Source organism: Pseudomonas protegens (genome assembly GCF_013407925.2).
Lineage (GTDB): Bacteria > Pseudomonadota > Gammaproteobacteria > Pseudomonadales > Pseudomonadaceae > Aquipseudomonas > Aquipseudomonas fluorescens_AP.
Genome location: NZ_CP060201.1, coordinates 4,015,001 through 4,128,220, shown reverse-complemented (window position 1 = coordinate 4,128,220; position 113,220 = coordinate 4,015,001). Strand labels below are relative to the sequence as shown.

General features: G+C 61.5%; 110 protein-coding genes, 4 tRNA genes and 2 rRNA genes (2 of these 116 only partly in view). 40 read left to right on the top strand and 76 right to left on the bottom strand.

Annotation, left to right across the window (positions count from 1 at the left end; all coding sequences use genetic code 11):
* From GGI48_RS19150 to GGI48_RS19115, 8 genes are all read left to right on the top strand, one after another.
* Positions 1 to 315, top strand: the 3' end of a protein-coding gene (locus GGI48_RS19150) for a DedA family protein (protein WP_179599576.1). The gene continues 342 nt to the left of window position 1, outside the view; only the last 315 of its 657 coding nucleotides appear in the window; the start codon falls outside the window, past its left edge; it ends in the stop codon at positions 313 to 315.
* Between the two features lie 5 nt (positions 316 to 320).
* Positions 321 to 1,133 carry a zinc-dependent peptidase gene (locus GGI48_RS19145; RefSeq protein ID WP_047306250.1) on the top strand — a complete coding sequence of 271 codons (813 nt, stop codon included), beginning with the start codon at positions 321 to 323 and terminating at the stop codon, positions 1,131 to 1,133.
* Between the two features lie 240 nt (positions 1,134 to 1,373).
* Entirely contained in the window at positions 1,374 to 1,901 is a 528-nt protein-coding gene (ppa, locus tag GGI48_RS19140; protein ID WP_011063696.1) for an inorganic diphosphatase, read from the top strand.
* 433 nt (positions 1,902 to 2,334) lie between these two features.
* Positions 2,335 to 2,838: a hypothetical protein gene (locus GGI48_RS19135; protein WP_260620476.1), complete on the top strand. Its 504-nt coding sequence runs from the start codon at positions 2,335 to 2,337 to the stop codon at positions 2,836 to 2,838.
* Between the two features lie 138 nt (positions 2,839 to 2,976).
* Positions 2,977 to 4,152 carry a sensor domain-containing diguanylate cyclase gene (locus GGI48_RS19130; RefSeq protein WP_179599574.1) on the top strand — a complete coding sequence of 392 codons (1,176 nt, stop codon included), beginning with the start codon at positions 2,977 to 2,979 and terminating at the stop codon, positions 4,150 to 4,152.
* 166 nt (positions 4,153 to 4,318) lie between these two features.
* A complete protein-coding gene (locus GGI48_RS19125; RefSeq protein WP_042940986.1) occupies positions 4,319 to 4,690 on the top strand; it encodes a hypothetical protein in 372 nt (123 codons plus the stop codon).
* A 10-nt stretch (positions 4,691 to 4,700) separates the two neighbouring features.
* Positions 4,701 to 5,156, top strand: coding sequence for a DUF3828 domain-containing protein (locus tag GGI48_RS19120; RefSeq protein WP_047306270.1), 456 nt, complete (start codon positions 4,701 to 4,703; stop codon positions 5,154 to 5,156).
* A 137-nt stretch (positions 5,157 to 5,293) separates the two neighbouring features.
* Positions 5,294 to 6,370 carry a dienelactone hydrolase family protein gene (locus GGI48_RS19115; protein WP_179599572.1) on the top strand — a complete coding sequence of 359 codons (1,077 nt, stop codon included), beginning with the start codon at positions 5,294 to 5,296 and terminating at the stop codon, positions 6,368 to 6,370.
* 33 nt (positions 6,371 to 6,403) lie between these two features.
* Here GGI48_RS19115 and nirK read toward each other — a convergent pair whose 3' ends face one another.
* From nirK to GGI48_RS19080, 7 genes are all read right to left on the bottom strand, one after another.
* A complete protein-coding gene (gene nirK / locus GGI48_RS19110; RefSeq protein WP_042940988.1) occupies positions 6,404 to 7,492 on the bottom strand; it encodes a copper-containing nitrite reductase in 1,089 nt (362 codons plus the stop codon).
* Positions 7,493 to 7,605: 113 nt separating this feature from the next.
* A complete protein-coding gene (locus GGI48_RS19105) occupies positions 7,606 to 8,424 on the bottom strand; it encodes a YfaP family protein (protein ID WP_016964896.1) in 819 nt (272 codons plus the stop codon).
* 3 nt (positions 8,425 to 8,427) lie between these two features.
* Positions 8,428 to 10,071 (bottom strand): DUF2300 domain-containing protein, encoded by a 1,644-nt coding sequence (locus GGI48_RS19100; RefSeq protein ID WP_103741411.1) that lies wholly within the window; start codon positions 10,069 to 10,071, stop codon positions 8,428 to 8,430.
* A gap of 1 nt (position 10,072) precedes the next feature.
* Complete coding sequence (locus tag GGI48_RS19095; RefSeq protein WP_179599570.1) at positions 10,073 to 14,650, bottom strand: alpha-2-macroglobulin family protein; 4,578 nt, start codon at positions 14,648 to 14,650, stop codon at positions 10,073 to 10,075.
* Positions 14,647 to 15,306 (bottom strand): DUF1175 domain-containing protein, encoded by a 660-nt coding sequence (locus GGI48_RS19090; protein ID WP_016963383.1) that lies wholly within the window; start codon positions 15,304 to 15,306, stop codon positions 14,647 to 14,649. Before GGI48_RS19090 ends, GGI48_RS19095 begins: the two co-directional genes overlap by 4 nt.
* Positions 15,291 to 17,003: a DUF2138 domain-containing protein gene (locus GGI48_RS19085; protein ID WP_179599568.1), complete on the bottom strand. Its 1,713-nt coding sequence runs from the start codon at positions 17,001 to 17,003 to the stop codon at positions 15,291 to 15,293. The genes GGI48_RS19090 and GGI48_RS19085 overlap by 16 nt, the downstream gene beginning before the upstream one ends.
* 37 nt (positions 17,004 to 17,040) lie before the next feature.
* The gene (locus tag GGI48_RS19080) at positions 17,041 to 17,832 is read right to left on the bottom strand and encodes a YfaP family protein (RefSeq protein ID WP_179599566.1); all 792 of its coding nucleotides are present in this window, start codon (positions 17,830 to 17,832) and stop codon (positions 17,041 to 17,043) included.
* 593 nt (positions 17,833 to 18,425) lie between these two features.
* Here GGI48_RS19080 and GGI48_RS19075 point away from each other — a divergent pair.
* The 9 genes from GGI48_RS19075 (at position 18,426) to GGI48_RS19035 (ending at position 30,895) form a co-directional block, all read left to right on the top strand.
* Complete coding sequence (locus GGI48_RS19075) at positions 18,426 to 19,997, top strand: BCCT family transporter (protein WP_179599564.1); 1,572 nt, start codon at positions 18,426 to 18,428, stop codon at positions 19,995 to 19,997.
* On the top strand, positions 19,994 to 21,295 hold the full coding sequence (locus GGI48_RS19070; protein WP_179599562.1) for an OprD family outer membrane porin: 1,302 nt from the start codon (positions 19,994 to 19,996) through the stop codon (positions 21,293 to 21,295). Before GGI48_RS19075 ends, GGI48_RS19070 begins: the two co-directional genes overlap by 4 nt.
* A 49-nt stretch (positions 21,296 to 21,344) precedes the next feature.
* Entirely contained in the window at positions 21,345 to 23,351 is a 2,007-nt protein-coding gene (locus GGI48_RS19065; RefSeq protein WP_179599560.1) for a CocE/NonD family hydrolase, read from the top strand.
* A gap of 78 nt (positions 23,352 to 23,429) precedes the next feature.
* Complete coding sequence (locus GGI48_RS19060) at positions 23,430 to 24,368, top strand: LysR substrate-binding domain-containing protein (protein WP_047306279.1); 939 nt, start codon at positions 23,430 to 23,432, stop codon at positions 24,366 to 24,368.
* A gap of 21 nt (positions 24,369 to 24,389) precedes the next feature.
* Positions 24,390 to 25,559 carry an MFS transporter gene (locus GGI48_RS19055; RefSeq protein ID WP_179599558.1) on the top strand — a complete coding sequence of 390 codons (1,170 nt, stop codon included), beginning with the start codon at positions 24,390 to 24,392 and terminating at the stop codon, positions 25,557 to 25,559.
* 194 nt (positions 25,560 to 25,753) lie between these two features.
* Positions 25,754 to 25,996: an exodeoxyribonuclease VII small subunit gene (locus tag GGI48_RS19050; protein WP_011063724.1), complete on the top strand. Its 243-nt coding sequence runs from the start codon at positions 25,754 to 25,756 to the stop codon at positions 25,994 to 25,996.
* Complete coding sequence (gene ispA, locus GGI48_RS19045; protein ID WP_179599556.1) at positions 25,993 to 26,880, top strand: (2E,6E)-farnesyl diphosphate synthase; 888 nt, start codon at positions 25,993 to 25,995, stop codon at positions 26,878 to 26,880. Before GGI48_RS19050 ends, ispA begins: the two co-directional genes overlap by 4 nt.
* A 101-nt stretch (positions 26,881 to 26,981) precedes the next feature.
* Positions 26,982 to 28,883, top strand: coding sequence for a 1-deoxy-D-xylulose-5-phosphate synthase (gene dxs / locus GGI48_RS19040; RefSeq protein WP_016968447.1), 1,902 nt, complete (start codon positions 26,982 to 26,984; stop codon positions 28,881 to 28,883).
* Between the two features lie 119 nt (positions 28,884 to 29,002).
* A complete protein-coding gene (locus tag GGI48_RS19035) occupies positions 29,003 to 30,895 on the top strand; it encodes a TonB-dependent receptor plug domain-containing protein (RefSeq protein WP_179599555.1) in 1,893 nt (630 codons plus the stop codon).
* 57 nt (positions 30,896 to 30,952) lie between these two features.
* Here the strand turns inward: GGI48_RS19035 and GGI48_RS19030 are convergent, their stop codons facing one another.
* The 12 genes from GGI48_RS19030 to nrdR form a co-directional block, all read right to left on the bottom strand.
* Positions 30,953 to 31,750, bottom strand: a complete 798-nt coding sequence (locus GGI48_RS19030) for a cobalamin-binding protein (RefSeq protein WP_179599553.1) — start codon at positions 31,748 to 31,750, stop codon at positions 30,953 to 30,955.
* Positions 31,750 to 32,169 carry a hypothetical protein gene (locus tag GGI48_RS19025; RefSeq protein WP_016968450.1) on the bottom strand — a complete coding sequence of 140 codons (420 nt, stop codon included), beginning with the start codon at positions 32,167 to 32,169 and terminating at the stop codon, positions 31,750 to 31,752. Before GGI48_RS19025 ends, GGI48_RS19030 begins: the two co-directional genes overlap by 1 nt.
* On the bottom strand, positions 32,166 to 32,783 hold the full coding sequence (gene ribA / locus GGI48_RS19020; RefSeq protein ID WP_016968451.1) for a GTP cyclohydrolase II: 618 nt from the start codon (positions 32,781 to 32,783) through the stop codon (positions 32,166 to 32,168). Before ribA ends, GGI48_RS19025 begins: the two co-directional genes overlap by 4 nt.
* Before the next feature lie 113 nt (positions 32,784 to 32,896).
* Entirely contained in the window at positions 32,897 to 33,652 is a 756-nt protein-coding gene (locus GGI48_RS19015) for a substrate-binding periplasmic protein (RefSeq protein WP_179599551.1), read from the bottom strand.
* 10 nt (positions 33,653 to 33,662) lie between these two features.
* Positions 33,663 to 34,166, bottom strand: coding sequence for a phosphatidylglycerophosphatase A (locus GGI48_RS19010; protein WP_016968453.1), 504 nt, complete (start codon positions 34,164 to 34,166; stop codon positions 33,663 to 33,665).
* Positions 34,163 to 35,128 (bottom strand): thiamine-phosphate kinase, encoded by a 966-nt coding sequence (gene thiL, locus GGI48_RS19005; protein ID WP_179599549.1) that lies wholly within the window; start codon positions 35,126 to 35,128, stop codon positions 34,163 to 34,165. The genes GGI48_RS19010 and thiL overlap by 4 nt, the downstream gene beginning before the upstream one ends.
* Positions 35,129 to 35,146: 18 nt before the next feature.
* Complete coding sequence (gene nusB, locus GGI48_RS19000) at positions 35,147 to 35,647, bottom strand: transcription antitermination factor NusB (protein ID WP_047306286.1); 501 nt, start codon at positions 35,645 to 35,647, stop codon at positions 35,147 to 35,149.
* The gene (ribE, locus tag GGI48_RS18995) at positions 35,644 to 36,120 is read right to left on the bottom strand and encodes a 6,7-dimethyl-8-ribityllumazine synthase (protein ID WP_016968455.1); all 477 of its coding nucleotides are present in this window, start codon (positions 36,118 to 36,120) and stop codon (positions 35,644 to 35,646) included. Before ribE ends, nusB begins: the two co-directional genes overlap by 4 nt.
* A 91-nt stretch (positions 36,121 to 36,211) precedes the next feature.
* Complete coding sequence (gene ribBA / locus GGI48_RS18990; RefSeq protein ID WP_016968456.1) at positions 36,212 to 37,303, bottom strand: bifunctional 3,4-dihydroxy-2-butanone-4-phosphate synthase/GTP cyclohydrolase II; 1,092 nt, start codon at positions 37,301 to 37,303, stop codon at positions 36,212 to 36,214.
* A 16-nt stretch (positions 37,304 to 37,319) separates the two neighbouring features.
* Positions 37,320 to 37,985 carry a riboflavin synthase gene (locus GGI48_RS18985; protein WP_047306287.1) on the bottom strand — a complete coding sequence of 222 codons (666 nt, stop codon included), beginning with the start codon at positions 37,983 to 37,985 and terminating at the stop codon, positions 37,320 to 37,322.
* A gap of 47 nt (positions 37,986 to 38,032) precedes the next feature.
* On the bottom strand, positions 38,033 to 39,166 hold the full coding sequence (gene ribD, locus GGI48_RS18980) for a bifunctional diaminohydroxyphosphoribosylaminopyrimidine deaminase/5-amino-6-(5-phosphoribosylamino)uracil reductase RibD (RefSeq protein WP_179599547.1): 1,134 nt from the start codon (positions 39,164 to 39,166) through the stop codon (positions 38,033 to 38,035).
* Positions 39,163 to 39,627: a transcriptional regulator NrdR gene (nrdR, locus tag GGI48_RS18975; protein ID WP_016968459.1), complete on the bottom strand. Its 465-nt coding sequence runs from the start codon at positions 39,625 to 39,627 to the stop codon at positions 39,163 to 39,165. Before nrdR ends, ribD begins: the two co-directional genes overlap by 4 nt.
* A gap of 129 nt (positions 39,628 to 39,756) precedes the next feature.
* Here nrdR and GGI48_RS18970 point away from each other — a divergent pair, with 129 nt between their 5' ends.
* Genes GGI48_RS18970 through trxA form a run of 3 tightly spaced genes read left to right on the top strand, consistent with a single transcriptional unit; the run spans position 39,757 to position 41,826 of the window.
* Positions 39,757 to 40,215, top strand: a complete 459-nt coding sequence (locus tag GGI48_RS18970) for a hypothetical protein (protein ID WP_016968460.1) — start codon at positions 39,757 to 39,759, stop codon at positions 40,213 to 40,215.
* Positions 40,212 to 40,922, top strand: a complete 711-nt coding sequence (locus GGI48_RS18965; RefSeq protein ID WP_179599545.1) for a methyltransferase — start codon at positions 40,212 to 40,214, stop codon at positions 40,920 to 40,922. The genes GGI48_RS18970 and GGI48_RS18965 overlap by 4 nt, the downstream gene beginning before the upstream one ends.
* A 31-nt stretch (positions 40,923 to 40,953) precedes the next feature.
* Positions 40,954 to 41,826, top strand: a complete 873-nt coding sequence (gene trxA / locus GGI48_RS18960; RefSeq protein ID WP_016968462.1) for a thioredoxin — start codon at positions 40,954 to 40,956, stop codon at positions 41,824 to 41,826.
* A 105-nt stretch (positions 41,827 to 41,931) separates the two neighbouring features.
* On the opposite strand, the gene GGI48_RS18955 is transcribed toward trxA, so the two are convergent.
* Positions 41,932 to 42,279: a hypothetical protein gene (locus GGI48_RS18955; RefSeq protein ID WP_103741317.1), complete on the bottom strand. Its 348-nt coding sequence runs from the start codon at positions 42,277 to 42,279 to the stop codon at positions 41,932 to 41,934.
* Between the two features lie 133 nt (positions 42,280 to 42,412).
* On the opposite strand from GGI48_RS18955, the gene GGI48_RS18950 reads away from it, so the two are divergent.
* From GGI48_RS18950 to GGI48_RS18930, 5 genes are all read left to right on the top strand, one after another.
* The gene (locus tag GGI48_RS18950) at positions 42,413 to 43,018 is read left to right on the top strand and encodes a DUF2796 domain-containing protein (RefSeq protein ID WP_179599543.1); all 606 of its coding nucleotides are present in this window, start codon (positions 42,413 to 42,415) and stop codon (positions 43,016 to 43,018) included.
* 61 nt (positions 43,019 to 43,079) lie between these two features.
* Positions 43,080 to 43,790, top strand: a complete 711-nt coding sequence (locus GGI48_RS18945; protein ID WP_047306292.1) for an ABC transporter ATP-binding protein — start codon at positions 43,080 to 43,082, stop codon at positions 43,788 to 43,790.
* Between the two features lies 1 nt (position 43,791).
* Positions 43,792 to 45,057 carry an ABC transporter permease gene (locus GGI48_RS18940; RefSeq protein ID WP_103741316.1) on the top strand — a complete coding sequence of 422 codons (1,266 nt, stop codon included), beginning with the start codon at positions 43,792 to 43,794 and terminating at the stop codon, positions 45,055 to 45,057.
* 25 nt (positions 45,058 to 45,082) lie between these two features.
* Positions 45,083 to 45,601 carry a DUF3299 domain-containing protein gene (locus GGI48_RS18935; RefSeq protein ID WP_179602054.1) on the top strand — a complete coding sequence of 173 codons (519 nt, stop codon included), beginning with the start codon at positions 45,083 to 45,085 and terminating at the stop codon, positions 45,599 to 45,601.
* Between the two features lie 186 nt (positions 45,602 to 45,787).
* Entirely contained in the window at positions 45,788 to 46,486 is a 699-nt protein-coding gene (locus GGI48_RS18930; RefSeq protein ID WP_016968467.1) for an OmpW/AlkL family protein, read from the top strand.
* A gap of 61 nt (positions 46,487 to 46,547) precedes the next feature.
* Here the strand turns inward: GGI48_RS18930 and GGI48_RS18925 are convergent, their stop codons facing one another.
* On the bottom strand, positions 46,548 to 47,477 hold the full coding sequence (locus tag GGI48_RS18925; RefSeq protein WP_179599541.1) for an NAD-dependent epimerase/dehydratase family protein: 930 nt from the start codon (positions 47,475 to 47,477) through the stop codon (positions 46,548 to 46,550).
* Positions 47,470 to 48,354: a sugar nucleotide-binding protein gene (locus GGI48_RS18920; protein ID WP_179599539.1), complete on the bottom strand. Its 885-nt coding sequence runs from the start codon at positions 48,352 to 48,354 to the stop codon at positions 47,470 to 47,472. Before GGI48_RS18920 ends, GGI48_RS18925 begins: the two co-directional genes overlap by 8 nt.
* Positions 48,355 to 48,597: 243 nt before the next feature.
* Here GGI48_RS18920 and GGI48_RS18915 point away from each other — a divergent pair, with 243 nt between their 5' ends.
* The gene (locus GGI48_RS18915; RefSeq protein ID WP_179599537.1) at positions 48,598 to 52,884 is read left to right on the top strand and encodes a DEAD/DEAH box helicase; all 4,287 of its coding nucleotides are present in this window, start codon (positions 48,598 to 48,600) and stop codon (positions 52,882 to 52,884) included.
* A gap of 81 nt (positions 52,885 to 52,965) precedes the next feature.
* Here GGI48_RS18915 and GGI48_RS18910 read toward each other — a convergent pair whose 3' ends face one another.
* Complete coding sequence (locus GGI48_RS18910) at positions 52,966 to 53,907, bottom strand: helix-turn-helix domain-containing protein (RefSeq protein WP_181957178.1); 942 nt, start codon at positions 53,905 to 53,907, stop codon at positions 52,966 to 52,968.
* 159 nt (positions 53,908 to 54,066) lie between these two features.
* On the opposite strand from GGI48_RS18910, the gene GGI48_RS18905 reads away from it, so the two are divergent.
* From GGI48_RS18905 to GGI48_RS18845, 13 genes are all read left to right on the top strand, one after another.
* Positions 54,067 to 54,615, top strand: coding sequence for a cysteine hydrolase family protein (locus GGI48_RS18905; protein ID WP_047306298.1), 549 nt, complete (start codon positions 54,067 to 54,069; stop codon positions 54,613 to 54,615).
* Between the two features lie 702 nt (positions 54,616 to 55,317).
* A complete protein-coding gene (locus tag GGI48_RS18900) occupies positions 55,318 to 57,201 on the top strand; it encodes a 3-dehydroquinate synthase (protein WP_179599535.1) in 1,884 nt (627 codons plus the stop codon).
* Positions 57,198 to 58,082: a UbiA family prenyltransferase gene (locus tag GGI48_RS18895; RefSeq protein ID WP_179599533.1), complete on the top strand. Its 885-nt coding sequence runs from the start codon at positions 57,198 to 57,200 to the stop codon at positions 58,080 to 58,082. Before GGI48_RS18900 ends, GGI48_RS18895 begins: the two co-directional genes overlap by 4 nt.
* A complete protein-coding gene (locus GGI48_RS18890) occupies positions 58,079 to 58,846 on the top strand; it encodes an EboA domain-containing protein (RefSeq protein WP_179599531.1) in 768 nt (255 codons plus the stop codon). The genes GGI48_RS18895 and GGI48_RS18890 overlap by 4 nt, the downstream gene beginning before the upstream one ends.
* Positions 58,847 to 58,899: 53 nt before the next feature.
* Positions 58,900 to 59,784 carry a TatD family hydrolase gene (locus GGI48_RS18885; RefSeq protein ID WP_047306302.1) on the top strand — a complete coding sequence of 295 codons (885 nt, stop codon included), beginning with the start codon at positions 58,900 to 58,902 and terminating at the stop codon, positions 59,782 to 59,784.
* On the top strand, positions 59,781 to 61,019 hold the full coding sequence (gene eboE, locus GGI48_RS18880) for a metabolite traffic protein EboE (protein ID WP_179599529.1): 1,239 nt from the start codon (positions 59,781 to 59,783) through the stop codon (positions 61,017 to 61,019). The genes GGI48_RS18885 and eboE overlap by 4 nt, the downstream gene beginning before the upstream one ends.
* On the top strand, positions 61,009 to 62,454 hold the full coding sequence (locus tag GGI48_RS18875; RefSeq protein WP_016966722.1) for an alkaline phosphatase family protein: 1,446 nt from the start codon (positions 61,009 to 61,011) through the stop codon (positions 62,452 to 62,454). The genes eboE and GGI48_RS18875 overlap by 11 nt, the downstream gene beginning before the upstream one ends.
* Positions 62,433 to 63,620: a hypothetical protein gene (locus tag GGI48_RS18870; RefSeq protein ID WP_179599527.1), complete on the top strand. Its 1,188-nt coding sequence runs from the start codon at positions 62,433 to 62,435 to the stop codon at positions 63,618 to 63,620. The genes GGI48_RS18875 and GGI48_RS18870 overlap by 22 nt, the downstream gene beginning before the upstream one ends.
* Positions 63,621 to 63,631: 11 nt before the next feature.
* Positions 63,632 to 66,061: a hypothetical protein gene (locus GGI48_RS18865; protein WP_179599525.1), complete on the top strand. Its 2,430-nt coding sequence runs from the start codon at positions 63,632 to 63,634 to the stop codon at positions 66,059 to 66,061.
* 66 nt (positions 66,062 to 66,127) lie between these two features.
* Positions 66,128 to 67,069, top strand: coding sequence for a hypothetical protein (locus GGI48_RS18860; RefSeq protein WP_179599523.1), 942 nt, complete (start codon positions 66,128 to 66,130; stop codon positions 67,067 to 67,069).
* A gap of 13 nt (positions 67,070 to 67,082) precedes the next feature.
* Positions 67,083 to 68,363, top strand: coding sequence for a hypothetical protein (locus GGI48_RS18855; protein WP_016966726.1), 1,281 nt, complete (start codon positions 67,083 to 67,085; stop codon positions 68,361 to 68,363).
* Between the two features lie 3 nt (positions 68,364 to 68,366).
* Positions 68,367 to 70,226 carry a hypothetical protein gene (locus GGI48_RS18850; RefSeq protein ID WP_179599521.1) on the top strand — a complete coding sequence of 620 codons (1,860 nt, stop codon included), beginning with the start codon at positions 68,367 to 68,369 and terminating at the stop codon, positions 70,224 to 70,226.
* A 32-nt stretch (positions 70,227 to 70,258) separates the two neighbouring features.
* Entirely contained in the window at positions 70,259 to 71,311 is a 1,053-nt protein-coding gene (locus tag GGI48_RS18845) for a hypothetical protein (RefSeq protein ID WP_179599519.1), read from the top strand.
* Between the two features lie 82 nt (positions 71,312 to 71,393).
* Here the strand turns inward: GGI48_RS18845 and GGI48_RS18840 are convergent, their stop codons facing one another.
* Positions 71,394 to 71,903 carry a single-stranded DNA-binding protein gene (locus tag GGI48_RS18840; protein ID WP_011063767.1) on the bottom strand — a complete coding sequence of 170 codons (510 nt, stop codon included), beginning with the start codon at positions 71,901 to 71,903 and terminating at the stop codon, positions 71,394 to 71,396.
* Positions 71,904 to 71,912: 9 nt separating this feature from the next.
* The gene (locus GGI48_RS18835) at positions 71,913 to 73,307 is read right to left on the bottom strand and encodes an MFS transporter (RefSeq protein WP_016966729.1); all 1,395 of its coding nucleotides are present in this window, start codon (positions 73,305 to 73,307) and stop codon (positions 71,913 to 71,915) included.
* A 178-nt stretch (positions 73,308 to 73,485) separates the two neighbouring features.
* Here GGI48_RS18835 and uvrA point away from each other — a divergent pair, with 178 nt between their 5' ends.
* Positions 73,486 to 76,320 carry an excinuclease ABC subunit UvrA gene (gene uvrA / locus GGI48_RS18830; RefSeq protein WP_103741299.1) on the top strand — a complete coding sequence of 945 codons (2,835 nt, stop codon included), beginning with the start codon at positions 73,486 to 73,488 and terminating at the stop codon, positions 76,318 to 76,320.
* 117 nt (positions 76,321 to 76,437) lie between these two features.
* Here uvrA and bfr read toward each other — a convergent pair whose 3' ends face one another.
* From bfr to GGI48_RS18575, 51 genes are all read right to left on the bottom strand, one after another.
* Positions 76,438 to 76,902, bottom strand: a complete 465-nt coding sequence (gene bfr / locus GGI48_RS18825) for a bacterioferritin (RefSeq protein ID WP_016966731.1) — start codon at positions 76,900 to 76,902, stop codon at positions 76,438 to 76,440.
* A gap of 155 nt (positions 76,903 to 77,057) precedes the next feature.
* Entirely contained in the window at positions 77,058 to 78,506 is a 1,449-nt protein-coding gene (locus GGI48_RS18820; protein ID WP_179599517.1) for a catalase, read from the bottom strand.
* Positions 78,507 to 78,682: 176 nt separating this feature from the next.
* Positions 78,683 to 79,069, bottom strand: a complete 387-nt coding sequence (gene rplQ / locus GGI48_RS18815; protein ID WP_007924175.1) for a 50S ribosomal protein L17 — start codon at positions 79,067 to 79,069, stop codon at positions 78,683 to 78,685.
* Positions 79,070 to 79,111: 42 nt separating this feature from the next.
* Positions 79,112 to 80,113 carry a DNA-directed RNA polymerase subunit alpha gene (locus GGI48_RS18810; RefSeq protein WP_007970428.1) on the bottom strand — a complete coding sequence of 334 codons (1,002 nt, stop codon included), beginning with the start codon at positions 80,111 to 80,113 and terminating at the stop codon, positions 79,112 to 79,114.
* 22 nt (positions 80,114 to 80,135) lie between these two features.
* On the bottom strand, positions 80,136 to 80,756 hold the full coding sequence (gene rpsD, locus GGI48_RS18805) for a 30S ribosomal protein S4 (RefSeq protein WP_011063772.1): 621 nt from the start codon (positions 80,754 to 80,756) through the stop codon (positions 80,136 to 80,138).
* Between the two features lie 18 nt (positions 80,757 to 80,774).
* Positions 80,775 to 81,164 (bottom strand): 30S ribosomal protein S11, encoded by a 390-nt coding sequence (gene rpsK, locus GGI48_RS18800; RefSeq protein WP_007924177.1) that lies wholly within the window; start codon positions 81,162 to 81,164, stop codon positions 80,775 to 80,777.
* A gap of 30 nt (positions 81,165 to 81,194) precedes the next feature.
* Entirely contained in the window at positions 81,195 to 81,551 is a 357-nt protein-coding gene (gene rpsM / locus GGI48_RS18795) for a 30S ribosomal protein S13 (protein ID WP_003186020.1), read from the bottom strand.
* Between the two features lie 130 nt (positions 81,552 to 81,681).
* Positions 81,682 to 81,798 (bottom strand): 50S ribosomal protein L36, encoded by a 117-nt coding sequence (gene rpmJ, locus GGI48_RS18790; protein WP_002555468.1) that lies wholly within the window; start codon positions 81,796 to 81,798, stop codon positions 81,682 to 81,684.
* A gap of 24 nt (positions 81,799 to 81,822) precedes the next feature.
* The gene (gene secY / locus GGI48_RS18785) at positions 81,823 to 83,151 is read right to left on the bottom strand and encodes a preprotein translocase subunit SecY (RefSeq protein ID WP_007924182.1); all 1,329 of its coding nucleotides are present in this window, start codon (positions 83,149 to 83,151) and stop codon (positions 81,823 to 81,825) included.
* Positions 83,152 to 83,586 carry a 50S ribosomal protein L15 gene (rplO, locus tag GGI48_RS18780; protein WP_007924183.1) on the bottom strand — a complete coding sequence of 145 codons (435 nt, stop codon included), beginning with the start codon at positions 83,584 to 83,586 and terminating at the stop codon, positions 83,152 to 83,154. It lies immediately after the preceding gene.
* 3 nt (positions 83,587 to 83,589) lie between these two features.
* Positions 83,590 to 83,766: a 50S ribosomal protein L30 gene (gene rpmD, locus GGI48_RS18775; RefSeq protein ID WP_003176408.1), complete on the bottom strand. Its 177-nt coding sequence runs from the start codon at positions 83,764 to 83,766 to the stop codon at positions 83,590 to 83,592.
* 2 nt (positions 83,767 to 83,768) lie between these two features.
* Positions 83,769 to 84,269, bottom strand: a complete 501-nt coding sequence (rpsE, locus tag GGI48_RS18770) for a 30S ribosomal protein S5 (RefSeq protein WP_007924184.1) — start codon at positions 84,267 to 84,269, stop codon at positions 83,769 to 83,771.
* A 3-nt stretch (positions 84,270 to 84,272) separates the two neighbouring features.
* Positions 84,273 to 84,623, bottom strand: coding sequence for a 50S ribosomal protein L18 (gene rplR / locus GGI48_RS18765; protein WP_003186037.1), 351 nt, complete (start codon positions 84,621 to 84,623; stop codon positions 84,273 to 84,275).
* 10 nt (positions 84,624 to 84,633) lie between these two features.
* Positions 84,634 to 85,167, bottom strand: coding sequence for a 50S ribosomal protein L6 (rplF, locus tag GGI48_RS18760; RefSeq protein ID WP_016966733.1), 534 nt, complete (start codon positions 85,165 to 85,167; stop codon positions 84,634 to 84,636).
* Between the two features lie 12 nt (positions 85,168 to 85,179).
* Positions 85,180 to 85,572, bottom strand: a complete 393-nt coding sequence (rpsH, locus tag GGI48_RS18755) for a 30S ribosomal protein S8 (protein ID WP_011063773.1) — start codon at positions 85,570 to 85,572, stop codon at positions 85,180 to 85,182.
* Between the two features lie 207 nt (positions 85,573 to 85,779).
* Positions 85,780 to 86,085: a 30S ribosomal protein S14 gene (gene rpsN / locus GGI48_RS18750; RefSeq protein WP_003228726.1), complete on the bottom strand. Its 306-nt coding sequence runs from the start codon at positions 86,083 to 86,085 to the stop codon at positions 85,780 to 85,782.
* A 13-nt stretch (positions 86,086 to 86,098) separates the two neighbouring features.
* Positions 86,099 to 86,638, bottom strand: coding sequence for a 50S ribosomal protein L5 (gene rplE / locus GGI48_RS18745; RefSeq protein ID WP_003210069.1), 540 nt, complete (start codon positions 86,636 to 86,638; stop codon positions 86,099 to 86,101).
* A gap of 20 nt (positions 86,639 to 86,658) precedes the next feature.
* A complete protein-coding gene (rplX, locus tag GGI48_RS18740) occupies positions 86,659 to 86,973 on the bottom strand; it encodes a 50S ribosomal protein L24 (RefSeq protein ID WP_007896770.1) in 315 nt (104 codons plus the stop codon).
* Positions 86,974 to 86,984: 11 nt separating this feature from the next.
* A complete protein-coding gene (gene rplN, locus GGI48_RS18735; protein WP_002555479.1) occupies positions 86,985 to 87,353 on the bottom strand; it encodes a 50S ribosomal protein L14 in 369 nt (122 codons plus the stop codon).
* Positions 87,354 to 87,376: 23 nt separating this feature from the next.
* Positions 87,377 to 87,643: a 30S ribosomal protein S17 gene (rpsQ, locus tag GGI48_RS18730; RefSeq protein ID WP_003194644.1), complete on the bottom strand. Its 267-nt coding sequence runs from the start codon at positions 87,641 to 87,643 to the stop codon at positions 87,377 to 87,379.
* A 2-nt stretch (positions 87,644 to 87,645) separates the two neighbouring features.
* Complete coding sequence (gene rpmC, locus GGI48_RS18725; RefSeq protein ID WP_002555481.1) at positions 87,646 to 87,837, bottom strand: 50S ribosomal protein L29; 192 nt, start codon at positions 87,835 to 87,837, stop codon at positions 87,646 to 87,648.
* Positions 87,837 to 88,250, bottom strand: coding sequence for a 50S ribosomal protein L16 (gene rplP / locus GGI48_RS18720; protein WP_003228729.1), 414 nt, complete (start codon positions 88,248 to 88,250; stop codon positions 87,837 to 87,839). The genes rpmC and rplP overlap by 1 nt, the downstream gene beginning before the upstream one ends.
* Positions 88,251 to 88,262: 12 nt before the next feature.
* Positions 88,263 to 88,949 (bottom strand): 30S ribosomal protein S3, encoded by a 687-nt coding sequence (gene rpsC / locus GGI48_RS18715; RefSeq protein WP_007924192.1) that lies wholly within the window; start codon positions 88,947 to 88,949, stop codon positions 88,263 to 88,265.
* 13 nt (positions 88,950 to 88,962) lie between these two features.
* Positions 88,963 to 89,295, bottom strand: coding sequence for a 50S ribosomal protein L22 (rplV, locus tag GGI48_RS18710; RefSeq protein ID WP_003103908.1), 333 nt, complete (start codon positions 89,293 to 89,295; stop codon positions 88,963 to 88,965).
* A gap of 13 nt (positions 89,296 to 89,308) precedes the next feature.
* Positions 89,309 to 89,584, bottom strand: a complete 276-nt coding sequence (rpsS, locus tag GGI48_RS18705; protein ID WP_002555486.1) for a 30S ribosomal protein S19 — start codon at positions 89,582 to 89,584, stop codon at positions 89,309 to 89,311.
* 16 nt (positions 89,585 to 89,600) lie between these two features.
* Positions 89,601 to 90,425, bottom strand: a complete 825-nt coding sequence (gene rplB, locus GGI48_RS18700; RefSeq protein ID WP_011063775.1) for a 50S ribosomal protein L2 — start codon at positions 90,423 to 90,425, stop codon at positions 89,601 to 89,603.
* A gap of 14 nt (positions 90,426 to 90,439) precedes the next feature.
* Positions 90,440 to 90,739 carry a 50S ribosomal protein L23 gene (rplW, locus tag GGI48_RS18695; protein WP_002555488.1) on the bottom strand — a complete coding sequence of 100 codons (300 nt, stop codon included), beginning with the start codon at positions 90,737 to 90,739 and terminating at the stop codon, positions 90,440 to 90,442.
* Positions 90,736 to 91,338 carry a 50S ribosomal protein L4 gene (rplD, locus tag GGI48_RS18690; RefSeq protein ID WP_007924200.1) on the bottom strand — a complete coding sequence of 201 codons (603 nt, stop codon included), beginning with the start codon at positions 91,336 to 91,338 and terminating at the stop codon, positions 90,736 to 90,738. The genes rplW and rplD overlap by 4 nt, the downstream gene beginning before the upstream one ends.
* 12 nt (positions 91,339 to 91,350) lie before the next feature.
* Positions 91,351 to 91,986, bottom strand: a complete 636-nt coding sequence (gene rplC, locus GGI48_RS18685) for a 50S ribosomal protein L3 (RefSeq protein ID WP_007924205.1) — start codon at positions 91,984 to 91,986, stop codon at positions 91,351 to 91,353.
* A gap of 80 nt (positions 91,987 to 92,066) precedes the next feature.
* Positions 92,067 to 92,378 carry a 30S ribosomal protein S10 gene (rpsJ, locus tag GGI48_RS18680; RefSeq protein ID WP_003186070.1) on the bottom strand — a complete coding sequence of 104 codons (312 nt, stop codon included), beginning with the start codon at positions 92,376 to 92,378 and terminating at the stop codon, positions 92,067 to 92,069.
* A gap of 140 nt (positions 92,379 to 92,518) precedes the next feature.
* Positions 92,519 to 93,712, bottom strand: coding sequence for an elongation factor Tu (gene tuf, locus GGI48_RS18675; RefSeq protein WP_060841339.1), 1,194 nt, complete (start codon positions 93,710 to 93,712; stop codon positions 92,519 to 92,521).
* A 34-nt stretch (positions 93,713 to 93,746) separates the two neighbouring features.
* Positions 93,747 to 95,894 carry an elongation factor G gene (fusA, locus tag GGI48_RS18670; RefSeq protein WP_016968676.1) on the bottom strand — a complete coding sequence of 716 codons (2,148 nt, stop codon included), beginning with the start codon at positions 95,892 to 95,894 and terminating at the stop codon, positions 93,747 to 93,749.
* A 30-nt stretch (positions 95,895 to 95,924) separates the two neighbouring features.
* Complete coding sequence (gene rpsG, locus GGI48_RS18665; protein WP_007925959.1) at positions 95,925 to 96,395, bottom strand: 30S ribosomal protein S7; 471 nt, start codon at positions 96,393 to 96,395, stop codon at positions 95,925 to 95,927.
* 111 nt (positions 96,396 to 96,506) lie between these two features.
* A complete protein-coding gene (gene rpsL / locus GGI48_RS18660; RefSeq protein WP_003186084.1) occupies positions 96,507 to 96,878 on the bottom strand; it encodes a 30S ribosomal protein S12 in 372 nt (123 codons plus the stop codon).
* A gap of 201 nt (positions 96,879 to 97,079) precedes the next feature.
* Positions 97,080 to 101,279, bottom strand: coding sequence for a DNA-directed RNA polymerase subunit beta' (rpoC, locus tag GGI48_RS18655; protein WP_016968677.1), 4,200 nt, complete (start codon positions 101,277 to 101,279; stop codon positions 97,080 to 97,082).
* A 64-nt stretch (positions 101,280 to 101,343) separates the two neighbouring features.
* Positions 101,344 to 105,417, bottom strand: coding sequence for a DNA-directed RNA polymerase subunit beta (gene rpoB, locus GGI48_RS18650; RefSeq protein WP_016968678.1), 4,074 nt, complete (start codon positions 105,415 to 105,417; stop codon positions 101,344 to 101,346).
* Positions 105,418 to 105,638: 221 nt separating this feature from the next.
* Positions 105,639 to 106,004: a 50S ribosomal protein L7/L12 gene (rplL, locus tag GGI48_RS18645; protein WP_011063780.1), complete on the bottom strand. Its 366-nt coding sequence runs from the start codon at positions 106,002 to 106,004 to the stop codon at positions 105,639 to 105,641.
* An 80-nt stretch (positions 106,005 to 106,084) separates the two neighbouring features.
* Positions 106,085 to 106,585, bottom strand: a complete 501-nt coding sequence (gene rplJ, locus GGI48_RS18640) for a 50S ribosomal protein L10 (protein ID WP_016968679.1) — start codon at positions 106,583 to 106,585, stop codon at positions 106,085 to 106,087.
* Positions 106,586 to 106,783: 198 nt separating this feature from the next.
* Positions 106,784 to 107,479: a 50S ribosomal protein L1 gene (gene rplA / locus GGI48_RS18635; protein ID WP_011063782.1), complete on the bottom strand. Its 696-nt coding sequence runs from the start codon at positions 107,477 to 107,479 to the stop codon at positions 106,784 to 106,786.
* Positions 107,479 to 107,910, bottom strand: a complete 432-nt coding sequence (rplK, locus tag GGI48_RS18630) for a 50S ribosomal protein L11 (protein ID WP_003176435.1) — start codon at positions 107,908 to 107,910, stop codon at positions 107,479 to 107,481. Before rplK ends, rplA begins: the two co-directional genes overlap by 1 nt.
* 118 nt (positions 107,911 to 108,028) lie before the next feature.
* The gene (gene nusG, locus GGI48_RS18625) at positions 108,029 to 108,562 is read right to left on the bottom strand and encodes a transcription termination/antitermination protein NusG (RefSeq protein ID WP_002555501.1); all 534 of its coding nucleotides are present in this window, start codon (positions 108,560 to 108,562) and stop codon (positions 108,029 to 108,031) included.
* A 9-nt stretch (positions 108,563 to 108,571) separates the two neighbouring features.
* Positions 108,572 to 108,940 (bottom strand): preprotein translocase subunit SecE, encoded by a 369-nt coding sequence (secE, locus tag GGI48_RS18620; protein ID WP_016968680.1) that lies wholly within the window; start codon positions 108,938 to 108,940, stop codon positions 108,572 to 108,574.
* Between the two features lie 45 nt (positions 108,941 to 108,985).
* A tRNA-Trp gene (locus GGI48_RS18615) sits at positions 108,986 to 109,061 on the bottom strand.
* A gap of 54 nt (positions 109,062 to 109,115) precedes the next feature.
* The gene (gene tuf / locus GGI48_RS18610; RefSeq protein WP_060841339.1) at positions 109,116 to 110,309 is read right to left on the bottom strand and encodes an elongation factor Tu; all 1,194 of its coding nucleotides are present in this window, start codon (positions 110,307 to 110,309) and stop codon (positions 109,116 to 109,118) included.
* An 84-nt stretch (positions 110,310 to 110,393) separates the two neighbouring features.
* A tRNA-Thr gene (locus GGI48_RS18605) sits at positions 110,394 to 110,469 on the bottom strand.
* Between the two features lie 26 nt (positions 110,470 to 110,495).
* Positions 110,496 to 110,569: transfer RNA gene (locus tag GGI48_RS18600), tRNA-Gly, on the bottom strand.
* Positions 110,570 to 110,593: 24 nt separating this feature from the next.
* Positions 110,594 to 110,678 (bottom strand) — tRNA-Tyr (locus GGI48_RS18595).
* Positions 110,679 to 110,820: 142 nt separating this feature from the next.
* On the bottom strand, positions 110,821 to 111,267 hold the full coding sequence (locus GGI48_RS18590; protein ID WP_016967547.1) for a hypothetical protein: 447 nt from the start codon (positions 111,265 to 111,267) through the stop codon (positions 110,821 to 110,823).
* 56 nt (positions 111,268 to 111,323) lie between these two features.
* The gene (gene birA / locus GGI48_RS18585) at positions 111,324 to 112,283 is read right to left on the bottom strand and encodes a bifunctional biotin--[acetyl-CoA-carboxylase] ligase/biotin operon repressor BirA (RefSeq protein ID WP_179599515.1); all 960 of its coding nucleotides are present in this window, start codon (positions 112,281 to 112,283) and stop codon (positions 111,324 to 111,326) included.
* 204 nt (positions 112,284 to 112,487) lie between these two features.
* Positions 112,488 to 112,603: ribosomal RNA gene (gene rrf, locus GGI48_RS18580) — 5S ribosomal RNA — on the bottom strand.
* A 155-nt stretch (positions 112,604 to 112,758) separates the two neighbouring features.
* Positions 112,759 to 113,220: ribosomal RNA gene (locus tag GGI48_RS18575) — 23S ribosomal RNA — on the bottom strand; it runs 2,430 nt beyond the window's last position.

The window sequence follows — 113,220 nt, the reverse complement described above, 5'->3', positions numbered from 1 at the left end:
GATTTCTATGAGAAGCACGGCGGCAAGACCGTAACCCTGGCGCGCTTCCTGCCGATCATCCGCACCTTCGCGCCCTTCGTCGCCGGCGTGGCCCGCATGCCTTACCCGCGCTTTTTCGCCTTCAGCGTGGCCGGCACCATCCTCTGGGTCGGCGGCCTGGTGACCCTGGGCTACTTCTTCGGCAACGTGCCCTTTATCAAGAAGAACCTCTCGCTGCTGGTGGTGGCCATTATCCTGCTGTCCCTGGTACCGATGATCATTGGCGTACTGCGCAGCCGCTTCAGCCGCAACGCTGAAAAAGCCGAAACCCGCTAAACCGCATGTGGTCCCTCAGTGCCTGGCGCCGCAAGCGCCGGCTGGCCAAGCATCCGGTCAGCGACGACACCTGGCAACGAGTACGCCAGCAACTACCGTTCCTCGACGGCATCAGCGCCGCCGAGGACCAGTGGCTACGGGAAGCCAGCGTGCTGTTCCTCGACGACAAGCACCTCACCCTCCTGCCCGGCGTGGAACTGCATCAGGAACAGCGCCTGCTGCTGGCGGCCCAGGCGCAACTGCCGCTGCTGCACCTGGGTGACCTGAACTGGTACCAGGGCTTCCACGAAATCATTCTCTACCCAGACGACTTCCTCAGCCCCCAGCGCCACCGCGACGCCAGCGGCGTCGAGCATGAATGGGATGGCGAGCACAGTGGCGAAGCCTGGCAGCAGGGGCCGATCATCCTCGCCTGGCCCGGGGTGCAAGCCAGCGGCGGCTGGGAAGCCTACAACCTGGTGATCCACGAACTGGCCCACAAGCTGGACATGCTCAATGGCGACGCCAACGGCCTGCCGCCGCTGCACAGCGACATGCGGGTCAGCGACTGGGCCCAGGTGATGCAAAGCGCCTACGACGACCTCAACCGTCAGCTCGACCACGACCCGGACGCCGAAACCGCCATCGACCCCTACGCGGCGGAAAACCCGGCCGAGTTCTTCGCCGTCACCAGCGAATACTTCTTCAGCGCCCCGGACTTGCTGGTGGCGGCCTATCCGAAAGTCTATGCACAGCTGCAGCTGTTTTATCGGCAGAATCCATTGGCCCGACTGCAGCAACTTCAAGCTGAAGACCCGGTCTATCAAACGCACCACTAATACCCTGTCGCGCTATTTAAGTTGTTCATCTGAAGGCCAGTTGAAAGACCACTGCCGCGCCTGCCGACCGATGGCAAAACCGCCGGTCGCAAGGCCTGCCCGAACAGCTCTGCGCGACAGTACAACCAAGGTTCTACGACCCTTGGCACGTAGCAACGGTGGCGGAGTGTGTCTATAATCGCCGCCACTTTTTGGTCAATCCGGCCAAGTCATTTGGTCAACTAACGGGGGCAACGCCCAATGAGCTACAGCAAGATTCCGGCGGGCAAAGACCTGCCGAACGACATCTACGTCGCGATCGAAATCCCGGCCAACCACGCGCCGATCAAGTACGAAATCGACAAAGACAGCGACTGCCTGTTCGTTGACCGTTTCATGGCCACCCCCATGTTCTACCCGGCCAACTACGGCTTTATCCCCAACACCCTGGCTGACGACGGCGACCCCCTCGACGTGCTGGTCGTGACCCCGTACCCAGTGGCGCCAGGCTCGGTGATCCGTGCCCGTCCAGTGGGCATCCTGAACATGACCGACGACGGCGGCGGCGATGCCAAAGTGATCGCGGTGCCTCACGACAAGCTGTCCCAGCTGTACGTCGACGTGAAGGAATACACCGACCTGCCCGCCCTGCTGCTGGAGCAGATCAAGCACTTCTTCGAGAACTACAAAGACCTCGAAAAAGGCAAGTGGGTGAAGATCGACGGCTGGGGCAACGCTGACGCGGCCCGCGCCGAGATCCTGAAGTCGGTTGCGGCCTACAAAGGCTAAGAAGCAGCTGCAAGCTTCGAGTGACAAGCCTCAAGAGAAAGCCCCGAGTGATCGGGGCTTTTTTGCGCCCGCGACTTGCCGCAGGAACCGGCTTGCCGGCGAACATCACGCATCCAGCAACACATTTCCCGCACTTTCTGCAGCTTCAAGGCCTCTGGATAGCGCATTGCACTGGGAATTGCCGGCGAACATGCGTATGCTGCGCCCCACATTTGCGCATCGACCCTTCCTGCGGTCAGATCGCCCGACGAAGCGGATGACTTTCCCGCCCAGTCCCACAGCCAGCCGCAAGAGCTGGGTGTACGTTTTGAAGGCTGGTGCGGTTTACCAAAAATGAACCAAGCCAGTCCCCGAGAAGCCGGCCACAAGCCGGCTTTTTAATGCCTGAAACCCGGGTACGGGAAGGCTCGGCCACTTCGACAGCAGGTGCAGGATGCACGACCTACGCAGCTTTGCCGCCCCCCTGGAATCCAAGCCCGAAGCACCGGCCGTGAACCCCAGCCTGGTGCTCCAGCAGCCCGTGCGGCGAGCCATGAAAAGCGCGCTGGTTGCCACGCTTGCAGCCCTTGGCCTAAGCGGCTGCGTGGGCGCATGGGTGGATATGCCCTACATGCAAGTATCGAAAACCGATGCTCACCAGAGGCTCATCGGCAACTCCATGAAACCGGTCATCACTCACACACAAAAGAGCACACCCGAACGCCAGTGGTGCGGCACCACCCTCTTGGTCGTGATCCTGCCGATTCCACTCAAGCTGCCAGTCTGCGAGTCCTACAGCGCCACCGCCTATGGCGACGATATCAATGGCGTCGAAGTGCCGCTGCTGTACACAAATCGGAAAATCAGTTCGGATCTCTACGCTTGTGGTCCGCTCATGTTTCTCGGACCGATCGCGCACGGCTACCAGGGCAACGCGGTCTGCGGCGTATTTCGCTAGACCGGGCACTTCCTGCAGCAACATCCACCAAGGCCCGGAAGTTCTCGCTACAATCGCGCCCAATGATGGCAATTCGCCCGCTTCCGGCCGCGGCTTTGCTTCCCCGCCCTTGAACGCGACATCACGAGTACCCCGGACATGGCCCTGCATATCCCTACCCTGCTGGTCGTCTCGGTGTTCATTTTCTTCCTCATGAGCCTGCTGACCTTCCACGCCTGGCTACGGGAAACCCGTGAGCGCCCGCTGGCCTACCTGGGCGGCATGATGCTGCTGGCCGCCGCGGGGATGGTGCTGGTGAGCCTGCGCGATATGGGCATGGACTTCGTACCGAAAGTGCTGGGCAACGTGGTCCTGCTGCTGAGCGCCGGTCTCAACTGGACGGCGATGCGGGTCTTCTCCGGACGTTCGCCCCATGCTCCGGGCATGCTCGCCGGGGCCGGCATCTGGCTGGCCCTGTGCATGGTTCCGGCGTTCTACCAGTCGATGATGGTTCGAGTCTCGGTGTATTCGCTGCTGGTGGCCGGCTATGGCCTGCTGATCATGCTGGAGTTCTGGCGCAGCCGTCGGCAGTTGGAAGTTGCCTATATGCCTGCCCTGGCCCTGACCCTGCTACACACCGTGTTCTACAGCGTGCGCGCGCTGATTGACCAGGGCCTGGCCTGGGATCAGGCGTTGAAAGGCTACGGTGCCGGAGTGCCGCTGTTCTCGTTCATGTTGTTCGAATCGATGATGTATGTGATCGGCATTGCCTACGTAACCCTGTGCATGGTCAAGGAGCGGGTCGAACTGCGCCTCAAGGCCGCGGCTTTCTGCGACGCCCTGACGGGCATCGGCAACCGCCGGGCATTCATGGTCCATGGCGAGCGGATGCTGATCGAATGCCAGCGCCGAGGCGCGCCGCTGGCCTTGCTGCTGTGCGACCTGGACCACTTCAAACGCTTGAACGACACCTTCGGCCATCAGACCGGCGACCGGGCGCTGATCGCATTCAGCCGGGTGCTCTCAGAAACCCTGCGCGGCAAAGACGTGTTTGCCCGCATCGGCGGTGAAGAGTTCGCTTGCTTGCTGGAGTCGACCGATGAGCAGGCCGCCGTGCGGGTGGCCGAACGGATTCGCCAGGCGTTCGCCCGCTTGCCTCTCCTGGAACCAGGGTTACTGAGTGTCAGCATCGGTGTGGTGACCAGTGAAACCCAGGGCTACGATCTGCCGCGCCTGCTCTCCCTGGCCGATGAAGCGCTGTATGGCGCCAAGGACCGGGGGCGCAACCGAGTGCAAACGGCATCGCGCAGTGCCCTTGCGCTACAGCCAGGCTGAACAGTCAGGGCACCCTTCGCTGGCGTTGACTCTGCGCGGTTTGCCGGTCTGAACGATAACTGTGATGCGCCCCCCCAAAGCCCGAAAAAAGGCACTTAGCCAGTATTTCCGGCGCCCCTGCGCAAGCATAAACTCGCCGCTCTCAAGGACTCTCGGATAACAAGGAATGTGGAATAAACAAGCCGCTATCGATCACTTGAACGCGCATGCCCACGCGGGCAGCACCGGACGCTGTGCGGCCTACACTCGCCAGGCGATCGAAGCCGGTGGCGGTGGGGTGATTCTGCACAGGAAGCATTCGGCCAAGGACTTTGGCTCATCCCTGACCTCGGCCGGCTTTATCGAGCAACCAGCTGGTCAGACGCCCGCGGCGGGCGATGTGGTGATCATCCAGCCCATTCCCGGCCACCCCCACGGCCATATGGCGATGTTCAACGGCTCACTTTGGGTGTCAGACTTCAAGCAGTTGCACGGTTTCTATCCAGGGCATTCCTATCGGGTGCAGAAGCCTGCCTACAAAATCTATCGCCATCCGTAAGGGGTCTTCCATGAGAATGCTGTTCTGCTCGCTGCTGGCCGCGGCCGCCGTCGCCCTGCATCAACCACTGGCCCTGGCCGACTGCGCCAGTTCGCCCAAGCCTGTCACCCAGGCGTTCTACAGCTGGTACCTGCAAACCTTCAGCGAAGACAAGGACCCGATCACCGACAGCGTCCCGGAGATGAAGAAGTACGTCTCCGACTCGCTGATCGCCAAGATCAAAAAGCAGATGGCCAGCCCCGATGGCCTGGAAGAGGACTATTTCCTCAAGGCCCAGGACTACATGGATGAGTGGCTGACCCAGATCAAGGTCAGCGAGCCGCAGATCCAGGGCTCCAGCGCCAAGGAGCAGGTCACGCTGGGCAGCACCCCGGACACCACCCAGATCGTCGATGTGCGGATGATCAAGGACAAGGGCTGCTGGAAGATCGACGAAGTGCTTTCCACCACCGATCAGAGCGACTGAACGGCGAGCTCTCCCCCGCCGCAACACTGACAACGGCAAATGCGCAGGTCGTCGAGGGACGCGACCTGCCATGTTAAGCTGCGCGCCGTTTCGGGCACCCGCGCGAAGCCTCTTCCACTGAAAAAGGACTCTCAGTCATGTCGTTGCCGGCCGCTGTCCGCCTACCGCTGTCGTTCCTCTGCCTATCTACCGCCCTCAGCCTCACCAGCGTCCACGCCGATGACCAGCAGGATGTCGCCAAGGGCCGCTGGCAAGGCCTGGCGGCCATGGCCAATCTGTACCTGGATGAGGCCACGCCGGCCGATTTCATCGAAGCCGGCGACAACGAAAAGAGCCAGCACGACAACTACGCCGGCGCCCTCGCCTACTACCTGACCGCCGCCCGCCTCGACCCGAAGAATGCCTACGCCTCGTACCAGGCGGCTGGCAGCCTGGCCGCCATGGACAAGAACAAGCGCGCCGCCGAGTTCCTCGATCAGGCCCGCGAGCGAGGCTTCTGGCAGTTGGTGATCCTCAAGGAAGACGACGAGCTGCAAGCCCTGCAGCAGACCCCGGCCTACCAGAAGCTGCTGCAAGCCGCCGAGCAGAACTACCCGGCCAAGGCCAAGGATGCCGGCCTTGCGGCCTTCAGTATTCCCCAGGGCAAGGCCCCGGCCGAAGGCTGGCCGGTGGTGGTCTGGCTCTCGGGATTCGGCACCGAGGGCAGCGACGGCGTCGATATGCGCGCCGATCTTGTGGGCGATAAAGCCGTGCTGGTGGGCATCAACGGCACCCTCAAGCGCGACGAGCACCAGTTCATGTGGCACCAGCATTCGGTGGCTCCGACCCAGGGGGCGGTCAGCGCGGCGTTGAAGAAACTGGAAAAGCAGACCCGCATCGATCGCTCGCGCATCGTCCTGATGGGCTTTTCCCAAGGCGCCGAGCACGCCTCGCACCTGATCGCCGAGTACCCGCAGCACTACAGCGGCGCCTTGCTGCTGTCCCCCGGCGGCTACCGGATTCCGTTCGGCGAAACCCGGGCCCGGGACAAGCGTATCGTCATTGTCCATGGCGCCAAGGAACACGAGAGCAACCAGAAACTCACTGCCACGACGCAGCAGGCCCTGGAGCCCGGCAACCAGGTCCAGAGCCATGAACATGCTGAGGGCCACACCTTTCAGGACGACTGGCGCCAGGCGTACCCGGGCTACCTGAAATTCGCCCTGAACCTCTGATACCAGGCACCGGGACCTGAGCCCCGGCCGCTATCACTTGGCCGGAACAATGGGCCCGGGGGCCTTTACCTGGGTCATCAGGTCATCGTCCCAGGTGCCTTCGACCTTGACCTGAGCCAGGGCCCCCAGCTCCATGGCCTCGATCAGGTTGTGGTTGAGGTACACATAGGTGCCCGGCTGCTTGAAGGTGTAGAGCGCGGCCAGCGCCGACCCGCCGGGGATGAACCAGGTTTCCAGATTGCGCAACGGGGCATTGGCGAACTTGCCGGTGGTCCAGACCCAGTCGCCATGGCCGCCAATCAGGTGCGGACGGCTGTCGCGGTTGGCCTGGGAGTGGATGAACAGCACGCTTTCCCCGACCTTGGCGGTCAGCGCATTGGCTCCGGTCAGAGCACCGACCCGACCGTTGAACACCACATGGCTCGGGGTCAGCGTGCGCATCACTTCACGGGTGTCCTGGTAGCTGGAGGCCAGGTCCGGGTAGCTCTTGTAATGCCCGTCCTGGTCCTTGGGGATATACAGATCGAACTCACCGATGGTGTAGGCCCGGTCATAGTGCAAGGGCTTGCCGGCAGGGTCTTTCAAGCCATCGCGCGGCAGCACCATCAAGGTTCCGCTCATGCCCGAGACCACGTGCCAGGGCACCATTCCCGACGGCGCGCAGTGATAGACAAAGGTGCCGCTACGATCGGCCTTGAAACGCAGCACCACCTCCTGGCCTGGTACGACCTGGGTCAGCGCGGCCCCGCCCAGGGCGCCGGTGGCGGCATGGAAATCGATGTTGTGGGGCATGCTGTTGCTGGCCGGATTGCTCAAGGTCAGTTCGACGTAGTCGCCCTCGTGCACCACCAGGGTCGGACCGGGCATGGAGCCGTTGAAGGTCATGGCCTGCAGGGTGGTGCCCTCATCGTCCACCACCATCTTTTTCTCTTCCACGCTCATGCGGAACTGCACGACCTTAGGCGGTCCGCTGACCACCTGTTCATGGGCATGCACCTGGGGCGGCGCCACCAGATCCACCTTGATCCGCTGCAAGCCGTCGGCGCCCGCGGCCATCACCAGGCCGGAGACACAGCTGCCGGCCACCACACAGCACTTCAACCACGATTGAAAAGCACCCATGTTGCGCATTTCCCTGCCTATGAATGGTGCTTCATTGCAAGGCAAACGCCGGGCGCTCGTATTGTCTCAGGGCAATGAAGCCATGCCCGGGCAGGCGCAGGGGTTGAGCTCGATCATGGATAGCTGAAACTGCGCACCAGGGTCAGCTCCCCGGGCGCCCGCATCGGCACGATGAACGACTCGCTCTTCTCATCCGGCGTGCCTTCCTCGGTGATCACCGTGACCTGGGCCGTGGTCAGCGGCTGCACGGCGTTTTCCTGGCCGCCGTCTTCATCGTCATCACTGCGATAACCGCCACCGTAGTAGTTCACGTAGACCAGGTACTGGCCCTTGAGCGGCGCCGGCATGGAGAAGATCTCCGGGCCGTAGCCGGTGGTCACGTCCACGTCCAGGGTCGCGCCGTTGGGGGCCACGCGATCGCCGTACCAGATGTGCGCGCCATCGGGGGTCACCAGGTGCAGGTCGAGGTCGGTGTTGTCGCTGTCCCAGGAAAGCAGCACGCGCAACTTGGGCGGGGTCACGCCACCGCCGGTATTGAGGAACTGCACGCGCTTGCGCTGCTGCCCGTCCGGGCTGCGCACCTCCACGCTGTTGCTGCCGTTGGGGAAGGAATAAGGCCGGTCGAAACCGCCTTGCTCGTCGAACTTGAGCGGCATGCTGACGCCGTTGACGATCAGCTTGCCCGGCTCCTTGCTCGCCTTGGGCGCGCCCTTGATCTGCCCGCGAATGCGCGCGGTATCGGCCTGCCCCTGAGGGGTGTTGACCGAGGAAGCCGGGTAGTTGACCTCCTGAATGTATTGCTCGCCATCGACGGCGCGGGTCCGCCAGCCGCCTTTGGGGGTGTCGAGGCGGATGCCGCTGTCGGCCAGGGCCATGGGCAGGCTGAACATTCCACAAAGGAACAGGAGGACCGGGGGAGCAGGAAGTTTCATGGCCTATTCCAATAAAAGATGACGGGCGAGCCCTTCGATGTAGGTTTCATCCTGGCCGTTGGGATGCGCCTCAAAGGCCAGGTGCAGGTATTCGTGAGTCAGGTCGAGGCGATCTTGCAGCGAGAGCACGCCACGCACGTAGATGCGTTGCCGTTCGCGGTCGACGTAGGGCCGGCCGAAGCTCAGGCGGCACACGGCGAACTGGCTGATTTCGTTGTAGCCGACTTCCTGTTCCAGGGGCTGACGCCAGCGTCGACGCTGGTTCAGCAGCCACTCTTGAGCGGCCGGCAAGGGTTCGCAGGAAGCCTGCGGATTGTCCCAGCGGCTGAGGCTGGCCCGCGGGTAAGCATGAAGCAGGATGGCGTCGTAGCCCTGGCCGGCGCGGGCCTGTTCCACGGCCTGTTGCCAGGACAGTTTGTCCGGTGCCTGCAGATCCGAATGGTAGGTGACCTGGGTTCCGGCCAGCACCAGATCGGCAGTCCAGGCGGCGATGGCCCGGGCCTCGGCGGTGGCCGGACGCGGCGCGACCCGCTGGCGATTGCTGCTGTCGTCGATGCTCAGGCATTCGCCGCTGCGCCCGGCGTTCTGCAACAGATAGGTGCGGATCGCCACGGCCAGGGCCTTGGCGGCTTCCCGGGGTTCGCTGGAGGCCTCGCGCTGCAGCACCCGGGCCACGTACTCCTCGCGGTCCAGACGGGCCACCAGTTGCAGGGCCGAGGCGTTGGCTTGCAGGAAAAGCTCGCCGCCACTGTGGATATCCAATTGATTGCCATTGGCGAACTCCACCCGGTAATCCCCTTGCAGGGCACCTGGCCTGGCGGCGCGGGCATTCTGGCTGACGCTCTTGAGCGGATAGCGGGAGAACAGGCCGACCTCCACGCAGCGGCCTTTGTCCAGCGCCGGACGCTGCGGCAGCACCTGGTCCAGAACCTGGGCGTAATCCTTCAACACCCGCTGACTGGTGCCTCGTCCACCCACCCACAGCGGCGTGCCGTCCACCAGCCACCCGGCAAAGCCGCCCTGGCGCGACTGCGGGTCCTGGTCCGCCAGCCAGCTCCAGGTCTTGACCCGCAGGCGCCCGCCCAAGGCTCCCAACACCGCGCCATCGGAGGCGTTGAGCAGCACATCCAGCAGCACCCGGCGCGCCGTCTCCTGGGCCGGCAACTGCGCCAGCACCTGCAACAGCTCCGCCACCGGCACCCGGGTCTGCGGCTGCAGGCGGTCGAGGTCGCGCAACCACTCGGGCGCATGGCGGGCCTGCCAGTACTGGCGCCAGTCGGCGCTGGACAACTGCAAGCGTTGCGGCTCGAAGTACAACCCACAGGAACGGACCAGGGCCTGGTCCCGGGCGATGCTGCCACCGCTCGTGCAGCAATAGACCTCGTCCCTGGACTTGCCCTGGCAGGCATAGGCCGGCTCTTGCGCGCCGGTGTCCACCAACCAGGCATAGACGAAGAGCTTCCAGACACTGCCCAGGGGCGCCTGCAGGTCCTGCGGCAACGGCTCGCGAGCCAGCACCTGGGTCTTGCTCAGGCTCACCAGCTCGCTGTCCGGGGCGGTTTTCCAGGCCAGGCGCAGAGGCTCGTCCTGGGCTGTCACCAGCCCAGGGAGTAGACACAGGCACAACCAGGCCCAACACCGCGTCATGTTATTTGACCGTGACCTGACCCAGTGCCGGCGTGCGTTCCTGAGCCTGCTGCTCCGGTGCATAGACCTGGTAGAAACGCGCCGCAGGCAAGTTGAACTGGCCCTTCTGGGAGAAGCGGATCAAGTGCCGCAGACGCACCTCGCTGCTGTCGTTCAAGGCATCCAGCGGCACCGCGTAGCTCATCTGCCCGGGTTCGAAGCGGGCCTTCTCCAGGGACGCCGCTTCCGTACCCGCAGGACCGGCCAGCTTGATGCCCCAGGTGGTGCGCTCGACATCGGCGCCCGGCGGCAACGGCACTTCGAGCATGCCGTACAGCAGCGGCCGCTTGCTCTCGTTGGCGATGATCACTTCGTCCAGGTACAGGCCGTCACTGGCGATCGGCTTGTTGCCCACCGGTTCCAGCTTGAAGGTGAACGCCTCGTCGCCCGGCACCAGGCGCAACAGACGACGGGTGATGTTCACCGGCAATGGCGTGCCCGCCGCCTGCTGGCTCTGGTAGCTGAGCGAAGCGCGCAACGGCCGCTCCGGCAACGGATCCAGGGTCAGCACCGCAGGCACCTGCGGGCCCTGCCACAGCCAGTAGCGTTCACCGCTGGCGCCCTGCTGCGGTTGCCAGCCCTGCCCCGGGTTCAGGGCCACGGCCGGTGCTGCCTGAGTCACGCTGCGCTGCAGCCAGGTCAGGGCCAGGGCCCGGTCCAGGGTCGGTTGCGATGGCAGCAGGCGTTGCAGCAATGCGCGCGCCGTCGCTTGATCGAAAGGCTTCAAGGACAGATTCATTGCCTGAGCGAACGGCTGCGAGCTGATGTCGACCTGCTGCTGTGCCGCCTCCAACTGCGCCACGAAGGCCGGTGGCGGGGTGACCTTGGCGTCCCGCGCCAGGGCCGCGGTCAATACCCGGGCACTGGCCAGACCAAGGGCCGAATCCGGGTCTGCCATCACCAGGCTGTCGCTGCCGCCGGCGTCCACGCTGTCAGCCGGACCGCTGCCGGCCTTGGCCAGATCGTCCATCAGGCCCCTGACCAGCGTGGCGATCGGCAGGTTCATCTCACGGGCAAAAGACAGGATCAGCGCCCGTTGCAGCAACGGCGTGTTGCCGGCCTGCTTGGCGTAGACCTCCAGCACCCGCTGCCAGTGCTCCGGCGGCAGGTTCAGGTCCATGACCTTGCTGGCATGCCAATCGGCGTAATAGGCGTAAGCGGTGAGGAAGGCGTCGGCATCGGCATCCTCGCCCCACCAGGTGAACGCCGCTTCCGGCCCGGCCATGTGTACCAGGCGCAGACGGCTGTTCTGCATCATCAGGCGCAAGCGATCGCGAACCTGCGGATTGCTGGCCAGCGCCGGGTAGGCAACGCTCAATGGCAGCAGTTGGCTGGCGGTCTGCTCGACGCCGCCATACGGGTATTCCAGCAGGTCATCCAGGGCCGAACGGAACAGCACTTGCGGGCTGTCGTCCAGGCGCAGGCGGATCTGCGTGGCATCGGCCGGCAGGCCCAACGGCGTGCTGGTGCCAGCCACGTCCAGGCTCTGGGTCTGTAGCGTCTGCCAACCGGCCGCGCTGCTCAGCAGGCGCACGGCCAGGGCATCCACGGTCTTGCCGCCCTGCACCAGCTCGGCGCTCCACTCGCCATTGCCCGGGGCAATGGCCGGCAGCGCCACGTAGTTGATCCCGCTGTTCAAGGTCAGCGGGAGACGCTGGGACTCCCCGGCATAACGAACCACCAGCTCGGCCTTGGCCGTCTGCTCGGACTGGCTGAAGACAAACACCCCCAGGTCCGGCTTGTCGCCCGCGCGGAAACGGGTCGGGCCGCTCCACTTCAGGTACAGGGCTTTTTCCGAGCGCACGAACTGCTTCTTCTGCCCCACCTGGCCGTCATCGGCGATGGCCCGGGCGGTGATGCGCCAGCGGGTCAGGGAGTCGGGCATACGGAAGGTGAAACGCGCCTTGCCGCTGCCGTCGGTCACCAGTTCCGGCTGCCAGGCAGCGGTGTCGACGTCTTCACGCCGTGGCCGCTCCAGCACCTTGACCCCGCGTTCGCTGCGGTTGGCCTTGCCCGGGGCCGTGGGGCTGCCCGGCAGGGCCACGTCGTAGCTGATGAACGACAGGCTGGCGCTGGTGCGCACGTTGTTGCGCCGTGGGTGGTAGAAGAACTGGTCGATGCTCGGCGCCACTTCCGGTTGCAGGGCGTAGACCATTTCGTCCACCACGCTGACCGTCAGGTGCGCCGGCACCGGCTTGCCGGCGAACTGGGTGGACAGGTCCACGGTGACCAGGTCACCCGGCTGGTACTTGTCCTTGTCGGTGTGGATCGCCACATCGATCTGCGGCGTCAGCACCTTGATCCCGGCGTTCTGGAAGCTGTACTCGCCGCCCTTGGTGTAGAGCACGGAGAAGGTCAGGTTCGGCGCGAAGTTGTCCTTCACCGGCACCCGTGCGCGGTATTGGGTAGGGCTGAGTTTTTCCACTTTCAGCCAGTCACCGCCCTTGGACAGCAGCGCCGTGGCCTCGACCTTGTCGCGCTCCAGCGACAGCAGCGCATCGTTGATCGGCTCGGGGAAGGTGATCAGCGCCAGGGCTTCGTCACCGGCCTGGTACTCGGGTTTGTCGAGGACGATTTCCACGGTGCCCGGCACCGCTTTCACGCCTTCGCCGGTGACCGAGTGGCTGGTGCCGCCCAGGACCCGATCGTGCTCGTCCTTCAGGGTCAGGTTGTAGGTGCCGGGCCGCTCGAAGGCCAGGGCAAAGCCCTTGTCGGCCTCGCCCAGCTTGCCCTCGCCGGTGGACTGGTCTTCCAGGCGCACCCAGCTGTAGCGGTTGGGCTTGACGTTCTTGCTCTGCTCGCTGGTGTTCTGGTTGGCGTAGCTGAACTGGACCTTGTCACCCACGGCGCTGAAACGCTGCGGCGCGCTCAGGCTGAAGCTTGCCGCGCCACGCTCAATGAGGATTTCCTTGGTGGTCTTGACCCGGTATGCGGCGCCATCGCTGGCGAACACGGTGAGCATGTAGCGGCTCGGCTTGCTGGCCGCCGGCAGATCGAGGGTGGCACTGCCCTTGGCGTCGGTGGTCAGTTCGGCGCTGGTCAGTTCCACCGGGAACTGGCCCATGTACTGCAGCTCGTTGTCCACCATCGACAGTTGCTGAGCCCGCAGGCTCAGTTGCAGGCGCGCATTGGCCACCGGCTTGCCGTCCGGATAGAGCAGCACCAGATTGCCCTTCACCGGCTCGCCGGTCTTGAAATCCGCCTTGGCCAGGCTCAGGGAAATCTCGAAATGCGGCTTGATGTATTCGGCCACGCGGAAGGCACTGCTGTAGACCTGGTCCTTGTAGGCAAAACGCAACTCATAACCACCGGCCACGGCGTTTTCCGGCAGTTGGAAGCGGCCTTGGGCGCCGGACTTGGCATCCAGATTCAGGGTCAGGTTCTGCAGCGTGGTGCCCGCGGCATCCAGCACGCTGACATTCACCGTCCCGGCTCCCGGCTGCACCGAATCCCGGGCGTTCTTGAACTCGCGGCCGACGATTTTCAGCGATACCCAGTCCCCCGGGCGATACAGCGGCCGGTCGGTAAAGGCATAAAGCTTGGTGTCGTAGATTTCGCTGTCGTAATAGAAGTTCTCGGAGACGAACACCCCGCCTTCCTGGTCCTCGCCGATCACGTAGGAGCGCTCGGGGCTGACGTGTTTCAGGCGCACCAGGCCCTGTTCGTCGGTGGCGCCGCTGTTCATCACGCCCAGGCCATCGGTCCACAGCACGTTGACCTTGGGCACCGAGTTGCCTTCATGCTTGCCCGCGGCCCAGACCAGCAGCTCGTCGCCGGCAATCTTGCTCACCGCCACGGTGTTGGAAACAAAGACCATGGTGGTGGCGCGGTACTTGCCCACCAGGGCTTCCACCAGGTACAGGCCCGGCTTGAGTTGCCCCAGCGGGATATAGACGTTGCCCGGCGCGACGTTGATGAACTGGCTGGAGGAACCGGACAGGTCAACCCCGGCCGGCGGCTGGATCGGCTTGGCCTGCCACAGCGGATAACGGAACTGGGTCACCAGCGGCAGCCCCGGGATCAGGGCGAATTGCGGCTGGGCGTCATAGGGCGTCGGCGCCAGCATCGAATTGCCGACCTTCAATTCCGGCACCTCCTCGGTCACCTGCTTGCGTGACTCGTAGGAGAAGGCGCGCTGCATCACCCGGCGGGATTTGCGATACCAGTTGTCCCACAGGTAGGCCAGGGTGTTGGACAGCCCCTCGCCCTTGAACTGGCCGTCACTGACCACCCGGTGCAGGTTCTTCTGGCGCTTGAGGAAGTCCAGCGGCTGGTTGATCCGGTACACCCGGATGTCCGCGCCGCCGTAGGGTTCCATGCGAAAGCGCCGGTAATCCCGGCCCGGGGCCTCAAGGCGCACCATGGCCTGCTCGTCGCTGGCAAAGCTGCTGTCGGCCAGGAGGAAGAAACTCTCGCCGGAGACCGCCGCGTAATCGCTGGACGGCACCGAGTCTTCGGCATTGACCAGGCTCGCGGGGGCCACGAGGGTCAGAACAACAGTCAGTCGAAACAGAAAACGCCACATACGCGATTCGCTCATTGGGTGAGGAAGTTCAGTCGATAGATGCCGATGAAGTTGGGGTTGGCGGGGTCGGGTATCCATCGGGTGTCCTTCCATGTCATCAGTTGCTGCACGCTGGCCGAGCGCATGCCGTTGTCGGTGGGGGTGGTGGTGCCGGTGTGATAGGCGATGTTGCGGCCCATCCAGATCATCAGGTGCTGGTCGTCGCCCTGGTCGAAGAACAAAAGATCGCCGGGGCGCGCCTGGCCCAGGTCACGACTGACCAGATGGCTGTTGAACTGGATCAGCTTGATCGCATTGACGTAGGGCCCGGTCTGCCCGCCGCCCTGCTGCCACTGCTGGGCCAGGCCGCGCTGGCCTTCGCTCAGTTGCAGCTCCGGCGGCAGGTAGCGATTGGACAGGCCGTTGGCCCGCAGCCACTTGCTGTCGTGGACCTTGAGCGCTTCGTTGGCGGCAAAGCGCACCAGCCCGGCGCAGTCCTGCTGATACCAGCGCGGGCTCGGCCCCTGGCTCAGTTGCTCCTGGGCGATGCGCACGAACCAGGCACGAAACACCTGGGACTGCTGCACGTCCAACGGCGGCGCCTGGGTCGCGCCCACGGCGTTGCTCAGCAACAGGGCCAACAGGCCAAGGCTGGACAGACTCTTGCGCCATGCACTCACAGCGCGCGCCATTGCAGCGGCAGCCATTGCCAGTGACCGTTGGGCTCGCTGCCTTCAGGCAGGGTCAGGGCGTACTTGCCGTAACCGCCCAAGGTGCGCAGCTTGGGCACCAGGTAGGTTTGCGCGGCGTTGTTGAACACCGGCTCCATGTCCTGGGGCAGGCTGTCGAAGGTTTCCTGCTGGATCAACTGCGCCAGGGATTGCGGGCCCAGGTACACCGGCATCAGCACATCCTTGGGCACCACGTCGGCCAGGGGCGGGAAGCGCTTGTCCAGGGTGCCCAGGGCCTTGGTCACCAGCTTGTCGTCCAGGGAGAACACCAGGGTCGAACCATGGCGAGCCAGGCTGACCTGCATGAAGGCGCGGCCGGTGATGGCTTGCGGGTCCTTGGCCTCCTTGGCCGGGTACTGGCCGAAGTTGGAACTGACCTGGCGCTGCCATTGGTGCACCTCGCCGTTCTGCTGCTCGACCACGGGGAAGATGCGCTCCGGTACCTTGCTTTCCCGGGCCCCGACCATGGAACCGAACAGCTTGCCCAGGTCCGCATCGAGCTTGGCGTTGTCCTTGTCCTTGAGGCTGGCCACCAGCAGCGGCGTGTACAGCCGCGAGTCGGCGTACCAGCACAGCCCGGCGGTACCGGCCATGTGTTCGGTCAGGGTGGTGGCCACCGCCTCTTCGGCACCGAGCTTGACCAGCAGCGGCTTCTGCTGCTGCGCCGCCAGAGGCAGCGCAACGCAGGCGCTGGCGCCCATGGGCATGGCCTGCCAGATCGGCTTGAAGTCGAAGTCCGGCTGGTTGTCCTGCTCCTGCAGGGCCAGGTAGCTGTGCCAGCCCTGGCCGTCCATGTCGAAACGCAAACCGGCGAAGTTGGGGATGAAGCGCTGGTAACCCATGGCCAAGACACCGGCGTTGACCGCCAGCCGCTGCTGCACCTCAGGCTTGCGCGCCTCCAGGCCGAAGGCCTCGGGGAACAGCTTGTCACCCTTGAGCAGCGCCTCCAGCGCGGCCGTGGAAACGGCGCCGTGTTCATCGTCGGCGCCCTGGCTCAGGTCGTACAGCTTGCCCGGGTTGGACAACACCACCAGCTTGTCGCCGTAAGAGGCGAACGCCAGGGATTTGCCGGCGTTGTAGTTCAGTTGGTACAGCGTCACCGCATCGCCGCCGACCTTGAGCTCGGCCAGCTTGCTCAATTGCGTATCGTCCAGGGCGACCTTGGCCAGGGGTTCCAGCAGCTTGGCCAGACCGCCGCGGTCCATCACCAGCAGGAAGTCCTTGAGACGCCCGTCGGCGCCACGCCACAGCGCCACATCCGCCGGCTGGTCGAACAGTTGCTCGATCAGGTTGTCCTGCAGTTTCAGGTCATGCTCGTAGATGATCCGCCGCAGGCTGCCGATCAGCCCCAAGCGGTCGGCGTGGGCCTGGTAATAAAAGACGAAGTCCTCGGTCAGGGTGTCCTTGAGGAAAGGCACCGCCAGCAGGTCCTTGGGCAGTTGCGTCAGGGAATGGGTTTCCAGCAGCCCGTCGGGGCGACTCAGGCCCAGCTTGTCGCCGGCCAGCTCGGCCACCGTGCTCTTGGGCTTGCAGCCCACGCCGGTGATCGCGGCCGCCACCAGGCACAGGCCCATGACCAGGACCGGCCAGCGCCGCTTGCTGGCGGGTTGTTCAGTGCCGGGCACGCCGGCCGCCGGGGATGCGGTGTTTTCGCTCATGATTCACAAAGCCCAATTCATCCGTGGTGCGGGATGTTCAATAGTTGAAAGACTTGACCAGCAACAGGTCGCCGATGGCCCGCATGGGCACGATAAAGGTCTCGCGTTTCTCATCGACGGTGTTTTCGTTAAGGATCAGGTTGATCTGCGAGGTGATCACCTCGTTCTGATTGCTGCCTTCGTCGAAGTTGTACCCGCCGCTGCCGAAATTGCCCCAGTAGTTCACGTAGATCAGGTAGGTGCCGCGCAGCGGCGCGGTCATGGTGAACATTTCCGGGCCCGGGCCGTCGACGCCGTCCGGGTCCAGGCCGCCGCCATTGGTCAGGCCGGGGTGGCCGAAGAACGCGTGCTGACCGTCCGGGGTGATGATGTGCATGTCCAGCTCGGCCTTGGGATCGTCCCAGCCCAGCACCACGCGGATCCGCGGCGGCGTCTTGTTCTGATTGGCTTCGTAGAACTGCACGCGCTTGAGGGACTTGCCCTCGGAGCTGCGCACTTCGACGCTGTTGGAACCGGCGCCAAACGCATAAGGGCGGGCGAAGCGGCCCTGTTCGTCGGTGTAGAGGTTCAGCGGGTTGCCGTTGACCGACAGGCTATGGGGCTGGCGCAGATGACCGATGGCCTTGAGCTGGCCCTCGATCAGGGTGCGGTTGCGCTGGATGCCACGATCGATCGGGGGCGTCGGGTAGGCCACGCGGTCCTGCTCGGTGCGGTCCAGCAAGCCGGAATAGCGCCAGCCGGCCAGGGGTTCCTGCAGCTCGGCGGAGGGCTCGGCGAGCGCCATACCGGCCAGCAGCAAGGTCAGCAGAAGGGAGGATAAAACGCGCATGTACTGCGTCCTGCCATGCATGGGGAAACCCTGGCGCCAGATCCTCGGCGCGGCTGCAAACATTCGGAAAACGGCCCAGCGACTGCGGGCGTCGGAAAGGCCGCAGATTAGCGATTTGCCGTCTGTTACACAATTGCCGGACCGGGATTTTGCAAGGCAATCGACACCCCGCTGAAACCCGCCGCGCAAGTGCCACTACGGCGACATTACACACGCCGAAAAAGGTGGCTTCCAGCCACTATTGGCGCTTTCCGCCGCCCGCCAAGAAACAGCCTTAGTTCAAGTACGAATCTGCCCCAAAGGGTCCGCCGCTCCAGCACTCGCAAGCGCCTTGCCGCACACCGCCGACAGCCTCCACTGGCCCCTGCGGCGAGCGCTCTGGAATGCCCGTTGCGCCAATCGGCCCGGCCTGCGCCCATGGCAGCCAGGGGCCATCGCGCATTCCCTCAGGGAATGACCCCATACCCATTAGTCGATTGCTAGAGCACGCCGCTCAACGCTTATCTAGGAGCGCCGCGGTGTTGCACCGCGGCGCCCTGTGATTGCGGCCTCGCCTGGCCATAAAAAAGATAAGCAACGGGAGTGCCTCACTGATGAAGTATCCGTTAAGAGCCTGGGTCTTCTGGCCCACCTTTCTGATTCTGCTGGCAGCGGTGATCGCCAGTTACCTTGATCTGCAGGGTTTCCTGGCGGTGAGCAGGCAGCTCAACCGGATCATCCTCGACAACTTTTCCTGGCTGTTCAGTGCCGGCAGCTTCTTTCTCCTGGTACTGACCGTCATCGTCTACTTTTCGCCCCTGGGGCGGGTGCGCATCGGTGGCGAAGACGCCAAGCCCCTGCTGAGCAAGCCGCGCTGGTTCATGGTCGCCCTGTGCACCACCCTGGCGGTCGGCGTGCTGTTCTGGACCACCGCCGAGCCGCTCTATCACCTGTATGGCCCGCCTTCGAGCCTGGACATCGAAGCCGGCAGCAGCGAGGCCAAGCATTTCGCCATGTCCAGCATGTTCCTGCACTGGACCCTGACGCCCTACGCCATCTATCTGGTGCCCTCGCTGGTGTTCGCCCTGGTTTTCTACAACCTGCGCGGCCACTTCTCCATCGGCGCCATGCTGCAACCCCTGCTCGGCGCAGCATGGGTCAAGCGCCATGCCGGACTGATCGACACCCTGGCGATGTTCGCCCTGGTGGCGGGCATGGCCTCTTCCCTGGGCACCGGCGCGCTGACCCTGTCCGGTGGCCTGAGCCAGTACATCGGCGGTGACACCACGCCGCTGCGCCTGGGACTGATCATCGCGGTGATCGTCGCCACCTTCGTGTTCTCTGCCGCCAGCGGCTTGCAGAAGGGCATCGTCAAGTTCTCCACCTTCAACACCTGGATCATGCTGGCCCTGGGGCTGTTCGTCCTGGTCTGCGGGCCGACCCTGTACATCTTCAGCCTCGGCATCGAGTCCTTCGGCACCTACCTGCAGACCTTCTTCGGCCGCAGCCTGTTCACCGGCGCAGCCAGTGGCGACAACTGGCCCCAGAGCTGGACGGTGTTCTACTGGTCGGTGTGGTTCGCCTGGGCCCCGGTCAGCGCCATGTTCCTGGGCAAGATCGGCCGTGGCTACACCGTGCGCGAGTTCATCCACATCTCCATGCTCTACCCGGCGCTGTTCACCGCCCTGTGGATCTGCATCTTCTCCGGCAGCAGCCTGTACTTCGACGCCCAGGGTGATGGGGTACTCAACCGCGTGCTCAACGAGCAGGGGGTGGAGCATGTGCTGTACCAGGTGTTCCAGCAGTTGCCGGCGAGCGGCCTGATCATTGCCTTCTTGCTGTTCATTGCCTTCATCTCCTTTGTCACCGCTGCCGACTCCAGCACCGATGTCATCGGCAATCTGTGCAGTCGCGGGGTCACCGCCGATTCCGATCTGGACGGCAGCCCGCTGCTCAAGGTGATCTGGGGCGCGATCATCGGCTGCGTGTCCTGGGTGATGGTGGCCTACGTCGGCATCGACGGGGTCAAGATGCTCTCCAACCTGGGCGGCCTGCCGGGCATGCTGATTGTCCTGCTCTCCAGCAGCGCACTGATCATCTGGATGAAAAATCCGTCCCTGCTGACACCGCCGCTGCCCGCGGACGAGCCCGGGGCAAGCCACTCGCCACGAGGGCCTACCCCATGAACGTCCGTCTCCTGATCCTGGGCGGCCTGGGCCTGACGCTGCTCTGCCCCGTGCTGGCCCACGCCAGTCAGGCGCAATCCCGGGGCTTTGTCGAAGACAGCCGAATCAACGGCCTGGTGCGCAACAACTACCGCAACAACGACCATCGTCAGTTGGACCTGGATGCCCGCGAATGGGGCCAGGGCCTGCAGCTGGACTACGCCTCCGGCTACACCCAGGGCACCCTGGGCTGGGGCCTGGATGCCCATGCCTATTTCGCCACCCGACTCGACAGCGGCGGTGGCCGGGCGCGCACCATGATGCTGGTCAGCGACAGCGACGGCAGCAGCAAGCGGGAGTCGGCCACTGCCGGGGCGGCGCTGAAAATGCGCCTGTCCAATACCGAGTTCAAGTACGGCGACCTGCGGCCCCAGACCCCGGTGCTGGTCCTGGCCGACAACCGACTGATGCCGGCGACCGCCACTGGCCTGGCCTTCAGCAGCCGCGAGGTAGAAGGCCTGTTGCTGGAGGGCGGACACTTCACCGCCTCCCGGGACTTCAACCAGACCGGTCACCGCGGTGGCTTCCACGCCGGCTACGCCAGGGTCGAGGGCGGCGACGCCAGCTATCTGGGCGGCACCTACCAGGTGCATCCGCAGGTGGGGCTGGGGCTCTACAGCTCGCGCTACCAGGACCTGTGGCGCCAGCACTACGTCAACCTCAACCTCGACCAGCCCCTGGACGCCGAGGATCGGCGCAGCCTGAACCTGGACCTGCGACTCTACCGCTCCCTGGACGATGGCAAGGCCCTGGCCGGGGATATCGCCGTAACGGCCTGGTCGGCGGCGCTGGCCCTGAAGGAGGGCCCGCACACCGTGACCCTGGCCCACCAACGCATCCATGGCCAGCAGCCCTTCGACTATCTGGCCTTGAGCGGCGGCGGCTTCCACGGCTCGATCTACCTGGCCAACGCCTCGTTGATCGCCGACTTCAACGGCCCCGGCGAACGCTCCTGGAGCCTGGGCTACCGACTCGACCTGGAACACCTGGGCCTGCCCGGTATGTCCTTCGGCACCCGCTACATCCGGGGCAGTCATGTCGACGGCCGGCGGATCCCCCAGGGCAGCCCCTACCGCTACTACGCCGACAAGGAGCGCCACTGGGAGCGGGACATCGACCTCAGCTACCAGGTGCAGAGCGGCGTTGCCAAGGACCTGTCCCTGAGCCTGCGCCAGGGCACCTACCGCATTCACGGAACCTCGAACGGCGATGTCGACCACATCCGCCTGGTCACCGAATACCCCTTCAGCCTGCTGTGATCCACCGCGCTCGGCCCGGTGCCGGCCCCTTTTTCGACTGGAGTAGCCCATGGACGTCATCCGCGACTTTCCCCATCCGATCCGCGAGATCGAGCACTGCCTGATCCCCCTGCGTGACGGCACCCAACTGGCCGCGCGCATCTGGCTGCCGGCCGATGCCGGCACCCGGCGTTACCCGGCGATCCTCGAATACCTGCCCTACCGCAAGCGCGACGGCACCGCGGTGCGCGATGCCCTGACCCATCCCTGGATGGCGGGCCAGGGTTACGCCTGCGTGCGCGTGGACATGCGCGGCAACGGCGAGTCCCAGGGCTTGATGGCCGACGAGTACCTGCCTCAGGAACAACAGGACGCCCTGGAAGTGCTCGACTGGCTCTGCGCCCAACCCTGGTGCGACGGCAACCTGGGGATGATGGGCATCTCCTGGGGTGGCTTCAACGGCCTGCAAGTGGCGGCCCATCAACCCGCAGCGCTGAAAGCCATCATTACCCTGTGCTCCACCGACGACCGCTACGCCGACGACATTCATTACAAGGGCGGCAACCTGCTGATGGAAAACCAGGGCTGGGCCGCCACCATGCTCAACTTCAGCGCCGCCGTGCCCGACCCGCTGCTGGTGCAGGACTGGCAGGTGCAATGGCAGCAACGCCTGGACGCCATGCCGATGCTGGCCGAAACCTGGCTGCAGCATCAGACCCGCGACGATTACTGGCGCCAGGGCTCGGTGTGCGAGGACTACGCGGCGATCAAGGCCGCGGTGTACTGCATCGGCGGCTGGGGCGATGCCTACAAGAACAGCGTGCCGCGCCTGATGCAGCACCTGAGCGGCCCGAAGAAAGCCCTGCTCGGCCCCTGGATCCACAAGTACCCGCACTTTGCCGTGCCCAACCCGGCCATCGGTTTTCTCCAGGAAGCCAAGCGCTGGTGGGACCACTGGCTCAAGGGCATCGACAACGGGGTAATGGACGAGCCAGCCTGCACCTTCTACCTGCAGGACGCCGTGCCGCCCAAGGCCAGCTACGCCGAACGCCCGGGCGTCTGGGTGCAGACCGCCGGCTGGCCCGATCCGCAGGTCCAGTGGCAAACCTTCAGCCTCAGCGACAACGGGCTCAGCGCGGGAGCCCAAGCGCTGAGCGCAAGTCGCAGCATTTGCTCGCCCCTGACCACCGGCCTGCATCAGGGCGAGTACTGCGCCATCTGGTTCGGCCCGGACGGCCCCACCGACCAGCGCCGGGATGACGCCCATTCGCTGTGCTTCGACAGCCAGCCCTTGAGCGAGCCCCTGGCCTTGCTGGGTGATGTGCGCCTGGACCTGCGCCTGACCTCGGACCGGCCTTGCGGGCAGATCGTCGCCCGGCTCAACGCGGTGGCCCCGGACGGTCAGGTGGCGCAGATCACCTACGGCACCCTGAACCTGTCGCTGCGCGACGACTTCGCCGTGGCCAGCCCACCCGAGCCCGGCGCGCCGCTGCAGGTTCGCTTCAACCTCGACCATGTCGGTTATCGCCTGCCGGCCGGTTATCGCCTGCGCCTGGCGCTGAGCACCGCCAGCTTCCCGTTGCTGTGGCCGGCCCGGGAGCTGACCACCCTGACCCTGCTGCCCGAGGTGCAGAGCGTGCAGTTGCCGGTGTTCATCGGCGAACCCGTGGCGTGTCCGTTCGAAGCCCCGCAAAGCGCGCCGCCGGCCAACCTGGAAATCATCCGCGCCGCCGCCCCCAAGCGCACCCTCAGCGAAGACGTGGCCAGCGGCGAAGTCTGCGTGCGTATCGACGACGACCTGGGCGCCATGCGCTTGCTCGATCACGGCCTGTGGGTCGACCAGCGCTGCACCGAGCAGTACCGCACCCTGCCCTGGGACCCGCTGTCGACCCGGGCCGACATCCAATGGCAGTACCGGGCCGGTCGCGGCACCTGGTCGGTGGAAGTGGACAGCACCCTGGGCCTGCACGCCGACGCGCAGTGGTTCTACCTGCAGGCCACCCAGGTTGCGCGACTCGATGGCCGGCAGATTCATCAACGCCAGTGGCACAAACGGATCGCCCGATCCACGCTGTAAAGCGTGGCAGGATGCCCAATCTCCGAGACTCGGCGGGACGCAGGACACAGCGCCCGCCCCCTGTAGACTGGTACCCGCATGTCGCATCGCAACGTCGATCTGCCCCCCCTCAACTGCCTGCAGCCTTTCGAGGCCGTGGCCCGTCATTTGAGCTTTACCCGGGCCGCCCAGGAACTGAACCTGACCCAGAGCGCGGTCAGCCGTCAGATCAAGCGGCTGGAGGAAAACCTCGCCCGACCGCTGTTCCACCGCCACAACCTGGGCATCAGCCTGACCCCGGCGGGGGAGCGCTACTTTCGCACCATCCAACGCCTGCTGCGGGAACTGGACCGCGAGTCGGCGGAACTGCGCCGACGCGGCGCCGAGCGCCAGCTGACCCTGGCCAGCACCCCGACCATCAGCTCGATCTGGCTGGCGCGCCTGCTGCCTGCGTTCCAGAGCCTGTATCCGGAGCTGGACATCCGCATCCTCTGCAGCGAAAGCCCGTCGCACCTGGATGTCAGCGAGTACGACCTGGGACTGTTCTATCACCTGGACGAGCTGCCGGCGCCCCTGGGCCTGGAGCTGACCCCGGTATTTGCCGGGGAGCAGGTGATCTGCGTCTGCAGCCCGGACTACCTGAGCCGCAAGGGACCGATTCGCGACCCGCAACACCTGCTGCAGGAACACCGGCTGCTGATCGTCGAAGACCACTATCACGACTGGCTGACCTGGTCCGACTGGTTCAGCGCCGTGGGCGCGACCTATCACTCCCCGCAACACGCCCTGCGCACCAACAGCTACCAGTTGCTGATGCAATCGGCGGTGATGGGCCAGGGCGTGGCCCTGGGCTGGGAAAGCCTGCTGCAGGACGAACTCGCCGCCGGACGCCTGCAACGCGCGCTGCCGCACTGCATGCCCAGCCGCGGGCGCCTGAACCTGATGCAACCGCACCACCGCAATCCCCCAGCCGCCGTGCGCCGCTTTCGCCAATGGCTGCTGGAACACACCCACCTCGCCCACGAAACCGGTCCTTGACCGCCCCGACCTGACGACTTCATGAACCTGACCCTGCTGACCTTCCCCGCGCTCTACTGCGCCACCCTGTTGATGCTCGCCGGCAACGGGCTGTTCTTCAGTTTTATCGGCCTGCGCCTGACCAGCGACGGGGTCGGCGAGCTGTGGATCGGCGGCCTGACCGCCGCCTACTACGCCGGCATGGTCTGCGGCGCCAAGTTCGGCCATCGGATGATCGCCGCGGTGGGCCACATCCGTTCCTATGTGGCCTGCGCGGGTGCCGCGACCATGATCGTGCTCCTGCACCTGCTGTTCGAGGCGCTGTGGTTGTGGCTGGCGCTGCGCTTCATCACCGGCCTGGTGATGATGAACCAGTACATGGTGATCGAGAGCTGGCTCAACGAGCAGGCCGGCAACCAGCAGCGCGGTGCGGTGTTCGCCGGCTACATGGTGGCGGTGTCCCTGGGCCTGATGCTTGGCCAGGGCGTGCTGATCTGGCGCCCCGAGCTGGACTTCAAGCCGCTGCTGATCGTCGCCCTGTGCTTCGCCGCCTGCCTGTTGCCGGTCGCCCTGACCCGCCGCCTGCACCCGGCCAAACTGGAAGCGGCGCCGCTGCAGATCGGTTTTTTCTGGCGCCGGGTGCCGCAAGCCCTGAGCACGGTATTCATCACCGGACTGCTGGTCGGTTCGTTCTACGCCCTGGCACCGGTGTTCATCACCTTGAGCGGCCTGGACACGGCCCAGGCCGGCACCTTTGTCGCCGTGGCGATCCTCGCCGGCCTGTGCGGCCAGTGGCCGCTCGGCTGGCTTTCGGATCGCCTGGATCGCGCGCGGCTGATCCGCGCCTGTGCGCTGCTGCTGTGCCTGGTGACTGTGCCTTTGTGGGGGCTGTTCAGCTTGTCGTTCTCCTGGTTGCTACTGTTCGCCTGCCTCAGCGGCCTGCTGCTGTTCAGCCTCTACCCGCTGGCGGTCGCCCTGGCCAACGACCACATCGAGCAACCCCAACGCGTGGCCCTGAGCGCCATGCTCCTGGCCACCCACGGCGTCGGTGCCTGCCTGGGCCCGCTGCTCAGCGGGGCATTGATGAACCTCTACGGCCACAACGCTTTCTACCTGATGTTTTCGCTGTTCGCCCTGCTGCTGGCCTGGCGGGTACAACCGAGCAAGGTCAACGGGGAGTTCCCGGTCGAGGCCGAGGCCGGATCCCGCTGATACAGGCACGGCTCAAATGAAGGCCAAGCCGGGTCGCTTGGCCACAGGGCCGATCCGCCATACGCCCCGTCCACGGGACCGCAGAGCGCCTCGCGGCGCCCGGGTACGGGTGCGCCAGCGAGCGCTTCTCATTTGCCCGAAACCCCGGTGTCTGCTAGTGTCGCGCCGGTTTAACGTCAACCGGGATAGCCGCCATGGCCCGCAAAAAAGCTGCCTTAGATTTCGAACAATCCCTCGCCGACCTGCAAACCCTGGTCGAGCGTCTGGAGAACGGCGAGCTGTCGCTGGAAGACTCGTTGACCGCCTTTGAACAAGGCATCGGCCTGACCCGTGACTGCCAGGCGGCCCTGGCCCAGGCCGAGCAGAAGGTGCAGATCCTGCTGGAGCGCGACGGCGAACTGGCCGAACAGCCCTTCGATGCGGAACAGCCAGAATGATTGCCGCTTATCAGGCCACCAGCCAGGCCCGCGTCGACGCTGCACTGCACACCCTGTTCACCGCTCCAAGCCCCGAACTTGCCCGCCTTTATGAAGCCATGCGCTACAGCGTGATGAATGGCGGCAAGCGCGTGCGCCCGCTGCTGGCCTATGCCGCCTGCGAGGCGCTGGGCGGCAGGCCCGAGCAAGCCAACGGCGCCGCCTGCGCGGTGGAACTGATTCACGCCTACTCCCTGGTCCACGACGACCTGCCGGCGATGGACGATGACGATCTGCGTCGCGGCCAGCCGACCACCCACAAGGCCTTCGACGAAGCCTGCGCGATCCTCGCCGGCGACGGCCTGCAGAGCCTGGCCTTCAGCGCCCTGCTGGACCCGGGCCTGAGCGACGCCAGCGCCGAGATCCGCCTGCGCATGGTCACCACCCTGGCCCAGGCCGCAGGCCCGGCGGGCATGGTCGGTGGCCAGGCCATCGACCTGGGTTCGGTGGGGCTCAAGCTCGACCAGAAGGCCCTGGAGTACATGCACCGGCACAAGACCGGCGCGCTGATCGAAGCCGCCGTGATTCTCGGCGCCCTGGCCAGCGGCCGGGCGGAAAAAGACGAACTCAAGGCCCTGCAGACCTACGCTCAAGCTATCGGCCTGGCGTTCCAGGTGCAGGACGACATCCTCGACGTCGAAAGCGATACCGCGACCCTGGGCAAGCGCCAAGGCGCCGACATCGCCCGGGATAAACCGACCTACCCGGCACTGCTGGGCCTGGCCGCGGCCAAGGAATACGCGCTGGAGCTGCGGGACCAGGCGCTGCATGCGCTGCGTCCGTTTGACGCAGCGGCCGAGCCCCTGCGCGAGCTGGCGCGGTATATCGTCGAGCGGCGCCACTGATCGACGCGCCGCATATCGGCCAAGTTCAGTGCTCCGCGTGGGCAGCTTGCGATGCATAAGGTAAACTGCCGCCTCTTTCTATACCTATAACGATTCGCCTGATGCCCACGACGTTTCATGAGATTCCCCGCAAACGCCCGACCACGCCGCTGCTCGACCGTGCCCAGACGCCGGACGGCCTGCGCCGGTTAGGCGAAGCCGAGCTGGAAACCCTGGCCGATGAATTGCGCCTGGAATTGCTCTACACGGTCGGCCAGACCGGCGGGCATTTCGGTGCCGGCCTTGGCGTCATCGAGCTGACCATCGCGTTGCATTACGTGTTCGACACCCCGGACGACCGGCTGGTGTGGGACGTGGGTCACCAGGCGTATCCGCACAAGATCCTCACCGGTCGTCGCGAACAGATGGCCAGCCTGCGCCAGAAAGACGGCCTGGCCGCCTTCCCGCGGCGCTCCGAGAGCGAGTACGACACCTTTGGCGTCGGCCACTCCAGCACCTCCATCAGTGCCGCGCTGGGCATGGCCATCGCCGCCCGCCTGCAGCACAGCGAGCGCAAGGCCATCGCGGTGATCGGCGACGGCGCCCTGACCGCGGGCATGGCCTTCGAGGCGCTGAACCACGCGCCGGAAGTGGACGCCAACATGCTGGTGATCCTCAACGACAACGACATGTCGATCTCGCGCAATGTCGGCGGGCTGTCCAACTACCTGGCCAAGATCCTCTCCAGCCGCACCTACGCCAGCATGCGCGAAGGCAGCAAGAAAGTGCTGTCGCGCCTGCCCGGTGCCTGGGAAATCGCCCGCCGCACCGAAGAATACGCCAAGGGCATGCTGGTCCCCGGCACCCTGTTCGAAGAACTGGGCTGGAACTACATCGGCCCCATCGACGGCCACGACCTGCCGACCCTGATCGCCACCCTGCGCAACATGCGCGACCTCAAGGGCCCGCAGTTCCTGCATGTGGTGACCAAGAAGGGCAAGGGCTTCGCCCCGGCGGAAGTCGACCCGATCGGCTACCACGCGATCACCAAGCTGGAGCCCCTGGACGCTCCGGCAGCCGCGCCGAAAAAGGCCGGCGGTCCGAAGTATTCCGGCGTCTTCGGCGAGTGGCTGTGCGACATGGCCGCCGCCGACCCGCGGCTGGTGGGCATCACCCCGGCGATGAAGGAAGGCTCGGACCTGGTGGCCTTCAGCGAGCGGTTCCCGCTGCGCTATTTCGACGTGGCGATTGCCGAGCAGCACGCGGTGACCCTGGCGGCCGGCATGGCCTGCGAAGGCGCCAAGCCGGTGGTGGCGATCTACTCCACCTTCCTGCAGCGCGGCTACGACCAACTGATCCACGACGTGGCGGTGCAGAACCTCGACGTGCTGTTCGCCATCGACCGCGCCGGCCTGGTGGGCGAAGACGGCCCGACCCACGCCGGCAGCTTCGACCTGTCCTACCTGCGCTGCATCCCCGGCATGCTGGTGATGACCCCGAGCGACGAGAACGAGCTGCGCAAGATGCTCAGCACCGGGCACCTGTACAACGGCCCGGCAGCCGTGCGTTACCCGCGCGGCACCGGCCCCAACGCGCCGATCGACAAGGACCTGGAGCCGATCGAGATCGGCAAGGGCGTGATCCGCCGCCAGGGCAAGCAAGTGGCCCTGCTGGTATTCGGCGTGCAACTGGCCGAGGCCCTGCAAGTGGCCGAAAAGCTCGACGCCACCGTGGTCGACATGCGTTTCGTCAAACCCCTGGATGAAGCCCTGGTGCGCGAGATCGCCGGCAGCCATGAACTGCTGGTGACCATCGAAGAGAACGCCATCATGGGCGGCGCCGGTGGCGCCGTCAGCGAGTTCCTGGCCCGCGAAAGCATCCTCAAGCCGATCCTGCACCTGGGCTTGCCCGACGCCTACGTCGAGCACGCCAAGCCGGCGCAGATGCTCGCCGAATGCGGCCTCGACGAAGCCGGCATCGAAGCTTCGGTGCGCCAGCGCCTGGCGCTGCTGGGCCTGGCTTGACCCACAGCGGCTACCTGTAGCCGCTGCTGCGCGCCCGCCATGCGGGCGTCGCTTTTGCTCCCTTCCTTATCCGGCTTCACACACTGCGGCGAAGGCCGAGCCGCGCTAATGGAATAGCCATGAAACTCTCTCGCCTGGCCCTGCCACTTTGCCTTCTGCCCTGCACCGATCTGCTGGCCGACAGCTCCGAGCGCGATCAGGCCCTGAAACTGCCGGAGATGCTGATCAGCGCCAACCGCCAGGTGGAAGCACGCAACGACAGCAGCGCCGCCAACACCGTGTTCACCCGGGAAGACATCGACCGCCTGCAACCCACCAGCCTGACCGACCTGCTGCAGCGGGTGCCCGGGGTCCAGGTTGCCCAGAGCGGCGGACGCGGCAACCTGCCGAACATTTTCATTCGTGGCACCAGCTCGGCCCAGAGCCTGGTGCTGGTGGATGGCCAGCGCATCAGCAGTTCATCCTCCGGCGACAGCAACCTGCAATTCATCAGCGTCGAGCAGATCGAACGGGTGGAAGTGCTGCGTGGCTCGCGCTCGGTGATCTACGGCAGCGACGCCATTGGCGGGGTGATCCAGATCTTCACCCGGCGCGGCGCCGACTCGGGGCTGCATGGGCGCATGCGTGTCGCCGCTGGCAGCAACCAGACCTGGGAACGCAGCCTGGGCCTTTCCGGCGGCGACGCCCAGACCCGCTTCAGCCTCGGCGCCAACCTGGATGAAAGCGCCGGAATCGACTGGACCCACGCCTCCTACCCCAGCGATGCAGATCACGATGGCTACCGCAACCAATCCCTGAGCCTCACCCTCAGCCATGCCCTCAGCGACGATCTGGAAGCGGGCTTCAACCTGCTGGATAACCGAGGCCGCAGCCGTTATGACGAACCGTTCGGCCCGGAGCAGGACCCTTACACCGACTTCACCGTCAGCAGTGTCAGCGGCTTTATCGATGCAACAGTCAATGACCGCTGGCAGTCGCGACTGGAGCTGGGCCACAGCGAGAACCGCGACCTCAAGCCCGATAAGCTCAGCGACCAACGCAGCGTGTTCAACACCTACCGCGACTCGCTGGCCTGGCAGAACGATCTGCGCCTGAATGCCCAGCACAGCCTGATCCTTGGCGCCGACTGGTACCAGGACCGACTCAATACCGGTCCGACCTTTTTCATCGACAACACCCCGTTGTACTTCGCCGAAGACCACCGCTGGAATCGCGCAGCCTTTATCCAGCATCGGTTTCAAGGCCAGAGCTTCTCCACCGAACTGGGCCTGCGCCGTGACCAGAACCAGCAGTACGGCAGCCAGAACACCTGGAGCGGCACCCTGACCCTGCCGCTGAATCCGGACAACGACCTGCTGCTGTCCTACAGCGAAGGCTTCCGGGCACCGAACTTCAGCGACCTGTATTACCCGGGCTTCAGCAACCCGGACCTCAAGCCGGAGCACTCCAGAAGCTACGAACTGCAATGGCGCAGCCAACTGACGCCAAGCAGCCGCCTGGAAACGTCGGTGTACCGCACCGATATCAGGGACGCGATCATCTTCGACTTCGCCGCGCAGCGCCCGGAGAACATCGGCTCGGCGCGAATCAATGGCCTGGAAACGGCCCTGAAACAGGAGTGGTTCGGCTGGCAGAGCAGCCTTGGCGCGGCCATCATCGACCCGCGCAACCGTCAGAGCGGAGAGCAGCTGCCTCGCCGGGCCAGGCGCACCCTGAACCTGGATCTGGACCGGCAGTTCGAGCAGTTGGGCCTGGGCGCCAGTTGGCAACTGGTCAGCGATAGCCGTGAAGATCAGTCCCCACAGAAGCAGGCGCGCCTGAGCGGCTATGGACTGGTGGGATTGCGCAGCAGCTGGGCCGTCAATCGCGAGATCAGACTGGACCTGAAGCTCGACAATCTTTTCGACCAGTCCTACTCCCGAGCGCTCTACCACTACGACAGCAACAACTATGGCTATCGCAGCGAAGGCCGCACCTGGATGCTCGGCGTGACCTGGACGCCCGAGCTGTAAGATCCGCCGGCAAGCCGGCGCCTGCAGCCTCCCTTCGCGGCTTGCCGGCGAAGGGGCTCAGCGCTCAGGTGCGATCAAGGCACAGAGCTTGGCAGTGGCCGCGACCATCTGCCCGCTGGGCCGTTCCAGGCCCTTGTCCCTCACCAGCAACAACCGTCCCTGCTGCACCGCCGCGATCTGCGGCCAGGCCTTCCAGGCATCCAGCTGCCCCTGGGCGGTGGCCAGGATCGCCTGCGGATTACGCTGCAATACCGATTCGATGCTGACCTGGGGCGCCGGCAGGTGCTGGTCGGCAAATACATTGCGCGCCCCGCAGACACTCAAGGCTTCACTGATGATCTGCCCGCCGCCCACGGTGTACAGCGGCTGATCCCAGACTTGATAGAACACCGGCAACTGGGGATCGCGGTGATAGCGCTCACGCAACCCGGCCAACTGTGCGCTCAATTGCGTGGACAATTGCCGGGCCGCCGCGGACCGACCCAGGCGCTGGCCGATCTCGGCGATCTGCGCCAGCAACTGCTGGAAATCATGGGGTTCGGCAACGTAGACGGGAATGCCCAGGCGGGCCAGCTGATCGCGCTGGGCCGGGCCGACACTGGCGGGCCAGAGCAGCAGCAAATCGGGCTTGAGGCTGAGCAGGCGCTCCATGTCCAACTGGCCGTAACGCCCGACCGAGGGCACGTCCTTGAGCTCCGGCAGCCGTTCGCCGGCATCCAGCACCCCGACCAGCCGATCGGCGGCGCCCAGCTCAACAACGATCTCCGACAGTGACGGTGCCAGGCTGACCACCCGCTGCGCCGCCAGGGCCGGAGTGCCGGCCAGCAGGCACAGGACCGCCAGCCAGCGCCACATCAGCCCAGCTGACGAGGAATACGGTAGAGGTAGAACAGCACCGCGGTGGACAGCGCCAGGAGCATCAGCGGCACCGCTTCCAGGCCGACAAAGACTGCCAGGGCACCGATCCAGGCGGGCAAGGATGCCGCCAGGAAGGCGGCGCGACGACGGGCCGCCAGGGTGATCCAGGCGGCAGGCTCCTCAGGGGTATCGAGGGCTTTGCCGGTGGCGATCAAGGCATGCTTGTAGCCGTTGAAAAAACGCAGGCTGACGAACATCGAGGCCGTACCGGCGATAAAGAATGGCATCGCCAGCACAGGCATCAACGCCTCGCCCTGACCAAACACCAGGTTGATCACAAACAGCGGCAGCAAGGCCAGGGCCAGGTACTGCCACCAACTGACGGCCAGGCGGCGCTTGACTTGACCCCGAGTCACGCGCGGTCGACCTCGCCCTGGTGCTCGTTGCCCATCATGTGGTCGAGCTTGCTGGCCTTGGTCGCCAGGTACAGCTTGTTGTGCGGGTTGTGCCCGGTGTGCAGCGGCACCCGCTCGGCGACCTGGATGCCCATGTCGGTCAACGCCTTGACCTTGCGCGGGTTGTTGGTCATCAGCCGCAACGCCTTGACCCCCAGATGCTCGAGCATCGGCAGGCACATGGCGTAGTCACGCTGGTCCGCGGCAAAGCCCAGGCGCTCGTTGGCTTCCACGGTATCGGCGCCGCCATCTTGCAGCTCGTAGGCACGGATCTTGTTCAACAGGCCAATGCCGCGCCCTTCCTGACGCAGGTACAGCAGCACCCCACGACCTTCCCGGGCAATGGCGCGCAAGGCAGCTTCCAGTTGCGAGCCGCAATCGCAACGCTGGCTGAACAGGGCGTCGCCGGTCAGGCATTCGGAGTGCAGGCGGCCGAGAACCGGCGCGCCATCGGCGATATCGCCCAGGCTGAGCACCACGTGCTCGCGACCGGTGGCTTCATCGAGAAAACCATGCATGGTGAATTGCGCAAAAGGCGTAGGCAGCTTGGAAGCGGCAACAAAAACGACGGGCACTGTTGTGCTCCTGATCTGTATGAGGACTGGAGATTCGCAGAGGCGGCATTGTAACAGCAGCCTCCACTGCACGCTTAGGCTGAATTATCGGAGATAAAGATCGATAAGTTTGATCAACGGGGCGCTGGCTGCGGGCTCCCGTCGAACGGATAAGGCTGCTTCCAGCGCTGGAAGATCGGCCGCAACACACCGTCTTTCACCAACTGCTCCATGCGCCGGTCGTACAAGGCAAGCAAGGCACGGCCGCGGGGGGTGTCGGCAAAGCCCAGGTACAGGGGCAACTCGGCCAGGTGGCTGACCTTGAACTGGCTCGGGTCCTGGGCTTGGCCGAGCACATAGCTGATCTCGGTCTGGGCGTCGATGTAATAGTCGGCCCGGCCGTACTGCAACATCGGCAGGATGCCGATGCGCCGGCGAATCTCGTTGTAGCGCCGGGCATTGGGCAGGTAGTCCTGGTACTTGTAGCCACGCACCCAGACCAGACGGTAACTGCCGAGGTTGGCCAGGGTCAGCTCGGGGTTGCTGGCCAGCCCCAGGGAGTAGATGTGGTCGGTGTCGTAGTTCCAGCGCGGATACAGCAAGCCGGGGGATTCGTCGCGATAGGCGCCCACTTGCGCATCCGCTTCACCACGCTGCACCAGGCCCACCGAACGGGTGTAAGGCACGCTGCTGCGCTCGATGCGCACCCCTTGGGGCTCGAACACTTCACGCAGAATGTCCCAGGCCAGGCCTTCGCCGTTGGCTTCGGTGTACTGGCTCCATTCTTCACTGGCGATGCGAATGTGCTGGGGTTGCGCCTGCAACTCGTTGGCCCGGACGCCGCAGCTCCAGACAACCAGCAGTACCAGCAGCACGCGGCGCACGTCCATGCCTAACCCCTCAGCTCAAACACCACACCAAGCCTTGCATCGCCAGCCAAGCGAACACGCCGGCCAGCACATCGTCGAGCATGATGCCGACGCCGCCATGCACATGCCGGTCGACCCAGCGAATCGGCCACGGCTTGAGAATGTCGAAGAAGCGGAACATCAGGAACCCCGCCAGCAGCCAGTACCATCCTTCAGGCACCAGCCACAGGGTGATCCACATGCCGACCATTTCGTCCCAGACGATGCCTTCGTGGTCATGCACCCGCAGATCGTCGGCCACCTTGCCGCACAGCCAGAAGCCAAACAGCATGGTGATGCCGAGCATCAACCAGTAGCCCCAGTCCGGCAGCATCTGCCACAGCGGGATAAAGGGTAGCGCAACCAACGAGCCCCAGGTGCCGGGCGCCTTGGGCAAGGTGCCGGAACCGAAGCCGAAAGCCAGGAAGTGCCAGGGATTGCGCCAGACCGACGGCGGTACGAACTCCGCCGGGACCTGTTTGGGATGATCTGTCACGGTGTCTCCGGAAAGTGTTGATAACCCCGGGTGCCGGGGGTGATGTCCTGGCCGCCGGCATCCAGCAGGGTCACCCCCTGCCCCGCCAGCACTCGCCCCACCACGTGCACCGGCCAACCCGCCGCCCGCAGCGGCGCCAGTTCGGCAGGCGGCAGGGTGAAGGCCAGGACATAGTCGTCGCCGCCGCTCAGGGCGGCGGCGCGAGCGCCTTCCAGGCCCAGAAAGCCGAGCAGCGCCGGAGACAGGGGCAGCTTTTCCAGGTCCACCTGCAGAGCAACCGCCGAGGCGGTCGCGATATGCCCGCAATCGGCCAGCAGGCCATCGGAGATGTCCAGGGCGGCGCTGGCCTTGCCTCTCAGGGCCTGACCCAGGGCCAGCTGCGGTCGGGGCGACCAGTAGTGGGCCAGCAACGGTTCGGCCAGCGCTGCCTCGGCGCGGCGTTGCCCCAGTACCAGCGGCAAGGCGCCGGCCGCATTGCCCAGCTCGCCGCCGACACACAGCAGGTCGCCTGCACGGGCACCGCTGCGGGTCAGGGCCAAACCGCCGGGAACCCGGCCGAACACGGTCAGGGTCAAGGTCAGCGGGCCGCGGGTGGTGTCGCCGCCGATCAGGCGCACGCCACAATCCTGGGCCATGAGGTTCAAACCGCGGGCGTAGGCCTGCAGCCAATCGGTGCTTACCGTCGGCAGGGTCAGGGCCAGGGTAAAGGCCAGCGGCGTGGCGCCCATGGCGGCCAGGTCGCTGACGGCCACCGCCAGAGAGCGTTGGCCTAGAAGAAAGGGCTCGCAGGGATCGGCGAAATGCACACCCGCCACCAGGGTGTCGGTGGAAATCGCCAACTGCTCGCCAGGAGCAACCGCCAGCAAGGCGCAGTCGTCGCCAATCCCCAGGGCAATGCCCTCGCCGCCTTGCGCACAGGGCGCGGCAGCGAAGAAATGACGGATCAGCTCAAACTCGCCCATGGCAGCTGCAAGCGCGGATCAGCGCTTGAACGCCTTCACTTCAGCTTCGCGCAGGCGTGGTGCCAGCTTGTCGAGAACGCCGTTGACGAACTTGTGGCCATCGGTGGAACCGAAGACCTTGGCCAGTTCGATACCTTCGTTGATCACAACGCGGTATGGCACGTCGACGCGCTTGAGCAGCTCCCAGGTGGACAGGCGCAGAACCGCCAGTTCAACCGGGTCCAGCTCATCGATGGCCAGGTCCAGGCAAGGCACGAGCGCGGTGTCGATCTCGTTCTTGTTGGCCGGGACCCCGTGCAGGATCTCGCGGAAGTAGGCGCCGTCGATGTCAGTGAAATCGTTGTCGACCCGAAACTGCGCTTCGATCTCGTTCAGCGAATGCTTGGCCATGTGCCACTGGTACAGCGCCTGAGTCGCGAGCTGACGGGCTTCGCGACGCTTGGCGCTCTTGGATGGCTTGCCGGCGTTGGCAGGCTTGGGATCGCGCGGGTTGAAACGATCGCTTTCGTCGCTAATCACTTGGCCTCCAACTGCGCCAGCAGGCTGACCATTTCCAGGGCGGACAGGGCAGCTTCAGCACCTTTGTTGCCGGCCTTGGTGCCGGAACGTTCGATGGCTTGTTCGATCGAATCAACGGTCAGCACGCCGAAGGCCACTGGCACGCCGAACTCCATGGACACCTGGGCCAGGCCCTTGGTGCACTCGCCGGCCACGTATTCGAAGTGCGGAGTACCGCCACGAATGACCGCGCCCAGGGCGACGATCGCCGCATATTCACCCTTCTGTGCGACTTTCTGCGCGACCAACGGAATTTCGAAGGCGCCAGGGGCACGGATGATGGTGATGTCGCTTTCGCTCACGCCGTGGCGAACCAGGGCGTCAACCGCGCCGCTGACCAGGCTTTCGACGACGAAGCTGTTGAAACGGCCGACCACCAGGGCATAGCGGCCTTTAGGGGCGATGAAGGTACCTTCGATGGTCTTCAGGGTCATTCGACAAATCTCTTAAAGAGCCAGAGCGTGTCTAGCACACGCTCTTCAGTGATATTTGAACCGCGAATTTCAAGCCAGAAACGACCGGCTTTTATTCGGAGGGCACGTATTCTACAACTTCCAGGTCGAAACCGGATATCGCATTAAACTTCATCGGCGCACTCATCAGGCGCATTTTGCGCACGCCCAGGTCGCGGAGGATCTGCGAACCGGCACCGACGATGCTGTAGGTGGTGGGTTTCTTCACCGGCTGGTGTTCCGCGGTTTCACGGATGTGCGCCAGCAGGACATCGCCATCCAGCGGGTGCCCCAGCAACAGCACCACGCCACTGCCGGCCTCGGCCACTTTGGCCATGGCCGCGCGCAGGCTCCAGCGGCCCGGCTGCTTGACCATCAGCAGGTCGCGCAGCGGGTCCATGTTGTGCACCCGCACCAGGGTCGGTTCTTCCGCGCAGATGTCCCCCAGGGTCAGGGCCATGTGCACGTCGCCTTCCACGGAATCACGATAGGTCACCAGGTTGAACTGGCCCAGTTCGCTGTCCAGGGGCTGCTCGGCAATCCGCTGAACGGTACGTTCGTGGATCATCCGGTAGTGAATCAGGTCGGCGATGGTGCCGATCTTGATGTTGTGTTCGGCGGCGAAGGCTTCCAGCTCGGTGCGACGGGACATGGTGCCGTCGTCGTTCATCACCTCGCAGATCACCCCGCTGGGTTCGAAACCGGCCATGCGCGCCAGGTCGCAAGCCGCTTCGGTGTGGCCGGCACGGGCCAGGGTCCCGCCGGGCTGGGCCATCAGCGGGAAGATATGACCCGGGCTGACGATGTCCTCGGGCTTGGCGTCCTTGGCGGCCGCAGCTTGCACGGTGCGCGCCCGGTCAGCGGCGGAGATGCCGGTGGTCACGCCTTCGGTGGCCTCGATGGAGACGGTGAACTTGGTGCCGAAGCCGGAGCCGTTGCGCGGCGCCATCAGCGGCAGCTTGAGCAGCTCGCAACGCTCGCGGCTCATGGGCATGCAGATCAGGCCACGGGCGTGCTTGGCCATGAAGTTGATGTGCTCGGCCTTGCAGCACTCGGCGGCCATGATCAGGTCGCCTTCGTTCTCGCGGTCTTCGTCATCCATGAGGATGACCATCTTGCCTTGGCGGATGTCTTCAACCAGTTCTTCGATGCTGTTGAGCGCCACGCGGCACCCCCTTGGGTCAGGATTTGAGATAGCCGTTAGCGGCCAGAAAACTTTCGGTAATGGTGCCGCCGGTGGTGGCTTCGGCCGCCTTGTCGCCCAGCAGCAGGCGCTCCAGATAGCGCGCCAACAGGTCGACCTCGAGGTTGACCTGCCGACCCGGCCGGTAGTCGGCCATGATGGTTTCCGCCAGGGTATGGGGCACGATGGTCAGCTCGAACTCGGCGCCATTGACCGCGTTGACCGTCAGGCTGGTGCCGTCGACGGTGATCGAGCCTTTATGGGCGATGTACTTGGCCAGCTCCTTCGGCGCGCGGATACGAAACTGGATGGCCCGGGCATTTTCTTCCCGCGCCACCACTTCACCGACGCCGTCGACGTGACCGCTGACCAGGTGACCGCCCAGGCGGGTGGTCGGGGTCAGGGCTTTCTCCAGGTTGACCCGGCTGCCGGCCTTCAACTGATGGAAGGCGGTGCAATCCAGAGTCTCGCGGCTGACATCGGCCCAGAAACCATCGCCCGGCAGTTCAACCGCGGTCAGGCAGACGCCGTTCACCGCGATGCTGTCGCCCAGTTTGACGTCGGCCAGGTCAAGCTTGCCGGTTTCTACATAGACCCGCACATCTCCGCCTTTTGGGGTCAATGCGCGAATGCTGCCGATGGATTCGATGATGCCGGTGAACATGGAGTCCTCCTCGAGAACAGGGCCGCCGGGTAGGCGAAAGTCGGGAATTATACGCTCGCTGGCGGGGCCGGGATGGCAGTGACTCGCCAGTCATCGCCCACCGCGCGCATTTCGATGATCTTCAGCAAGGGCGCCTGGCTCATCTGCGCCAGCGGCCAGTCGAGCAACGGCCGCGCCGAGGAGCCGAGGAACTTGCCGGCGACGAAGATCTGGTACTCGTCCACCAGGCCCTGCTGGGCAAAGGCCCCGGCCAGTCGTGGGCCGGCTTCCACCAGCACCTCGTTGACGCCACGGGCGACGAGTTCCAGCAGCAGACGCCGCAGATCCACCAGGCCATCGGGGCCGGGCACGATCAGGCATTCCGGACCGTTGGCATATTGCTCTTCCACCGCCGCGCAGGTCGCGACCAAGGCCGGGCCGGCCTTGAAGAACGCTGCGTCGAGGGGCACTCGCAGGCGACCATCGATCAACACTCGCAGCGGCGGCCGGCTCATGGCCAGGGCCGTCTGTTCAGCGTCCAGGCCCAGTTCGGCGGCGCGCACGGTCAGCCGCGCATCATCGGCCAGCACCGTGTCGGCACCGGTCAGCACCACGGACGATTCGGCCCGCAGACGCTGCACCGCGGAGCGCGCGGCAGGTCCGGTGATCCACTGGCTCTCACCGCTGGCCATCGCTGTACGGCCATCGAGACTCATGGCCAGCTTGACCCGCACATAAGGCAGGCCGTGTTCCATGCGTTTCAGGAACCCCTTGTTGATCGCCCGGGCCTCGGCTTCCAGCACACCGCTGAGGGTGTCGATACCGGCCTGGGCCAGGCGCTGCAAGCCACGCCCGGCCACTTCCGGGTTCGGGTCCTGCATCGCCGCGACCACCCGCGCCACGCCGGCATTGACCAGGGCATCGGCACAGGGCGGCGTGCGACCGTGATGACTGCAAGGCTCCAGGGTCACATAAGCCGTGGCGCCACGGGCCTGGTTGCCGGCCGCGCGCAGGGCGTGGACTTCGGCGTGAGGCTCGCCGGCCCGGACATGCCAGCCCTCACCCACCACCTGGCCGTCGCGCACAATGACGCAACCGACTCGGGGATTGGGATGGGTGGAGTACCGCCCCTTGCGCGCCAGTTCCAGAGCGCGGGCCATGTAGTGCGCGTCGAGCACCGCTTGCTCCGGGGACAGGCTCATGACTTGGCCGGCTCACGGGCGAGGCGGTCGATCTCTTCGCGGAATTCGTTGAGGTCCTGGAAGCGCCGGTAGACCGACGCGAAGCGGATATAGGCGACTTCATCGAGCTTCTGCAGCTCGGTCATCACCAGTTCACCCACGACCAGGGATTTGACTTCACGCTCGCCGGTGGCCCGCAGCTTGTGCTTGATGTGCACCAGCGCCGCTTCCAGGCGCTCGACACTCACCGGGCGTTTTTCCAGGGCACGCTGCATGCCGGCACGCAGTTTTTCTTCGTCGAAGGGCTGGCGGCTGCCGTCAGTCTTGATCAGGCGCGGCATCACCAGTTCGGCGGTTTCGAAGGTGGTGAAACGTTCACCACAGGCCAGGCATTCACGCCGGCGGCGCACCTGTTCGCCCTCGGCGACCAGACGCGAGTCGATGACCTTGGTGTCGTTGGCACCGCAGAAGGGACAGTGCATGGTGGCAGGCAACAAAAAAAGGGAGGGCCATGGTAGCGCATCCCACTGGCAAGACAAGCCATAGCCTTTACGGTATACAGACCGACTATTATGTTTCGCACACGGAAATTCGCCTTGTTGGAGCTTCAGATGCCGCTCAGACCGCTCGTTTTGCTCAGTCTTGTCAGCCTGCTGGTCGCTTGCAGCAGCGATGCCCCGAAACCTGCGGCCCCCTCTTCTCCACAGCAACAGACCACGAAAAAAAATCAGCAGCCTGCTGATCTTGGGCCCTTGCCGGCCTATCAGCGCGAACTGAGCGGCACCCTTGAGGGCGTGCCGGCCGGCGCCGACGTGGAACTGGCGCTGCTGGTGATCGATGAACGCAGTCGTCCGCAACGCCTTTTGGCCAGCAGCAATCTCAGCGGCACCAGCCAGGCGCTGCCATTTCGCCTGCGCTTCGCCGCCGAGGCGTTCCCCGCCGGAGCCCGGGTCGAACTGCGTGGCCGCGCCAGCCAATCCGGCCAGTTGATCCTGCACCTGCCAGCGGTGCGCATCGACCAACCCACCACCCAGGCTCTGGGACCACTGCAGTTCGTCAAAGCCCCATGAACCCACCGCTCGACCTGCAAGACGCCCTCAGCGAACTGCTGGGGGACGCACAACTGGTGGCCTGCGAGCTGCCCGATACCCAGCTGAAACTCTGGCTGATCGACGCCCAGAACATGGACCGCGCCTTCACCCCGGAAGAAACCCGGCGCATTCTCCACGAGCCGCCTTACTGGAGCTTCTGCTGGGCCAGCGGCCTGGCTCTGGCCCGCTATCTGGCCCAGCACCCGCACTGGGTGCAGGGCAAGCGGGTGCTGGATTTCGGCGCCGGTTCCGGGGTGGCGGCGATTGCCGCGGCCAGGGCCGGCGCCCTGGAAGTGGTGGCCTGCGACCTCGATCCACTGGCCATCGCTGCCTGCCGGGCCAACGCCGCACTCAACGACGTCGCGCTGGGCTATTCAACGGATTTTTTCGCCGAGACTGATCGCTTCGACCTGATCCTGGTGGCGGACGTGCTCTATGACCGAGCCAACCTGCCGCTGCTGGATGAATTCCTCAGCCGCGGCCGCGAAGCCCTGGTGGCGGATTCCCGGGTCAGGGACTTCCAGCACCCGCTGTATCAGCGCCTGGAAACGCTCCATGCCCTGACCCTGCCGGACCTGGCCGAGCCTTGGGAGTTTCGCAACGTGAGCCTGTATCACGCGCAGCGGCCATTGGCCGGAACACCGGCGCCCGCAGGCGATAGCGATCTGCCCCTGGCAACTTTATAGTGCTTCCATTCCCGCTTATTCGAGATACCCCATGAGTCAGGACACGCCGTATATCTTCGACGCCCGCACCGCCGACTTCGACCAGTCGGTGATCGAGAACTCCTTCCACAAGCCGGTCCTGGTGGACTTCTGGGCCGAATGGTGCGCGCCCTGCAAGGCGCTGATGCCGATGCTGCAGCAGATCGCCGAGAGCTATCAGGGCGAGCTGCTGCTGGCCAAGGTCAACTGCGATGTCGAGCAGGACATCGTCGCCCGCTTCGGCATCCGCAGCCTGCCCACCGTGGTGCTGTTCAAGGACGGTCAACCGGTGGACGGCTTTGCCGGCGCCCAACCCGAGTCCGCGGTGCGCGCCATGCTCGAACCCCATGTGCAGATGCCGCCACCCCCGGCCGCCGACCCGCTGGAACAGGCCGAAGCCTTGTTCAGCGACGGCCGGATCGGCGACGCCGAAGCCATCCTCAAAGTGCTCCTGGGTGAAGACAACAGCAACGCCAAGGCGCTGATTCTCTATGCCCGTTGCCTGGCCGAACGCGGCGAACTGGGTGAAGCCCAGACCGTGCTCGACGCGGTCAAGAGCGATGAACACAAGGCCGCCCTGGCCGGCGCCAAAGCGCAGATCACCTTCCTCAAGCAGGCCGCCGACCTGCCGGACGCCGCGGAGCTGAAGGCGCGCCTGGCCAAAGACCCGCTGGATGACGAGGCCCTGTACCAACTGTCGATCCAGCAACTGGCCCGCCAGCAATACGAAGCGGCGCTGGAAGCCCTGCTCAAGCTGTTCATGCGCAACCGCAGCTACAGCGAAGGCATTGCCCACAAGACCCTGCTGCAAGTCTTCGACCTGCTGGGCAACGATCATCCGCTGGTAACCGCCTACCGCCGCAAACTCTTCGCCGCGCTGTACTGAGCCAGAAGTGCCGGCTCATGCAACTGGCTTGTGTAGGAGCTGGCTTGCCAGCGAAAGCGTTCTGACAGACCGGACGCGTTCGCCAGCAAGCTGGCTCCTACAGGATCATTGCACCCAGCTGTAGAGCGGTGTATCCGCGCCGCTGACCACCTTGACCTCGGCGCAGTGGCGCAAGCGCACCAGCAGGCGCTTGCCCGCCGCCGCGCTGCCGGTCAGCCCCTCCAGCTGCTCCAGCAACTGCGGCCCGCTGATCTGGCCCGCCTTGCGCAACAGCTCCTTGGCGGTCTGCCACAAGGCATCGTCCTGGCTGGCCGGCTTGTTGACCGGCGTTGGCGTCGCCGCTTCAGGCCTGGCCGCCTGCAACTGCGCGCCCAGTTGCGCCCAATCGCCTTCGTCCAGTTCCAGGGTCAAATCCACCGGCCAATCGCCGATGCTTCCACGAATCCGCAACATCGCTGTGCTCCCGATTTTTTCTGACGAGCATGCTCCCACGCGTCTTGCGCAACGCCAAGCGGACGGTCAAACTCTGCGGCCTATTGTTATAAGATCACATAACATTTTTTCATCGCCGCCCCGGAGACTTGCTATGCGCCGTCTGCTCCTCGCCTTGCCGTTTGCCCTGTTGCCACTGGCTGTCTCTCAGGCCGTGCAAGCCCATGAACACGAGCATGAACATGGCAGCCTCGGCGCCCATGAACATGGCGTGGCCCGCTTGAACGCGGTGCTCGACGGCCAGGCCCTGGAGCTGGAGCTGGAAAGCCCGGCCATGAACCTGGTGGGCTTCGAGCACGCTCCCAGCACCGACGCCGACAAGGCCAAGGTCGCTGCTGCCCGTACCCAGCTGGAACAGCCCCTGGTGCTGTTCAGCCTGCCCAAGGCCGCCGCTTGCACGGTGGCCAAGCAGGAACTGGCAAGCCCGCTGTTCGGCGACAAGCCCGATGCCGATGATCACGATGACGACCACGACGAAGATGCCAAGAGCACCGACGGCCATGAGCATCACCATGAGCACAGTGAAATCCACGCCCACTACCAGTTCACCTGCGCCAAGCCGGACGCCCTGAAAGACCTCGACCTGGGGCAGATCTTCAAGACCTTCCCCGCCACCCAGAAAATTCAGGTACAACTGATTTCGCCAAACGGCCAGCAAGGTGTCGAAGCCACAGCCAAGGCTGCCACCCTGAAGTTTTAAGCGCTGCACCAGTAGCCGCCGGCCGTGGCGGCTACACCACTCACTGCATGATCGGCCCAACATGACCCAAGCACTTATCGAACTGTCCGACCTGGGCTTCAGCTGGCCCGGCCACCCTCAGTTGCTGGACATCCCGGCCTTCCGCCTGGAAGCCGGCGAAACTCTATTCCTCAAGGGCCCCAGCGGCAGTGGCAAGACCACCCTGCTGGGTCTCTTGGGCGGCGTGCAAAAACCCAGTCGCGGCAGCATCCGCCTGCTGGGCCAGGAGCTGACGGAGCTGTCCGCCGGGGCCCGCGACCGCTTTCGTGTCGATCACACCGGCTATATCTTCCAGCAGTTCAACCTGCTGCCGTTTCTCTCGGTGCGCGAGAACGTCGAGCTGCCCTGCCACTTCTCCAGACTGCGGGCCAGCCGCGCCATTCAGCGCCACGGCAGCGTCGATCAGGCGGCCGCCACCCTGCTGGCCCACCTGGGCCTGAAGGACCCCGACCTGCTCGGCCGTCGCGCCGACTCACTGTCCATCGGCCAGCAGCAACGGGTCGCCGCGGCCAGGGCCTTGATCGGTCAGCCGGAGCTGGTGATCGCCGACGAACCCACCTCGGCGCTGGACTACGACGCCCGGGAAGCCTTCATCCAACTGCTGTTCGCCGAGTGCCGCGAGGCTGGGGCCAGCCTGCTGTTCGTCAGTCACGACCAGAGCCTGGCGCCGCTGTTCGATCGCAACCTGTCGCTGGCCGAACTCAATCGCGCCGCCACGCCCGCAGAGGTCTGAGATGTATCTGTTCCGTCTAGCCATGGCCAGCCTGGCTAACCGCCGCTTCACCGCGATCCTCACTGCCTTCGCCATTGCCCTGTCGGTCTGCCTGCTGCTGGCGGTGGAGCGGGTGCGCACCGAAGCCCGAGCCAGTTTCGCCAGCACCATCAGCGGCACCGACCTGATCGTCGGCGCCCGCTCCGGCTCGGTGAATCTGCTGCTGTATTCGGTGTTTCGCATCGGCAACGCCACCAACAACATTCGCTGGGACAGCTTCGAGCATTTCGCCAGCAACCCGAAAGTGAAATGGGCGATCCCGATTTCCCTGGGCGACTCCCATCGCGGCTATCGGGTCATGGGCACCACCGACGCCTACTTCCAGCACTACCAGTACGGTCATCAGCAGAGCCTGCAACTGGCCGTGGGCCGGGCCTTCGCCAGCGACCCTTTCGAGGTGGTACTGGGGGCCGAAGTCGCCGATGCCCTGCACTACAAACTGGGGGACCAACTGGTGCTGGCCCATGGCGTGGCGGCCATCAGCCTGGTCAAGCACGACGACAAGCCGTTCACCGTGGTGGGCATCCTCAAGCGCACCGGGACCCCGGTGGACCGCACCCTGCACATCAGCCTGGGCGGCATGGAGGCGATCCACATCGACTGGCACAACGGCGTGCCGGCCCGTGGCGACGGTCGTATCAGTGCCGATCAGGCGCGCAACATGGACCTGACGCCACAGGCGATCACCGCCTTCATGCTTGGCCTGAACAGCAAGATCTCGACCTTTGCCCTGCAGCGCGAGATCAACGAGTTCCGCGGCGAGCCGATGCTGGCGATCCTGCCCGGCGTGGCCCTGCAGGAACTCTGGAGCCTGATGGGCACCGCCGAAAAGGCCTTGTTCGTGGTGTCGCTGTTCGTGGTGCTCACAGGCCTGATCGGCATGCTCACGGCGATCCTCACCAGCCTCAACGAGCGCCGTCGGGAGATGGCCATTCTGCGTTCGGTGGGCGCCCGGCCCTGGCATATTGCAACCCTGCTGGTACTGGAGGCCTTCGCCCTGGCGCTGACCGGGGTCCTGGCCGGGCTTGGCCTGCTGTACCTGGGCATCGCCCTGGCCCAGGGCTATGTGCAATCGAATTATGGCCTGTACCTGCCATTGTCCTGGCCTAGCCAATATGAGTGGACGCTGCTGGGCGGTATCCTGATCGCCGCGCTGCTGATGGGCAGCGTGCCGGCCTGGCGCGCCTACCGGCAATCTTTGGCCGATGGCCTGTCGATTCGTTTATGAGCCCTGCCCTATGAAGACCCAACGCCTGCTGCGCTCCCTGCTTGCCCTGTCGCTGCTGCTCAGCTCGCCGCTGTGGGCGGCCGCGCCGAAGGATCTGACTTGGTCGGAAATGATCCCGCCGGACGCGCCGCCGGAAGTGCCGAACATGCAGCCGCTGCACGACCTGTCGCAGATGAGCGATGCACTGGCCGCCGAATCGGCCCCCGCCGCCAAGCAGGACCTGCCCAATGCACCGGTGGTCAAGAGCCTGGACGGCCTGTCGGTGCGCCTGCCCGGCTACATCGTGCCCCTGGAAGTCAACGAGGAAGGCCGCACCACCGAGTTTCTCCTGGTGCCCTACTTCGGCGCCTGCATCCATGTGCCGCCACCGCCGTCGAACCAGATCGTCCACGTCACCAGTAAGGTCGGAGTGAAACTCGATGAGCTGTACCAGCCTTACTGGATCGAGGGCGACATGCAGGTCAAGCCCTCGACCAGCGAGCTGGCGGACGCCGGCTACCAGATGGCGGCACAGAAGATCTATGTCTATGAGTTGCAGGAGTGAGTGCGGCAGCGGCGCCAGCGAGCCGACTCAGGCAGGGTCTGGGCACCAGGCCAAAAGAGTGCAGAACAAAAGAATAGTTCAGCCCTGCCACCGGGGGTTGGCATTTCATTGAGCTGAGTCAAGGCGGTCAACTTGACGATCCTTACCATTGGACATAGCCAATTTGAATCGTCCTTTGGAGCTCCCATGCACAAGTCCCTGCTTAGCGCTTCCCTGATCGCGCTCGCACTCGCCGCCCCGATTGCCAACGCCCATGAAGCTGGCGATATCCTCGTCCGCGCCGGTGCCATCACCGTAAACCCGAAAGCCGACAGCGGCAGCGTCAAAGTGGACCGTGGCCCGGCGGCAGGCACCAACCTGGGTGGCAAGGCCACCATGGGTAGCGACACTCAACTGGGCCTGAACTTCGCCTACATGCTCACCAACAACATCGGTATCGAACTGCTGGCAGCCACTCCGTTCGAACACGATGTGAAACTCAAGGACACCTCCCTGGCCGCGGCCAATGGCAAGCTCGGTACCCTCAAGCACCTGCCGCCAACCCTGAGCGTGGTCTACTACCCGCTGGACTCCAAGTCGGTGTTCCAACCCTATGTCGGCGCCGGTATCAACTACACCTGGATCTACGACGAACACGTCGGCAGCCGTGCCAACGCAGCCGGTTTCGACAATTTCCGCGCCAAGAACTCCTGGGGCCTGGCCTGGCAGGTGGGTGCTGACTACATGCTGACCGACAAGCTGATGCTCAACGCCCAAGTGCGTTACATCGACATCAACACCACCGCCTACGTGGACAACAACAGCGTGGCCCCAGGCACTCGCGCCAAGGTCAACGTTGACGTCGATCCGATGGTCTACATGGTAGGTCTGGGCTACAAGTTCTAAGCCCATCGCTGATGAAAAAAGGCGCCTTGCGAGGCGCCTTTTTTCATGTCTGCGATATGCCTCAGCGCCCCATCAGGCGCGCCAGGCCGACACTCATCGGCGTGGGTTCGGGAAACCTGAAGCGCTGCAGCAGGCGCTGGTTGTTGGCTCGGGAATGACGGATATCCCCGGCGCGGGCCGGACCGTAGCTGATGGGCGGCAACTCGCCGACCACCTCGGCCAGGGCCGCAAGCATCTGCTTGAGGGTGGTGGCCTGGTTCAGGCCGACGTTGACCGCCCCCACTTCCAGCTGCGGCGCCTGGATGGCCTGTACCAGCACCTGCACCAGATCACCGACATAGACGAAGTCCCGAGTCTGCTCGCCATCGCCGAACACGGTGATGGGCAGCCCCTGCTGGGCCCGCTCGCTGAAAATGCTGATCACCCCGGAATAGGGCGACGACGGATCCTGGCGCGGGCCGAAGATATTGAAGAAGCGGAAGATCGCCGGCTCCAGCCCGTGCTGGCGCCGGTAGAAATCCAGGTAGTGTTCGCTGGCCAGTTTGTCCGAGGCGTAAGGCGTCAGCGGCGCCTTGGCCGTGTCCTCGTCGATGGACTGACCCTCGCCGTTGTTGCCGTACACCGCCGCACTGGAGGCGAACAGCACCCGTTTGACGCCATGCAGGCGCATGGCCTCGCAGACATTCAGGGTGCCGATGAAGTTGCTCTGGTGAGTCTGCACCGGGTCGTCCACCGAAGCCTGCACCGACGCCACCGCCGCCAGGTGCGCCACGGCGCTGCAGCCCTGCATGACACGGTTGACCAGCGCGGCATCGGCGACATTCCCCTCGATCAGTTCGACCCGAGGGTTATCCAGCGGCAGGTTGCTCGGTTTGCCGGTGGACAAGTCGTCCAGCACCCGTACCGAGTAGCCGTTGGCGAGCAGGGCATCGGTCAGGTGCGAACCAATGAAACCGGCACCGCCGGTGATCAATACAGGGCCATCAGCCATGACGATAGAACCTATCCAGTAAGGCCGGGAGCGCGGCACGCCAGGCGCGCGGCTTGATCCCGAAGGTGTGAAGGATTTTCTTGCAGGCCAGTACCGCATGCTGCGGCTCTTCGGCGGCATCGGCGCAGGCCGCGTGGGCCTGGGCAGTGGGCGCCTCGATGGCCAGCGGATGCAGTTGCCGCGCCTCGCTGAGCACCGCCTGACCCAGGGCCAGCGGGGTGGTCGCTTCCTGGCCGGCATAGTGATAGGTGCCCCACAGGGGCGCGGCGCAATCGAGCTGCTTGAGCACCGAGATGATCACGCGCGCGGCGTCGTCCACCGGCGTCGGATTGCCCCGACGGTCGTCCGCCATCAACAGCTCTTCGGGAGACTCGGCCCGGGCGAGAAAACGCCCGAGAATGCCCTCGGCACTGTCGTCCAGCAACCAGCCGAAACGCAGCAGCACGTGCTGAGGGCAGGTGGCGCGAACGCTCTGCTCGATCCGCCACAGCGCCTGACCGCGCAGCCCCAGAGGCACCGGCTCGTCTTTCTCGCTGTAGGCGGTGGCGCGAGAGCCGTCGAACACCCGGTAGCTCGAAGGTTGCAGCAGGATGATGTTGTGATGCTGGCAAAGCTCCGCCAGGCGCTCCACCGCACGTTCCTGGCCGCTCAGGCGGGCCTCACTCACAGTCTCCGCCTGAAACCAGTCGAAGTAGTAAGCCAGATTGATCAAGGCATCCGGACGGGTGTCATCGAGCAGTTGCGTGAGGCTCGCGGCGTCCCAACCGTCTTGCGGGGGACGGGGAGCGAGGAAACCGATGTCTTCCTCCGCACCCAGGCGAATCAGCGCCTGCCCAAGGGCATTTCCGCCGCCCAGTAACATAAGGCGCATTCGCATAGAGTCAGCAGGCCCAGTCTGTTCAGAACGATGGTTTGGATCGGTCAATCCCGTGGTTTCGACCGTCGAGAATTGCCGGAATCGTTGCATTTTGCGGGTTTGTGGCGCAACCGTCACTGAGAAAGTGTCGGTGCGCGCCGATGCATCCCCTGCCTCAACTCTAGTTGCTGTCCACGGCGGCGGCAGCGGCGGCAAGGCGCCCGGTACTTGCAAGTTGGCCGCAGCGGCCGCATAAAACCCTTCATGAACCTTGCCGAATCCGTGAGCCCGGGCCTGGACGGTTTTCACCCCGCCGTCAGCGCCTGGTTCAAGCGCACCTTTGCCGCCGTGACCACGGCCCAGGCCCGCGCCTGGCCGTTGATCGCCCAGCGCCGCTCGACCCTGATCGCCGCCCCCACCGGTTCAGGCAAGACCCTCACCGCCTTTCTTGCCGTGATCGATGACCTGGTCCGCCAGGGCCTGGCCGCCGGAGGGCGCTTGCCGGACGCCACCCTGGTGGTCTATGTCTCGCCGCTCAAGGCCCTGAGCAACGATATCCAGATCAACCTGCAACAGCCGCTGGCCGGCATCACCGAGCAACTGCGCCGCATGGGCTTGCCGGAACTGTCCATCAGCACCGCGGTGCGTACCGGCGACACCCCGCAAAAAGACCGCAACGCCATGCGCAAGAGCGCGCCACAGATTCTCGTCACCACACCGGAATCCCTCTACGTGCTGCTGGGTTCGGACTCCGGCCGCGCGATGCTGGCCAGCACCCGCACGGTGATCGTCGACGAGATCCACGCCCTGGCCGGGAGCAAGCGCGGCAGCCACCTGGCCCTGAGCCTGGAGCGCTTGCAGGCCCTGTGCAGCGAGCCTCTGCTACGCATCGGCCTGTCCGCCACGCAGAAACCCATCGAGGCCGTGTCGCGGTTCCTGGTGGGCCATGAGCGGCCCTGCGAAATCGTCGACATCGGCCATGCCCGGCCCCGGGACCTGGACATCGAAGTGCCGCCCGTGCCGCTGTCGGCGGTCATGGCCAATGATGTCTGGGAGCTGGTGTACGAGCGCCTCGCCGAACTGGTCCGCGAGCACCGCACCACGCTGATATTCGTCAACACCCGGCGCCTGGCCGAACGCCTGGCCCGGCACCTGAGCGAACGCCTGGGCAAGCCGGCGGTGGCCGCGCATCACGGCAGCCTAGCCAAGGAACAGCGCCTGGACGCCGAGCAACGACTCAAGGCCGGCGAGCTGCAAGTGCTGATCGCCACGGCGTCCCTGGAACTGGGCATCGATATCGGCGATGTCGACCTGGTGTGCCAGATCGGTTCACCCCGTTCGATCTCGGCCTTCCTGCAGCGGGTCGGGCGCTCTGGCCATCAGGTGGGCGGCACGCCCAAAGGCCGGCTGTTCGCCCTGAGCCGGGACGACCTGATCGAATGCGCCGCCCTGCTGGACTGCGTGCGCCGCGGCGAACTGGACAGCCTGCTGATCCCCCATGCACCACTGGATGTGCTGGCCCAGCAGATCGTTGCCGAGGTCAGCTGCCAGGAGTGGTCGGAAGCCGCCCTGCTGAGCCTGCTGCGCCGGGCCACGCCCTATGCCGATCTGGATCAGGCCCACTATCAGGCCCTGCTGCAGATGCTGGCCGAAGGTTTCAACGGTCGTCAGGGCCTGCGCAGCGCCTATCTGCATCGCGACGCCCTGACCCGCACCCTGCGCGGCCGTCGCGGGGCCAGGCTGACCGCGCTCACCAGCGGCGGGACCATTCCCGACAACGCGGACTACAGCGTGCTGCTCGAACCCCAGGGCCTGAACATCGGCAGCGTCAACGAAGACTTCGCCGTGGAGAGCATTGCCGGCGACGTGTTCCAGCTGGGCAACACCTCCTATCGCATCCTGCGGGTCGAAAGCGGCAAGGTGCGGGTCGAGGATGCCCAGGGCCAGCCGCCGAACATCCCCTTCTGGCTGGGCGAGGCCCCGGGCCGCAGCGCCGAGCTGTCCAGCGCCGTGGCCCGCCTGTTGGCGCAACTCGACACCCTGCTCGGCGCGACTCCGGGCCAGTTGCAACCGGCCATCGACTGGCTGCAAAAGGAGCTGGGGCTGAACCGCGTCAGCGCCGAGCAACTGGTGGATTACCTGGCGCCGGCGCGCCTGGCCCTGGGCGCCCTGCCGTCCCAGGACACGCTGATCATGGAGCGCTTTTTCGACGAGTCCGGCGGCACTCAACTGGTGATCCACAGCCCCTTCGGCAGCCGCATCAACCGCGCCTGGGGCCTGGCCCTGCGCAAACGCTTCTGCCGCACCTTCAATTTCGAACTGCAGGCCGCCGCCAGCGAAGACGCCATCGTCCTGTCGCTGTCCACCAGCCACAGCTTCGCCCTGGACGACGTCTGGCGTTACCTGCACAGCCACAGCGCCGAACACCTCCTGATCCAGGCCTTGCTCGACGCGCCGCTGTTCGGCGTGCGCTGGCGCTGGAACGCCGGGGTGGCCCTGGCCCTGCCGCGCTACAGCGGTGGACGCAAAGTGGCGCCGCAGATCCAGCGGATGAAAAGCGAAGACCTGATCGCCAGCGTGTTCCCCGATCAGATCGCCTGCCTGGAAAACCTCGCCGGCGAGCGCGAGATTCCCGATCACCCCCTGGTGCAGCAGACCCTCGATGACTGCCTGCACCAGGCCATGGACAGCCAAGGCTGGCTGCACCTGCTGCGGCGCATGGAACAGGGCCAGGTACGCCTGCTCAGCCGCGATTTGCCGGCGCCCTCGCCCCTGGCGGCGGAAATTCTCAGCGCCAAGCCCTACACCTTTCTCGATGACGCGCCCCTGGAAGAGCGCCGCACCCAGGCGGTACTGGCCCGGCGCTGGAGCGATCCGCAAGCCACCGATGACCTCGGCGCCCTGGATGCCGAAGCGATTGCCGCAGTGGCCGCCGAAGCCTGGCCGGCCCCGGCCGGCGCCGATGAAATGCATGAAGCGCTGATGAGCCTGGCCTGTATCAGCGAAGCCGAAGCCCAGGCTAATCGCCATTGGCCGGACTGGCTGCAAACCCTCGCCAGCCAAGGCCGCGCCTGCCGCTTGCAGGCCGGCCCCGATGGCGGCTTGTGGCTGGCTCTGGAGCGCATCAGTTGCCTGCAGGCGCTGTACCCTCAGGCCGCCTTGCAACCCGCGCTGCAACCGCTGCCCGGTTTCGACACGATCTGGGAAGAACAGCCGGCCCTGGTGGAGCTGATTCGCGCCCGCCTCAGCGGCTTCGCGCCCCTGACCCTGGTGCAGATCGCCGCGCCCCTCGGCCTGCCTGCGGCCAGCATCCACCAGGCGCTGATCCAGCTGGAGAGCGAAGGCTATGTACTGCGCGGGCGCTTCAGCCCCGGAGGCGATCAAGAGCAATGGTGCGAACGCCACCTGCTGGCGCGGATTCATCGCTACACGGTCAAGCGCCTGCGCCGGGAAATCGAACCGGTGGCGCTGCAGGACTTCATGCGTTTCCTGTTCGACTGGCAGCACCTATCACCCGCCACCCAGGGCCGGGGCAGCGCCATGCTCGGCGCAGTGGTCGGCCAGCTCGAAGGCTACCCGGCGGCGGCTTCGGCCTGGGACAGCGACCTGCTGCCAGCACGGATCAAGGATTACTCCGCCAGTTGGCTGGATGAACTGTGCCGCAGCGGCAAGCTGGCCTGGAGCCGGATCAACAGCACCGGCAAGGCCGCCAGCGGTGCCTTGCGCAGCACACCGATCGTGCTGCTGCCGCGTGCGCGGGTGGCCCTCTGGAGCAGCTTGAGCGGTCCGGTCGAGCCTCACTCACTCTCGCCCAAGGCACAGAAGGTTCACAACGTGCTGAGCCAGCAGGGCGCACTGTTTTTCGATGAATTGCTGCACGAAGCCCACCTGCTGCGCAGCGAGCTGGAAAGCGTGCTGCAGGAGCTGGTGGGGGCCGGGCTGATCAACGCCGACAGCTTCGCCGGGTTGCGCGCCCTGATCACCCCGGCGAGCAAACGCCAGAACCGCAGCAGCCGACGCGGCCGTGGCGCCTTCGTCGGCGGCATGGACGATGCCGGACGCTGGGCCCTGCTGCGCCGCGCCGCGCCTGCAGATCCGGCAACTACCCTGGAGCAGGTGGCCATGACCTTGTTGCGGCGTTACGGCGTCGTGTTCTGGCGTCTGCTGGAGCGCGAGGCGGACTGGCTGCCCAGCTGGCGCGAACTGCTGCGCACCTTGCATCGCCTGGAAGCCCGCGGGGAAATCCGCGGCGGACGTTTTGTCAGCGGCCTGGCCGGCGAGCAGTTCGCCTTGCCGGAGGCCATCCCCTTGCTGCGGGAGGTCCGCCGGCGTCCCCACGACGGCAGCCTGGTCGCCGTGTGCGGGGTCGATCCGCTGAACCTGGCGGGCACACTGCTGCCCGGGCCCAAGGTTCCGGCCCTCAGCGGCAATCGCCTGGTGTATCGCGACGGACTGCCCGCCGCCGCCGACATCGCCGGCACCCAGCAGCTGTGGATGGAGCTGGCGCCCGATGAGGCCCAGGCCTTGCGCAACAAGCTGGTACAGCGCTGAGTCTTGCGGCGGCTCATGGAAGGCGGATGGACTCCTGAGCCCGGTGCAGGATCCACGCCCCATGCGCCAGCCAGCCGGCGCCTACTGGCTGCGGCTGGTGGCTCCGGGCGCCGCGCCAAAGCGACTGCGGTATTCGCTGGGCGCCAGACCGGTGATTTTCCTGAACAGGCTGCGAAAGGTCGCCGGGTCCTGATAACCCACGGTCCAGGCGATGTGATCGATGGTGCCCCTGGTGAATTCGAGCAGCTCCCGGGCCTTGCCCACCCGCAGGTGCTGGCAGTACTGAGTCGGTTTGAGGCCGGTGGCCGCGCGGAACCGCCGCAACAGGGTGCGCTCTTCCAGCCCCGCCTGTTGCGCCATCACCGGCAGCGACACATCCACCGCGCCATTGGCCTGCAGCCAGTGCTGCAACTTGAGGATCGCGCTGTCGCCATGGTTGAGGATCGGCGCGAAATTGCTGCCGCACTGGCTGGCGCTGGCGCTGTGCTCCATCACCAGAAAGCGTGCGGTGGCGCTGGCAATGCTCGGCCCCAGCATGCGGTCCACCAGACGCAGCCCCAGTTCGGCCCAGGCCATCAGGCCGGCGGTGGTGATCAGGTCGCCGTCATCGACGATGGGCTGGTCGGCCTCCAGGCGCACCTGGGGATAACGCGCGGCAAATGCCCGGGCCGAGGTCCAGTGGGTGGTGGCGCTCCGACCATCGAGCAGACCGCTTTCGGCCAGCAGGATCGACCCCACGCACACGCCGCCGAGGGTGGCGCCGGCGGCATGCTGGCGGCGCAGCCAGGTCACCACGGCAGCAGATGCCTGAGCGGCGGAAAACCCCGTCAGCGACGGTGGTATCACCACGGCCTGCAAGCCGGTGTCCGGCCCCGGCAGGCTGTCATGGACCCGCCCCAGGCCCTGTTCGTCATCCCCCTGCCAATGGCTCACGCGCAAGCGCGGCAGCGCTGCCTGTGGCTGTTCAGCGGCGATCCGGTTGGCCACTTCGAACAGGTCGGTCAGGCCATGCACCGCCGCCATCTGCACCCCGGGATACAGCAGTACGCCAAGCTCGACGACCGTGCCTTGAATGCCCACTGTCAGTTTTCCCCCTGTTAATGTCGTTGCGGCCAATCCTCCAAGGGACAGCGGGTGCCGATACTGAGCCCCACAGCAAACACACACTTGGAGGCAACACCCATGGCCAAACAGGCGCTCATCGTAATCGATATCCAGAACGACTACTTCGCCGGCGGCAAGTGGCCACTGGTCGGCGTCGACGCGGCGGCGGACAACGCCGCCCGGCTGATCCAGGCCTTTCGCCGGAACGCCGATCCGGTGGTGCATGTCCGCCATGAATTCACCTCCGACAGCGCGCCGTTCTTCACCCCGGGCTCGGAGGGCGCGCGCCTGCACGCCAAGGTGCTGAACCAGGGTGATGAGCCGGTGGTGCTCAAGCACTTCGTCAACTCGTTCCGCGACACCGAGCTGCACTCGATCCTTGAGCAGCAGGGCATCGAAGAACTGGTGATCGTCGGCAACATGAGCCACATGTGCGTGGAAGGCACCGCCCGCGCCGCAGCCGACCTGGGCTACCCGGTGAAGGTGATCCACGATGCCTGTGCCACCCTCGACCTGGAGTTCAATGGTCAGCGCGTGGCCGCGGCGCAAGTGCAGAGCGCGGTGATGGCGGGCCTGGCCTTTGCCTACGCCACTGTGTTGTCCACCGAAGCGTTTCTGGCGGCCTGACGGATGGCCTGAGTGGTCCTTCGGCATTGCGGTGGGCGCGCCCCACCGCAATCACCTACGGCATGGCGCGACCGGTGCGACAGCCGGCAATAGTTACGAATGATTCTATTTAGCCTTTAAAGTGTTAGTTGTTGCTATTGCGCCAATCAAATAACCCAGGCAAACCCAATAACCGACATCACTAAGAAGCTGACTATTCAATAGCTGACTAATTAGAAACCAATAACCACAGCATTGTTTCAAATACGGCCCAGGCTTTTAATCTTGTACTTTCGTCCCATAACAACTGCATAAAAGCCCCACTACTTACTTCCGTGAGTTACTTGGTTTGCATATAGCCAAAAGAAATAAACCGTATAGCAAACGTGAACATGCAGGCGCCGTAGCACCCCGTATTCATTGGGGCAAAGACCTCACAAAGACACGCCAGCCACCCTCGCAGCAGCAGCTTTTCCAGGCTGTTTACCCATCTAGTCCAGACTTTCCCAACGCGCCATATATTTTCCTTGCAAGCCACTTGATTTAGCCTGCTTGCAAATCCGGCGGCCTTGACTAAGTTGATAGTTACTCGCCACTGAAGTGCGCTTCAGCCGCCAGAAAATCAATAAGAACCGCCGAGGAGTTGAATAACCGGACGCCCTCCCTGCCTGACCCAGCTGACACTGACACGGAATTAGTCATATCAATCAAGAGGGACGCTTGATGAAGCGCAGCTTATTGCCTCGTGCTTTCTCACTGAAGGGTACGGCGGAAAACTACTGGCTTTCCCTATTGCTGTTTTCGACCCTGGTGGTCGCCAGCTTCCTGCTGTTCGAACAGCAGATCCAGCAACTGCTGAATCACCTCGGCGCTTTGCTCCCGACCGATCCCGTGCAACGCACCAGCCTGGCCCTGCTGCTGATCACCCTGCTGGCGCTGGATGTGCTGTTGCCGGTGCCTTCGAGCCTGGTCGCGCTGCTGGCCGTGGCGGCCCTGGGCGCCATTGGCGGCTACCTGGTGATCTTCATCGGTCTGTGCCTGGGGGCCGCCCTGGGCTACTGGCTGGGGGCCGGCTACTTTCGCCTGCTGTCCACCTGGCTGGGCCTGAGAAGCTGGCAACCCGGACAACTGGCCTATCGCCTCAGCACCCTGTCGCTGGTGTGCCTGCGTGGCGTGCCGGTCCTGGCGGAAACCTCGGTGCTGGCCGCCGGCATGCAGCGCTATCCACTGCGCCAGTTCCTGCTGGTCACCACCCTGGCCAATGCCGGACTGGCCCTGGCCTACGCGGCCATCGGCAGCCTGCTGGTGGAACAGAACGCCATGCTGGCGACGATTCTCGCCAGCATGGTCCTGCCGGGGGTGTTCCTCGGCGCCCGCAGCCTGCTCAAGCCACGCCTGGCCCCAGCACGGAGCGATCAGGCCCAGGCCCTGGAAGGCCGCTTCGAGGTGAGCTACCACTACCCGGTGCTGTTCACCGATCACGTGTTCCGGCCCGACAACCCCTGCCTGCACCAGCAACTGGCCAAGCCCCAGGCGGGGCGCACCACAGTGCTGGCATTCGTCGATGCACAACTGCTGCTGTGCTCCCCGCAACTGCCGCAGCAGATCGACGCCTACTTCACCGCCCATGCCGCCGACCTGCACCTGCAGGCCGCGCCGATCCCGGTGCCGGCAGGTGAGCTGAGCAAGACCCCCGAGGTCTTGCAGCAGTTGTACGCACATATGCTCGAACACCGTCTGGACCGCCACTGCTATGTGCTGGCCCTGGGCGGCGGCGCGCTGCTGGACGCCGTGGGCTACGCCTGCGCCACCTTCCATCGCGGCATGCGCCTGATCCGCATCCCGACCACGGTGCTGGCGCAGAACGATGCCGGCATCGGGGTGAAGAACGGCATCAACGCCTTTGCCCAGAAAAACCTGCTGGGGGCCTTCTATCCGGCCACGGCGGTGATCAACGACTTCCAGTGGCTGCTCACCCTGTCGCCCCGGGACCAGATCGCCGGGCTGGCCGAAGCGGTGAAGGTGGCGCTGATCAAGGACGCCGCGTTCTTCCAATGGATGGAGCAGCAAGCCCAGGCCCTGGCCACCTTCGAACACAGCGCCAGCCGCTACGCCATCCGCCGCTGCGCCGAACTGCACCTGGGGCACATCACCGGCGCCGGCGATCCCTTCGAGCGGGGCAATGGCCGGCCCCTGGACTACGGACACTGGGCCGCGCACAAGCTGGAGAACCTCAGCCGGCATCGTCTGCGCCATGGCGAGGCAGTGGCCGTGGGCATGGCCCTGGACGCGCTCTATGCCAATGCCAGCGGCCTGCTGAGCGACGCTGAAACCCAGCGCCTGCTGCAACTGCTGGAGCAGCTCGGCTTCAACCTGAGTCCGCCGGAACTGGGCTTGAAGGACGCCCAGGGCCGCTCCCTGGTGCTGATCGGCCTGGAAGAATTCCGCCAACATCTGGGCGGCCAGCTGTCGATCCCGATGCTCAACCGCATCGGCCAGTCCATCGATGTGCACCACATCGACATGCCACTGATGGAACAGGTCCTGTTGCGCCTGGCCAGTGTCGGCGGCCCGGACTGCGCCTGGAGCAAGGACTGCGCCCGATGAGCCAGTCCGCATTGACCACCTGGCTGACCCTGGGCCGAGTCTCCAACCTGCCGACGGTATGGACCAACGCCCTGGCCGCCGCCCTGCTGGCCAGCAGCGCCACCACCCAGGCGCCGCCTTCGCCGCTGGTCTGGACCCTGCTGCTGGTGGCGCTCTCGGCGCTGTACCTGGCGGGCATGCTGCTCAACGATCTGCTGGATGCCGACTGGGACCTGCGGCATCAGAACCCGCGACCGATCGTTCTCGGCCTGGTCAGTCGCACCCAGGTCAGCCTGGCCACCGCCGCCCTGCTGCTGGTGGCCGCTCTGTCGGTGCTGGGCCTGAGCCACCTGATCGCCCAACCCCATTGGCTGCTGGCCAGCGCCGGATTGCTGCTGCTGTTCATCCTCGCCTACAACCTGCTGCACAAGAACTATCCCCACAGCGTCTGGCTGATGGGCGGCTGTCGCTCGGCCCTGTACCTGACTGCCGCCGCCTGCCTGGCGCTGCCACCGCAACCGCTGTGGCTGTGCGCCGCCTTGCTGGGCACCTACATCGCCGGCCTGACCTACCTGGCCCGGCTGGAGCACCGCAACCAGTTGCTCAGCCGCCTGCCGCTGGTACTGATGCTCAGCCCGCTGGTGCTGGCCTGCTACGCCAACAACGGCGTGTTCTGGTTGGTCCTGCTGCTGTGGCTGGGCTGGCTGGGCTGGCACTACCGGCGCCACCTGGCCAACCCACGGCAGCGGCAGATCCGCGCCTTCATCGGCGCCGGCCTGGCGGCCCTGCCGCTGTTCGACGCCCTGGTGCTGGCCCTGGCCAATCAGCCGCTGGGCAGCCTGTTGTGCGTACTGGTGTTCTTCCTGCTTCCCCACCTTCAACGCTGGATCAAGCCGACATGACCACGGACGTCATTTCCCCGCTCTCGCCTGCGCTCGCCCTGCGCCATGCAGCCTTTGCCGAACGCCGCCGGCAACTTGAACAGCAGCTCGACGACCCGAGCCGGCACTGGTGGCACGAGGCCCAGGAACAACTGGCCCGGCAGCCCTCGGCCAATACCCTGGTGCTGCTCAGCAGCCAGTGCAAACGGCGGCTTGGCCAGCCGGCGCCGCTCACCGGCCCGGGCAACGACCGCACTCAGCTGGCCCGGGCCCTGCTTCTGGCGCAGTTGCTGGAACAGCAGGCCGGCAGCGATCAGTTGGCCCTGCTGCGCCAGCTGTTTCTCTGGGGTGACGACCAGGAGAAGAGCGTGCTGCTCAAGGTCCTGGATGACCTGGACAGCGAGGGCCGCAGTCTCGACCTGGCGCTGCAGGCCGGACGCACCAACAACCGCGAAGTGTTCGCCGCCCTGGCCCTGGACAACCCCTTCCCCGCGCGCCACTACCCCGACCGGGCCTTCCACCAGTTGCTGCTCAAGACCCTGGGCATGGGCCTGGACACCGGGCGCATCGTCGGCCTGGCCGAGCGTCGTAGCGTCGACCTCAACCAGCTGGCCCTGGAACACATGGAAGAGCAATTGGCCGCGTTGCGCAGCGTCAGCGACACGCTGCCCCACGCCATCGCCTTCGAACTCCTGAGCCAGGCCCAGTGCCAGCGCCTGCGCGGCCTGTGTCGGCAGCGCCGTCTACCTGCGCACTGGCTCGAACACTTGCCGCCCGGCGCCTGAACGCCCCCGGGCCGCCCCTCACTGATTTTTCACCACTGCATCAGGGACTCACCATGCCGAAGTACTTTGACCCGCACATTCATATGGTCAGCCGCACCACCGACGACTATCAGAACATGGCCGCCGCCGGCATCACCGGAGTGATCGAACCGGCCTTCTGGCAAGGCCAGGCGCGCACCAGCGTCGGCAGTTTCATTGATTACTTCGACACCCTGCTGGGCTGGGAACGCTTTCGCGCCAGCATGTTCGGCATTCACCACTTCTGCACCATCGGCCTGAACCCCAAGGAAGCCAATGACCTGTCGGTGGCCAACGAGGTGCTGGAGATTCTCCCGCGCTATCTGGTCAAGGACGGCGTGGTGGCCGTCGGCGAGATCGGCTACGACGACATCACCCCCGAGGAAGACCGCTTTCTCGCCGCGCAACTGGAACTGGCCAAGCAGTTCAACCTGCCGGTGCTGGTGCACACCCCGCACCGGGACAAGATCGGCGGCACCAAGCGCACCCTGGCGGTGATCCGCGAAGTGGGCATCGCCGAGCACCTGGTGATCATCGATCACCTCAATGAACTGACCCTGCCCCTGGTGCTGGACAGCGACTGCTGGCGCGGGCACTCGATCTACCCCAACACCAAGATGTCGGAGCAGCGCATGGTGGCCCTGCTGCAGCAGTACGGCACCGAGAAAATGGTGGTCAACAGCGCCGCCGACTGGGGCATCAGCGATCCGCTCAAGGTGCCCAAGACCGGCCAGGCCATGCTCGCCGCGGGTTTCAGCGAGGCCCAGGTGGAACAGGTGCTGTTCCACAACCCGGTGGATTTCTTCGCCCAGAGCGGGCAACTGGACAAACAGCTGGTGAGCAGCCCGCTGCCGATCGACCAGCGCCGCCAGTGGCAGGACAACTCAGCCCTGCGCGGCCAGGAACCGGTGATCAAATGAGCGCCCGGGCCGGTTGGAGCGCCGCGCAGGTCGGCTACTGCAGCAACGTGCACCCGGCCCGGAACGTGGCCGACCTGGGGGCGTCGATCCAGCAGCACTTCCAGGGCGTGCGCCGACAGCGCGGGCTGGCGGTGCAGGACAGCGGCTTGTGGATCAGCGCCCAGGCCGCCGGCGAACTGCAACAGCCGGCGGCGCGCGAGGCGTTCCTCGGCTTGCTCCACGACTGCGGGCTGCGCCTGACCTCCCTCAACGGCTTTCCTTATGGCCAATTCCATCAGGGCGCGGTCAAGGCCGAGGTCTATCGGCCGACCTGGGCCGAACCGCAGCGCCTGGAGTACAGCCTGCAACTGGCAGAACTGCTGGCTGCCGCCCTGCCCCTGGACTGTCCCCAGGGGGTGATTTCCAGCGTGCCCCTGGGTTATGCCGCCCATTGGGACGACGCCCAGCAGCAACAGGCCGAGGCTCAGCTGCTGCAGTTGACCGCCGAGCTGGCCAGCCTGCATCGACGCAGCGGCAAGAAGATTCTCCTGTGCCTGGAAATGGAGCCGGACTGCGTCCTGGAAAACACCGACCAGGCCATCGCTTTCTTTCAACGCTGGCAAACCTGCGACCCGCACCATCAGTACCTGGCGCTGTGTTTCGACGTCTGCCACCAGGCGGTGGTGTTCGAAGACTGCTATCAGTCGCTGCAACGCTTGCTGCAGGCACGCATCCCGGTGGGCAAGATCCAGTTGTCCAATGCGCTGATCTGCCACTTGCCCGAGGCCGACGCGCAACGCCGCCAGCAGGTGCTGCAGGCCCTGGGCCGCTTCGTCGAGAGCACCTACCTGCATCAGGTCAAGGCCCGGGACCGCGCGGGGCAACTGCTGGCCTGGGCCGACCTGCCCAAGGCGCTGCAAGCGGCGCAGCCGCAGCAGGGGCACTGCCGCGAGCTGCGGATCCACTTTCATGTGCCCCTGTTCAGCGAACAGTTCCTGCTGCCCGAGCTCCATGGCAGCCAGCAGGCACTGATGCGCACCTTCGACTTTCTGGCCGCCCACCCGCAGTTCCAGCCGGTGCTGGAGGTCGAAACCTACAGCTGGAACGTGCTGCCCGGCGCCTTGCGCCCGGACACCGAACAGGCCCTGCTGCACGGCATCGCCGCGGAACTGCAATGGGTCGAGGAACAACTGCGCCAACGGCACTTGCTGCACGGGCAAGCACCGCTCATGGAGGCCCCCAGCCATGCCCTCTGAAACCCTGCGCCAGCCCTTGCTGCTGATCAATGTGGTGGGCCTGACGCCGAGCCTGCTGGGCCCGGCCACCCCGCGCATCAACGCCCTGCTGCAACGGGCGCGGATGGCCAGACTGCAACCGGTGTTCCCGGCCGTGACCTCGACGGTGCAGGCCTCGATCCTCACCGGATTGCCGCCCTCGGAACACGGCATCGTCGGCAACGGCTGGTACTGGCGCGATCAGGCCGAAGTGCGTTTCTGGCTGCAGCCCAATGGGCTGATTCAGGGCGAGAAGATCTGGCAGAGCCTGCGGCGGCAGATCCCCGACCTGCGCTGCAGCCAGCTGTTCTGGTGGTTCAACATGCATGCCCAGGTCGACGCGGCCATCACGCCACGGCCGCATTACCCGGCCGACGGGCGCAAGATTTTCGGCCTCTATTCGTCACCGCCCGGGCTGCACGAGCGCATTGAACAGCAGATCGGCGAGTTTCCCTTCCCGGGCTTCTGGGGCCCGGCGGCGGGGATTGCCTCCAGCCGCTGGATCGTCGACTGCGCCATCACCGAGTTCCAGATCACCCGGCCGCACCTGCAGCTGATCTACCTGCCGCACCTGGACTACAGCCTGCAGCGCCTGGGGCCCGAGCATCCGTCCATCAGCGATGAAGTGCGGGCCATCGACCATGAAGTCGGGCGCCTGCTGGATTTTGCCCGGCAGCAGGGCGCGGCAGTGATGCTGGTGTCCGAATACGGCATCGAGGCGGTGCAGCAGTCGGTTTCCATCAACCGCGTGCTGCGTGAGCAGGGCCTGCTGCAGGTGCGCCGCTCCCTGAGCTGGGAGTTGCTCGACCCCGGCGCCAGCGCCGCCTTTGCCGTGGCCGACCATCAGATCGCCCACGTCTATGTGCGCGAGCCCAAGGACATCGCCCGGGTCAAGGCGCTGTTGCAGCGCCAGCCCGGCATCGAACAGGTGCTGGACAAGGCCGAGCAACGAGCCTGGCAACTGGATCACCCGCGCAGCGGCGAGCTGGTGGCGGTGGCCGCCGCGGGCTTCTGGTTCGATTACTACTACTGGTTCGACGATCGCCTGGCCCCGGACTTCGCCCGCACCGTGGACATCCACCGCAAGCCGGGCTACGACCCGCTGGAGCTGTTCATCGACCCGGCGATCCGCTTTCCCAAACTACGGGTAGCGCGCCGCCTGCTGCAGAAGAAGCTCGGCTTTCGCTACTACATGGACCTGATTCCACTGGACACCTCACTGATCCGCGGCAGCCACGGACGCTTGCCGAGCAACGCTGAGGTCGGCCCCCTGCTGATCACCGACTGCGATTTACCACTGCCGGAGCACCTGCCGGCCACCGCGGTAAAGCACCTGCTCCTAGAGCATTTCCTAGGGCGCCCCAATGACGATACGGCTCAGGCCAAGGAGATTCCATGCGGCGAACCATCCCTATAGTCGTGCTGAGTGTGTTGAGCGGCCTTGCTCAGGCCCAGACCGCCAGCCCCTTCAACTGCAGCAACTTCCTCACGTTCAACGGTGATCAGAGCGGCACCCTGAACACCTTCCAGCAGAGCCCGGAAACCATGGCCTGGAACTGGTTCGTCTGCCTCAACCAGGCCGACGCCAGCAACGGTGGCCTGCGGGTCTGGGAGACCTTCAAGCCTTCCGATCAGGTCTACCTGTTGAAGGGGGCCGAGCCCCTGCCTTACTCCGAGCGCGAGAATCTGCCGAGCGAGGTGCCGGAGCTGGCGCAAAAGCAGGGCATGGACCCTAAAGGGCTGTTCCAGTTCCTGGGCAACGACACCGCCGGCAGCCCGCAGAACGGCGTGCAACAGGTCGATGGCCTGGCCTTGAAGATGCGCAGCGGCGCACCGGTCCCGCCTTCCAAGCACGAACAACTGGTGCGTTTTCACCTGATGATGGGCAAGGACACCTTCAACTACATCGTGGCCAACAAGGTCTACAACCGCGATGGCCTTGCCAAGCTGACCAGCAACCTGGATTTCCCGGCCACCGCCTGGGAGCTGAAGACGTCGTGGTTCTGGATCGGCACCGACCCGGGCTTCAAGACCCTGCTGGCCGAAGATGGCTACTACATCTCCCAGGCCTACTACGTGGACAGCACCGGCCAGTATCAGGTGGGCTACGCCGCCCTGAGCGGCATGCATGTGATCAACAAGCTGACCCCGGACTGGGTCTGGACCACCTTCGAGAATCGCAACAATCCCAAGTACACCGTCACCAATGACACCCCACCCAAGCCGATGACCAACATCACCGGCCCCACAGATGCCGCCAAGCCGGTGAACAGCAGCTTCCAGCAGCAGTATTCGAACCTGGCCCAGTACGAACTGATCGGTGTGCAGTACGACCAGCACCGTGCCGAACCCAAGCTGCTGGCCAACTCCCAGCTGGAATCGGCCTTTCAGGGCAGCTCTTCGTGCCTGGCCTGCCATAGCACCGCGGCCTATTCGACGAAGAAGAACAACTTCTTCTCGTTCAACATCGACCACACAGGCGGAATCCTCTACCCCACCAGCGTGCTGCCGGACAAAGACTTCGTCGGTTATCAAAAACTGGACTACGTCTGGTCGCTCAAACGCGCCCAGTGGAAACGCTAAGGAGAGCCCCCATGAGCGTCTTGAACTTTCCCCGGATCTACCTCAACGGTTTCATGTTCTGGAACCCGCCGACCTTCAACAACAACGATGTGCTGCCGCTGTACGACGCGGTGCAGATGAAGATGAACTGGCGCTTCCTGAGCCAGTACGGGATCAATGACAAGAATGCCCCGCAAACCCTGATGCCCTGGGGCATCACCCCGCTGGCCTACAAGGACGTTCCGGACTACGTGCTGCAGGTCCCCACCAACGGCGACCCCGACAGCTACCCGATGATTCCCGCCGAGTGGGATCTGTTCGGCGACAACGCCTGCGGCACCGTGAACTACCAGCAGTTGCGCTCGGTGATCATCGGCGGGGAATCCAAGGTCGACAGCTACATCGACAGCGACCCGCTGATCAACAAGTCCTACCAACTGCTGGGCAATTCCTTCGGCAACCCGAGTCCGACCGCCGCACGCTTTGTCGATGTCAGCCCCTGGCAGAACACCTTCACCGCCCTGTACTTCGACAAGCTGGTGCTCGGCGACGCCACCTGTGGCCTGACCCTGAAACACACCTACCGCATGCTCAACCGCTTTCTCGACTTCAACTGGGGCGCCTTTGGCGGCCTGGTCTACGTCACGGCCACCTGGCAGACCTGCTTTCCCAAGGACCAGCTGGAATGGGTCATCGGCGACTCGAAGCTGCTGAAAAGCCTGCAGGATGAAATGCTCAGCCAGAACGCCCAGGGCCTGATGATCAGGTTCACCACTTACCTGACGGTCTATGACCAGAACGGCCTGTTCAACGACTTCAAGAACGTCAACAGCCATTCCAAGGCGCCCTGGGACATGTCCAGGCTGCAGATGCTCTATCAAATGGGCCTGGACAACCCGACCGAAACCTTCTTCAACCCGGCCTACAGCCGCACTGCTGGCACCCTGGGCCTGTGGTTCGCCAACGAGTTCCCCACCGCGCCGGGCGGCCAGCGCCTGGCGCCCAAGGATCCGGTGCCCTTCTACAAGAAGGTTCCGGGCGATACGGTGATCCACAAAAAAGACCAGCGGGTCAACCTGGGCGTGCTCAGTGCCCAGCTCAACGGCAGCACGCTGTCGCTGGACCTGGGCAATACCTTTCCGATCTACCCGGCCGTCCATGACGGCCCGGCCGCTCCCGATCTGGATGGCCGCAACAACGCTATTCCGGTCGCCGCCAAGTTCCATGTCGGCGACTACGAGCTGGGGGTGCAGCAGGGCAGCAACTTCGAACCCCTGACCAGCATCGGCTTCGACCAGTATCAGCAATCGGCCTTCGACAAGCGCTCTGGCCTGTTGGACCTGCCCCTGGACGCCGGCGCCCAGGCCCTGCTGAAAAAAGGCAACCTGGCGCTGCGGCTCAAGGGCACCGACACCATCGCCGCCCAACAGCAGACGTGGACCGCAGAAGTCATCGAGAGCGGCAGCTTCATCGACGTCGGTGACCGCCGGACGCTGAACATCATGGTGCAGAACAACGGCCAACCGGCACCGGCCGGCACCACCTTGTGGGTCGCCGAGTACAACAACGCCTTCATGCTGACCACCAGCAACTACTACCTGGCGTTCAGCAATCCGGCGGATTTCGTGCTGATCACCGACTATCCCGATGCGCGAGCGAATAACCAGCCGGGCATGCCCCAATTCAGCGACGGCTCGCAGCATCCGAGCCTGCTCAGGGAGGGCAGCGGCAGGCGCCTGAGCGCCATGATGGTCAGGGATAGCAGCGCGTGCGATGAGCCGGTCAGCAACGCCATCACCTATCAGGAGTTCCTGAAAACACCGGCCGCTGTCGATCTGAGGCCCTGCCTGAAATTCGACAACCCGCAACCGATGACCGGGACACTGGACAATGACGCCGGCCTGGGCGCCACCGTGAACTACAGCCTGACCCGCATCACGACCAATGCCGACGGCATTGCCCAATTGACGGTGCAGGCCGTGGCGCCGGGCTTTCCCACCCTGCGCTTTTTCATTCAGGACGATCCGGCGGGCATTCCGTTCAGCTTCTCCTACACCGACGCCTTCACCGACTTCCTCTCGCCGTTGCGGGTGCTGCCGCAAGAGCCGCAGATGCTCAAGGACTTCATCGACTGCTGGAACCGGGTGTACCAGTTCGACGACGCCAATGTGCGGATCTGGAAGGAGTTCATCTTTCCGCAGATCCTCCAGCCCTTCTATTACCTCTACCCGATCATGAACAAGTACATGCCGCTCAACTCCCTGCAACGCATCGAGGGCGCGATCGAGCAGTTCATCACCCTGATCAGCAAGGAGTACCAGGAGGCCAGCACCCTGGCCATGCCCATCACCCGGGACCTGCCCCAGAGCCGGCGCCAGGTGCTGGAGATCTGGGCCAAGGACCTGGTGAGCACCGGCTACCCACCGACCCCGCTCGACCTCAACGACTATCAGCCAGGTTGAGCCGCAACGCTCAGGCACTGGAACACCGGGCGACCCGAGTCGCCCGGATTTGCAAAGGAGAGTCAGATGAACACCCATCCACTCAAGCGCCTGCTGCTGGCCGCCACCCTGCTGTGCGCCAGCCAGGCAACCTGGGCCCAGGAATACCCCGACAACGTCTACTTCAACATGGGCGTGCACAACGACAAGGGCTGCGACGCCAAGACCAACAATTGCATCGCCAAGCGTCACCCGGGCGATCCGGCCGATCCGCTCTACCCGGCGACCTGGGTCAGCGACTGGACCATGTACCGGGTCACCGCCCACTACAAGAACAACCCGCCGCCCTACAGCAGCCCGCCCAGCACCCTGAAGCCTGCCGACTACACCGTGTCCCAGGGCACCAGCTACTACGACAATGACTACGTGCCCGCCGACGGCGACGGTTCCGGGGCGATGATGGAGCACTACGAGAAGTACTGCCTGCCGATCTTCCCGATCAAGAACAACAACTACACCTGCTCCTTCGTCTCCCTGGGCAACAAGGCCTACTTCCTCACCTACCCCGAGGACCGGCCCAAGGACATGCCGGCCTGCTGCATGTTCTCGCCGATGAACCACCCGCCACGCCGCGACTTCATCAAGCACCTGCCCTACAGCGCCGCCCGCAGCCGGCATCTGGACGCCAGCGTGCAGGCCTACGCCCTGGAGATTCCGGTCAAGCCGAGCCCGATTCTGTTCGGCTACGCCTTCTACAAGCAGGCCACCAGCGACGGGGCGGGCCTGGCGCCCTATCAGCATCCGCAGTCGTTCTACTTCTCCGGTGATGTCAGCGTCGCCAACGCACCGATCGTCAGCCAGAACTATCGCAACTGGCGCAACGAGAAGCCGGACCCGGCCAAGACCTGGGACCAGGTGGCGAAGATGTGCCCGGTCAACCCACCGGACTGCCAGCTGTTCAACCCGCCGCCCTCGTTGCAAAACGGTGCCCGGCCGCAGTGGAACCAACTCTCGCCCACCCCGCAGTGACAGGAGCCGCGTCATGAACCATTGGAGCCGTTTCACCACCCTGCTGCTGCTTGGCCTGGGCAGCCAACAAGCCTGCGCCCTGCAGCCCAGCGCGCCGCAGCAGCAGACCTCTTGCCCACCCAATGCCGTGGTACCTGCCGCCAATGCATCGCAGCAGGCTTTCGATCAATACAGCTGGCAGGTGTTCATCAACCTGAACTGGCCGGCCAAGACCGGCCAACGCGGAGTCGCCGATTGCAGCAAACCCCTGGGCAGTCCTGGCGATACCGTGTGGCAGAGCTACAAGGGCGTGAATGAGGTCTTCCTGCCTCAAGGGCAGGACCCCGGTCCATGGAATTCGGCACCTATGGCCAAGGTCCTCAAGCTGATCAATATCGCCGGGCGCAAGAACACCGCAACGGCCAACGACAACCAGGCCGTGGGCGGTTGGCTGATCGACCAGAACGGCAATCCGACCTATTACCAGATTGCCGCCAACCAGGCCTCCTACGACTACATCGTCAACAACCAGTTCTACAACGCCGATGTCGTGGCCAAGGCCAGCAACATCAACTTCCCCAACGCGACCAACGAGATCAAATCCAGCTGGCGGATACTCACCGCCAAGGATGACCCCAGCCGCTACCTGCACATGCAGGCCCAGATCACCACGTTCGATGCACAAGGCGTGGCCAACGGTACGGCTCAAGCGACGCTAGGCCTGGTGGGGCTGCACATCATCAACAAGGTCGAGGGGTTTCCACAGTGGATCTGGTCGACCTTCGAGCAGGTCGACAATGTGCCGCCCAAGGTCAAGCAGGGAAACCAGTGGGTCAATGAGCCGCAGAAAGGCATCGCGTATTCCTACTTCGATGCCAAGGCGCCTGCCGATAAGGTCAATCAGAGCCCCTGCAACTGGACCCTGCACAATGGCCACATGATCTGCACGCCGAAGCCGGGGATGAGTTTCACCACCCCCAACCCACTGGACCGTTTTACCCCGTTGACCGACGCCACGACCAAGCTCAACAGCGAGTACCAGGCGCTGCCGCAGGTTCAGGCATCCGTATTCAAGTACTACCAGTTGATCACCACCCAATGGAGTACCACGCCCAACCCTGGCGCGCCCATGGGCCAGACGACCCCTGAACTGTCGGCCAACGTGACCATGGAAAGCTACATCCAGCCCAACAGCAGCTGCACCAACTGCCACTCCATGGCAACGCCGATCAACAGCCTGCAAAAGGCCGATTTTTCCTACCTGTTCAAGTTCGCCCAATCCCCCAGCAGCCCATCCATCAAGGGCAAGGAGTGAATCATGAGTATTCTCAACGGCCCGCGGCTGAACTTCTGGGGTGGGATCGAGACCAACGTCAGCCTGCCCAACAACTCGCCCACCATTCCCAGCGATCCGACAAATCCGGACAGCGAAGCAACACTCTCTCTATTCGACCTGACCACCTCGACCCTGTACCCCGAGGCCGAGGTCTATAGCGACGAGCAACTGACCGAAATGATCAATGCGCCGACAGGCACCTACTACACCGCCGGTGGCTGGAACCACTACGGGCAGCATGTCGTCACCCTGGACAGCGTTGCCATCAGCTCCCAGGGCACGCCCGGCAACATCAGCACCCAGGGCGACCTCGTCGGCGAGCCTTTCTATCTGCTGGGCTCGGCGGACCCGGTCACCGGCGCTCCACCGGTGACCGGGCCGATGATGGTCGACCTGGACCCCACCGGCACCATCAGCACGCAGATTTTTCTCGGCGGCCTGCAGATCGGCAACAGCACGCCTCCGCAGTTGCTGGTCAAGGGCAATACGGTGTGCAGCAGTTATGACGTGGCCATCCGGATTCTCGACCCGGAGCAGGATGCGCCGGGTTCCAACCGTATCAGCGGCAGTTTTCAGGTCACTTTCTCTCGCGACCAGATCGTCAGCTACAACAAGGACAATCCGCTCCTGCGCTCGATCATCGAGGCCCCCGGCGCGACCGGCATCGTCGTGCGCTTCGTCATGTTCGAGATGTGCCCGAAAATGACCACGGCGCAACTGGACGCCGACTACGCCGCCCACCAGTACACCTCCAACCCAAGCATTGGCCGCGTGGTCGGCACCCTGGCTCCGGCCTTTGCCGGGGAACCACTGATCGTCACCGGCGGGCGCCAGCTCATCAATCCATCGTCACGTAGCGCAGGCTACGCGAGTGTGCTCGAGAACAATCTGTTGAGCATCGACATGCTCAATATCATTCCCAAGCAGGCGTTTCGCAGCGTTCGAACCGACACCACCTCGCCCATCGGCCCCAATGCGAACTTCGGCGATGTCTCGATCAACCTTGGCTCGACGACACTGACGACCCTGGATCCGCTCAAGACTCCGCTGTCGGACTACTACGTATATGGCGGCATCCTTGACCTGCCGCTGACGCCCACACAACGCCAGTTGGCCAATCAGGAGCCAATTGCCATCAAGGCACCGCAGACGCGCTACTACCCCTCCGACCCCGAGCCCAAACCGATCAATATCAACGCCATCGAACAGACCTATCGCCTGACGTCCGATCAACGCAATTTGTATCTGGAGGATTACCCCGAGGGCCTCGAGATCACCCTGAACTTGAGCCAGCATGGACAACCCGTCACCGAAGACACCGTGATCACCATCAGCTCCGGCCCCTCAAACGGCAGCCCGGATGCCCCTTACAAAGATCCTCAGTTCTGGGACTTCCTGGAGTTCGAGCCCAGACAAACAGTCAAGGCCGGCCAATCCAGCGTGAGCTTCAAGGTCAGCCTCAAGCCCGGCTCGGCAGCACAGGCTGGATTTGTCACCTCGACCTGCGCAGTCGAGCACGGAAAATCCAACGGTTTTTTCATCAACCTGCGCAAATACGCCATCACCGATTTCGGGATCGCGCCAGGCAGCACCGTCACCTGGGACCAGGTGTACAAGAACGTGCTGCGTTTTCACTACCTGGCCTTCCCCGCCATGTCCCGCTACATCGCACTCAATCAGCAGGACGCCGTCTGGGGATCACGCCAGATGATCCTGGCACGCACCTCCCGGGAATACCTCGGCACGACCTTGTACATGCCCGTGGTGCGCTCGATGTCCGCTAGCCAGAGAGCCCTGCTCAAATGCTGGTTCACCCATGAACCCTGGCAGCCGCTGCAGTGATGGGGTCGCTCTAATTGCGAGGGAGAATCCACATGCCAATTGCATTGCTCATCCCCGGCCAGGCGCAGGAAAACCTGCGCCCCAGCAACGTGGTCGCCGAAGGCTTGCTGAACCCCCGCGGCCTCTGCCTGCAAGTCGATGGCAGCCTGCTGCTGGCGGAAGCCGGCTCAGGCCTGCCGGACCAGCCATTCAGTGGCCGCATCAGTCGCCTGCGCCCGGACCCGGAACAGCCGGGCGCTTATCTGCCACCGCAGGTCCTGGCCCAGGGTTTTCGTTCGATGAACATGCAGGCACGCATGCTTCGCGACGAAATCATGGGCCTGTCGGACATCGCCCTGGGCGGCGGGCTCTGCCTCGCCAGCCAGACCGACTACGTGGCCGGATCCAAGCTGCTGGACCTGCAATACCGTCCGCCCGAGCCGCTGTTTCACAGCCGCGGCAACCTCAACTCACTGTGCTATCACCCCTCGCGGCAAAGCTGGTTGGCGGTCAAGCCCGATACCAACCAGCTGGTGGAGTTCACCGAGGACGGCGAGCAAGTGCTGGCCCAGTTGCCCGACCTGGATCAGGGCCAGGAAGCGGTCCCCGTGACCCTGGTCCACGAACCGCAGACCGATGCGGTACTGATCAGCCTGTTTTCCGGTGAACTGCATCGCGATCCGGCGCGCAAGGGCATCGACTTCGCCGACAAGGCCGGCCAGGTGATTCGGGTCTGGCCCGCCAGCGGCAGGATCGAGGTGCTGATTCGCGGACTGCAACTGCCCACCGGACTGGCGCTGGATCCGCAAGGACGGATTCTGGTGCTGGAACTGTGCGACCGGCTGTTGCAGCCCCTGCCGCCCGACTGGTCCGGCGAAGTGCTGCACGGCGGCTTCGCCCGCTTCAGCGGCCGCCTGCTGCGCTGCGATCTGGGGCAACGCTCGGTGCAGGTACTGGCCCAGGGCCTGGATACGCCCTCGAACCTGTGCTGCGTGGCCAATGCCGTGCTGGTGAGCGAAGGCATGGGCCTGAGCGGTCGGCCGATTCCTACTGCCGATCAGCAGGTGGTGGCCCTGAGCGGGCGCTTGCGCCGGGTGCAGCTGTGAGCCTGCGCCTGATCGACCAGGCATGAAAAAGGGGCCCTGTGGGCCCCTTTCTCATCGATGCTGAACGCTGAAAAGCCGCGGCTCAGAACGGAATATCGTCATCGAAGCTGTCGAAATCCGGTGCCGGCTGCGGAGCGGCCTGCTGTGGTGCCGGACGCGACTCACGCTGTGGCTGCGGCGCAGGACGGGACTGCTGAGGACGTGGTGCCGAGTTAGACATGCCGCCCTGGCCCTGCTGGTCGCCCTGTGGACGGCCGCCCAGCAGCTGCATGGTGCCCTGCATGTCGACGATGATCTCGGTGGTGTAGCGCTTGATACCGTCTTTTTCCCACTCGCGGGTCTGCAGCTTGCCTTCGATGTAGACCTGCGAACCTTTGCGCAGGTATTCGCCGGCAATCTCGGCCACCTTGCCGAACATCGACACGCGGTGCCATTCGGTGCGCTCGACCTTCTGACCGGTCTGCTTGTCGGTCCACTGCTCGCTGGTGGCCAGACTCAGGTTGGTCACGGCGTTACCGTTGGGCAGGTAGCGAACTTCGGGATCCTGGCCGCAAGTGCCGACCAATATGACTTTGTTAACCCCACGGGCCATAACGTTCTCCTAGGCTTCGCGCGCCGACGGCGCTGGGTTGACCAGCTGCTCGAGGGTCGTGCGATCCAATAATTCGGTGTCCAATTTGATGTAAATGGCGGCTTCTTCGGCCACCACTACGGCATCTGTTACCCCAACAACGGCCTTCAGGCGCTCGACCAGGCCGGCTTCGCGGATCGCTTCGGGCGATAACGGCAAGCGCAGGCTCGTCACATACGGGGGCTCGCGCATGGTAACAGCAAAGGCCAGCCAGAGTGCAGCCAGACCTGCCCCTCCAAGGAACACAACCGACAAACCGCCATGCTGGAACAGCCAGCCACCGAGGATGCCGCCCAGTGCCGAACCGAGGAACTGGCTGGTGGAGTAGACCCCCATCGCCGTGCCCTTGCCGCCTGCCGGCGACACCTTGCTGATCAGCGACGGCAAGGACGCTTCCAGCAGGTTGAACGCGGTGAAGAACACCACGGTGCCGATCACCAGCGCCCGCAAACTGTCGCCGAACTCCCAGAAGAATAGCTCGGTGAGCAGCAGCGTACTGACCGCGCCCAACAGAACTCGTTTCATTTTGCGTTTCTTCTCGCCGTAGATGATGAACGGGATCATGGCGAAGAAGGAGATCAGCAGTGCAGTGAGGTACACCCACCAATGCTGGTCTTTGGGCAGGCCGGCTTTTTCCACCAGGGCCAGGGGCAAGGCAACGAAGCTCGACATCAGCATCGCGTGCAACACGAAGATCCCCAGGTCCAGGCGCAGCAGATCCGGGTGCTTGAGGGTGGGAAGCAGCGCCTGGCGCGCCACTCCGGATTCGCGGTGCTGCAAGGGCCCGGTGGCGCGCGGCACCATGAAGGCGATGATCAGGATCCCCACCAGGGCCATGCCACCGGTGGCCAGGAACAGCCCGGACAGGCCGAAGCTGCGGGTCAGCAGCGGGCCGACCACCATGGCCACGGCAAAGGAGACGCCGATGGTCATGCCGATCATGGCCATGGCCTTGGTCCGATGCTGCTCCCGGGTCAGGTCCGAGAGCAGCGCCATCACGGCTGCGGAAATCGCCCCGGCGCCCTGCAGGATCCGGCCGGCGATCACGCCCCAGATCGAGTCGGCGTTCGCCGCCAGCAGGCTGCCCAGGGCGAACACGATCAGCCCCAGGTAAATAACCGGGCGGCGACCGATACGGTCGGAAATGATCCCGAAGGGAATCTGGAAAACTGCCTGGGTCAGGCCATAGGCGCCAATGGCCAGGCCGATCAGGGCCGGGGTCGCTCCTGCGAGATCCATTCCATAGGTTGCCAGGACCGGCAGTACCATAAACATGCCAAGCATACGGAAGGCGAACACCAGGGCCAGGCCGCTTGCTGCGCGGGTCTCGCTGCCGCTCATGCGTTCGCTGTGGGGATCGTGCATGGAAAAACCTCGTGTGAACCGGCGGCGATTCTACCAGTCGGATCGGTAGAGGGGGTATATGGCGACGCTTTGCCGCGCAGCCCTGACCGGCAACCGAAAAAGCCGCGCACGATAGTGTGCATCCATCCAGTATTTGGTTTTATACTCCTGCCTTTACGCCCGCCGATCGAGGCCACTTTTGGACAAGATTCTGATTCGTGGGGCCCGCACCCACAACCTGAAGAACATCGACCTGACCCTGCCACGGGACAAGTTGATCGTCATCACCGGGCTGTCTGGGTCCGGCAAGTCGTCCCTGGCTTTCGACACGCTTTATGCCGAAGGCCAGCGCCGCTATGTCGAATCGCTGTCGGCCTATGCCCGACAGTTCCTGTCGATGATGGAAAAGCCCGACGTCGACACCATCGAAGGCCTGTCGCCGGCGATTTCCATCGAGCAGAAATCCACTTCCCACAACCCGCGCTCCACAGTCGGCACCATTACCGAAATCTACGACTACCTGCGCCTGCTCTATGCCCGTGTCGGTACTCCGCGCTGCCCGGATCACGACATCCCGCTGGAAGCCCAGACCGTCAGCCAGATGGTCGACCTGGTGCTGGCTCAGCCCGAAGGCAGCAAGCTGATGCTGCTGGCGCCGGTGATTCGTGAGCGCAAGGGCGAACACCTTTCGGTCTTTGAAGAGCTGCGGGCCCAGGGCTTTGTGCGGGCGCGGGTCAACGGCAAGCTGTTCGAGCTGGACGAGTTGCCGAAGCTGGATAAACAGAAGAAGCACTCCATCGATGTGGTGGTCGACCGCTTCAAGGTCCGCGCCGACCTGCAGCAGCGCCTGGCCGAATCCTTCGAAACCGCACTGAAGCTGGCGGACGGTATTGCCCTGGTGGCGCCGATGGACGACGAGCCCGGGGAAGAGATGATCTTCTCCGCGCGCTTCGCCTGCCCGATCTGCGGCCATGCCATCAGCGAGCTGGAACCCAAGCTGTTCTCCTTCAACAACCCGGCCGGTGCCTGCCCGACCTGCGACGGCCTGGGGGTGAAGCAATTCTTCGACATCAAGCGCCTGGTCAATGGCGAACTGACCCTGGCCGAAGGGGCGATTCGCGGCTGGGACCGGCGCAACGTCTATTACTTCCAGATGCTCGGTTCACTGGCCTCTCATTACGGCTTCAGCCTGGAAGTGCCGTTCAACCAACTGCCGGCGGATCAGCAGAAGGTCATCCTGCATGGCAGCGGTACGCAGAATGTCGACTTCAAATACCTCAACGACCGCGGCGACATCGTCAAGCGCTCCCACCCGTTCGAAGGGATAGTGCCGAACCTGGAGCGTCGCTACCGGGAAACCGAGTCGGCCACCGTGCGCGAAGAACTGGCCAAGTTCCTCAGCACCCAGCCCTGCCCGGACTGCCGCGGCACGCGCCTGCGCCGCGAGGCCCGTCATGTCTGGGTCGGCGAGAAGACCCTGCCGGCAGTCACCAGCCTGCCCATCGGCGATGCCACCGACTACTTCGGCACTCTGAAACTGACTGGGCGTCGTGGCGAGATTGCCGACAAGATCCTCAAGGAAATCCGCGAACGCCTGCAGTTCCTGGTCAACGTGGGGCTCGACTACCTGACCCTGGATCGCAGCGCCGATACCTTGTCCGGCGGTGAGGCCCAGCGTATTCGCCTGGCCAGTCAGATCGGTGCCGGCCTGGTGGGGGTGATGTACATCCTCGACGAGCCATCCATTGGCCTGCACCAGCGGGATAACGATCGTTTGCTCGGGACCCTGAAGCACCTGCGGGACATCGGCAACACGGTGATCGTGGTCGAACACGATGAAGATGCGATCCGCCTAGCCGATTACGTGGTGGACATCGGCCCGGGCGCCGGTGTGCATGGTGGGCAAATCGTTGCCGAAGGTACTGCGGCAGAAGTCATGGCGCACCCGGACTCCCTGACCGGTAAATACCTGTCCGGCCGGGTGAAGATCGTGGTGCCGGCCAAGCGTACCCCGCGCAACAAGAAGCTATCGCTTACCCTCAAGGGCGCACGCGGCAACAACCTGCGCAATGTCGACCTGGAAATTCCGATTGGTCTGCTGACCTGCGTGACCGGGGTGTCCGGCTCGGGCAAGTCGACGCTGATCAACAACACCCTGTTCCCCCTGAGTGCCACGGCGCTCAACGGTGCAACCACTCTGGAAGCGGCGCCCCACGACAGCATCAACGGCCTGCAGCACCTGGACAAGGTAGTGGACATCGACCAGAGCCCGATCGGCCGTACTCCGCGCTCCAACCCGGCGACTTACACCGGGCTGTTCACACCGATTCGCGAGCTGTTTTCCGGCGTGCCGGAGTCTCGCTCCCGGGGCTATGGCCCTGGCCGCTTCTCCTTCAACGTCAAGGGCGGACGCTGCGAGGCCTGCCAGGGCGATGGCCTGATCAAGGTGGAGATGCACTTCCTGCCGGACATCTACGTGCCCTGCGACGTGTGCAAGAGCAAGCGTTACAACCGCGAAACCCTGGAGATCAAGTACAAGGGCAAGAACATCCACGAAGTGCTGGAAATGACCATCGAGGAAGCCCGTGAGTTCTTCGATCCGGTTCCGGCCCTGGCGCGCAAACTGCAAACGCTGATGGATGTAGGCCTGTCCTACATCAAGCTTGGCCAGTCGGCGACCACCTTGTCCGGCGGCGAGGCCCAGCGGGTCAAGCTGTCCCGTGAGCTGTCCAAGCGCGATACCGGCAAGACCTTGTATATCCTCGACGAGCCGACCACAGGCCTGCACTTTGCGGATATCCAGCAACTGCTGGACGTGTTGCACCGCCTGCGCGATCACGGCAACACCGTGGTGGTGATCGAACACAACCTGGATGTGATCAAGACCGCCGACTGGCTGGTGGACCTGGGGCCGGAAGGCGGCTCCAAAGGCGGCCAGATCATCGCCGTCGGTACCCCGGAACAGGTTGCGGAAATGCCCCAATCCCACACCGGGCATTACCTCAAGCCGTTGCTGACCCGCGACCGCGCCTGAGGCCCATGAAAAAGCCCCTGTCACCTCGCGGTGCCAGGGGCTTTTTTACATCTCGGATCTGACGCATCTACCGTAGCAGCGAGCTTGCTCGCGAACCGGCATCCCCGCCTTCTGCAGTCAGAACTGCGATTGCAGGTAGTTTTCCAACCCGATGGACTTGATCAGGCCCAACTGCTTCTCCAGCCAGTAGGTGTGATCTTCTTCGGTATCTGCCAACTGGATACGCAGAATGTCGCGGCTGACATAGTCCTTGTGCAGCTCGCACAGCTCGATGCCTTTGCACAGCGCAGCGCGAACCTTGTATTCCAGACGCAGGTCGCTGGCCAGCATCTCTGGCACGGTGGTCCCGGTGTCGAGATCATCGGGGCGCATGCGCGGTGTGCCTTCGAGCATCAGAATGCGGCGTATCAGGGCATCGGCGTGTTGCGCCTCTTCTTCCATTTCGTGGTTGATACGCTCGTAGAGCTTGGTGAAGCCCCAGTCTTCGTACATCCGCGAATGAATGAAATATTGGTCGCGTGCTGCCAGTTCGCCCGTCAGCAACGTGTTGAGGTAATCGATTACGTCCGGGTGACCTTGCATCGCCCTAAATCTCCCTGCTTGAAAGCCGATAGTTTGAACCAAGCTGACTTGCAGGTCACTTAGAAATAGCCAGAAAAGTGAAGAATATCCGAGAAAACCAGTAGAAATAACGCAAAAACCGCCCTAATGAGGGCGGTTCTGCTTCTTATTTAGACTTACTTGAGCGATACGCCCAAAGCTTTGGCGATACCTTCGCCGTAAGCCGGGTCCGCCTTGTAGAAATGTTGCAGTTGACGATCAACCACATCAGCCGTCACCCCAGTCATGGCACCGGCAATGTTGTTAATCAACAGAGACTTCTGTTCATCATTCATCAGGCGGAACAGAGCTCCCGCATGACTGTAATAGTCGGTGTCTTCGCGATGATCGTAGCGGTCTGCGGCGCCGCTAAGCGCCAGGGGCGGCTCTGCGTAGCGTGGAGCCTGCTTCGGTACATCGCTGTAGCTGTTGGGCTCGTAGTTCGGTGCAGCGCCGCCGTTGCTTCCGAAAGCCATGGAACCGTCACGCTGGTAGCTGTTCACCGGGCTCAATGGAGCATTGACCGGCAACTGCTGATGGTTGGTGCCTACGCGGTAGCGGTGCGCATCGGCGTAAGCGAATACCCGGCCCTGGAGCATGCGATCCGGCGAAAGCCCGACACCTGGCACCATGTTGCTTGGGCCAAAGGTGGCCTGCTCGACCTCGGCAAAGTAGTTCAGCGGATTGCGGTTCAACTCCAACTCGCCAACCTCGATCAACGGGAACTCCTTCTGCGACCAGGTCTTGGTCACATCGAACGGGTTCTCATAGTGCGCCGCGGCTTGCGCCTCAGTCATGATCTGGATGCACACGCTCCACTTCGGAAAGTCGCCGCGCTCGATCGCGTTGAACAGGTCGCGCTGAGCGTAATCAGGGTCGCTACCCGCCAGACGTGCAGCCTCTGCCGGTGCCAGGTTCTTGATGCCCTGCTTGGTCTTGTAGTGCCACTTGACCCAGTGCCGCTCGCCCTTGGCGTTGATCAGGCTGTAGGTGTGACTGCCAAAGCCGTGCATATGACGGTAGCCGTCTGGAATGCCCCGATCGGAAAACAGAATGGTTACCTGGTGCAGCGCCTCAGGCGAATGCGACCAGAAATCCCACATCATCTGAGCACTTTTCAGGTTGCTCTGAGGAAGGCGCTTCTGGGTGTGGATGAAATCGGGAAACTTCAGCGGGTCGCGAATGAAGAAGACCGGGGTGTTGTTACCCACGATGTCCCAGTTGCCTTCTTCGGTGTAGAACTTGAGGGCAAAGCCACGGGGATCGCGCTCGGTGTCAGCCGAACCGCGTTCGCCGCCTACTGTGGAGAAACGCAGGAAGGTCGGAGTTTTCTTGCCAACCGCTTCAAACAACTTGGCACTGGTGTATTGGGTGATGTCGCGAGAGACCGTGAAAGTGCCGTAGGCACCCGAGCCCTTGGCGTGCACGCGACGCTCAGGGATATTCTCGCGATTGAAATGGGCGAGCTTTTCGATCAGGTGAAAATCGTCGAGAAGCAGCGGGCCACGAGGGCCGGCGGAACGGGAATTCTGGTTATCAGCGACAGGAGCGCCACTAGCGGTAGTAAGAGTTTTGGTCTGGCTCATGCACAATCTTCCTCTGTCAGTCTGTGAAACTGCCGGCTAATCGGCTGACGAAGAGTATTGATCAGCAGTGTTACAAGATCCAATGCATTACACATTAGCTAACGATAGAAATATCTAATACATACAGATACAAAAAACCGGGCACTAGGCCCGGTTCCTTGTTTCAGACTGACGTCTTACTCAGCGGATACAGCTTCACCGCCGACAGCACGATCAACCAGTTCAACGTACGCCATAGGAGCGTTGTCGCCAGCGCGGAAACCGCACTTGAGGATGCGCAGGTAGCCACCCTCACGGGTAGCGTAACGCTTGCCCAGGTCGTTGAAGAGCTTACCAACGATAGCTTTCGAACGAGTACGGTCGAAAGCCAGACGGCGGTTAGCCAGGCTGTCTGTCTTGGCCAAAGTGATCAGCGGCTCGGCAACGCGGCGCAGTTCTTTAGCTTTCGGCAGTGTAGTTTTGATCAGCTCGTGCTCGAACAGCGACACCGCCATGTTCTGGAACATGGCCTTGCGGTGCGAGCTGGTGCGGCTCAGGTGACGCCCACTTTTACGATGACGCATGGTTCATTCCTTACCAAACACAACGTTCGGTGATTACGACGATCAGGCAGTCGCCTTGTCGTCCTTCTTAAGACTTGCAGGCGGCCAGTTGTCGAGGCGCATGCCGAGGGACAGACCGCGGGAGGCCAGAACGTCCTTGATTTCGGTCAAGGATTTCTTACCCAGGTTCGGAGTCTTCAACAGTTCTACTTCGGTACGCTGAATCAGGTCGCCGATGTAGTAAATGTTTTCCGCCTTAAGGCAGTTAGCCGAACGTACAGTCAGTTCCAGATCGTCAACCGGGCGAAGCAGGATCGGATCGATCTCGTCTTCCTGCTCGACTACCACTGGCTCACTGTCACCTTTGAGGTCGACGAACGCAGCCAACTGCTGTTGCAGGATGGTTGCAGCACGACGGATAGCCTCTTCAGGATCCAGAGTACCGTTGGTTTCCAGATCAATAACCAGCTTGTCCAGGTTAGTACGCTGCTCGACACGGGCGTTTTCCACCACGTATGCGATGCGGCGAACCGGGCTGAACGAAGAGTCGAGCTGCAAGCGACCAATGCTGCGGCTTTCGTCTTCATCGCTCTGACGCGAGTCGGCCGGTTCATAACCACGACCACGAGCTACTACGAGCTTCATGTTCAGGGCGCCGTTAGACGCCAGGTTAGCGATTACGTGATCGGGGTTAACGATCTCGACATCATGATCCAGCTGAATATCGGCAGCGGTAACCACCCCCGAACCCTTCTTCGACAAGGTCAGCGTAACTTCGTCACGGCCGTGCAGCTTGATAGCCAGACCTTTAAGGTTCAACAGGATTTCAATTACGTCTTCCTGTACACCTTCGATGGCGCTGTACTCGTGGAGCACACCGTCAATCTCGGCCTCGACTACTGCACAGCCGGGCATTGAGGACAACAGGATGCGGCGCAGCGCGTTGCCCAGGGTGTGGCCAAAGCCACGCTCGAGAGGCTCGAGAGTGATCTTGGCGCGGGTTGGACTGACAACCTGCACATCAATGTGGCGGGGTGTCAGGAACTCATTTACCGAAATCTGCATGGATGCACCTATTTTCTAGCCCTTACTTGGAGTAGAGCTCGACAATCAGGCTTTCGTTGATGTCGGCGGACAGATCACTGCGAGCTGGAACGTTCTTGAAAACGCCCGACTTCTTCTCAGTGTCTACTTCTACCCATTCTACGCGGCCACGTTGAGCACACAGATCGAGAGCTTGGACAATGCGAAGTTGATTTTTTGCTTTCTCGCGGACAGCGACCACGTCACCAGCACGAACCTGGTAGGACGGAACGTTAACGGTCTGACCGTTTACGCTGATCGACTTGTGCGATACCAGCTGACGGGACTCGGCACGAGTAGAACCGAAGCCCATGCGGTATACAACGTTGTCCAGACGGCATTCGAGCAGTTGCAACAGGTTTTCGCCGGTTGCGCCCTTCTTGCCAGCTGCTTGTTTGTAGTAGCCGCTGAATTGACGCTCGAGTACGCCGTAGATACGACGAACTTTTTGCTTTTCACGCAGCTGAGTACCGTAGTCGGACTGACGACCACGACGCTGGCCGTGGATGCCAGGAGCTGCTTCGATGTTGCACTTGGATTCGATAGCGCGCACGCCGCTCTTCAGGAAGAGATCGGTGCCTTCGCGACGAGCCAGTTTGCATTTTGGACCAATGTAACGAGCCATTCTTTACAATCTCCTGGATTACACGCGGCGCTTCTTCGGCGGACGGCACCCGTTGTGCGGGATTGGCGTCACGTCGGTGATGCTGGCGATCTTGTAGCCACAGCCGTTCAAAGCGCGGACTGCGGATTCACGACCTGGACCTGGGCCCTTGACATTAACGTCGAGGTTCTTCAGGCCATATTCCAGCGCAGCTTGACCAGCACGTTCAGCGGCTACTTGAGCAGCAAACGGGGTGGACTTGCGAGAACCGCGGAAACCCGAACCACCGGAGGTTGCCCAGGAAAGAGCGTTACCTTGACGGTCGGTGATGGTCACGATGGTGTTGTTGAAAGACGCGTGGATGTGGGCGATGCCATCAACCACTGTCTTTTTAATCTTTTTACGAGGACGAGCAGCAGGTTTTGCCATGACTAAATTCCTGTCGATTCGCTGGTGCGATTACTTGCGGATCGGCTTACGCGGACCTTTGCGAGTACGCGCGTTGGTCTTGGTACGCTGACCGCGCACTGGAAGACCACGACGATGGCGCAGACCGCGGTAGCAGCCCAGATCCATCAAGCGTTTGATTTTCATGTTGATTTCGCGACGCAGGTCACCTTCAGTGGTGAACTTCGCCACTTCGCCACGCAGCTGTTCAATTTGCTCGTCGCTCAGATCCTTGATCTTCGCAGCTGGGTTGACCCCAGTCACCGCACAGATTTTCTGTGCAGTAGTGCGACCAACACCATAGATGTAGGTCAGCGAGATAACAGTATGCTTGTTATCTGGAATGTTAACGCCTGCAATACGGGCCATTCAGTGGGACTCCAATTGACAGCTACCTACGCCCCGGAAGCCAAGAAATAGGGCGCGAGATAATATCGCTGTAATAACAAATAATCAACCCGGCAGCGCACTAGCTGCCGGGCTTGAAGCACAATCACACTCAGCCTTGGCGCTGTTTGTGACGCGGTTCCGCGCTGCAAATTACTCGAACAACACCTTCGCGGCGAATAATCTTGCAGTTACGGCACAGCTTTTTCACCGATGCACGAACTTTCATCACCAACTCCTCGAACCTTATGGATTAGCGCAGCATGCCGCTGCCGTAACCCTTCAGGTTGGCTTTCTTCATCAGGGATTCGTACTGGTGGGAAACGAGGTGCGATTGTACTTGCGACATAAAGTCCATAACAACCACGACCACGATCAGCAACGAGGTCCCGCCAAGGTAGAACGGAACGTTTGCAGCAACCACCAGGAACTGGGGCAACAGGCACACGGCCGTCATATATAGAGCACCGAACATGGTCAAGCGGGTCAGAACGCCATCAATGTAGCGCGCCGACTGCTCACCTGGACGGATGCCCGGAATAAAGGCACCGGACTTCTTCAGGTTTTCCGCTACGTCTTTCGGATTGAACATCAACGCCGTATAGAAGAAGCAGAAGAAAATAATCCCTGCACTAAACAGCAGAATATTCAACGGCTGACCAGGAGCGATCGACTGCGAGATGTCCTGCAACCAGCCCATACCTTCAGACTGACCGAACCAGGCACCCAACGAAGCCGGAAACAGCAAAATGCTGCTCGCGAAGATAGCAGGAATAACACCGGCCATATTCACTTTCAGCGGCAAGTGGCTGGTCTGCGCAGCAAACACCTTACGGCCCTGCTGACGCTTGGCGTAGTGAACAGCAATACGACGCTGGCCACGCTCAATGAACACCACGAAACCGATAATCGCTACTGCCAGCAAACCGATCGCAACCAGGGCAAAAATATTGATATCACCCTGACGTGCAGACTCGAAAGACTGCCCGATCGCTCTCGGAAGACCGGCGACGATACCTGCGAAAATCAACATCGAGATACCGTTGCCAACACCACGCTCAGTAATCTGCTCACCCAGCCACATCATGAACATCGCACCAGCCACAAAAGTGGATACCGCGACGAAATGGAAGCCAAAGTCACCAGTGAACGCAACGCCCTGCCCCGCCAGACCAACGGACATGCCGATGGCCTGAACCAGAGCTAGGACGACAGTGCCGTAGCGGGTGTACTGGCTGATCTTGCGACGGCCAGCTTCACCTTCCTTCTTCAACTGTTCCAGCTGCGGGCTGACGGCGGTCATCAGCTGCATGATGATCGATGCCGAGATGTACGGCATGATCCCCAGTGCAAAGATGCTCATCCGCTCCAGCGCGCCGCCGGAAAACATGTTGAACAAGCTAAGAATGGTCCCCTCATTCTGTCGAAACAGGTCTGCGAGTCGGTCAGGGTTGATACCTGGAACCGGGATGTGTGCGCCTATTCGGTAGACGATAATCGCCAGGAACAGAAAACGCAGACGAGCCCAGAGTTCAGACATACCGCCTTTGCCGAGCGCAGAGAGAGCACCTTGCTTAGCCATTTATTCCTCGAACTTGCCGCCAGCTGCTTCGATAGCCGCACGCGCACCTTTGGTGGCGGCGATACCCTTGATGGTCACAGCGCGAGTAACTTCGCCGGACAGCATGATTTTCACACGCTGAACGTTCTGGTTAATCACGTTGGCATCTTTCAGGGACTGCACAGTGACGATGTCGCCTTCCACTTTAGCCAGTTCGGACAGACGCACTTCTGCGCGGTCCATGGCTTTCAGGGAAACGAAACCGAATTTCGGCAGGCGACGATGCAGCGGCTGTTGGCCGCCTTCAAAGCCTGGAGCAATGGTGCCACCGGAGCGGGAAGTCTGACCTTTGTGACCACGGCCACCAGTCTTACCCAAACCACTACCGATACCACGGCCCGGACGATGCTTTTCGCGACGGGAACCCGGCGCTGGACTCAGATCATTGAGTTTCATCGATTAACCCTCGACACGCAGCATGTAGTAAGCCTTGTTGATCATCCCGCGATTCTCGGGAGTATCCTGGACTTCTACAGTGTGACCGATGCGACGCAGACCCAGACCCTTAACGCACAGTTTGTGGTTAGGGATACGGCCGGTCATGCTTTTGATCAGCGTTACTTTTACGGTAGCCATGATCAGATGATCTCCTGGACGCTTTTGCCACGCTTGGCGGCAATGGATTCAGGGGACTGCATAGCCTTCAAACCCTTGAAAGTGGCGTGAACCACGTTTACTGGGTTAGTCGAGCCATAGCACTTGGCCAGAACGTTCTGAACACCAGCCACTTCGAGAACGGCACGCATAGCGCCGCCAGCGATGATACCAGTACCTTCAGAAGCAGGCTGCATGTACACCTTCGAAGCGCCGTGGGCGGACTTCATAGCGTATTGCAGAGTGGTGCCGTTCAGATCAACTTGGATCATGTTGCGGCGAGCAGCTTCCATTGCCTTCTGGATCGCAGCAGGCACTTCACGCGACTTGCCACGGCCGAAGCCAACACGGCCTTTACCATCACCAACCACGGTCAACGCGGTGAAAGTGAAGATACGGCCGCCTTTAACGGTTTTGGCTACGCGGTTAACTTGAACCAGCTTCTCGATGTAGCCTTCGTCGCGCTTTTGGTCGTTATTTGACATAACTTAGAACTCCAGCCCAGCTTCACGAGCAGCATCAGCCAGCGCCTTGACGCGGCCGTGGTACTTGAAGCCAGAGCGGTCGAAAGCCACCTGCGAGACGCCAGCGGCTTTTGCACGCGTAGCGACCAGCTGGCCAACCTTAGTGGCCGCGTCGATGTTGCCAGTGGCGCCATCACGCAGTTCTTTATCCAAAGTCGAGGCACTTGCCAGGACTTTGTTGCCGTCGGCCGAAATGACCTGGGCGTAGATGTGCTGCGAAGAGCGGAACACGCAGAGACGCACGACTTCGAGTTCGTGCATTTTCAGGCGTGCTTTGCGAGCGCGACGCAGTCGAGTAACTTTTTTGTCGGTCATTTGCTATGCCCTACTTCTTCTTGGCTTCTTTACGACGGACGACTTCGTCCGCGTAGCGCACACCTTTACCTTTGTAAGGCTCTGGTGGACGGAAGTCGCGGATCTCAGCGGCCACTTGACCTACCAGCTGCTTATCGATGCCCCGGATCAGGATATCGGTCTGGCTAGGAGTCTCAGCGGTGATGCCTTCCGGCAGTTCGTAATCCACTGGATGCGAGAAGCCGAGGGCCAGGTTCAGCACTGTGCCTTTTGCTTGTGCCTTGTAACCAACACCGACCAGCTGGAGCTTACGCTCGAAGCCTTGGCTTACGCCTTGGACCATGTTGTTTACCAGAGCACGAGTGGTACCGGCCATTGCACGAGTTTGTTGGTCGCCATTGCGAGCAGCAAAACGCAGCTCACCAGCTTCCTCAACAATTTCAACGGACGAGTGAACGTTCAGTTCGAGAGTGCCCTTGGCACCCTTCACCGAAAGCTGTTGGCCGGCGAATTTAACTTCGACACCAGCTGGCAGCTTAACGGGGTTCTTAGCGACGCGAGACATGCTTATCCCCCCTTAGAACACAGTGCAAAGAACTTCGCCGCCGACACCGGCAGCGCGCGCAGCACGATCAGTCATCACACCTTTGTTGGTGGAGACGATAGACACGCCAAGGCCGCCACGAACTTTCGGCAACTCTTCAACGGACTTGTACTGACGCAGGCCTGGACGGCTAACGCGCTTCACTTCCTCGATGACCGGACGGCCTTCGAAGTATTTCAGCTCGATGGACAGCAGAGGCTTGATTTCGCTGCTGATCTGATAACCCGCGATGTAACCTTCGTCCTTCAGGACTTTTGCTACAGCCACCTTCAGCGTGGAAGACGGCATGCTTACGACGGACTTTTCAGCCATCTGGGCATTACGGATTCGAGTTAGCATGTCCGCTAACGGGTCCTGCATACTCATGGGCTAGATGCTCCTGATACAAAAAGAATTAGCCTTGCGGCTACAACTGTCGCCGAGAAATTCCGGGCAAAAAACACGGGCTCAGGCGAGCCGGTCATTCTAGACACACCCCAGAAATGAATCAAGCCCCAAAAGGGGCTTGATTCAAGTTCAAGGCCACCGGTGATCGGGATCTTGCGACACCGAACACCGCGACTTTGATAGCTATTACCAGCTGGCTTTGACCAGACCTGGTACGTCACCACGCATTGCGGCTTCACGCAGCTTGTTACGGCCCAGGCCGAACTTGCGGTAAACGCCGTGCGGACGACCAGTCAGGCGGCAGCGATTACGCATGCGCGAAGCGCTCGCGTCACGTGGCTGCTTCTGCAGAGCCACGGTAGCTTCCCAACGAGCCTCTGGACTTGCGTTCAGATCCACGATGATAGCTTTCAGCGCTGCACGCTTGGTGGCGTACTTGGCAACGGTGAGCTGACGCTTCAGCTCACGGTTCTTCATGCTCTTCTTGGCCATTTTCCTACTCCAATCAGTTGCGGAACGGGAATTTGAAAGCACGCAGCAGAGCGCGGCCTTCGTCATCGTTCTTGGCAGTGGTGGTCAGGGTAATGTCCAGACCGCGGAGAGCATCGATCTTGTCGTAATCGATTTCCGGGAAAATGATCTGCTCTTTCACGCCCATGCTGTAGTTGCCACGACCATCGAAGGACTTGGCATTCAGGCCGCGGAAGTCGCGAACCCGAGGCAGGGAGATCGACAGCAGACGATCCAGGAACTCGTACATACGCTCACGGCGCAGAGTCACTTTGACGCCGATCGGCCATCCTTCGCGGACTTTGAAGCCAGCGATGGATTTACGAGCGTAGGTCACAACGACTTTCTGGCCGGTGATCTTTTCCAGGTCAGCAACAGCGTGCTCGATGACTTTTTTGTCGCCGATCGCTTCGCCCAGACCCATGTTCAGGGTGATTTTGGTAACGCGCGGAACTTCCATCACGTTCGAAAGCTTAAGTTCTTCCTTAAGTTTCGGAGCGATTTCCTTCCGGTAAATCTCTTTTAGTCGTGCCATGGTCTTCTACCTAGCAGTGTTCAAGCATCAACCGCTTTTTGGGTCGACTTGAAGACACGAATTTTTTTGCCGTCTTCTACTTTGAAACCAACGCGGTCAGCCTTGTTGGTTTCGCCGTTGAAAATGGCGACGTTGGAAGCGTGCAGTGGCGCTTCTTTCTCGACGATACCGCCCTGTACGCCCGACATCGGGTTAGGCTTGGTATGACGCTTGACCAGGTTCAGGCCACCGACGACCAGACGGTCATCAGCCAGAACCTTAAGCACCTTACCGCGCTTACCTTTGTCTTTGCCGGCGATCACGATGATCTCGTCGTCACGACGAATCTTTTGCATGTCGGATCTCCTTACAGCACTTCTGGGGCGAGCGAGACGATCTTCATGAACTTCTCAGTACGAAGTTCACGGGTCACTGGCCCAAAGATACGGGTGCCGATCGGCTCTTGCTTGTTGTTCAACAGAACAGCAGCGTTGCCATCAAAGCGGATGATGGAGCCGTCAGCACGACGAACACCATGGCGAGTGCGGACTACAACAGCAGTCATCACTTGGCCTTTTTTCACCTTACCGCGAGGAATTGCTTCCTTGACGGTCACTTTGATGATGTCACCGATACCAGCGTAACGACGATGGGAGCCACCCAGCACCTTGATGCACATAACGCGGCGAGCGCCGCTGTTATCGGCCACATCGAGCATGGATTGAGTCTGAATCATATAATTTCTCCGACCCCTAGCCCTTAGACTTCCACAGCGCGTTCGAGAACATCAACCAGGGCCCAAGACTTGGTCTTGGCCATCGGACGAGTTTCACGAATAGTGACTTTGTCGCCGATGTGGCACTGATTGGTTTCGTCGTGCGCGTGCAGCTTAGTCGAACGCTTAACGTATTTACCGTAGATAGGGTGCTTAACGCGACGCTCGATCAGAACGGTGATGGTCTTGTCCATCTTGTCGCTGACAACACGGCCAGTCAGCGTACGGACAGTTTTTTCGGCTTCAGCCATGATTACTTACCTGCCTGCTGGTTGAGCACAGTCTTCACGCGAGCGATGTCACGCTTAACTTGCGAGAGCAGATGAGACTGCCCCAACTGGCCAGTTGCTTTCTGCATACGCAGATTGAACTGGTCGCGCAGCAGGCCGAGCAGTTGCTCGTTCAGCTGCTGTGCGGATTTTTCACGAAGTTCATTCGCTTTCATCACATCACCGTCCGTTTAACAAAGGAGGTGGCGAGCGGCAGCTTTGCAGCAGCCAGGGCGAAAGCCTCACGCGCCAGCTCTTCAGAAACACCCTCGATTTCATACAGGACTTTGCCTGGCTGAATCTGGGCAACCCAGTATTCGACGTTACCCTTACCTTTACCCATCCGAACTTCGAGTGGCTTTTTGGAAATAGGCTTGTCCGGGAATACACGGATCCAGATCTTGCCACCACGTTTTACGTGACGGGTCAGAGCACGACGCGCTGACTCGATCTGACGAGCGGTGAGACGACCACGAGCAACAGACTTCAGCGCGAACTCGCCGAAGCTGACTTTGCTACCGCGCAATGCCAAACCACGGTTGTGGCCGGTCATTTGCTTGCGGAACTTCGTACGCTTTGGTTGCAACATTTGGCGTACCCCTTACTTAGCAGCTTTTTTACGAGGCGCAGGTGCTTGCGGCTTCAGCTCTTCTTGGCGACCACCAATTACTTCGCCTTTGAAGATCCAAACCTTCACACCGATCACACCGTAGGTGGTGTGAGCTTCGTAGGTGGCATAGTCGATATCGGCACGCAGGGTGTGCAGTGGCACACGACCTTCGCGATACCATTCAGTACGTGCGATTTCAGCACCGCCGAGACGACCGCTCACTTGGATTTTGATGCCTTTGGCACCAATGCGCATGGCGTTCTGTACAGCGCGCTTCATAGCACGACGGAACATTACGCGGCGCTCCAGCTGCTGAGCTACGCTCTGCGCAACCAGCATACCGTCGAGCTCCGGCTTGCGGATCTCTTCGATATTGATGTGCACAGGCACACCCATTTGCTTGGTCAGGTCCTGACGCAGCTTCTCAACATCTTCACCTTTCTTGCCGATCACGATGCCGGGACGAGCGGTGTGGATGGTGATGCGTGCAGTTTGAGCCGGACGATGGATATCGATACGGCTTACGGACGCGCTTTTTAGTTTGTCTTGGAGATACTCACGCACATTCAGATCTGCGAGCAAATAGTCCGCATAAGTCCGACCGTCTGCGTACCAGACGGAGGTGTGCTCCTTGACGATTCCCAGGCGAATGCCAATGGGATGTACTTTCTGACCCATCTCTTCGACTCCGTTACTTGTCAGCAACCTTGACAGTGATATGGCAAGACCGCTTGACGATGCGATCAGCACGGCCTTTGGCACGTGGCATGATGCGCTTCAGCGAACGCCCTTCGTTGACGAAAACGGTGGAGACCTTCAGGTCATCAACGTCTGCGCCTTCGTTATGCTCGGCGTTGGCTACGGCCGACTCCAGCACTTTCTTCATGATCTCGGCGGCTTTCTTACTGCTGAAAGCCAACAGGTTGAGCGCTTCGCCCACCTTCTTCCCGCGGATCTGGTCGGCGACCAAGCGGGCTTTCTGGGCGGAGATTCGAGCGCCCGACAACTTAGCGGCTACTTCCATCATTCCTTACCCCTTAACGCTTGGCTTTCTTGTCAGCCACGTGCCCGCGATATGTACGGGTACCGGCGAACTCGCCCAGTTTGTGGCCGACCATGTCTTCGTTCACGAGAACTGGAACATGTTGACGACCGTTATGCACTGCAATGGTCAGACCGACCATTTGTGGCAGGATCATGGAACGGCGCGACCAGGTCTTAACTGGTTTGCGATCGTTCTTTTCCGCCGCCACTTCGATCTTCTTCAGTAGGTGAAGATCAATAAAAGGACCTTTTTTCAGAGAACGTGGCACTGTCGTATCCCTCTATTTACTTGCGACGACGGACGATCATTTTGTCGGTACGCTTATTACCACGAGTCTTCGCGCCCTTAGTCGGGAAGCCCCATGGCGATACCGGATGACGACCACCAGAGGTACGACCTTCACCACCACCATGTGGGTGGTCAACCGGGTTCATGGCAACACCACGAACGGTTGGGCGAACGCCACGCCAGCGTTTGGCACCAGCTTTACCCAGCGAACGCAGGCTGTGCTCGGAGTTCGAGACTTCGCCCAGGGTCGCACGGCACTCAGCCAGCACTTTACGCATCTCACCAGAACGCAGACGCAGGGTCACGTAGACACCTTCACGAGCGACCAGCTGAGCCGAAGCACCAGCCGAACGAGCGATTTGCGCGCCTTTACCTGGCTTCAGTTCGATGCCGTGTACGGTGCTACCAACTGGAATGTTGCGCAGCTGCAGAGCGTTGCCCGGCTTGATCGGCGCCAGAGCACCTGCGATCAGCTGGTCACCAGCGCTCACGCCTTTGGGGGCGATGATGTAGCGACGCTCGCCATCTGCGTACAGCAGCAGGGCGATGTGAGCAGTACGGTTTGGATCGTATTCGATACGCTCGACAGTGGCAGCGATGCCATCTTTGTCGTTGCGACGGAAGTCGACCAGACGGTAATGCTGCTTATGACCACCACCAACGTGACGAGTGGTAATACGGCCATTGTTGTTACGACCACCAGACTTCGACTTCTTCTCGAGCAGCGGTGCGTGAGGAGCGCCTTTATGCAGCTCCTGGTTGACCACCTTGACCACAAAACGGCGGCCAGGGGAAGTCGGTTTGCATTTAACGATTGCCATGATGCACCCCTTCCTTACTCAGCACTGCTGCTGAAATCGAGATCTTGGCCTGGCTGAAGGGAGATAACTGCCTTCTTCCAGTCATTACGCTTGCCCAGACCGCGAGCGGTACGCTTGCTCTTACCCAGAACGTTCAGGGTAGTAACGCGCTCCACTTTCACGCTGAACAGGCTTTCGACGGCCTTCTTGATTTCCAGCTTGGTTGCATCAGTAGCAACCTTGAAAACGAACTGGCCTTTCTTGTCTGCCAGAACCGTAGCCTTCTCGGAAACGTGCGGGCCAAGCAGAACTTTAAATACGCGTTCCTGGTTCATCCCAGCAGCTCCTCGAATTTCTTCACGGCCGACACAGTGATCAACACTTTGTCGTATGCGATCAGACTAACTGGATCGGAACCTTGCACGTCACGTACATCAACGTGAGGCAGGTTACGAGCAGCCAGGTACAGGTTCTGATCAACAGCGTCCGACACGATCAGAACGTCGGTCAGGCTCATGTTGTTCAGTTTGCCCAGCAGATCTTTGGTTTTCGGAGTTTCAACAGCGAAATCCTGAACCACGACCAGACGATCAGTACGCACCAACTCAGCAAGGATGGAACGCATTGCTGCGCGATACATCTTCTTGTTCAGCTTCTGGGAGTGATCCTGAGGACGAGCTGCGAAAGTGGTACCGCCGCCACGCCAGATTGGGCTACGGATAGTACCGGCACGAGCACGGCCAGTACCTTTCTGACGCCATGGGCGCTTGCCGCCACCGGAAACGTCGGAACGGGTCTTTTGCTGCTTGCTACCTTGACGGCCGCCGGCCATGTAGGCCACGACTGCTTGGTGAACCAGCGTCTCGTTGAATTCGCCGCCAAATGTCAGTTCGGAAACTTCGATCGCTTGAGCGTCATTTACATTTAATTGCATGTCAGCTTCCCCTTAACCGCGAGCCTTGGCCGCCGGACGTACAACCAGGTTGCCGCCAGTAGCGCCAGGAACAGCACCCTTGACCAACAACAGATTGCGTTCAGCGTCGACGCGCACTACTTCCAGGGACTGCACGGTCACGCGCTCAGCGCCCATATGACCGGACATTTTTTTGCCCTTGAATACACGACCAGGAGTCTGGCACTGGCCAATAGAGCCCGGGACGCGGTGGGAAACGGAGTTACCGTGGGTGTTATCTTGACCGCGGAAATTCCAACGCTTGATGGTACCGGCGAAGCCTTTACCTTTCGACTGGCCGGTAACATCTACCAGTTGGCCAGCTGCGAAGATTTCTGCATTGATCAGATCGCCAGCTTGGTACTCGCCTTCTTCAAGACGGAATTCCCAAACGCCACGACCAGCAGCAACGTTCGCTTTAGCGAAGTGACCTGCTTGAGCAGCAGTCACGCGCGAAGCACGACGCTCACCTACAGTGACTTGCACTGCACGATAGCCATCGGTTTCTTCAGTTTTGAACTGGGTGACGCGATTCGGCTCGATCTCAATGACCGTGACCGGAATGGAGACACCTTCTTCGGTGAAAATACGGGTCATACCGCATTTACGACCGACTACACCAATAGTCATGTTGTAAACCTCATGAGTGTACGGGGCTTTCACCCGCTATGGCCGCCCATTTCAGAGCGTTACACGACTAAGACCGAGTCTTAGCCGAGGCTGATCTGCACTTCCACACCTGCCGCAAGATCAAGCTTCATAAGTGCGTCAACGGTTTTATCCGTTGGCTGGACGATGTCCAGGACACGCTTATGAGTACGGATCTCGTACTGGTCACGCGCGTCTTTGTTGACGTGCGGGGAGACCAGAACGGTGAACCGTTCTTTACGGGTAGGCAGTGGAATTGGACCACGCACTTGAGCACCAGTACGTTTCGCGGTTTCCACGATTTCCTGGGTGGATTGGTCGATCAGGCGATGGTCGAAAGCCTTCAACCTGATACGGATTTGCTGATTTTGCATTGGATTTCAGACTCCAGGCTGCTATTCCCACCGGGCGCAATACGCCCGTTAAAAGGAGGCGCAATTCTATAGACGGCCCCACAGAGTGTCAACCCAATAAAAAAGCCCCCGCAAGCGGGGGCTTCTTCATGAGTCGTCGATTACTCGATGACTTTGGCTACGACGCCGGCGCCGACGGTACGACCGCCTTCACGGATAGCGAAACGCAGACCATCTTCCATCGCGATGGTTTTGATCAGAGTGACAGTCATCTGGATGTTGTCACCTGGCATTACCATTTCAACGCCTTCTGGCAGCTCGCAGTTACCAGTCACGTCAGTAGTACGGAAGTAGAACTGTGGACGGTAGCCTTTGAAGAACGGAGTATGACGGCCGCCTTCTTCTTTGCTCAGAACGTAAACTTCAGCGGTGAACTTGGTGTGAGGCTTAACGGTGCCTGGCTTAACCAGAACCTGGCCACGCTCAACGTCGTCACGCTTGGTACCACGCAGCAGAACGCCGCAGTTCTCACCAGCACGACCTTCGTCGAGCAGCTTGCGGAACATTTCAACGCCGGTGCAGGTAGTTTTCTGAGTGTCGCGCAGACCGACGATCTCAACTTCTTCCTGGATGCGGACGATACCACGCTCAACACGGCCAGTTACCACGGTGCCACGACCGGAGATCGAGAACACGTCTTCGATTGGCATCAGGAACGGCTTGTCGATTGCACGCTCTGGCTCTGGGATGTAGGTGTCCAGAGTTTCTACCAGACGCTTAACAGCGGTGGTACCCATTTCGTTGTCGTCTTGGCCGTTCAGAGCCATCAGAGCCGAACCGATGATGATCGGAGTGTCGTCACCTGGGAAGTCGTAAGTGCTCAGCAGATCGCGCACTTCCATCTCAACCAGTTCCAGCAGCTCAGCGTCGTCAACCATGTCAGCCTTGTTCAGGAAGACAACGATGTACGGAACGCCTACCTGACGGGACAGCAGGATGTGCTCACGAGTTTGTGGCATCGGACCATCGGCAGCCGAGCAAACCAGGATCGCGCCGTCCATCTGAGCAGCACCAGTGATCATGTTTTTGACGTAGTCGGCGTGACCTGGGCAGTCAACGTGCGCGTAGTGACGAATGTGCGAATCGTACTCTACGTGCGCAGTGTTGATGGTGATACCACGAGCCTTTTCTTCTGGGGCGCTGTCGATCTTGTCGAAGTCAACACGAGCCGAACCGAAAACTTCGGAGCAAACGCGAGTCAGAGCAGCAGTCAGAGTGGTTTTACCGTGGTCAACGTGACCGATAGTGCCAACGTTGACGTGCGGTTTGTTACGTTCAAATTTTTCTTTAGCCACGACAATAAACTCCTAGCCTAAAGGGGAGACTGAATCAGCCTTGTTTTTTAACGAGAGCTTCGACGATGTTCGACGGAGCTTCGGCGTATTTGGAGAATTCCATGGAGTAGCTCGCGCGACCCTGAGACATGGAACGAACGTCAGTTGCATAACCGAACATTTCACCCAGTGGTACCTCGGCACGGATAACCTTGCCGGACACCGAGTCATCCATACCCTGAATCAGACCACGACGACGGTTCAGGTCACCCATCACGTCACCCATGTAGTCCTCTGGGGTTACCACTTCAACCTTCATGATCGGCTCGAGCACAACACCGCCACCCTTCTGGGCCAGCTGCTTGGTCGCCATGGAGGCTGCCACCTTGAACGCCATCTCGTTGGAGTCGACGTCGTGGTAGGAACCATCGAACACGGTAGCCTTCAGGCCGATCAGCGGATAACCGGCAACGACGCCGTTCTTCATCTGCTCTTCGATACCCTTCTGGATAGCCGGGATGTATTCCTTAGGAACCACACCACCAACAACTTCGTTGGTGAAGACCAGACCTTCGGTGATGTTGCCGCTCGCGTCGACGTCCGGCTCCGAGAAACGGATCCAGCAGTGACCGAACTGACCGCGACCACCCGATTGACGAACGAATTTGCCTTCGATCTCAACGTTGCTCTTGGTGATCTTCTCGCGGTACGAAACCTGCGGCTTGCCGATGTTGGCTTCGACGTTGAACTCGCGCTTCATGCGGTCAACGAGGATGTCCAGGTGCAGCTCGCCCATACCGGAAATGATGGTCTGACCAGTCTCTTCGTCAGTCTTGACGCGGAACGACGGGTCTTCCTGAGCCAGTTTGCCCAGTGCAATACCCATCTTCTCCTGGTCCTGCTTGGTTTTCGGCTCTACCGCTACCGAAATTACAGGCTCAGGGAAATCCATACGCTCAAGAATGATCTGCTTGTCCAGATCGCACAAAGTATCACCAGTGGTGACGTCTTTCATGCCGATCAGGGCAGCGATATCGCCTGCACGTACTTCCTTGATCTCTTCACGCTGGTTGGCGTGCATCTGCACCATACGACCAACGCGCTCTTTCTTGCCCTTGACCGAGTTGATCACGGAGTCGCCCGAGCTCAGGAAGCCCGAGTAAACGCGCACGAAAGTCAGAGTACCAACGAACGGGTCGGTAGCAATCTTGAATGCCAGAGCCGAGAACGGTTCAGCATCGTCAGCGTGACGCTCGTCGTAATCAGCCTCTACCAGCTCATCCTTCGGCTTCTCGATGAGATCCGGATGGATACCTTTGATCGCCGGGATCTCGGTAGGAGCAGGCAGGAAGTCGATAACAGCGTCGAGAACCAAGGGAACACCCTTGTTCTTGAACGAAGAACCGCAGACAGCCGGAACGATTTCGCTAGCCAGGGTGCGCGCACGCAGACCAGCCTTGATCTCTTCTGGAGTCAGGTCACCTTCTTCAAGGTACTTGTTCATCAGCTCTTCGTTGGCTTCAGCAGCGGCTTCAACCATGTTGGAGCGCCACTCGTTAGCCAGGTCCAGCATATCGGCAGGAATTTCTTCCTCGCGATAGGTAGTACCCTTGTCGTCGTCGTTCCAGTAGATAGCCTTCATCTTGATCAGATCAACCTGACCTTCGAAGTTATCTTCAGCGCCGATAGCCAGCTGAACCGGAACCGGGGTATGCCCCAGGCGGTTCTTGATCTGACCGACAACGCGCAGGAAGTTAGCACCAGCACGGTCCATCTTGTTCACGTAAACAACACGTGGAACGCCGTACTTGTTGGCTTGACGCCATACGGTTTCGGACTGAGGCTCAACACCGGAAGTACCGCAGAACACAACGACCGCGCCGTCGAGTACGCGCAGAGAGCGCTCTACTTCAATGGTGAAGTCTACGTGGCCCGGGGTATCGATAACGTTGACACGATAGTTATCGTATTGGCCGCGCGAACCTTTCCAGAAGGTAGTTACAGCAGCGGAGGTAATGGTGATACCACGCTCCTGCTCCTGCACCATCCAGTCGGTGGTAGCAGCGCCGTCATGCACCTCACCCATCTTGTGGCTGAGACCTGTGTAAAACAGGATCCGCTCGGTAGTGGTAGTCTTGCCCGCGTCAACGTGGGCACAGATACCAATGTTACGGTAGCGGTTGATTGCTGTAGTACGAGCCATAAAGCCCTCGCAAAATGAATGATGCTGAGATTAGAAGCGGTAGTGCGAGAAAGCCTTGTTGGCTTCAGCCATACGGTGAACGTCTTCACGCTTCTTAACTGCAGCACCTTTGCCTTCGGCAGCGTCCAGCAGTTCGCCAGCCAAACGCAGAGCCATAGACTTCTCGCCGCGCTTGCGGGCGAAGTCTACCAACCAGCGCATTGCCAGAGCGTTACGACGGGACGGACGAACTTCGACCGGAACCTGGTAAGTAGCACCGCCTACACGGCGCGACTTCACTTCGACCAGCGGAGCGATGGCGTCGAGAGCTTTCTCGAAGATTTCCAGGGGATCGCTGTTCTTGCGCTCTTTAACTTTTTCCAGCGCGCCATAAACGATACGCTCGGCAACGGCTTTCTTGCCGCTCTCCATTACGTGGTTCATGAACTTGGCGAGGATCTGGCTTCCGTATTTCGGATCGTCCAGAATCTCACGTTTGGCTGCTACGCGACGTCTTGGCATTGATAAGCCCTCAAACGGTCTTCAGGTTAGCTCGGGACAGTTGATCCAATGGACGCGTGCCCGACCTTACTCTTATCGACTCAATATAATTAAAAACTGCAAAACGACCGATTACTTCGGACGCTTGGTACCGTACTTCGAACGACCTTGGTTACGACCTTTAACGCCGGAAGTATCCAGGGAGCCGCGAACGGTGTGATAACGAACACCTGGCAAGTCTTTTACACGACCGCCGCGAATCAGAACGACGCTGTGCTCTTGCAGGTTGTGGCCTTCACCACCGATGTACGAGGAAACCTCGAAACCGTTGGTCAGACGCACACGGCATACTTTACGCAGTGCCGAGTTAGGTTTTTTCGGCGTAGTGGTGTACACGCGAGTGCACACGCCACGACGTTGCGGGCAGTTCTGCAGCGCAGGCACGTCGGATTTCTCGACGATACGCTTACGCGGCTGACGTACCAGCTGGTTGATAGTTGCCATCTACTAGCTCCACTGTTGTCTTTCGACATAAACAAAATGGCAGAGCAGGAGCTCCACCAAATTTAGGGGTACAAGAGTCTAAAGAGGATCCTGTCCCCAGTCAAGGCAAGGCCCCGGGCTCCCCGATCAGCGAACCTCGACAAAAAGTGTCTCGATTCTCAGTCGGAAAAACCGGGGCCCCATCTCAATCTATTGCAGACCTCAGTTACCGCTGGAGTTCAGCGCTTCAGTCAGTGCTGCTTCGACTTCGCTTGCGCTTACACGCAGTGGCTTGTCTGCATCACGACGGCGCTTACGCTCACTGTGGTAAGCCAGGCCGGTACCGGCCGGGATCAGACGACCCACGACCACGTTTTCCTTCAGGCCGCGCAGATAGTCGCGCTTGCCAGTCACTGCTGCCTCGGTCAGTACACGAGTGGTCTCTTGGAAAGAGGCCGCCGAGATGAACGACTCAGTGGACAAGGACGCCTTAGTAATACCCAGCAGGACGCGGGTGAACTTGGAGATGAACTTGTCTTCAGCGCTCAGACGCTCGTTTTCTACCAGTACGTGAGTCAGTTCCATCTGGTCGCCCTTGATGAAGCTGGAGTCGCCGGACTCGGCAATCTCAACTTTACGCAGCATCTGACGCAGGATGGTCTCGATGTGCTTGTCGTTGATCTTCACGCCTTGCAGACGGTAAACGTCCTGAATCTCGTTGACGATGTACTTGGCCAGCGCACTCACACCCAGCAGACGCAGGATGTCGTGTGGATCGCTCGGACCGTCGGAGATAACTTCGCCGCGGTTCACTTGCTCGCCTTCGAAGACGTTCAGGTGACGCCACTTCGGAATCAGCTCCTCATACGGATCGCTACCGTCGTTCGGGGTAATGACCAGACGGCGCTTGCCCTTGGTCTCTTTACCAAACGCGATGGTGCCGCTGACCTCAGCCAGAATCGACGCTTCTTTCGGACGACGAGCTTCGAACAGGTCGGCAACACGCGGCAGACCACCGGTGATGTCACGGGTCTTCGAAGTTTCTTGCGGAATACGAGCGATAACATCACCGATCGCAATCTGCGCACCGTCGGCAACACCGACCAGGGCGTTAGCCGGCAGGAAGTACTGGGCCGGTACGTCGGTACCTGGCAGCAGCAGATCCTTGCCATCCATACCCACCATCTTCACCGCAGGACGAATGTCCTTACCGGCAGCTGGACGGTCTTTGACGTCAAGTACTTCAATGTTGGTCATACCGGTCAATTCGTCAGTCTGACGCTTGATCGTGATGCCTTCTTCCATGCCCACGTAGGTCACGGTACCTTTCATTTCGGTAACGATTGGGTGAGTGTGCGGATCCCACTTGGCCACGATGGCACCAGCGTCGACCTTGTCGCCTTCCTTCACCGAAATCACAGCACCGTACGGCAGCTTGTAGCGCTCGCGCTCACGACCAAAGTCGTCAGCGATGGCCAGCTCACCGGAACGGGATACGGCTACCAGGTGACCGTCAACACGTTCAACGTGCTTCAGGTTATGCAGACGGACAGTACCGCCATTCTTCACCTGGACGCTGTCCGCTGCCGAGGTCCGGCTCGCCGCACCACCGATGTGGAACGTACGCATGGTCAGCTGGGTACCCGGCTCACCAATGGACTGTGCAGCAATTACGCCGACCGCTTCACCGATGTTCACCAGGTGACCACGAGCCAGGTCACGGCCATAGCACTTGGCGCAGATGCCATAGCGGGTTTCGCAGCTGATCGGCGAACGCACGATCACTTCGTCGATGCTGTTCAGCTCGATGAACTCGACCCACTTCTCGTCTACCAGAGTGCCGGCAGGAACGATGACGTCCTCGGTACCCGGCTTGAATACGTCACGGGCGATAACACGACCCAGAACGCGCTCACCCAGAGGCTCTACAACGTCACCGCCTTCAATGTGCGGAGTCATCAGCAGGCCATGCTCGGTGCCGCAATCGATCTCGGTCACAACCAGATCCTGCGCCACGTCTACCAGACGACGAGTCAGGTAACCGGAGTTCGCAGTTTTCAACGCGGTATCCGCCAGACCTTTACGAGCACCGTGAGTCGAGATGAAGTACTGGAGTACGCTCAAACCTTCACGGAAGTTCGCAGTAATCGGCGTTTCGATGATGGAGCCGTCTGGCTTGGCCATCAGACCACGCATACCGGCCAGCTGACGGATCTGTGCAGCGGAACCCCGCGCACCCGAGTCAGCCATCATGTACATCGAGTTGAACGACTCTTGCTCGACTTCGTCGCCATTGCGGTCGATGACTTTCTCTTTCGAGAGGTTGGCCATCATCGCCTTGGATACTTCGTCGTTGGCTTTCGACCAAAGGTCGATCACCTTGTTGTACTTCTCGCCCTGGGTTACCAGACCGGAGGCGTACTGGCTCTCGATTTCCTTCACTTCGTCGGTGGCAGCACCGATGATGCGGGCTTTTTCATCCGGGATAACGAAGTCGTTAACACCGATGGAAACGCCGGAAATGGTCGAGTAAGCGAAACCGGTGTACATCAACTGGTCAGCGAAGATCACGGTCTCTTTCAGACCCACCACGCGGTAGCACTGGTTGATCAGCTTGGAGATCGCCTTCTTCTTCATCGGCAAGTTGACGACGTCGAACGACAGACCTTTCGGCACAACCTGGAACAGCAGCGCACGGCCGACAGTAGTGTCGACGATACGGGTGGTGCTTACACTGCCGCCATCACGATCGTTAACGGTTTCGTTGATACGAACCTTGATCTTGGCGTGCAGAGCGGCTTCGCCGGCGCGGAATACGCGGTCGACTTCCTGCAGGTCGGCAAACACACGACCTTCGCCCTTGGCGTTGATCGCTTCACGGGTCATGTAGTACAGACCCAATACAACGTCCTGCGACGGAACGATGATTGGCTCACCGTTGGCTGGCGACAGAATGTTGTTGGTCGACATCATCAGCGCACGCGCTTCCAGCTGGGCTTCCAGCGTCAGCGGTACGTGCACGGCCATTTGGTCACCGTCGAAGTCGGCGTTGTACGCCGCACAGACCAGAGGGTGCAGCTGAATCGCCTTACCTTCGATCAGTACCGGTTCAAACGCCTGGATACCCAGACGGTGAAGGGTCGGTGCACGGTTGAGCAGCACTGGGTGTTCGCGAATCACTTCAGCGAGAACGTCCCAGACCTCTGGCAGTTCGCGCTCGACCATCTTCTTGGCGGCTTTGATAGTCGTGGCCAGGCCACGCATTTCCAGCTTGCCGAAAATGAACGGCTTGAACAGCTCCAGAGCCATCTTCTTCGGCAGACCGCACTGGTGCAGACGCAGGGTCGGACCTACGGTAATTACCGAACGACCGGAGTAGTCAACGCGCTTACCGAGCAAGTTCTGACGGAAACGACCTTGTTTACCCTTGATCATGTCAGCCAGGGATTTCAGAGGACGCTTGTTGGAACCGGTAATAGCGCGGCCACGACGACCGTTGTCGAGCAAGGCGTCGACGGCTTCCTGCAACATACGTTTTTCGTTGCGCACAATGATGTCCGGAGCGGACAGATCCAGCAGGCGCTTCAAACGGTTGTTACGGTTGATCACTCGACGATACAGGTCGTTGAGGTCGGAAGTCGCAAAGCGACCGCCATCCAGCGGAACCAGTGGACGCAGATCTGGCGGCAGAACCGGCAGAACGGTCAACACCATCCACTCTGGCAGGTTGCCGGAGCCTTGGAAGGCTTCCATCAACTTCAGACGCTTGGACAGCTTCTTGATCTTGGTTTCCGAGTTGGTTTGCGGAATCTCTTCACGCAGACGGCCAATCTCGTGCTCCAGGTCGATAGCGTGCAACAGCTCGCGGACAGCCTCGGCACCCATGCGGGCGTCGAAGTCATCACCGAACTCTTCCAGCGCTTCGAAATACTGCTCGTCGTTCAGCAGCTGACCCTTTTCCAAGGTGGTCATGCCTGGATCGATAACAACGTAGCTCTCGAAGTAGAGAACGCGCTCGATATCACGCAGGGTCATGTCCATCAGCAGGCCGATACGGGACGGCAGCGATTTCAGGAACCAGATGTGGGCAACCGGCGAAGCCAGTTCGATGTGCGCCATGCGTTCACGACGAACCTTGGCCAGTGCAACTTCAACGCCGCACTTCTCGCAGATCACGCCGCGATGCTTCAAGCGCTTGTACTTACCGCACAGGCACTCGTAATCCTTTACCGGGCCAAAGATCTTGGCGCAGAACAGGCCGTCACGCTCAGGCTTGAACGTACGGTAGTTGATGGTTTCCGGCTTTTTAACTTCGCCGAACGACCACGAACGGATCATCTCAGGCGAGGCCAATCCGATACGGATGGCGTCGAACTCTTCGACTTGACCCTGGTTTTTCAGCAAATTCAGTAGGTCTTTCAAGGCCTTTCCTCCTGGCGGAGCAGAGAGCGGGCAATCCTGCCCCGCTCTCGATTCGCGTCACGTGTTATTCGGTTTCCAGATCGATATCGATGCCGAGGGAACGAATTTCTTTGATCAACACGTTGAAGGACTCGGGCATGCCCGGCTCCATACGGTGATCGCCGTCCACGATGTTTTTGTACATCTTGGTACGACCGTTCACATCGTCCGACTTCACTGTGAGCATTTCTTGCAGAGTGTATGCAGCACCGTATGCTTCCAGTGCCCAGACCTCCATCTCCCCGAAACGCTGACCACCGAACTGCGCCTTACCACCCAGCGGCTGCTGGGTAACCAGGCTGTACGAACCGGTAGAACGAGCGTGCATCTTGTCGTCTACCAAGTGGTTCAGTTTCAGCATGTACATGTAGCCAACGGTAACTGGACGCTCGAACTTGTTGCCGGTACGGCCGTCGGTCAGCTGCATCTGGCCGCTCTCTGGCAGGTCCGCCAGTTTCAGCATGGCCTTGATTTCGCTTTCCTTGGCGCCGTCGAACACCGGAGTGGCCATTGGCACACCGCCGCGCAGGTTGTTCGCCAGATCCAGAATCTCCTGATCGGAGAAGCTGTCCAGGTCTTCGTTACGACCACCGATCTGGTTGTAGATCTCATCCAGGAAGGTGCGCAGCTCTGCCACCTTACGCTGCTCTTCAACCATGCGGTTGATCTTCTCGCCCAGCCCCTTGGCCGCGAGGCCCAGGTGAGTTTCGAGAATCTGACCAACGTTCATACGCGAAGGTACGCCCAGCGGGTTGAGGACCACGTCGACCGGGGTGCCATTGGCATCGTGCGGCATGTCTTCAACCGGCATGATCACGGAGACCACACCCTTGTTACCGTGACGACCGGCCATCTTGTCGCCCGGCTGGATGCGACGACGGATTGCCAGGTAGACCTTGACGATCTTCAGCACGCCTGGAGCCAGGTCATCGCCCTGCTGCAGTTTGCGCTTCTTGTCTTCGAACTTGTCGTCCAGCAGACGGCGGCGATCAACAATGTAGGCCTGAGCCTTCTCGAGCTGCTCGTTCAGAGCATCTTCAGCCATGCGCAGCTTGAACCACTGGCCATGCTCAAGACCGTCGAGCACTTCGTCGGTGATTTCCTGACCTTTCTTCAGGCCGGCGCCGCCTTCGGCTTTATGGCCGACCAGAGCGGAGCGCAGACGTTCGAAGGTCGCGCCTTCAACGATGCGGAACTCTTCGTTCAGGTCCTTGCGGATCTCGTCGAGCTGGCTCTTCTCGATGGACAGTGCACGAGCATCACGCTCAACGCCGTCACGAGTGAAGACCTGTACGTCAATGACAGTACCCTTGGTACCGGTTGGTACACGCAGGGAGGTGTCTTTAACGTCGCTGGCTTTTTCACCGAAGATCGCGCGCAGCAGTTTCTCTTCCGGAGTCAGCTGAGTCTCGCCTTTCGGAGTGACCTTACCGACCAGGATGTCGCCTGCGCCAACTTCAGCACCTACATAAACGATACCGGCTTCGTCCAGCTTGTTCAGTGCAGCCTCACCCACGTTCGGGATGTCTGCAGTGATTTCCTCTGGGCCAAGCTTGGTGTCACGAGCCACACAGGTCAGTTCCTGGATGTGGATCGTGGTGAAGCGGTCTTCCTGAACCACACGCTCGGACAGGCAGATGGAGTCTTCGAAGTTGAAGCCGTTCCACGCCATGAACGCGATACGCATGTTCTGACCCAGTGCCAGCTCACCCATGTCGGTGGACGGACCATCGGCCATGATGTCGCTGCGCTGAACCCGATCACCCTTTCTCACCAGCGGACGCTGGTTGATGCAGGTGTTCTGGTTGGAGCGGGTGTACTTGGTCAGGTTGTAGATATCAACACCGGCTTCGCCGGTCTCAACTTCGTCATCCGCAACACGAACCACGATACGGCTGGCATCGACCGAGTCGATCACGCCGCCACGACGAGCCACGACGCAAACACCGGAGTCACGGGCAACGTTGCGCTCCATGCCGGTACCTACCAGCGGCTTGTCGGCACGCAGTGTCGGTACAGCCTGGCGCTGCATGTTGGAACCCATCAACGCACGGTTGGCGTCGTCGTGCTCGAGGAACGGAATCAGCGACGCAGCAACCGAAACTACCTGCTTCGGCGAAACGTCCATCAAAGTGACGTCTTCCGGCGCCTTGACGGTGAATTCGTTCAAGTGACGAACAGCTACCAGCTCATCGATCAACTGACCTTTGTCGTTCATGGTCGCCGAAGCCTGGGCGATCACGTGATCGGCCTCTTCGATGGCGGACAGGAACACGATCTCGTCGGTGACCAGAGCGTCTTTCACCACACGGTACGGGCTCTCAAGGAAGCCGTACTGGTTGGTGCGCGCATAGGCCGCCAGGGAGTTGATCAGACCGATGTTCGGACCTTCCGGCGTTTCGATCGGGCATACACGACCGTAGTGAGTCGGGTGTACGTCACGAACTTCGAAGCCTGCGCGCTCACGAGTCAGACCGCCTGGGCCGAGTGCAGAGACACGACGCTTGTGGGTGATCTCGGAGAGCGGGTTGTTCTGGTCCATGAACTGCGACAGCTGGCTGGAACCGAAGAACTCTTTCACTGCCGCGGCCACTGGCTTGGCATTGATCAGGTCTTGCGGCATCAGGCCTTCGCTTTCGGCCATCGACAGACGCTCTTTGACCGCACGCTCTACACGCACCAGGCCAACGCGGAACTGGTTCTCGGCCATTTCGCCTACGCAGCGAACGCGACGGTTACCCAGGTGGTCGATGTCGTCGACGATGCCTTTACCGTTACGGATGTCGACCAGAGTCTTCAGTACGGCAACGATGTCTTCCTTGCACAGGACGCCCGAACCTTCGATCTCGGTACGACCGATACGACGGTTGAACTTCATCCGGCCAACGGCGGACAAGTCATAGCGTTCAGGGCTGAAGAACAGGTTGTTGAACAGAGTCTCGGCGGCATCTTTGGTTGGTGGCTCGCCAGGACGCATCATGCGATAGATCTCGACCAGCGCTTCCAATTGGTTGCTGGTGGAGTCGATCTTCAGAGTGTCGGAAACGAACGGACCGCAGTCGATGTCGTTGGTGTACAGAGTTTCGATGCGAACAACCTGAGCCTTGGCGATTTTTGCCAGGATCTCGGTGTTCAGCTCGGTGTTGCACTCTGCCAGGATTTCGCCGGTGGCCGGGTGCACGATAGCCTTGGCAGTGGTACGACCCAGGACATAGTCCAGAGGCACATCCAGCTCTTTGATACCGGCTTTTTCCAGCTGGTTGATGTGACGAGCGGTGATACGACGACCCTGCTCGACAATAACCTTGCCCTTGTCATCCTGGATGTCCAGAACGGCAATTTCACCACGCAGGCGCTGAGGCACCAGCTCCAGGCTCAGGCTCTCGCCTTTCACATGGAATACGTTGGTGGTGTAGAAAGCGTCCAGCACTTCTTCAGTGGTGTAACCCAGCGCGCGCAGCAGAACCGACGCAGGCAGCTTGCGGCGACGGTCGATACGGACGAACACGCAGTCTTTCGGGTCGAACTCGAAGTCCAGCCACGAACCGCGGTACGGAATGATCCGCGCGGAGTACAGCAGCTTACCGGAGCTGTGCGTCTTGCCACGGTCGTGGTCGAAGAATACGCCAGGGGAACGGTGCAGCTGGGAAACGATTACACGCTCGGTACCGTTGATTACGAAGGTACCGTTCTCAGTCATCAGGGGGATTTCACCCATGTAGACTTCTTGCTCTTTGATGTCCTTGATCGCTTTGTTCGACGATTCTTTGTCGAAAATGATCAGACGAACTTTTACCCGCAAAGGTACGGCGTAAGTCACACCACGCAACACGCATTCTTTAACATCAAACGCCGGTTCGCCCAGGCGATAACCGACATACTCCAACGCAGCATTGCCGGAGTAGCTGATGATCGGGAAAACGGATTTGAAGGCCGCATGCAGGCCCACGTCGCGGAACTGATCTTTAGTCGCTCCCGCTTGCAAGAATTCACGATACGAATCCAGCTGGATGGCCAGGAGGTACGGCACATCCATGACGTCCGGCAACTTGCTAAAGTCCTTGCGGATACGTTTTTTCTCAGTATATGAGTAAGCCATCAGCGTTCCCCAGCTTGGTCACCTGCTTATTCGGCTTCTCCCGACGGGAGCAGCCAGAAAATCGTGCAAACCCTTTGGTTTGCGCCACCGCACAGGGTGGGTTACAGCACGTTAAAGGCACCAACCCAGTCGGTCGCCAATAACGGAAAAAGGCCGGTGGCAAAAGCCACCAGCCATCAGCCGTTCGCTTAACGCTTGGGCTGGAGACACAAAGTCGATGCTTACTTGAGCTCGACTTTAGCGCCTGCTTCTTCCAGAGCTGCTTTGGCTTTGTCAGCTGCTTCTTTAGCAACAGCTTCCAGAACCATGGCAGGAGCGCCGTCAACTACAGCCTTGGCCTCTTTCAGGCCCAGACCGGTCAGTTCACGTACAGCCTTGATCACGTTAACTTTCTTCTCGCCAGCTTCGGTCAGCATGACGTTGAATTCAGTTTGCTCTTCAACAACAGCGGCAGCAGCAGCTGGGCCAGCAGCGGCAACAGCAGCGGTAACGCCGAAGGTTTCTTCCATTGCCTTGATCAGCTCAACAACTTCCAGAACGGTTTTCTGGCCGATTGCTTCGATGATTTGCTCGTTAGTCAGAGACATGACTATAAATTCCTGTATTGGGGTGACAGCCTACGCAGCCATCAAATTAAACATATGATTTTGAAAGAGCTTGCGGTGCCTTAGGCAGCAGCAGCTTCTTTCTGGTCGCGAATAGCCGCCAGAGTACGAGCCAGCTTGCTGGTAGCGCCTTGAATCACGCTCATCAGCTTCGCAATAGCTTCGTCGCGAGTTGGCAGCGAAGCCAACACGTCGATCTCGTTTGCTGCGAGGTACTTGCCCTCGAACGCAGCTGCCTTGATCTCGAACTTGTCCTGACCCTTTGCGAACTCTTTGAAAATACGAGCGGCAGCGCCCGGATGTTCCTTGGAGAATGCAATCAGGGTAGGGCCGACGAACGCGTCGTTGAGCACGTCATATTGAGTGCCTTCAACAGCGCGCTTGAGCAGGGTGTTACGTACAACACGTACGTAAACGCCAGCTTCGCGGGCCTCTTTACGGAGTCCGGTCATTGCGCCTACTGTCACACCGCGGGCATCAGCCACAACAGCAGACAGAGCGACTTTGGCAGCCTCGTTGACTTCAGCGACGATGGCCTTCTTGTCTTCGAGTTTAATTGCCACGGGTTTAACTCCTGCTTGTTACCGTTTCATCCAACCTGGGCTGGATGTCGTTTTGGTGTCTGATTCGGTAAGGAACCGGGAGCACCATCTGCGTAGGCTTGAGGTTTAAGACTTGCGTCGCCTACGGTCTTGGATAGCCCCCGCCAGGCAGGGACCCCAATCTTGCAGCTAGCGCAATCGCTTGCGCCAACCTGTGTCTTATACGTCCAGCGAACCTTGGTCGATGACCAGACCTGGGCCCATAGTGGTGCTCAGGGTAACGCGCTTGACGTAGATGCCTTTCGAAGAAGCTGGCTTGATACGCTTCAGGTCAGCGATCAGGGCTTCAACGTTTTCCTTCAGCTTGACGGCGTCGAAGCCGACCTTGCCAACGGAAGTGTGGATGATGCCGTTTTTGTCGGTGCGGTAACGAACCTGACCAGCCTTGGCGTTCTTGACTGCCGAAGCTACGTCTGGAGTAACGGTACCGACCTTCGGGTTAGGCATCAGGCCGCGAGGACCCAGAACCTGGCCCAACTGACCTACAACGCGCATTGCATCCGGAGAAGCAATAACTACGTCATAGTTCAGGTCGCCGCCTTTCATTTCGGCAGCCAGATCGTCCATACCTACACGATCAGCGCCGGCAGCCAGGGCAGCTTCAGCAGCTGGACCTTGGGTAAACACAGCAACACGTACAGTCTTGCCAGTGCCGTGTGGCAGCACAGTAGCGCTACGAACAACCTGGTCAGATTTACGTGGGTCTACGCCCAGGTTCACAGCAACGTCTACGGACTCGCTGAACTTAACGGTCGACAGCTCGGTCAGGAGAGCAGCGGCTTCTACGAAGTTGTAGGCCTTGCCTGCTTCAATCTTGCCGGCGATAGCCTTTTGGCGCTTGGTCAGCTTAGCCATTACACACCCTCCACGTTAAGGCCCATGCTACGAGCAGAACCGGCGATAGTACGCACGGCTGCATCCATATCAGCTGCAGTCAGATCCGCGTTTTTGGTTTTCGCGATTTCTTCCAGCTGAGCACGGGTAACAGTGCCAACCTTAACGGTGTTCGGACGAGCGGAACCGCTGGTCAGACCAGCAGCTTTCTTCAGCAGAACCGAAGCAGGGGTGCTCTTAGTTTCGAAAGTGAAGCTGCGGTCACTGTAGACAGTGATGATCACAGGAGTCGGCAGACCTGGCTCAAGACCCTGAGTACGGGCGTTGAAAGCCTTGCAGAATTCCATGATGTTCACGCCGTGCTGACCCAGAGCTGGACCAACGGGCGGGCTTGGGTTGGCCTGAGCGGCCTTAACTTGCAGCTTGATGTAAGCAGTAATCTTCTTAGCCATGAGGCACTCCAATTACGGGTTCAAACGCCTAGAAAGGCTCCCCGGTTACTTGCGCGTTTATCCCAGTGACGACAAAACCCCACAGCCTAAGGCTGCGGGGTATGGGATTCTCGTTCAGTTATGCCTTCTCGACCTGACTGAACTCTAGCTCTACCGGAGTAGAGCGACCGAAAATGAGCACTGCCACCTGGATCCGGCTCTTTTCGTAGTTAACTTCTTCAACCGTGCCGTTAAAGTCAGCGAATGGACCGTCAGTAACACGAACCACCTCACCCGGCTCAAACAAGGTCTTAGGCTTGGGCTTATCACTACCATCAGCGACGCGACGCAGAATTGCTTCCGCTTCTTTATCAGTAATAGGAGCCGGCTTATCAGCAGTACCACCAATAAAGCCCATGACACGAGGAGTATCCTTGACCAAGTGCCAAGTACCCTCATTCATATCCATCTGAACCAGCACGTAGCCTGGAAAGAATTTACGCTCACTTTTGCGCTTCTGGCCGTTACGCATTTCAACCACTTCTTCAGTGGGAACCAGAATTTCGCCGAAGCCATCTTCCATGCCAGCCAGCTTCACGCGCTCGATCAACGAGCGCATTACATGCTTCTCGTAACCCGAGTAAGCATGCACAACGTACCAACGCTTAGCCACGGGACACCCTTAGCCAACAATCAAGGAAACAAGCCAACCGAGCAGGGAGTCTAAGCCCCACAACAGCAGCGCCATGACCAAAACCACAGCCACTACAATCAGAGTGGTCTGCGTGGTCTCTTGACGGGTTGGCCATACGACTTTACGAATCTCAGTGCGCGCCTCCTTAACCAGCACGAAGAACGACTTGCCCTTTGCAGTCTGCAACCCAACAAAGGCGGCAACAGCAGCAATAGCAAGCAGCGCTAGGACGCGGTACAGGATCGGCGAAGCAGAATAGTACTGATTGCCAACAACACCAACAATCACCAAAGCGACCACGACGAGCCACTTGAGCAGATCGAAGCGAGAGCCTTGAGCTTCAGCTTTAGGAGTCATCTATGAAGATCCTGTGAAAAGAAAGCCAGACACATTGAGTGAATCTGGCAGGTCAGGAGGGAATCGAACCCCCAACCTACGGTTTTGGAGACCGTCGCTCTGCCAATTGAGCTACTGACCTAAAAACAAAATCAGGCCGACCATTATGTCGGCCCGATGGAGATATTTCAAGAATTTATTCGATGACTTTGGCTACGACGCCAGCGCCGACGGTACGACCGCCTTCACGGATAGCGAAACGCAGACCATCTTCCATCGCGATGGTTTTGATCAGAGTGACAGTCATCTGGATGTTGTCACCTGGCATTACCATCTCAACGCCTTCTGGCAGCTCGCAGTTACCAGTCACGTCAGTAGTACGGAAGTAGAACTGTGGACGGTAGCCTTTGAAGAACGGAGTATGACGACCGCCTTCTTCTTTGCTCAGAACGTAAACTTCAGCGGTGAACTTGGTGTGAGGCTTAACGGTGCCTGGCTTAACCAGAACCTGGCCACGCTCAACGTCGTCACGCTTGGTACCACGCAGCAGAACGCCGCAGTTCTCGCCAGCACGACCTTCGTCGAGCAGCTTGCGGAACATTTCAACGCCGGTGCAGGTAGTTTTCTGAGTGTCGCGCAGACCGACGATCTCAACTTCTTCCTGGATGCGGACGATGCCACGCTCAACACGGCCAGTTACCACGGTGCCACGACCAGAGATCGAGAACACGTCTTCGATTGGCATCAGGAACGGCTTGTCGATTGCACGCTCTGGCTCTGGGATGTAGGTGTCCAGAGTTTCTACCAGACGCTTAACAGCGGTGGTACCCATTTCGTTGTCGTCTTGGCCGTTCAGAGCCATCAGAGCCGAACCGATGATGATCGGAGTGTCGTCACCCGGGAAGTCGTAAGTGCTCAGCAGATCGCGCACTTCCATCTCAACCAGTTCCAGCAGCTCAGCATCGTCAACCATGTCAGCCTTGTTCAGGAAGACAACGATGTACGGAACGCCTACCTGACGGGACAGCAGGATGTGCTCACGAGTTTGTGGCATCGGACCATCGGCAGCCGAGCAAACCAGGATCGCGCCGTCCATCTGGGCAGCACCAGTGATCATGTTTTTGACGTAGTCGGCGTGACCTGGGCAGTCAACGTGCGCGTAGTGACGAATGTGCGAATCGTACTCTACGTGCGCAGTGTTGATGGTGATACCACGAGCCTTTTCTTCTGGGGCGCTGTCGATCTTGTCGAAGTCAACACGAGCCGAACCGAAAACTTCGGAGCAAACGCGAGTCAGAGCAGCAGTCAGAGTGGTTTTACCGTGGTCAACGTGACCGATAGTACCCACGTTAACGTGCGGCTTATTACGTTCGAACTTTTCCTTAGCCATCGAAATCACCCCTAGGAGAAGAATTAAGCAACTCACACAAGCCATTAAAACAAAGGCAGATATTTTCATATCTGCCTTGTTATATGGAGCTCTTGAGCGGATTTGAACCGCTGACCTCACCCTTACCAAGGGTGTGCTCTACCAACTGAGCTACAAGAGCAAAACATTTTGCAAAATCCGCAAACTTGGAGCGGGTAGCGGGAATCGAACCCGCATCATCAGCTTGGAAGGCTGAGGTTCTACCACTAAACTATACCCGCGGAGCCTGCAGCTCTCGCTAAATCTGGTGGAGGGGGAAGGATTCGAACCTTCGAAGTCGTAGACGTCAGATTTACAGTCTGATCCCTTTGGCCGCTCGGGAACCCCTCCTAAGCGAGGCAGCATTCTATACTATGCCACCCTTCTGTCAAGCATTTTCTCAATTAAATCTTGAGGTTAGCCGCCTTGACCTCGCTCTTTAGCTTTAACTTCAAGAAGTCTTCACTGCGGAGCGGGCGCCATTCTATGCAACCTATTCGACAGTTGCAACCCCCTCACAAGGCATTATTTTATGTTTTAACTCATTGAATTCCTTAGCAAGGCTCAGCAACTGAGGATCATCCAATAGATGCTTGCTTTCAGGAGATATGCGCAACCAAAAACCTGATGACCCAGGAGCATTCAAAGCCTGCAATTTGACCTCGACACCCAACTCACCGAGACGCCGCTCAAGCACCTGAGCCGGCTCACGACGCGCAAAGCCTCCCAAATATAGACAGCCCGCCTCCGTATCGACCACACGGCCCTTATCGCGTCGCTCGACCGCCTCAGTAGACTCGCTCAACAGCCGAATATCCTGCTGAGAACCTCGATAAAGTGAGAGCGGCATCACCTCTTTAGCCCGAAGCGGGGCCTCCTGCTGATGCCAGACGTAGTAGAAAACATTGAGCACCAATAACAGCAGAAACAACCAACGCATAAACACCTCACGACAGCGGACGTGCCACAGCCAATCCAATTAGCGCTTGCCAGAGCTCAAGAGTCGTCGCGCAACCTCAAACTGAGCTCTCCACCGCTATATACCTTTTCCTCATCCCCTACCTTAAGGAGCAGACCTCCCTGACGATCAATCCCCAGCACAACCCCGTCGACCCTAGTTACACCCGCTATCAGAGATACTGAGCGTCCCTGCCATAGATGGTTTTGCTCCCACTCATGCTGGATAGCTGAAAACCCATGCAAGCGATGACGCTCCAGATAAGTTGCCAGAACCTCACCCAGGCGAGCGGCAAGCTGGTTGCGATCTACGACCTTGCCAGACTCAAGCCTTACTGAAGTCCACTCCTGATCGACCTCTTCAGAACCTTGCATGTTCACATTGATGCCAACACCAATGACCACGTGACATACATCTGCAGGATCCCCCACCAGCTCAAGAAGTATTCCAGCAATCTTTTTTTGACCGACCAAAACATCATTCGGCCACTTCAACCCCGCACCTGGAACACCGCAGCCTCGAAGAGCCTGCATCACAGCCAGACCTACAACCAGACTGAGCCCCTCCAACTGCCGCATACCGCCATCAACTCGCAACACAAGGCTGTAGTAAATGTTTTCGGCAAAAGGGCTGACCCATTTACGACCGCGCCGGCCGCGCCCCGCCGTTTGTCGCTCAGCTAGAACCAGGAAGGGAGCAACGCTTCCACGCTCGATGGAGCGCAGCGCCTCAGCGTTTGTCGAGTCTAGAAAATCAAAAACCTGGACCGTCCAGGGAGCATCTGGAGAAAGACGATTAATTTTCTCTGCACTTAACAAAGTAATTGGGGAGGCCAATCGGTAACCACGACCTCGCACCTTATGAATATCGAGTCCCAACTCCGCCTCAAGAAGCTGCAGTTGCTTCCATATAGCACTACGAGTAACACCTAGCGCGCGCCCAAGGGCTTGCCCTGAGTGAAACTGCCCATCCTTAAGAAGCTCTAACAACGTCGACATGCAAGCTCTGCCTTACAATGAGGCTGGCATGATAGCCACGCCCAAAGCCATTGCATAGAAATCACAGCAGACAAAGGACTTCAGAGAAGGATCGAAGCACTGGCAACCTTATCCGCACGCGAGTCGGCGACCAAGCGGCACAGCTTTTCTGTGGCGCAAAAAAAAAACCCCAACTGCTTTCGCAATTGGGGTTTCGGAATTTAATCTTGACGATGACCTACTCTCACATGGGGAAACCCCACACTACCATCGGCGATGCATCGTTTCACTTCTGAGTTCGGGATGGGATCAGGTGGTTCCAACGCTCTATGGTCGTCAAGAAATTCGGTAGCCAGTCCGTTGCATGTGCAACGTGCCAGCGAATGGGTATGTAATAGATTTTGGTGTTTTGTGAGCCATGCAAACTTTCGGTTCGTTTCGTCTTCACACACCGCAATCTGGTCTCTTTCGAGTTCGCAAATTGCTTGGGTGTTATATGGTCAAGCCTCACGGGCAATTAGTATTGGTTAGCTCAACGCCTCACAGCGCTTACACACCCAACCTATCAACGTCGTAGTCTTCGACGGCCCTTTAGGGAACTCAAGGTTCCAGTGAGATCTCATCTTGAGGCAAGTTTCCCGCTTAGATGCTTTCAGCGGTTATCTTTTCCGAACATAGCTACCCGGCAATGCCACTGGCGTGACAACCGGAACACCAGAGGTTCGTCCACTCCGGTCCTCTCGTACTAGGAGCAGCCCCTCTCAAATCTCAAACGTCCACGGCAGATAGGGACCGAACTGTCTCACGACGTTCTAAACCCAGCTCGCGTACCACTTTAAATGGCGAACAGCCATACCCTTGGGACCGGCTTCAGCCCCAGGATGTGATGAGCCGACATCGAGGTGCCAAACACCGCCGTCGATATGAACTCTTGGGCGGTATCAGCCTGTTATCCCCG

Excerpts from the sequence above, each read along its gene's own strand:
- GGI48_RS19145 (WP_047306250.1), top strand. The coding sequence starts at position 321 with ATGTGGTCCCTCAGTGCCTGGCGCCGCAAGCGCCGGCTGGCCAAGCAT.
- ppa (WP_011063696.1), top strand. The coding sequence starts at position 1,374 with ATGAGCTACAGCAAGATTCCGGCGGGCAAAGACCTGCCGAACGACATC.
- GGI48_RS19135 (WP_260620476.1), top strand. The coding sequence starts at position 2,335 with ATGCACGACCTACGCAGCTTTGCCGCCCCCCTGGAATCCAAGCCCGAA.
- GGI48_RS19130 (WP_179599574.1), top strand. The coding sequence starts at position 2,977 with ATGGCCCTGCATATCCCTACCCTGCTGGTCGTCTCGGTGTTCATTTTC.
- GGI48_RS19125 (WP_042940986.1), top strand. The coding sequence starts at position 4,319 with ATGTGGAATAAACAAGCCGCTATCGATCACTTGAACGCGCATGCCCAC.
- GGI48_RS19120 (WP_047306270.1), top strand. The coding sequence starts at position 4,701 with ATGAGAATGCTGTTCTGCTCGCTGCTGGCCGCGGCCGCCGTCGCCCTG.
- GGI48_RS19115 (WP_179599572.1), top strand. The coding sequence starts at position 5,294 with ATGTCGTTGCCGGCCGCTGTCCGCCTACCGCTGTCGTTCCTCTGCCTA.
- nirK (WP_042940988.1), bottom strand. The coding sequence starts at position 7,492 with ATGGGTGCTTTTCAATCGTGGTTGAAGTGCTGTGTGGTGGCCGGCAGC.
- GGI48_RS19105 (WP_016964896.1), bottom strand. The coding sequence starts at position 8,424 with ATGAAACTTCCTGCTCCCCCGGTCCTCCTGTTCCTTTGTGGAATGTTC.
- GGI48_RS19100 (WP_103741411.1), bottom strand. The coding sequence starts at position 10,071 with ATGACGCGGTGTTGGGCCTGGTTGTGCCTGTGTCTACTCCCTGGGCTG.
- GGI48_RS19095 (WP_179599570.1), bottom strand. The coding sequence starts at position 14,650 with ATGAGCGAATCGCGTATGTGGCGTTTTCTGTTTCGACTGACTGTTGTT.
- GGI48_RS19090 (WP_016963383.1), bottom strand. The coding sequence starts at position 15,306 with ATGGCGCGCGCTGTGAGTGCATGGCGCAAGAGTCTGTCCAGCCTTGGC.
- GGI48_RS19085 (WP_179599568.1), bottom strand. The coding sequence starts at position 17,003 with ATGAGCGAAAACACCGCATCCCCGGCGGCCGGCGTGCCCGGCACTGAA.
- GGI48_RS19080 (WP_179599566.1), bottom strand. The coding sequence starts at position 17,832 with ATGCGCGTTTTATCCTCCCTTCTGCTGACCTTGCTGCTGGCCGGTATG.
- GGI48_RS19075 (WP_179599564.1), top strand. The coding sequence starts at position 18,426 with ATGAAGTATCCGTTAAGAGCCTGGGTCTTCTGGCCCACCTTTCTGATT.
- GGI48_RS19070 (WP_179599562.1), top strand. The coding sequence starts at position 19,994 with ATGAACGTCCGTCTCCTGATCCTGGGCGGCCTGGGCCTGACGCTGCTC.
- GGI48_RS19065 (WP_179599560.1), top strand. The coding sequence starts at position 21,345 with ATGGACGTCATCCGCGACTTTCCCCATCCGATCCGCGAGATCGAGCAC.
- GGI48_RS19060 (WP_047306279.1), top strand. The coding sequence starts at position 23,430 with ATGTCGCATCGCAACGTCGATCTGCCCCCCCTCAACTGCCTGCAGCCT.
- GGI48_RS19055 (WP_179599558.1), top strand. The coding sequence starts at position 24,390 with ATGAACCTGACCCTGCTGACCTTCCCCGCGCTCTACTGCGCCACCCTG.
- GGI48_RS19050 (WP_011063724.1), top strand. The coding sequence starts at position 25,754 with ATGGCCCGCAAAAAAGCTGCCTTAGATTTCGAACAATCCCTCGCCGAC.
- ispA (WP_179599556.1), top strand. The coding sequence starts at position 25,993 with ATGATTGCCGCTTATCAGGCCACCAGCCAGGCCCGCGTCGACGCTGCA.
- dxs (WP_016968447.1), top strand. The coding sequence starts at position 26,982 with ATGCCCACGACGTTTCATGAGATTCCCCGCAAACGCCCGACCACGCCG.
- GGI48_RS19035 (WP_179599555.1), top strand. The coding sequence starts at position 29,003 with ATGAAACTCTCTCGCCTGGCCCTGCCACTTTGCCTTCTGCCCTGCACC.
- GGI48_RS19030 (WP_179599553.1), bottom strand. The coding sequence starts at position 31,750 with ATGTGGCGCTGGCTGGCGGTCCTGTGCCTGCTGGCCGGCACTCCGGCC.
- GGI48_RS19015 (WP_179599551.1), bottom strand. The coding sequence starts at position 33,652 with ATGGACGTGCGCCGCGTGCTGCTGGTACTGCTGGTTGTCTGGAGCTGC.
- thiL (WP_179599549.1), bottom strand. The coding sequence starts at position 35,128 with ATGGGCGAGTTTGAGCTGATCCGTCATTTCTTCGCTGCCGCGCCCTGT.
- ribE (WP_016968455.1), bottom strand. The coding sequence starts at position 36,120 with ATGACCCTGAAGACCATCGAAGGTACCTTCATCGCCCCTAAAGGCCGC.
- GGI48_RS18985 (WP_047306287.1), bottom strand. The coding sequence starts at position 37,985 with ATGTTCACCGGCATCATCGAATCCATCGGCAGCATTCGCGCATTGACC.
- ribD (WP_179599547.1), bottom strand. The coding sequence starts at position 39,166 with ATGAGCCTGTCCCCGGAGCAAGCGGTGCTCGACGCGCACTACATGGCC.
- nrdR (WP_016968459.1), bottom strand. The coding sequence starts at position 39,627 with ATGCACTGTCCCTTCTGCGGTGCCAACGACACCAAGGTCATCGACTCG.
- GGI48_RS18970 (WP_016968460.1), top strand. The coding sequence starts at position 39,757 with ATGCCGCTCAGACCGCTCGTTTTGCTCAGTCTTGTCAGCCTGCTGGTC.
- GGI48_RS18965 (WP_179599545.1), top strand. The coding sequence starts at position 40,212 with ATGAACCCACCGCTCGACCTGCAAGACGCCCTCAGCGAACTGCTGGGG.
- trxA (WP_016968462.1), top strand. The coding sequence starts at position 40,954 with ATGAGTCAGGACACGCCGTATATCTTCGACGCCCGCACCGCCGACTTC.
- GGI48_RS18955 (WP_103741317.1), bottom strand. The coding sequence starts at position 42,279 with ATGTTGCGGATTCGTGGAAGCATCGGCGATTGGCCGGTGGATTTGACC.
- GGI48_RS18950 (WP_179599543.1), top strand. The coding sequence starts at position 42,413 with ATGCGCCGTCTGCTCCTCGCCTTGCCGTTTGCCCTGTTGCCACTGGCT.
- GGI48_RS18945 (WP_047306292.1), top strand. The coding sequence starts at position 43,080 with ATGACCCAAGCACTTATCGAACTGTCCGACCTGGGCTTCAGCTGGCCC.
- GGI48_RS18940 (WP_103741316.1), top strand. The coding sequence starts at position 43,792 with ATGTATCTGTTCCGTCTAGCCATGGCCAGCCTGGCTAACCGCCGCTTC.
- GGI48_RS18930 (WP_016968467.1), top strand. The coding sequence starts at position 45,788 with ATGCACAAGTCCCTGCTTAGCGCTTCCCTGATCGCGCTCGCACTCGCC.
- GGI48_RS18925 (WP_179599541.1), bottom strand. The coding sequence starts at position 47,477 with ATGGCTGATGGCCCTGTATTGATCACCGGCGGTGCCGGTTTCATTGGT.
- GGI48_RS18920 (WP_179599539.1), bottom strand. The coding sequence starts at position 48,354 with ATGCGAATGCGCCTTATGTTACTGGGCGGCGGAAATGCCCTTGGGCAG.
- GGI48_RS18915 (WP_179599537.1), top strand. The coding sequence starts at position 48,598 with ATGAACCTTGCCGAATCCGTGAGCCCGGGCCTGGACGGTTTTCACCCC.
- GGI48_RS18910 (WP_181957178.1), bottom strand. The coding sequence starts at position 53,907 with ATGGCGGCGGTGCATGGCCTGACCGACCTGTTCGAAGTGGCCAACCGG.
- GGI48_RS18905 (WP_047306298.1), top strand. The coding sequence starts at position 54,067 with ATGGCCAAACAGGCGCTCATCGTAATCGATATCCAGAACGACTACTTC.
- GGI48_RS18900 (WP_179599535.1), top strand. The coding sequence starts at position 55,318 with ATGAAGCGCAGCTTATTGCCTCGTGCTTTCTCACTGAAGGGTACGGCG.
- GGI48_RS18895 (WP_179599533.1), top strand. The coding sequence starts at position 57,198 with ATGAGCCAGTCCGCATTGACCACCTGGCTGACCCTGGGCCGAGTCTCC.
- GGI48_RS18890 (WP_179599531.1), top strand. The coding sequence starts at position 58,079 with ATGACCACGGACGTCATTTCCCCGCTCTCGCCTGCGCTCGCCCTGCGC.
- GGI48_RS18885 (WP_047306302.1), top strand. The coding sequence starts at position 58,900 with ATGCCGAAGTACTTTGACCCGCACATTCATATGGTCAGCCGCACCACC.
- eboE (WP_179599529.1), top strand. The coding sequence starts at position 59,781 with ATGAGCGCCCGGGCCGGTTGGAGCGCCGCGCAGGTCGGCTACTGCAGC.
- GGI48_RS18875 (WP_016966722.1), top strand. The coding sequence starts at position 61,009 with ATGCCCTCTGAAACCCTGCGCCAGCCCTTGCTGCTGATCAATGTGGTG.
- GGI48_RS18870 (WP_179599527.1), top strand. The coding sequence starts at position 62,433 with ATGCGGCGAACCATCCCTATAGTCGTGCTGAGTGTGTTGAGCGGCCTT.
- GGI48_RS18865 (WP_179599525.1), top strand. The coding sequence starts at position 63,632 with ATGAGCGTCTTGAACTTTCCCCGGATCTACCTCAACGGTTTCATGTTC.
- GGI48_RS18860 (WP_179599523.1), top strand. The coding sequence starts at position 66,128 with ATGAACACCCATCCACTCAAGCGCCTGCTGCTGGCCGCCACCCTGCTG.
- GGI48_RS18855 (WP_016966726.1), top strand. The coding sequence starts at position 67,083 with ATGAACCATTGGAGCCGTTTCACCACCCTGCTGCTGCTTGGCCTGGGC.
- GGI48_RS18850 (WP_179599521.1), top strand. The coding sequence starts at position 68,367 with ATGAGTATTCTCAACGGCCCGCGGCTGAACTTCTGGGGTGGGATCGAG.
- GGI48_RS18845 (WP_179599519.1), top strand. The coding sequence starts at position 70,259 with ATGCCAATTGCATTGCTCATCCCCGGCCAGGCGCAGGAAAACCTGCGC.
- GGI48_RS18840 (WP_011063767.1), bottom strand. The coding sequence starts at position 71,903 with ATGGCCCGTGGGGTTAACAAAGTCATATTGGTCGGCACTTGCGGCCAG.
- GGI48_RS18835 (WP_016966729.1), bottom strand. The coding sequence starts at position 73,307 with ATGCACGATCCCCACAGCGAACGCATGAGCGGCAGCGAGACCCGCGCA.
- bfr (WP_016966731.1), bottom strand. The coding sequence starts at position 76,902 with ATGCAAGGTCACCCGGACGTAATCGATTACCTCAACACGTTGCTGACG.
- GGI48_RS18820 (WP_179599517.1), bottom strand. The coding sequence starts at position 78,506 with ATGAGCCAGACCAAAACTCTTACTACCGCTAGTGGCGCTCCTGTCGCT.
- rplQ (WP_007924175.1), bottom strand. The coding sequence starts at position 79,069 with ATGCGTCATCGTAAAAGTGGGCGTCACCTGAGCCGCACCAGCTCGCAC.
- GGI48_RS18810 (WP_007970428.1), bottom strand. The coding sequence starts at position 80,113 with ATGCAGATTTCGGTAAATGAGTTCCTGACACCCCGCCACATTGATGTG.
- rpsD (WP_011063772.1), bottom strand. The coding sequence starts at position 80,756 with ATGGCTCGTTACATTGGTCCAAAATGCAAACTGGCTCGTCGCGAAGGC.
- rpsK (WP_007924177.1), bottom strand. The coding sequence starts at position 81,164 with ATGGCAAAACCTGCTGCTCGTCCTCGTAAAAAGATTAAAAAGACAGTG.
- rpsM (WP_003186020.1), bottom strand. The coding sequence starts at position 81,551 with ATGGCCCGTATTGCAGGCGTTAACATTCCAGATAACAAGCATACTGTT.
- rpmJ (WP_002555468.1), bottom strand. The coding sequence starts at position 81,798 with ATGAAAGTTCGTGCATCGGTGAAAAAGCTGTGCCGTAACTGCAAGATT.
- secY (WP_007924182.1), bottom strand. The coding sequence starts at position 83,151 with ATGGCTAAGCAAGGTGCTCTCTCTGCGCTCGGCAAAGGCGGTATGTCT.
- rplO (WP_007924183.1), bottom strand. The coding sequence starts at position 83,586 with ATGAAACTCAATGATCTGAGTCCAGCGCCGGGTTCCCGTCGCGAAAAG.
- rpmD (WP_003176408.1), bottom strand. The coding sequence starts at position 83,766 with ATGGCTACCGTAAAAGTAACGCTGATCAAAAGCATGACCGGCCGTATC.
- rpsE (WP_007924184.1), bottom strand. The coding sequence starts at position 84,269 with ATGTCAAATAACGACCAAAAGCGCGACGAAGGCTACATCGAGAAGCTG.
- rplR (WP_003186037.1), bottom strand. The coding sequence starts at position 84,623 with ATGACCGACAAAAAAGTTACTCGACTGCGTCGCGCTCGCAAAGCACGC.
- rplF (WP_016966733.1), bottom strand. The coding sequence starts at position 85,167 with ATGTCTCGCGTCGCTAAGAACCCCGTTAAGCTGCCAGCTGGTGTCGAA.
- rpsH (WP_011063773.1), bottom strand. The coding sequence starts at position 85,572 with ATGAGTATGCAGGACCCGTTAGCGGACATGCTAACTCGAATCCGTAAT.
- rpsN (WP_003228726.1), bottom strand. The coding sequence starts at position 86,085 with ATGGCCAAGAAGAGCATGAAGAACCGTGAGCTGAAGCGTCAGCTCACC.
- rplE (WP_003210069.1), bottom strand. The coding sequence starts at position 86,638 with ATGGCACGACTAAAAGAGATTTACCGGAAGGAAATCGCTCCGAAACTT.
- rplX (WP_007896770.1), bottom strand. The coding sequence starts at position 86,973 with ATGCAAAAGATTCGTCGTGACGACGAGATCATCGTGATCGCCGGCAAA.
- rplN (WP_002555479.1), bottom strand. The coding sequence starts at position 87,353 with ATGATTCAGACTCAATCCATGCTCGATGTGGCCGATAACAGCGGCGCT.
- rpsQ (WP_003194644.1), bottom strand. The coding sequence starts at position 87,643 with ATGGCTGAAGCCGAAAAAACTGTCCGTACGCTGACTGGCCGTGTTGTC.
- rpmC (WP_002555481.1), bottom strand. The coding sequence starts at position 87,837 with ATGAAAGCGAATGAACTTCGTGAAAAATCCGCACAGCAGCTGAACGAG.
- rplP (WP_003228729.1), bottom strand. The coding sequence starts at position 88,250 with ATGTTGCAACCAAAGCGTACGAAGTTCCGCAAGCAAATGACCGGCCAC.
- rpsC (WP_007924192.1), bottom strand. The coding sequence starts at position 88,949 with ATGGGTCAGAAAGTACATCCCATTGGCATTCGCCTGGGAATCGTCAAG.
- rplV (WP_003103908.1), bottom strand. The coding sequence starts at position 89,295 with ATGGAAGTAGCCGCTAAGTTGTCGGGCGCTCGAATCTCCGCCCAGAAA.
- rplB (WP_011063775.1), bottom strand. The coding sequence starts at position 90,425 with ATGGCAATCGTTAAATGCAAACCGACTTCCCCTGGCCGCCGTTTTGTG.
- rplW (WP_002555488.1), bottom strand. The coding sequence starts at position 90,739 with ATGAACCAGGAACGCGTATTTAAAGTTCTGCTTGGCCCGCACGTTTCC.
- rplD (WP_007924200.1), bottom strand. The coding sequence starts at position 91,338 with ATGCAATTAAATGTAAATGACGCTCAAGCGATCGAAGTTTCCGAACTG.
- rplC (WP_007924205.1), bottom strand. The coding sequence starts at position 91,986 with ATGACTATTGGTGTAGTCGGTCGTAAATGCGGTATGACCCGTATTTTC.
- rpsJ (WP_003186070.1), bottom strand. The coding sequence starts at position 92,378 with ATGCAAAATCAGCAAATCCGTATCAGGTTGAAGGCTTTCGACCATCGC.
- fusA (WP_016968676.1), bottom strand. The coding sequence starts at position 95,894 with ATGGCTCGTACTACAGCAATCAACCGCTACCGTAACATTGGTATCTGT.
- rpsG (WP_007925959.1), bottom strand. The coding sequence starts at position 96,395 with ATGCCAAGACGTCGCGTAGCAGCCAAACGTGAGATTCTGGACGATCCG.
- rpsL (WP_003186084.1), bottom strand. The coding sequence starts at position 96,878 with ATGGCAACTATCAACCAGCTGGTACGTCAGCCGCGTAAGCGTATCGTC.
- rpoB (WP_016968678.1), bottom strand. The coding sequence starts at position 105,417 with ATGGCTTACTCATATACTGAGAAAAAACGTATCCGCAAGGACTTTAGC.
- rplL (WP_011063780.1), bottom strand. The coding sequence starts at position 106,004 with ATGTCTCTGACTAACGAGCAAATCATCGAAGCAATCGGCCAGAAAACC.
- rplA (WP_011063782.1), bottom strand. The coding sequence starts at position 107,479 with ATGGCTAAGCTGACCAAGCGCCAAAAGGCTATCGCCGGCAAGATTGAA.
- rplK (WP_003176435.1), bottom strand. The coding sequence starts at position 107,910 with ATGGCTAAGAAGATTACTGCTTACATCAAGCTGCAAGTTAAGGCCGCT.
- secE (WP_016968680.1), bottom strand. The coding sequence starts at position 108,940 with ATGACTCCTAAAGCTGAAGCTCAAGGCTCTCGCTTCGATCTGCTCAAG.
- tuf (WP_060841339.1), bottom strand. The coding sequence starts at position 110,309 with ATGGCTAAGGAAAAGTTCGAACGTAATAAGCCGCACGTTAACGTGGGT.
- GGI48_RS18590 (WP_016967547.1), bottom strand. The coding sequence starts at position 111,267 with ATGCGTTGGTTGTTTCTGCTGTTATTGGTGCTCAATGTTTTCTACTAC.
- birA (WP_179599515.1), bottom strand. The coding sequence starts at position 112,283 with ATGTCGACGTTGTTAGAGCTTCTTAAGGATGGGCAGTTTCACTCAGGG.